Here is a 114,108-nt window from a genome sequence, read left to right on the forward strand (position 1 = left end):
TCGCGGGCGACGAGATCAGGCTCCCCGTCTCCGGTCAAATCACCTGCGGCGCTGATGGCGGTCATGACGTTCCAGCCATCTCCGACTTTGATGCGCCAGCCAAAGAGGCCGTTGCCTTGGCCGGGGTAGGTCCAGAGGGTGCCGTTGGTGTCGCGGGCGACGAGATCAGGCTCCCCGTCTCCGGTCAAATCACCTGCGGCGCTGATGGCGGTCATGACGTTCCAGCCGTCGCCGACTTTGATGCGCCAGCCGAAGAGGCCGTTGCCTTGGCCGGGGTAGGTCCAGAGGGTGCCGTTGGTGTCGCGGGCGACGAGGTCGGGCTGGCCGTCTCCCGTGAGGTCACCTGCGGCGCTGATGGCGGTCATGACGTTCCAGCCATCGCCGACTTTAATGCGCCAGCCGAAGAGGCCGTTGCCCTGGCCCGGATAGGTCCACAGGGTGCCGTTGGTGTCACGGGCGACGAGGTCGGGTTCGCCGTCCCCGGTGAGGTCTCCTGCGGCGCTGATAGCGGTCATGACGTTCCAACCATCGCCGACTTTAATGGGCCAGCCGAAGAGGCCGTTGCCCTGGCCCGGATAGGTCCACAGGCTCCCGTTGCTGTCCTGGGCCAGCAGGTCGGCCTTGCCGTCACTGGTGAAGTCCCTCGCTGCCGGTGCCGGCGCCGGAGCCGGAGCCGTGCTGGTGAAGAGCAGCCGGTTGGGGGTTCCCGCTGACACGTTGGTGACGGCGCCCTGCGTGGCGGCGGAGGTGATGTCCGCTGCCACCGCAGCAGGAGTCTGCTGCGGGTTCCGCGACAGGGCAAGCGCTGCAGCACCGGCAACGTGCGGTGACGCCATGGAGGTGCCGCTCAGGGTGGCTGCTGATGTGGTGGAGGTGTCCCAGTCGGACGTGATGCCCACCCCCGGCGCGTATAGATCAACGCAACTCCCGTAATTCGAGAACCCTGCCTGCCGGTCAGAGGAATCGCTGGCGGCGACGGTCAGGGCCTCGGGTACCCGGGCGGGAGAGGTGGTGCAGGCGTCCACCGCGGCGTTTCCGGCAGCCACCACCGCCGTGACGCCGTCATTGATGATTCCCTTGACGGCGTTATCCAGGATGGTGCTGGTGGCACCGCCGATGCTGAGGTTGGCTACTGCCGGTGCGCCGGCGGCGTGCTGGGACGCGATCCAGTCAAGCCCCGCGATGACGTCGGAGTCATACCCGGACCCGTCGCACCCGAGCACCCGCACCGGAACCACGCTGGCTGCTTTGGCCACCCCGAACGTCTTTCCGGCAATGATGCCGGCAACATGGGTGCCGTGGCCGTTGCAGTCGCTGCTGCCCTTGCCGTCGGCGATTGCCGTCCAGCCCGCCGCGACCCGGCCGCCAAAGTCCGTGTTTTCCGCCAGGACGCCGGTGTCGATGACGTAGGCACTCACGCCCCCGCCGCTGGAAGAAGGCGTGAAGGTGCCGGAGAGCGGGAGCGCGCGCTGGTCGATCCTGTCCAGGCCCCAGGGCGGGGACTGCTGGGTGTCGGAAACCGAAACCGGCGAATCCGGCTCCATCAGGGAAACCCGGGGCGAATGTGCCAGGGCAGCGGCCTGCGCTTTGGTGGCTGTGATCGCCGCACCCCGTAACGCTGCGGAGAAGGTCCTGCCCACGCCCACTCCCTGGGACCGGAGGGACTGGGCTTCCGTGGCCACGTCGGCACCCTCGGTGAAACTAACCAGGTAGCGGCCTTCATCGGCGCTCAGGGGGCCGGCTGCCTGCGCGTTACCGGCGGCTGCCTGCGCGTTACCGCTGGCTGCCTGCGAGGGCATCGGATCGGGTGCCACCGCAGGGGTGACTGCTGTGGCCGGGGACGCCGCCAGCATTACCGCGGCCGCGGCTGCCAGTACCGCGCCGGCGGAGCGCCGGAATCGCTTGGAAAATGACATGGTGGCCTCCTAGTGACCCGTGTGTCCTGCAGTGAACAAACCTCGAGCGGTTCCGCAGGCCGTTCCGGGCGCGGCAATGGAGGCAGGCGTTGCCAGCCGGCAGCGGGTACAGCGGCCGGCAGTAAGTTCGGTAGCCCCAGACAATCCCTTGTGCTCCCCAGCTTTCGGCGGAAACGGAAACCATTCCCTGGTCCACGTGGTCCGTCCCCGCCCAGGAGTCCCGGCTGAGCCCGGGGCCTGTTCTCCAGCACGGGCTTGGGCCTGGGCAGACGGACGTTGTGGCTCCGGCCATTTTACAACTCCCCGGTTCCGGAAGCCGCGGCCCCACCTGCCAACTCGCAACCTGCCAAGCCCCGCCAACGTTCCGCGCCCGGGGCCCACCAAGCACGCCACCCTGCCCGGTCGGCTCAGCCGGCGGGGCAGGAAGCCCGGAAGGCCAGGTACCGCGGATCGCCGCGGCCCACCAGCCGCCCCAGCGCCTCGACGGCCAGGAAATCGGCAGCACCCATATCCGTGGAAAGCCACCGGGCCAGCAGCGAAGCGTCCCCGCTGGAGCGCACGGCCGATCCAATCGCCATGTCCAGCTGGTCCCGCAGCAGCTGCACGGGAAGGGCACCGGACCGGCTGAGCAGGGGAGCGCGGTACGACTCCAGCGCCCCGGCAACCCTGCCCTTGCGCAGCAGCCGCAGCACGCGCGCCGCGTCGGACCGGCCGGCCAGCCCGGGAGCCAGCCGGTAGGGGGTGGACTCCACGGCCCCGCCCAGCATGGACCGCACCCGGAACATCTCGGTCCGGATGGCCTGCGGCGTTCCCGCATCACCATGCAGCTCGTACGCCAACTCCTCCGCGGACCAGCCCTGCGACCGCGAATCCAGCAGCGCCAGGATCTCCGCCCGGCGCAGCGTCAGCGGCGTGCGGGTACCGTCAGCAAACACCGCAGAGGGTTTGTCGCCGAGCAGTTCCAGCGACTCCACCCCAGCCGTCCGGGCTGCAGGAGGCCCGGGCCGCCGGGACGCACCCAACGGAGACGGGGCACCCGGGGAGGTGCCGCCGTCGGACGTTCCCAGCAACGCCTCTGCCACCCGCACGGCGCACCGCACCATCCGCAGGGTGTCCGCGCTGATGGTGTCCAGCGGGCCGGAGACATCCAGCACCCCGAGCACCCGTCCCGTGGCCGGGTCCGTAATGGGGGCTGCCGTGCAGGCCCATTCGTGGTGCGTGCGGACCAGGTGTTCGGCGGAAAACAGCTGCACGGCGCCGCCGGTGGCCAGGGCCTCGCTGATGGCATTGGTGCCGATGCCCGCCTCGGACCAGTCGGCGCCTTCGGAGAACTCCAGCGTGTCGGCACGGCGGAGGACGGCGGGGCTGCCCACCCGCCACAGGACCTCGCCGCCGGCATCGGTGAGCACCAGCAGGTGGCGGCCGGACCTGGAGTCGTCGGCAAGGAGGTCGTGGAGCGCCGGCATGACCTGCTGCAGCCGGTGTTCCCGCCGAAGCTCCAGTACCTCGGACACCTCGTGCAGGTGCCGCGGGCTGTGCTGGTCCGGGCTGATACCCAAGGCCATGGAACGGTGCCAGGAGTCAACCAGGCGGGTGGGGATCTCGGGCCGCGGGAAACCGGCAATAACCAACTCGTGTGCGCGGCGCAGCGTCCGTGCGTACCGTGCCGGGTCCGAAAACCTCAGGCCGTAGTCCACCGTTTCCTCCTCGCAGCCGGCACCGTTGCCGGATCCGTGTAACGCCGCTGTTACCCCCGCAGGGTTCCACTGGTGATGCAGCTCACGCCCGCCCCAGCATATCGGGCAGGCGGAGCCCAAGGAACAGCACAAAGGAGTGGAAATGACCCAAACACCCACGGCTGCCGCCCAGGCCTGGCTTTCCGGTCTGGACGATGCGCTGCAGCGGCGCGACGTGGACGCCGCGCTGGAACTTTTCGAGGACGGCGCCTACTGGAGGGACTTCGTGGCCTTCACCTGGAACCTCAAAACGCTCGAAGGCAAGGCGGACATCCGGCGGATGCTGGAGGCCACACTGGACCGCGTGCAGCCTGCCAACTGGGCGCTCGCCGAAGACGCCACCGGGGACACGGAGAATGTGGAAGCCTGGATCACGTTCGAAACCGGCGCCGCGCGCGGCTACGGCCACCTCCGGCTCCGCAACGGCAAATGCTGGACGCTGCTGACCACCATGCAGGAGCTGAAGGGCTTCGAGGAGAAGAAGGGTCCCCGGCGCGAGCAGGGCGTGGCGCGCGAGACAGTCCGCGGCCGCCGGTCCTGGAAGGAGCTCAAGGAGGAGCAGGAAGCCCGGCTCGGCTACGACGAGCAGCCCTACTGCGTGATCATCGGCGGCGGGCAGGGCGGGATCGGGCTGGCGGCGCGGCTGAAGCGGCTGGGCGTGCCCACCATCATCGTCGAAAAGAACCAGAACCCCGGTGACTCCTGGCGCAACCGCTACAAGTCCCTGCACCTGCACGATCCCGTCTGGTACGACCACCTTCCCTACCTGAAGTTCCCGGACGACTGGCCTGTCTTTGCCGCCAAGGACAAGATCGGCGACTGGCTGGAGCACTACACCCGCATCATGGAGCTGAACTACTGGTCCGGCACCGAGTGCGTCAAGGCAGCGTACGACGACGGCACGCAGGAATGGGAGGTCAACGTCCTTCGCAACGGCGAACCAGTGACGCTCCGGCCCAAGCAGCTCATCTTCGCCCTGGGCGTCTCCGGCTACCCGAACATCCCCAAATTCGATGGCGCCGAGAGTTTCCTGGGGGAGCAGCGGCACTCCTCGCAGCACCCGGGCGGCGGGGACTGGAAGGGAAAGAAGGCCGTGGTGATCGGTTCCAACAACTCGGCCCACGACATCTGCGCCGACCTGTGGGAACACGGTGCCGACGTCACCATGGTCCAGCGCTCCTCCACGCACATTGCCCGCAGCGAATCGCTGATGGACCTGGCCCTGGGTGACCTGTACTCGGAGCGGGCGCTCGCTGCCGGCGTGACCACGGAGAAGGCGGACCTGCTGTTCGCCTCCCTGCCTATGCGCGTCCTGCCGGACGCCCAAGTGCCGGTGTACCAGGAAATGGCATCCCGGGATGCGGACTTCTACTCCCAGCTGGAGGCCGCCGGCTTCGACCTGGACTTCGGGGTGGACGGGTCCGGCCTGTTCGTGAAATACCTCCGGCGCGGCTCCGGCTACTACATCGACGTAGGCGCCTCCCAACTGATCATCGACGGCCGGGTGAAGCTGAAGTCAGGGCAGGTTGCCAAGGTCACCGGCAACGCCGTGGTGATGGACGACGGCGCCGAACTGGAAGCGGACCTCATTGTCTATGCCACCGGCTACGGTTCCATGAACGGCTGGCTGGCGGACCTGGTCTCGCCCGAAATCGCCGACCGCGTGGGCAAATGCTGGGGATACGGCTCAGACACGCCAAAAGACCCTGGTCCGTGGGAGGGGGAGCTGCGCAATATGTGGAAGCCCACTAACGTGCCCAACCTCTGGATCCATGGTGGAAACCTGCACCAGAGCCGGCACTACTCCGCCTACCTGGCGCTGCAGCTAAAGGCCCGGATGGAAGGACTCGACACCCCCGTCTATGAACTGCAGCCCAGCCACCACACCCGCTAACCGCGTCCACAACATGGAGGAATCATGAAGGCAGCACGTTTCCACGCCCGCAAGGACATCCGGATCGAGGACATTCCGGAGCCGGAGCTGCGGGCGGGGGCCGTGAAGATCGACGTCGCGTGGTGCGGCATCTGCGGCACGGACCTGCACGAGTTCCTGGACGGGCCCATCTTCTGTCCCGCTCCGGGCCATCCGCACCCGCTCTCGCACGAGGAATCCCCGGTGACCCTGGGGCACGAATTCTCCGGGACTGTGTCCGAGGTCGGGGAAGGCGTGGAAGGGCTGGCAGTGGGTGACAACGTCGTCGTCGAACCCTATTTTGTGGACGGCGACTGCGACATGTGCCAGGCGGGCAGCTACCACCTGTGCCGGCAGATGGGCTTCATTGGGCTCTCCGGCGGCGGGGGAGGGCTGAGCGAGAAGATCGTGGTGGACCAGCGGTGGGTGCACCCCATCGGTGACATCCCGCTGGACGAGGCCGCGCTGATCGAGCCGCTGTCTGTTGCCCACCACGCGGTGGCGCGCAGCGGCGTCAAGGCAGGCGACGTTGCGCTGGTGGGCGGGTCCGGGCCCATCGGCCTGCTCACCGCGGCGGTCCTCAAGGGCATGGGCGTGACCACGATCATCAGCGAGCTCACCCAGGCCCGCAAGGAGAAGGCCACCTCCAGCGGCGTGGCGGACCACGTCCTGGACCCGAGCAAGGAGGACGTCCCGGCGCGGGTGCGCGAGCTCACCGGCGGCACCGGGGCGGACGTCGCGTTCGAATGCGCCGGTGTGAATGCCGTGCTGGACACCATGCTCGACGCCGTACGGCCCGGGGCCGTGGTGGTCAACGTGTCCATCTGGGGCGGGCCGGCCACCGTGGACATGCAGAAGATCGTGCTCAAGGAGATCGACCTGCGCGGCACCATCGCCTATGTCCGGGACCACCCGGCCGTCATCAAGATGGTGCAGGAGGGCAAGGTGGACCTCAAACCGTTCATCACCGGCCGGATCGCGCTGGAGGACCTGGTGGAGCAGGGTTTCGACACCCTCATCAACCACAAGGACACCGCGGTGAAGGTGCTGGTGCATCCGTAGCCAGGCGTGGACTTTGGTCCCTGTTCCTGCCGTAACCCTCAGGCGTAGCTTGAATGTGGGTCCCGCAACCGCGGGCCCACATTCAAGGGGGCGTCATGACCAGGCCCAGGCTTACCGCACTCAGCGTTCTCGGTCTCAGCGGCCTGATGGTGCTCACCGGCTGCTTCGGCCCGCCCAGTCCGTCTCCCACCACCAGTTCCGCGGCGCCGTCCGCAAGTGCCGGCACAAGCACCAGTCCAAGCACGACGGCGGGCGCCACCACAACGGCGACCCCAACGACGCCGGGCAGCACCTCAGCCGCGCCCACCACCCCGGCTGCCGCGCCGCCGTCGTCCGTGCCGACCAGCCCGCCGCCCACACAGGAACCTGCCCCGACCGGCCTTCCCGAGCAGGTGGCGCCGCTGACTGTCTACTACGTCGCGGTCGGCGACAACGGTGTCTCGGGGCCCATGATCGGCTGCGGCGACAGCCTGGTGGCCACCACCACTGCGCCCGTCCGGTTCACGGACCAGGTGGGCCCCAGCGTCGGGACCCTGCTGGCGAACAAGAGCCGGGATGTGGGACTGTCCGGGCTGATCAACGCCCTCTACCAGTCAAACCTGACCTACCTCGGCGGCGAGCTGAATGGCAGCACCATCAGCATCTGGCTCTCCGGGCAGTTCATGCTGGGCGGCGTGTGCGACGTCCCCCGCGCGAAGGCGCAGCTTGAATACACGGCCATGGCCGCCTCCGGCGCCACGAACGCGCAGGTGTTCGTTAACGGCCGGCCGATTGACGAGGTGCTCAGCCTCAAGTGACAGGAAGAAGCAACCAAGGAGGAAGCACCATGTTCGCGAGAATCAGTACCTACCGGACCGGACCTGAAACCCGCGCAGACAATCCCGGCGACGTGGTGGACGCGGTGCTGCAAATTCCCGGGTGCAAGGGCGTCTACTACTTGAACGGCACAGGAACCGATAAAGCACTGTCCATCACGCTGTGGGAGACGGAAGAGGCGATGGTTGCCAGCCGGCGGGACGCCACCAGGATCCGCGAGGAGAGCAGCCGGGCGGACAGGACGGAGATTGTCTCCGTGGAGGAATTCGAAGTCACCGCAAGCAGCCTTCACCAGTGAAGGCTGCACCAGGCGGCGGCCCCGGCGGGGCCGCATGACGGGCAAGGACGGGCCGGGCCACCTCCAGCACCCGCTGTTCGCCCGGGCTTTTTCCCGCGCCGTTGGCGGCATGGACCGCCGCGGGGCCACGGAGCACCGCCGGCGCATCCTTGCCGGGCTGCAGGGATCTGTGGTCGAAATCGGCGCAGGGGCGGGCTCATCATTTTCGCTGTACCCGCCCGCAGTCACCCACGTCCTGGCCCTGGAGCCGGATGACTACCTGCGGGCCGTGGCGGATAAAGCCGCAGGATCGGCAAGTGTCCCCGTGACCGTCGTGGCCGGCGCCGCTGAGCGCATCCCCGCGGAAACCGGCAGCGCCGACGCCGTGGTGGCAAGCCTGGTCCTCTGCAGCGTCGCGGACCAGGCGGCCGTGCTGGCGGAGATTCGCCGCGTCCTGCGCCCTGGCGGATCCCTGGCCTATTACGAGCACGTCCGGTCCGCGCGCCCGCTCCTGGCCAGGGCCGAAGATGTGCTGACCCCGGTCTGGGGACGCTTCATGGGCGGCTGCCACCTCAACCGGGACACGCTTGCGGCCATCACCGCAGCGGGATTCAGGGTCCAGGACAATGAACGCTTCGGTTTCGCGGTGCAGCGGCTGAACCCTCCCATGGCCCATATCCTGGGCACGGCCACCAGCCCCGGGCCGCCTGATTGAACCTGCCACGCCGTCGTACCCTTGCCTTAGGTTGAAGCCACGAAGCCCACGCGTCCGAACGGATCGGCATGACAGACGTGAACCTCCGGGAGCGCAGCTCCCTCCAGCTGGCCATCACCGACGCCGCGAGCCTGACGGCGGAGCAAACACTGGCACGCCTGGCATCCGGCACCGGCGGCCTCACCGGGGAGGATGCCGCCGCCCGCCTGCTGGAGCTGGGCCCCAACGCCGTCCGCACGCACCGGGCCAACTCCTGGGCCGTCCTCGGCCGGCAGTTCGCCAGCCCCATCCTCATCCTCCTGATCGTCACCGCCGGCCTGTCCCTGTTCCTGGGCGATGCCACCAACTCAATCGTCATCGGCGTGATCCTGCTGGCCAGCGTGGGCCTCGGTTTCGCCAACGAATACCGCGCCGAACGCGCCTCCGAGGCCCTGCACTCCCGCGTCACCCACAAGGCTGCCGTCCAGCGCGACGGAACCACCACCGAAGTGGACGTCACCGCCCTGGTGCCCGGCGACGTCGTCCATCTTTCCCTGGGTGCAATTGTCCCGGCGGATATCCGGCTCCTCACCACGAACAACCTGCTCTGCGACGAAAGCATCCTTACGGGCGAGTCCCAGGCGGCCGCCAAGGATCCTGCCCCCGTTCCCGGCGGCGCCTCCCTTGCCGACCTCGCCTCCTGCGTGTTCATGGGCACCGTGATCCAGTCCGGCGGCTGCAGCGGCGTGGTGGTGGCAACCGGCGGCCGCGCCGAGTTCGGCCGGATCGCGCTGGGCCTGGGCGAACGGCAGCCGCAGACCGAGTTCCAGCTGGGCCTCAAACGGTTCTCATTCCTGCTGCTGCAGGTGGCCGTGGTGCTCACGTCGCTGATCTTCGTCGCCAACCTGCTGCTGCAGCGGCCCCTGCTGGAATCACTGCTCTTCTCACTGGCCATCGCGGTTGGCATCACCCCGCAGCTGCTGCCCGCTGTCGTCAGCACCAGCCTGGCTACCGGCACCCGCCAGCTGGCCAAGCAGAAGGTCCTGGTCAAGCGGCTGGTGTGCATCGAGGACCTGGGCGACATGGACATCCTGGTCACGGACAAAACGGGCACCCTCACCGAGGGGAAGATCAGCTTCACCCACGCGCTCCCGGCCACGGAGGGGATGTCCGACGCCGGCCTGCTAACCTTGGGCCTGCTGGCTACCGAGGCGAACTACGCCGGCGCGAAGGTCTCCTCCGCCGGCCAGAACCCGCCGGATGCCGCGCTGTGGGAGAGCCCCGGCGCGGCGGCCTTCGACCCGGCACGGTTCGAGCGGCTGGACCTGATTGGATTCGACCACCAGCGCCGCCGGACTACCGCGCTGGTCAGTGAAGCCGGCGGTCCCGCCCTGCTGGTCACCAAGGGTGCCCCCGAAGATGTCCTGGCCCTGTGCGCGCCCATCACCCTGGCAGCGCAGGCGCTGCTGGATGAACAGTTCGACGCCGGCTCCCGGGTGGTTGCCGTCGCCACCCGCCCTGCGGCGGGGCTCAGCCGGCTGACTCGTGCCGATGAGCAGGACCTTACCCTTGCCGGCTTCCTGGTGTTCCTGGACCGGCCCAAGGCTAACGCCCGGCAGTCGCTGGACCGGCTTGAGGCGCTGGGCATCTCGGTGAAACTCGCCACCGGGGACAACGCCAAAGTGGCGGAGCGGGTGTGCGCAGACCTGGACGTGATCTCCGGCGGCACGCTGACAGGCGCCGAGGTTGAGGGAATGTCCGACGCCGACCTCGCCGCCGCGGCGCGCACGGCCACCATCTTCGCCCGCGTCTCGCCCGAACAAAAGGCCCGGATCATCACCCTCCTGCGGCAAAGCGGCGGGGCGGTGGGCTTCATGGGCGACGGTGTCAACGACGCCCTGGCACTGCACAAGGCGGACATCGGCATCTCCGTCGATACCGCAACGGACGTCGCCAAGGACGCGGCCGACGTCGTCCTCCTGGACAAAGACCTGGGCGTCCTGGCGGACGGCGTGATGGAGGGGCGGCGGATCTTCGCCAACACCATCAAGTACGTGCTGATGGGCACGTCCAGCAACTTCGGCAATATGTTCAGCGCAGCCACGGCCTCCGTGGTGCTCAGCTTCCTGCCCATGCTGCCGGGCCAGATCCTGCTGAACAACCTGCTTTATGACAGCGGCCAACTCGCCATCCCGGGCGACCGCGTGGACAAGGAACAGTTGCGGGCACCCTCCCACTGGAACATCGCCTTCATCCGCCGCTTCATGCTCCTCTTCGGGCCCATCAGCTCGCTGTTCGACTTCGCCACGTTCGCCCTGATGCTGGTCGTGTTCACGGCGGTGCCCGGCGAGTTCCGGGCCGGTTGGTTCATCGAATCCATCGCTACCCAGACGCTGATTATCTTCGCCATCCGTACCCGGCGGGTGCCGTTCCTGCGCAGCCGGCCGTCCGCGGGCCTGCTTTCCGCCTCCCTCGGAGTAGTGGCCCTGGGCGTGTTCCTGCCGCTCTCGCCCCTGGCCGGCGTGCTGGGCTTCGACCCCCTGCCGGTACCGTTCTTCCTCGCCCTGCTGGGCATGGTGGTGGTGTACCTGGTGCTGGTGGAGCTCGCCAAACAATGGTTCTTCGCCCGCGACGCCCAGCAGCTGCCCGCGCCGCCGCCGCCCGTCCGGCGCCGGCATGCCACCCACCACATTTCCCGGCGCGCGTTCCGGTTCAGCATCCCGGCCCGGGTTCCTCCGCTCAAGGTGCATGCAGCCAGGGGGCGCGCGGTAGGCTGGCGCCGGGCACGGCGGGGAAGGCCTGGCCGTAACCTTTAGGGCCCGCGGCGCCAAGGGTTGTTAGCATGGAGAAAAGAGACGCTGGGGGCTTTCAAAAATCGGATCCGGGGTGATGCAGCCCGCCGTGGATGCGTTCGATTTCGGAGCGTTTTTACATGTGGCGTGAACCAATAAGGCGGCGGACCCGGGAACTCCTGCGGGAGTTTGTAGAGCGGGCGGATGATCTTGTCCGGGCACAGGAACATGTCGAGGGGCTGCTCGGCGCAGTGGTCTCCATGACAGAAGACCTGAGCCTGGAAGCAGTACTGGACCGGCTGGTGCAGTCGGCATGCGAACTAGTGGGGGCGCGCTATGGGGCCCTGGGCGTCATCGGCGACGACCAGCAGCTCAGCCACTTCATCACCGTGGGCATCGATGAAGACGGTGCCCGGGTGATCGGCGACCTGCCCACCGGCCATGGCGTGCTTGGCGAGCTGATCCGCGAACCCAAGCCGTTGCGGCTCCATGATTTGGGCGAGCACCCCATAGCGGTTGGGTTCCCTTCCAACCACCCGCCCATGAGTACCTTCCTCGGCGTACCGGTCCGGGTTCGGAACGAAGTCTTCGGGAACCTCTACCTAACGGAAAAGATCGGCGAGCAGGATTTCACGGGCGAGGACGAAGACCTCGCTGTTGCCCTTGCGGCTGCCGCCGGTGTGGCCATCCAGAACGCTAAGTTGTTCGATGACAGCAGGCGCCGCCAGCGATGGCTGGAAGCGGGCATGGAAGTAAGTGACCGCCTGAAGGAGGAGCCACGCTCCGATACGGAGAACCTGGACATGATCGCGGAGCGCGCCCTGAACGCCTCCGTCTCCGTCCTGTCCCTGATTGCATCGGTGGGCGCGGACGGGACCATCAGGTCCCGGACATCGGTGGGTGCCCAGGCAATGCCCGGCGGCCAGGAACTTTCCGCTGCCAACGTCCTGGCTAAAGTGCTGGAAACAGGGGAGTCCAAGGTCCTGGCCGACCCCCTCCTGGTGTTCGATCCGACGTCGGCCGAGAAGCTTGGGCCGGTCCTGGTGGCCGCCCTGGGCAGCAACAGTGACGGCCACCGCGACAGCGTCCTCATCCTCGCCAGGAATGTTGGCGGAGCGCGGTATACGGAAGTGGACATTGAGCAAAGCGCCGTATTTGCGTCCCGGATAGGCCTGACGCTGGACCTGCTCAAGGCGAACCAACTGCGGGAAGAGCACGCCCTGTTCATCGACCGGGAACGGATCGCGGCGGACCTGCACGACCTGGTGATCCAGCGGCTTTTCGCCGCCGGGTTGAGCATCCAGGGCCTGCGCCGCTACACCGCGGACCCGCCTGCCCATGAGCGGCGCATTGCGGGGATCACCGCAGAGCTGGACGACTGCATCCATCAGCTTCGCGACACCATCTACTCCCTCCAGGCGCGGGCGCCTGATAAGGAACTTCTCAGCGGCCGCCTGCTGCGCGCTGTGCAGGAAGCCGCGAACGCTGCCGGTTTCCTCCCCAGGATCCAGATTTCAGGACCCGTGGACGATGTGGTGGGCGATGAAGTGGCCGAACAGCTGCTGCGGGTGCTCCACGAAGGCGTCAGCAACGCCGTGAGGCATTCCGGATCGGAGGACATCTCCATTCAGCTCGCCGCGCAGGATGGCGAGGTGGTCCTCACAGTCCGCGACACCGGGCGTGGATTCAAGGACCCTGAGCGGGTCAGCGGGTTGACAAACATGAAGAACCGGGCCGCCCACCTGGGCGGGGACTGCGTCATTGACAGCATCCCCGGCAAAGGTACCAGTGTGACGTGGAGGGCACCCGCTGGCGGCTGATGTGACGTGGAGGGCACCCGCTGGCGGCTGAGCGGCGGGCACCGGCCTGTTTCACGGCGATGGGTCAGGAATTGGGTGCATGCAACAATTCCCACGCCCGTGGGATCGGCGCGGGGATCAGGTGACCCCGACGGCGGAAACCCAGTTTATGGAGCACGGAGGACACGTTGGCGGCAACGTCGGCTTCAGGCAGCGCCATCTCCTGCCCGATTTGCGGGTTGGTCAGTCCGCGTGCCATGAGGGCGAGCACGTTCCGCTCGGTCCGTGTCATGGCCTTCAGCCAGGGGGCAGAAGCTGTTGCGTAGAGGCTCTCGGCCACCCGTTCCCTGACGGCAGGGCTCATCGGTGGAATGCCCGCCGCCGTGTTGCGGATGCAGTTGATCAGTGCGTCGTTGTCTCCGAGCCGCTTGAGCACATACCCTGAAGCGCCTGCCAGGACCGCTGCCCGTACGGCGTGCTGCTCGTCCCAGCCGGTGAGGATCAGGCAACGCACCTCAGGGGCAGTGGAACGCAGGTCACGGCACACTTCGATGCCCGTGCCGTCCGGCAGCCTGTCGTCCAGTATTACGATGTCCGGCTGCAGGATGTGGATCAGCCGGCGCGCTTCTGCAGCCGACCCGCTTTCGCCGACCACGTCGAAGCCAACGTGCTCCAGAAGGTCGCCAAGGCCCCTTCGGACCATCTCGTGGTCGTTGAGGATGAAGACCCGGATGGGCAGGGCGGGAGACCAAAAATCATCTCGAATTTCTGTAGGTGTGTTCATGAAGACGCTCTCATCGGCTCGACGCCCTCCCCGACTGCCCTTTCCCTGCAGCCGCCCCTCCGGAAGGAACCTCATTAAAACATTGGCACTTACGGCCATTCAATTCCCAGCGCGCTGCCGGCATAGGCCGGAATCTCCCGGGGGACGCTGCAGACGGCGCAGATGGTGCTGTGTTCCGGCCCCTTCACCCATTGATGGGACTCCTCCAGCCGGTATTCGTACCGGCCCCCGAGCTTCTGGAGCCGGTTCAGGGCCACACTGGCAGTTTCCCAGGAGCCCCAGCGGCCCACCACCCCGCCGCTCGCGTTGGAAATGACATTGCACCCGCCCTGACCGAGTTCGGCGCTGTGGTCCAGCCCGCCTGTCGGTTCGTTGCCGGCGTGAACTGCCTTGTACTCGTCAATGGTTGCCATGTTCCTGTCTCCCTGCCCCGGCTTAGGCAGCCTGCTGCTGCGGACGGGCGAGGAATACCTCCAGCGACTGAAGCGTCACGACTGCGTCGTGGAAGGCCGGGTTGCGGTGCGGATGCAGGCGGCGCAGCAGGCCCCCGTTGTATTGGAGACGGCGGCGTGCGGTGCTGACGGCACGGACGGTGTGGTCAAGGTCTTCCGGGCGGCGCGGCAGGGCGTTGTTCATGCACTGGATCGACGCAAGGGCGACGGCCAGGACGTTGGCGTCCAACTGCTGGCCCGCTGCCCGGTGCCGCCGCAGCTGGGAGGCTAAACCGTCCCAAATGTCCCGCGCTGCGGTCCGTGCCACTTCTGTCCGGGCCGCGTTTGCGGACAACCCCCGGTCCAGGAACTCCTTGTAAAGGGGGTCGAACCGACCCGCCAGCTCTTCTGCTTTCTCCACAGCGTCACCGGTCGGAGCTGATTCCGGGCTGAAATTGGACGGGTGGAGGAGCATCGCCCGTCGGCGCGCTGCTTCCGCCTGTGACAGGGGAGGGGGACGGAAGGTGAGGATGTCAGCGGACATGCCGGTCCTTTCATAATCCAGCCAGCGGGCATCCTGGCGGTGCCTCCGGCGGAAAGTCACTGGGGTTCAACATGGAAAGCCGCTCCAGCCTCGCAATGTGAGGACCCGGAAGTGCCTTTACAAGGATGCCCAGCGTCCCGGGCACGGCTGTAGGGCTGAAGGTCCCGTCCTCAAAGAGGGCTCCCAGCGATCACGGGTGCCGGGCGGGGGCTTTGTGCCCTGTTTCGGGTTCCGGCGCCGCCCTAGCCTGAAATAGGCAGCGCGGTGTACGGCCGCCTGCCGGATCCGGGAGGCACACGGTGAAATCGGCAAACGCAAGCATCATCGCAGGCGTGATCCTCATAACGCTGGGCGGCCTGTTGCTCCTGGACCGGCTGGGCGGAATGGACACAGCTGCGTTCGTGGCCCCGCTGATTTTCGCGGCCGTGGGGGTTTTGTTCCTGTCCCTGTTCGTCCGCCGCCGGGAGAACTGGTGGGCGGCCATCCCGGGCTCCGTGTTCCTGGGCCTCGCAGCGGTTATCACCACTACCCAGCTCACAGGGGGTGCCTGGGGTGCGGCTTTCCTGTTCCTTTTCATGGGCGCCGGGTTCGGGGCCGTGTTCGTTCGGGAACCGGGCAATTGGTGGGCCCTGATTCCGTCCGGTGTCATGTTCACGCTGGCGGTCATCGTGGCCCTCCCGCAGGAACTGCAGGGTACGCCCACTGCGGCCGTCCTCTTCCTGGGCCTGGCGGCCACCTTCGGGGTGCTGTCCCTGGTCCCGGTCCGCGCTGAAGACAAGGGCGGCCACGCGGAACGGATGAAATGGCCCCTGATCCCGGCCGGTATCCTCACGGTCATGGGACTGATCTTCGTCCTCCAGGCAACGGCGGTGCTCATCCCCATCGACTTCGCGTTCCCCGCGGTCATGATCCTGGCGGGGCTCGCCCTGGTGGTGTACGCCTACCTGGCCCACCGCGACGGACGGCAGAAGGCTCACGGCCCCGGCCCGCGGGCAGGGTGAGCTCGGCAGGGTGAGCCGGGCGGGTTCAGGGGGCAGGTTGAGGCCGCCGGCCCCGCGAAATGGCACTACCCAGCAGTCCCACACGCCGATACTGCCGTTAACTGCCAGGTCGCGGCAAGGATGGGGCGAGCAGCGTGGCCCACAGGTGCCAGAGCATCGCGGCGAGGGTCGCGAGGAATGCCGCAACCGCCAGCCACAGCTCGGCGCGGCCGATCGCTGCCACCAGGGGCAACTGGTCGGCGCGGCCAAGGTAGATCCCGGCCAAGGCGTACATGCCGAGGGGGAAGATGACGCTCCACAGTCCCGGCTCATAGGACAGCGGTACCCGGTGGACCACGTGCCGCCACCAGCCGGCGGCGAGGAGCACCGGGAAGAGCCACGAGGCGAAGGACCAGAACACCACGGACGCGCCGGCCACCAGCCCGCGCGTGGCATCCACCATGGGGGCGCCCGCCATTTCCACGATCCGGGCCCCCGCCAGGACGCTGATGGCCATGGCACCCATGGCCACGAAGTACTGCGGGCGGAGGTCCTGCGGCCGGATGGGGTAGGTCATGAGCCGCAGTGAGACGAAGATCCCCACGGCGGCGTAGAGGATGAGCCCCACCGACCAGGCGACGACGGCGACGAGCGCCAGGGCCGCGCGCCAGTCCGGTCCGGCGAGGGGCTCGATCGACGCGGCCGCAACAGCCACAGACTGGCTGGCCACGCACCAGATGAACCATGAACCGTTGGCATCCTTGACCACGGGCCGCTCTGACCGTCCCAGCACGGCCGTCCATGGCACGACGTAGCCGAGCACCACCCAGGCAAGCACCGCGACGGCAAGAAGCACCGCCGTCGTGCCGTGCCATCCCGCCATGCCAAGGCGCGTCCCCAGCACGTTTGTTCCGGCGATAAAGGTGAAGAAGCCGAAGGCGCGCCCGGGATCCATGAAGTCACCGCGCATGTCGGCGCCGAACCTGGCCAGGCGGAGCAGGCTGAGCACCAGAATCAGGATGTAGGAGAGCGCGCACACCACCAGCAGCGCCACGGACAGGGCGTGGAAGCCCTCAAGCTCGAGCCCCACGGAGATGATGCCGCTGGCCATGGTGAGCGCGAAGTAGCCGGGGGTAAGCGTCCGTATCGCCTGGCTGGCGCGGGAGCCGAAGGAGTTCCGGGCGTCAGTGGCGGTGTCCATGGCACCAAGCTTAGGACTGCGGGGGCAGCAGGAAGGACGTTGCCGGGGAGGAGGATCACCCGATACGGTTCCATCCCACCGCACTCCCTGGCATGCGTCAGCCGCGCGCCTGCAGATCGGCTTTGGTGGCCCGCTTGGGCTGCTTAGGCTCTTTAGCCGCTTTGGGCGGCAGCGAGGCGACGTACGCCAGCGCTTTCTCCGCCCACGCCCGCGCCCGGGTGTCGTCGCCGTCGCCCTCTTCATTCCACACTTCCGGCAGGCCGGTGTAGCCACCCATGGGCCTGTCTGCCGGCCCGAACGGGACGGTCCGCTCGGACGACTCCAGCAACTCCCTGTCCTCCCGGGAGAGCTTTACTCCAATGGTGGACCCGAACAATCCGGCGAACATATTGCCGTTAACGAAGGCGCCCAGGTTGCCGAACATCGGCTTGACCACAACGCCGGGATGGCTGGGGACCACGCGGCGGAACCGCTCCTTGTCTTCCTCGCTGGCCTTGGGCATCTCCATGCCTTCATCTCCCGGTGGCAGGTTTTCCGCAGGATCTGGATGCAGGATATGCCGGTTGGCTGCCGCCGTCGAGGGCTGGCCGCCACCCTGGCGCAGCGGGCAAGAATTCCGCCCCTGAACAGGTCAAACTTCCCGCGCTGGTGCTATACCTGACCATAGGCAACTACTTGTGGCTGCCGTGGGAAGGGCGGATTCCGAGGGGCCGGGGCGTCCCCGGAGGGTTGGAGGCAAGGGTGCTGATAACTGCAGCCCACGCCCGGCCCACCGTACGCGGCGCACGGTCCCGCCGCGGGCTCGCGGGTGGACTGGCGCTCGTGGCGCTCGCCGTCCTCACCGGCTGCAGTGGCGGCACCAGCCAGTCGGTGTCCACGGCAGTGAAGGACAGCTCCTCCGCCGTCGCCACCGCCCGGCTTGCCCTCCGCCAGGACATGGACGGCAAGCTGACACGGGCCGCTGCCTCCACCACGCTTGATGATGAGCTCAAGGAGGTCCAGACCAGCCGGAGCACCGTCCTGAAGCTCTCCCCGGCCACCCAGGAGGACCGCGAGACCCAGAAGCAGGCACTGGACGTGCTGGACCAGTGCGCCGCCGGGTTCGCCACGGCGCGCGCCGCGTTGGCAGCGAACGACGGCGGCACCCCCTCCCTGGAGGACGGCGACAAGGTGCTCGCCGGCGCGCAGGACGCCCTGAGGCAGCTCGAAGACAAGGTGGGTTCCCAATGAAGGCTGAGCAGTGAAGCGCCTCCTCGGCGTCGCGCTTGGCATCCTCACTGCCATCGGCGGGTTCGTTGACATCGGGGACCTGGTGACCAACGCCGTCGTCGGGTCCCGCTTTGGCCTGTCCCTGGTGTGGGTCGTGGCCGTCGGCGTCGTGGGGATCTGCCTGTTCGCCAACATGTCCGGCCGGGTGGCAGCAGTGTCCGGCCGCGCCACGTTCGAGGTCATCCGCGAACGGCTGGGGCCGCGGGTCGGGCTGGCCAACCTCTCGGCGTCGTTCCTGATCAACCTCATGACCGTGACGGCGGAGATCGGCGGCGTCGCCCTGGCCCTGCAGTTGGCCAGCAGTGTGTACTACCTGCTGTGGATTCCCGTGGCCGCAGTGGCGGTGTGGCTGGTGATCTGGCGGGTCCGGTTCTCCATCATGGAAAACGTCACCGGCCTGCTGGGGCTGACCCTGATCATCTTCGCGGTGGCACTGTTCCTGCTCAAGCCGGACTGGGGCTCCCTGGCGGGACAGGTCCTGCAGCCCGCGGTGCCGCAGCAGGAGACGGTGTGGACGTACAGCTACTACGCGATTGCCCTGTTTGGCGCGGCCATGACTCCATACGAGGTGTTCTTCTTCTCCTCCGGAGCGGTGGAGGAGGGGTGGAGCGTCAAGGACCTGGCCCAGTCGCGGATCAATGTCCTGGTCGGTTTCCCGCTGGGCGGCCTGCTGTCCGTTTCCATCGCGGCCTGCGCCACCATCGTCCTCTTGCCCGCCGGCATCTCGGTGACCTCCCTGTCCCAGGTGATACTGCCCGTCGCCGAGGGAGCCGGAAAGCTTGGCCTGGCGTTCGTCCTGGTGGGGATCGTGGCGGCAACCTTCGGTGCTGCCCTGGAAACCACCCTCTCCAGCGGGTACACGCTGGCCCAGTTTTTCGGCTGGTCCTGGGGCAAGTTCCGCCGCCCTGCGGAAGCCGCCCGCTTCCACCTGTCCATGATTGTGTGCCTGCTGGTCGGAATCGCGGTGCTGGCCACCGGCGTGGACCCCGTCCTGGTCACCGAGTACTCGGTGGTGTTCTCCGCGATCGCCCTGCCCCTGACCTACCTGCCCATCCTCATCGTGGCCAACGATCCCCAATACATGCGCGAGCACGTGAACGGGCGGGTAGTCAACGCGCTGGGCATGGTTTACCTGGTGATCATCCTCGTCGCCTCCATCGCTGCCATCCCCCTCATGATCGCCACAGGAGCAGGCTCATGACTTCACCGCACGCCCCGCTGCCTCCGGCCCCACACGTGGTGGGGCGCATCCTGGACGCCCAGCTGCACCTGCTGGACCGGCAGGTGTTGGATCACGACGGCGTCCCGGTCACCACCGTGGACGACCTCGAGGTGAGCGGGCCTGCTTTGGACGTGGAGATCGCCCCGGGGACCCCGGCGCCGGCGATTACCGCACTGCTGACGGGGTCGGTGCTGGGGACGCGCATCTTTGGCGGCAGGCCGCCGTCGTCCCGGCTGATCCGCATTCCGTGGAAGGACGTGGCGGAGGTGGGCGTGGTGGTGCGGTTGGGCGTCAGCGGGGAGCCGCTGGACGCGAGCTGGGTGGAGCGGTGGGTCCGGGACAAGATTATTGCGCGCATCCCGGGAGGCCGCCATGATCCTCGGTGACCTGCTGGGCACGCCCGTCCATGATGCCGACGGCGGCAGGCTGGGCCGCGTGGCCGACGTCCGGTTCGTGCTTGACGGCACCCCGCACCAGCTGATGGCGGAGCCGCGCCTGCTGGGGCTGGTCATCGGCCCGCACAGTACAGCCTCCTTCATGGGCTACGAACGGAACGGCCTGGCTCATCCATGGCTGGTGGCGCGGGTCCTCCGCTGGCGGCACCGCGGATCCTTCCTGGTGCTGTGGGAGGACGTCGCCGTGGTTGGTGCAAGCTCCGTCCGGCTCCGCCCGGGTTTCACCCGCTACAGCACTGCTCTGCAGGACGCCGTGAAGGGGTAGGACGGGGTTGAACAGGCACGCAATTAGGCACGCGCCAAATCTCCTGTAATGTAGATCCTGTTGTTGTGTTTATGCAGTTGGTAGTTCAGGCAGTACGCGCGGTCGAAAGTCCGTGTTCTTCTGAAGTAGCGGTTTTTGAACACCCCACGCCGGAGGGCCCGAAAGTCGGGACGTTCCCTCCACCTTCACGAAGGACAAAAATAATGGCTACTGGTACCGTCAAATGGTTTAACGCTGAAAAGGGCTTCGGCTTCATCTCCCCGGACGACTCCTCGCAGGACGTTTTCGCGCACTACTCCGCGATCAACTCCTCCGGCTTCCGCTCCCTCGAAGAGAACCAGAAGGTTTCCTTCGACACCGAGCAGGGCCCCAAGGGTCCCCAGGCCACCAACATCCAGGCTCTCTAATTTCCTAGGACCCGGGACCGTTAGGTTTCCAAGCAGGGCTTGCCGTTGATCGGCAAGCCCTGCTTTTTGTTAACCAGGTCTTTCGTGGCCTGCTTCCCAGCCCGAATATTGCCTCCTCGACAAAGTTCAGTTGAAGGAGCAATCTGTTAGAGCGTACGTACGCAGCGTGCCAACCCCACGCCCACGGCGGCGTTTGGAAAACTCCAACCAGCGCGGCACCAGTTGGGGTGGTGCATGTCCGGCACGATGCTCGGCCGGCCCGGCTGCCTGCGCTTCCCGGCATCGGCAGCCGGCACTTTCACTCCGATAATCAGCGGCCGGTTCGGCCCCATGAGCAATGACTTGAATCGGCCACCTGTACACCGGCCTGTGGCCGGTTGCCGTTCAAGGAAGCATTGCTATGAAGAGTAATCGGGGAAGCAATTCCAGATTCAAGCTACTGGCATTTATTGTTGCATTCGCTGTTTCGCTCCTGGCCTCGATGGCCGCAGCCGGTCCCGCCTCCGCCGGCCAATCGCACCACCGGACGTGGCAGGTCCAGGTGGGCTCTGAGTCCCGAGACCAGGCAATCCAGGGCATGCAGTTCCTCCCCTCCGAGATTTTCATCAACGAGCACGACACCATCACGTGGGAGGCGAACTCAGCGGAGATCCATACAGTGACGTTCCTGGCGTCGGGCCAGCCGCTGGAGGAATTCAACCCGTTCAGCGACGATGAGTTGTTGAAGCGCGGAGGGGACAGCTACGACGGGCATTCGTACTACAACTCGGGCCTCCTGGCCAACGTGGACGTGCCCGGCTTCCCGGACGCCAGGAGTTACAGCCTGGCGTTCCCGCGCGAAGGTGACTTCACCTACTACTGCCTGGTCCACGGCATGGTGATGAAGGGGACGGTGCACGTCCGCGAGCAGGGGACCGACTATCCGTACAGCCAGGCCGACTATGACAAGTCATCGCGGGCCGAGGCGCGGTCGATCCTCCGGGACGGACGCGAGCTCACCCGCGACCTTGCGGACCAGGCCACCAGGCACATGGTGATCGCAGGCGGTGACGACGGCGTGGCCATGGTCATGCGCTTCGTGCGGCCCACCGTGACCGTGCATGTTGGCGAAACCGTCGTGTTCGCCAATACCGGTATGGGAGCTCCGCATACCGTCACGTTTGGCGACGAACCGGCGAACGTTTTCGCCCCGTCCGGCACGCCGTCGAATTTCACCGGGGGCAACCTCAACTCCGGAATTATCCCTCCGCAGGGGACATTTGAAGTGACGTTTAAGGCAACCGGAACCTTCGGGTACATCTGCGCACTCCATGACTACATGGGCATGGTGGGCAAGGTGAAGGTCGTCGACTGACGAATCCAATATGCCCGGCTGGAGCCGTTCGCACCAGCCGGGCACGCCGGCGACCGCCACCTGGGGCGGACAGGCCTAGGAATCGGCAGGGTCCCCCGGCTGGCCTGGCGCGGACGACCGGCCCGGGTGGGGGTGGCCCAGCGCGGTTGAACCGGAAGCCGGAGAGAGGCCAAGCCGGCTCACCACCTCGGCGGCTTCCTCGGCGGGAGTTCGTCCAACATCCACCACGATGGTGTTCTCATCCGGTCCCGGCGGTTCCAGGGTGGCGATCTGCGAATCCAGCAGGGACGCCGGCATGTAGTGGTCCATGCGCGCTGTCAGCCGGCGCCCTATCTGTTCCTTGGAACCCGACAGATGCACGAAAACGACGTTCTTTTCGCGGAGCCGGTCCCGGTAGATCTTCTTCAACGCGGAGCAGGTGATGATGCCGGGTATGCCAGCCATCGTGTGCTCGATGATCCACGACGCAATGGTGTCCAGCCACGGCCAGCGGTCATCGTCGGTCAGGGGAATTCCGGCAGCCATTTTTGCCACGTTTTCGGCCGGATGCAGGTCATCGCCTTCCTCCAGGTCCCAGCCGAGCTGGCCTGCAAGGATGCCCGCCACGGTGGACTTGCCTGAGCCGGACACGCCCATGATGACGAGCACCGGCTGCTGGACGGAATCAGGGGTCGGTGCGGCCTCCATCAGGGGATCACCACCGAGAGGACCATGACCAGCGCGAAACCGACCACGGAGATGAGGGTCTCCATAACTGACCAGGTTTTGAATGTCTGGCCCACAGTCAGGCCGAAGAGCTCCTTGACCAGCCAGAAGCCGGCATCGTTCACGTGGGAGAGGAACAATGAACCGGCGCCCACGGCGAGTACCAGCAGGCCAGCGTGCCCGGGGGAGAGGCTGGCCGCAAGCGGCGCAACGATGCCTGCCGCCGTCACCGTTGCCACGGTGGCTGAACCGGTGGCGAGCCTGATGGCGACCGCGATGAGGAAGCCCAGGACCAGGACGGAGATGTTGGCTCCGGTGGCCCACTTGGCGACCGCATCCCCGACTCCGGCTCCGATGAGGGTCTGCTTGAAGCCGCCGCCTGCACCCACGATCAGGATCACGGCCGCGATGGGCCCAACGGAGGCGCCGATCTTGGCGCCGATTTTGGTGCCGGTGAAGCCGACGGCATAACCGAACGTCACGAGGGCCAGCAGGACGGCCAGGGTCATGGCAACCAGCGGTTCACCGATGAAGTCAAAGAAGACGCGGGCCGCGCTCGGGTTCTTGGCGTTGGGGTCGACGATGTCCACCACGGCCTTGAGGAGCATCAGCACCACAGGGAAGACGATGGTCAGCAGGGTCACGAGGAATGTCGGCTGGCGCTTGACGTCGGGGTCGGCCTGGGTGTGTTCGGTATCGATGCCGCCAGCTACCTTCGGGGCATCCACGGGAACCCAGCGCGCAGCGTAGACGGCGAACAGCGGGCCGCAGATGATGACCGTGGGAATGGCGATCAGGAGCCCGAGGGCCAGGGTGATGCCCAACGGGGCGTTCAGGCTGGAGATGGCCACGAGGGGGCCGGGGTGCGGCGGGACCAGGCCGTGCAGGACGGAGAGGCCGGCAAGGGCCGGGATGGCTACGCGCATCAGTTTCCGGCCCGACCGCTGGGCCACCAGGACGATGACGGGCAGCAGCAGCACGAGGCCGATTTCGAAGAACATCGGCAAACCGATGATGACGGCGACCAGGGCCATGGCCCAGGGGAGGACCTTCGGGGAGACTTTGCCGAGCAGGGTGTCCACGACGCGGTTGGCGCCGCCGGAGTCTGCCAACAGTTTGCCCAGCATGGCACCGAGCGCGATCAGCAGGCCAACTTCTTTCAGCGTGCCCCCCACGCCGTCTTCGAAGTTGCTGATGACCTTCCCAAGTTCTACCCCGGAGGCGAGGCCTACGAACGCGGATCCGAGGACCAGCGACAGGAACGGGTGGAGCTTGAGTTTGACGATCAGGAGAACGATCAGCGCGATGCCGATGGCGGCGACGACGACCAGTTGCGTGTCGTGTCCGTTCCACGGCTCTGCTGCGGCGGGAAGGAGAAGGGATTGCATGAGGCTTCCTCGGTTGGAGTGCAACCGCCAACGGTGCTGGTGGCGGGCTGCAATAAGTATGACGTATGACACGGCAAAAGTGAATAAGTAGGACTTTTCGTTGTCACTGAAACGGCGCGCATGCACGAGGGGCGGCCGGGAACTGCGCCCGGGCAGCCTGTCGTTTGGCCGGGAACAGGGGGCGCCACGTCCTCGTTATGCCTTTTGCGTGCTAGCGTGCGCGGAGCGACTCCGACCAAAGGACACCCCTTGACTCCTCGAACCATCGTGATCACCGGCGCCAGCGACGGCATCGGAGCGGCAGCAGCACGGACGCTGGCCAAGGCTGGGGAACAGGTGGTCGTCGTCGGCCGTTCCGCTGAGAAGACCCGCGCCCTGGCCGGGGACATCGGCGCGGACCACTACCTGGCCGACTTCGCCGACCTTTCCCAGGTCCGGGACCTCGCGGAGAAACTGAAGGCAAACTACCCGCGCATCGATGTCCTGGCCAACAACGCCGGCGGGATCATGGGCAAGCGGACGCTCACCGTTGACGGCAACGAATCAACGTTCCAGGTCAACCACCTGGCGCCGTTCCTGCTCACCACCTTGCTGCTGGACACACTGACCGCCAGCAGCGCCAAGGTGATCAACACCTCCAGCGCCGCCAACAACTTCGGAAAGCTGGACCTCTTCGACCTCAACGCCGAGTACGGGTACAGCACCAACCGCGCCTACGGCACGGGAAAACTCGCCAACATCCTGTTCACCTCCGAGCTGCACCGCCGCTTCCATGACCAGGGGATTACGACGGCGGCCTTCCACCCCGGCGTGGTCCGCACCAACTTCGCCGCGGAGTCCGGGAGTCCGTGGCGGCACGCCTACACAACCCTGCTGAACCGCTTCATGCTCAGCCCGGACCAGGGTGCCGACACCATGCTCTGGCTCATCAACGGCACCGCGGGCACGGACTGGATCTCCGGGGCCTACTACGCCAAGCGCACCCTGGCCAAGGCCAATGCCCAGGCCTACGACGCCGGGCTGGCGCGCGGGCTGTGGGAGAAGAGCGAGGAGCTGGTGGCGGAGTTCGTCTAGTCCTACCGTTCGCAGCCCACGCCGTCGTGGTCCGCGTCCAACCCGTAGATGTCGCGGCCGATGACCTGGACGGGTCCGCGGACATAGGCGGGCCCGTTGCCGCTGCCGCCGGCGCAGTCCACATCGGAAGCGATCGGGACGCAGCCTGAGTAGTTCGGGTCGCAGCCCGGATTCGTCCCCGGCACGGGCTGGGCCGCCGGTGCGGGAGGCGCGGCCTTGGCGGCTGCTTCCGCTGCTGCTTTTGCAGCGGCCGCATCCTGGGCCGCCTTCGTTTCGGCGGCTTGCCGCGCTGCAGCCTCTGCAGCCGCTTGGTCCGCGGCATCCTTGTCGGCTGCAGCCTTTTCGGCAGCAGCCTTCTCTGCCGCCGCTTTTGCCGCAGCCGCCTGCTCGGCTGCGGCCTTGTCGGCGGCCGCTTTCGCGGCGGCGGCCGCAGCCAGTTTGTCGTTGACACGCTTGGACACTGAGGCCTCAAGCCACACCAGCCTGCCTGACTCGTCCTTGGTGCACACATAGCTGCTTCCGGCAGAGACCTGCCGGGCGTCAATGGTCGTGCACGGCGTGTCCGCGATGGGCTTCGCGGTAGGAGTGGCCGTGGCGGCTTCACTGGCGGGGCCGGCAGCAACGGACAGCGAAGCCTGGGTGGAGCAGCCGGTTAGCAGGAGGACGACGGCGGCCGCGGCCCCCGCGCGCAATATCGCCTGCCGGGGGCCTGCCGCAGTGGGAATGTCTTCCCTGCGGTGTGCGCGAAGAGGCACGGGAAAGTTACGAGTGGCAGGCATGGATCCCCCAATGGCGCGTGCTGGATGCGGATGGCACGGCCAGCGTAGCTTCGTCCACAGGCCGAGAACGGATTAAGCGCCAATCTTGAGTCATTAACGGCAAAAGCGCTGCCGGCTCCTGGACGACTGCCGGTGCAAGGCAGACCGGTTGGGGCCCTGGGCTTCCTATCCGCTGTTGCGCGCCAGCGCCTCACCGATAATGCGGGCCCCTTCCGGGTAGGCGCCGGGGTTCGGTCCTGAGTAGTTGAGGCGGATGAACGCGCCGGCGGGCTCGGCCGGAAACCACTCGGTGCCGGCGGCGATGACCACCCCGGCGTCCCCGCAGTCACGCACCAGCCGTGGAAGGTCCGTGGTGTCCGGGAGGCGCACCCACAGGTTGAGCCCGCCCTTGGGCAGGCTGTCGAGGTGTGCCAGCGGGACGTGCTCGCGGATGCTGGTGGCCAGCAGGTCGCGGCGGGACTGCAGTTGCTGGCGGAGGCTGCGCAGGTGGGTCTGCCACCCGGGCTGCGTCACCACGTCCAGTGCTGCAGCCTGCAGGAGTCCGCTGACATACATCGACTCAGCGGCGCGGTGGCCCAGGATGCGTTCCCGCGCCGGTCCGCGGACAATAACGGCGGCAACGCGGATGGCCGTGGAAACGCTCTTGGTCAACGACCTGATGTAGACCACGTGCCCGGAATCATCCCGTGTGGCCAACGGGACGGGGGTCGAGGTGATGCCGAAATCGTGGGCCCAGTCGTCCTCTACCAGGAAGGCGCCGTGCCGGCGGGCAACGTCGAGGATCTCGGCGCCCCGGCCTGCCGTCCACTGCACCCCGGTGGGATTCGAATAGTTCGGCTGGACGTAGAACGCCCGGGCTCCGGTCTCGGCGAAGGCCCGGTCCACGTCGGCGGGGTCCGGGCCGTCCGGCCCCGTGGGCACAGGCACCACCCGCACCCCGGTCTGGGCGGCGGCCAGGATAGCCCCCCAGTACGACGGCGACTCCATAAGCAGCGGCTGCCCCGCGCCCACCAGGGCACGGAAGATGGAGCTGAGCCCGCTTTGGCTGCCCGGCAGGACGATCACGTCATTCGGTGTCGGCGGCGTAATTCCCGCGGGGGTCGCCGATCCCAGTTCCTGGGCGAACCATTGCTGCAGTTCGGGCATGCCGGCCGCCGGCGGCCGCGACAGGGCCGCGTCCCCGCGGGCGGCGCGGGCCAGGGCGGCACGGACCAGCCGCTCTGGCAGCAGCTCGCGGTCCGGGTAGCCGGAGTGGAACCAGATGGCGTCGCTGGGGACATTTCGCATGGTGCCCGACAACGACGGCAGCGGAGACGACGGCGACCGCAGGGCTGCCGTTTGCCAGCCATAGTCCAACGGGCGTGCGGTGCGGACGGCCCGGACAAATGTTCCGACGCCGGGCCGGCTTTCGATCAGGCCCTGCGAGGCCAGCGCCTGCAGGGCCTTCTGGACCGTCACCGGGCTCGCCGAGTACTCGGCCACCAGCGAGCGGGTCGACGGCAGTTTGGCTCCGGGCGCAGCTCCGGCGACCCAATGGCGCAATGCCGCAACGATCCGTGAACTGCTATCGTTGTTCATGAAAGAACATAGTAGCGCTACTGTCCTGAATCGCCCAGTGATACTGCCGCGAAAGGTGACTGGAATCTGGTGGGGGCTGCTCGGCGTCGCTGCCTTCTCCTTCACCGTTCCCTTCACCCGAGTGGCCGTCGCCGGGATTCCACCGCTGTTCATCGGTTCCGGCCGGGCCGTGGTGGCCGCTGTCCTTGCCGCCGCAGCGCTCGCCATCACCCGCCAGCGGCTGCCGCATCCAGGCACCTGGCTGCGCCTTTCGCTCGTGGCAGGTGGCGTCGTCGCCGGCTTTCCGCTGCTCACCTCCTACGCGCTGACCGCCGTCCCGGCAGGGCACGGCGCGGTAGTCATTGCCCTCCTGCCGGCAGCCACTGCCACGGTGGTGGTCCTGCGCACCGGCGAACGGCCCCGATTCTCTTTTTGGGTGGTGATGGTGCTTGGCTCGCTGGCAGCCGTTTGCTTCGCGTTCCTGCAGTCCGGCGGAGTGGGGCACCTGCAGTGGGCGGACCTCCTGCTGCTCGGCGCCGTGGCCTGCGCCGCCGTCGGATACGCGGAAGGCGGCATGCTGGCCCGCGAACTTGGCTCCTGGCAGACCATCGCGTGGGCGCTGGTCCTTGCCGCGCCGGCCATGCTGGTCCTGGCAGTGCTCTCCGTCCTGAACCAGCCGCCGTCGGCCACTCCCGTCCAGTGGGCTGCCTTCGGCTACCTCGCCGTGGTCAGCATGTTCCTGGGCTTCTTTGCCTGGTACCGCGGCCTGGCCCTGGGTCCCATGGCGCAGGTGAGCCAGATCCAACTGCTGCAGCCGGTGCTGAGCCTCGTCTGGGCAGCGCTTCTGCTGGGCGAAACACTCACCTGGACCACCGCCATCGGCGCCCTTGCCGTCATCCTCTTCGCCGCCGCGGCCGTCCGCGTCCGGCTCACGCCAGCCGCCTGAACCACCGAAAGGACTCCCATGTACGTTCCGGCACACTTCGCCGCCGGCCCCGAAGCCATAAAGAACCTCCTCGCTTACCCAGGCGCCGCCAACCTGGTGACCATGACCGACGGCGGCCTGCTGGCAACGCTGCTGCCCTTCGCCTTCACCCCGGACGTGGGGGAGCACGGCGCGCTGCAGGCTCACATGGCACGGAACAACCCACACTGGTCCACCCCGCCGACAGGCGAGGCCCTCGCCATCATCCAGGGCCCCGGCGACTACATTTCGCCCTCGTGGTACGCCGCCAAAGCGGATCACGGCCGCGTGGTCCCCACCTGGAACTACACCACGGCGCACGTCTACGGTGAGTTGGTCATCCATGACGACGCCGGCTGGCTGGCACGCCATGTCCGCCACCTGAGCGGCCTGCACGAGGGCGGCCGGCAGGATCCGTGGGCCGTGGACGACGCTCCGGAGCAGTTCGTTGCCGGCCAGTTGCGGGCGATTGTTGGCGTGGAGCTGGTGATCACCCGGGTCGAGGCGAAGGAAAAACTGAGCCAGAACCGGTCCGATGCCGACGCTGCAGGAGTGGCGGCCGGGCTTCGGGCGGAAGGGCGGGAAGCCGGCGCCGCCGCCGTCGAACGCGTCAGGGTGGTGTGAGTCCGGACCTCAGGCCGTCCGTTCCAGGAGCACCATCACCTCGTAGTGCGTGGTCTGCGGGAACATGTCCAGGACCCGTGCCCGCCGGGCAGTGAAGGACGGGAGGGCGGCCAGGTCGCGGGCCAGCGACTGGGCGTTGCAGCTGGAGTACACCACATGCTGGACATCGGATGACTCCAGCCAGCCGCACAGCTCCTTGCCGATGCCGCGCCGCGGTGGGTTCACGATCACCAGCTCCGGCGACTGCTCCGCCGCGAGGGCGAACGCGGTGGCGTCGCCGGCGTGGAACTCCATGCCCGCCAGGCCGGCCTCGTCACTGCTGAGCCGCGCCGAGACGATGGCCTCGCTGCTGGTCTCTATGCCGGTGACCGTGCGGGACGGGGCGGAGCTGTGCAGGGCGAAACCGCCCACGCCGCAGTACAGGTCCCACACCGAAGCCGGCGCCAGTTCGTTGACCCACTCACGCCCCTGCCGGTACAGGGCCGCGGCCATGTCGGTGTTGGTCTGGAAGAAGCTCTGCGGGCGGAGGTGCAGGTTGACGTCATTGACCCGCATCTCCAGCGTGGACTGCTCCGTCAGCAGGATTTCGCGGTCGCCTTCCAGCACTGCCTTGTGTTCCGGCAGCAGGTTGACGGACACCACTTTGACCTGCGGCAGGTCAGCCAGGAGATCCGGAAGGTGCTTCCGGATCCGGGGGACCACCTGCTCTGAGCGGAGGACCAGGCGGAGCATGATCTCGCCGTCCGGGGATTCGGTGATGATGACGTGCTTGAGTTCCCCGGTCCGATTCGGGACGTCGTAGGGCGTCAGGCGGAGGCGGCGGATGTAGGTGGCCAGCACCGGGAAGACGGCCCGCAGGCCGGGGGAGCAGACGCCACACTTGCGCAGGTCCACGCCGTGGCCGTCAGCGTCGAGGATTCCGATGGTGGGGTTCTGCGCCGTTCCGCCGATCACCATTTTGGCCTTGTTGCGGAAGCCGGACTCCTGGCTGGCCACGGGCTCCAGCCACTCCAGGTCCGTGTGTCCGGCAAGGAGGGTCTGGCAGTGCAGCTGCTTGCCGGCCAGCTGTTCGCCGTACGGCCTGCCCATCTGGGTGCAGGAGCGGCAGGTGCCGGCATCAAAGTAGGAACAGTGCATGACTGGTCAAGTTTACCCGCTCGCTTTCCCGGCCGGTTAAGGCACGACGGCGGCACCTGGGCCGCGTTCCCGCCGTCGTTCCTTCCCCAAAGCCGCAGCGTCCGGGAACACAGCTGTGTCCACAGGTGTTAAACCGTATGGAGAAACGAACGATGGACAACAGAACTTACACAGCACTCGTCGTACCGGCCGGCAATTCCGAGCCCATCCGCATCGAGCAGGTGGGCGCGGACCTGCAGGCCCTGGAAGCCTTGGTGGGCGGCCCGCTGGAGTCGGTGATCCGCGGCGACTGGCACGTTTACCTCAATGCGGAGAGTGTCACCACGCTCCTGCCGGTCAACGTCAGGGCCGGGCAGCTGATGCATGAATGCGGCCTGGACCTTGGCGGGATCCGCGGGACCGCCGTCTTCCTTGGCCGCGGCGAACACGGGGCGGAAGCGGACATCCCCGAGCACCTGGCCCGGCTTGCCGAAGAGCTGTTCGGGGCGCCGCTGGCCGCATAGGCTACTCCGCGCGCACGCCGTATGTGCTCAGTACGTTGCCCTTGCTGGTGGTCGACTGGTCCTGCAGCACAAGGCGGGTCAGCGGGTCGCCGTCCTCGAACAGCCGGCGCCCGCTGCCGGCGATCACCGGATGGGTCATCAACTGCAGCGAGTCCAGCAGCCCGGCGAACAGCAGCTGCCGCACCACGGAGATGCTTCCGCACACGGCGATTTCGCCGCCGTCGCGCTCCTTCAAGGCGGCCACGAATTCGCCGAGCGGCGCGTCTATCAGCTGCGAGTTTTCCCATTCCAGGGGTCCCGTCAGCGTGCGCGATGCGACGAACTTCTCCACGGGGTTGATGAATGCCGCGAAGTCCTGGTCCTGCGGGGCCGTAGGCCAGTAACCGGCCCACTCCTCGTAACTGACGCGGCCCAGGATGACCGTGTCCACGGCGTTGATCATCCTGGTCAGCCCCTCACCGAGTTCCTCGTCGAAGCTGTCGAACTGGAACTTGAAAGGTTCGGACACCACCCCGTCCACGGAGTGGAACAGGCCGGCAGTGACTTTGCGCATGGGAGCCTCCAAATAATGTGCGGACAGGCATTACGGTATGCGGCCGGCTCCCTTCCGGGGAAGGGTTTGGGGCCGATGGTTTCGGCCCGGTATCCGGACGGCGGCGGGCAGCTGCGTTAGCTTCATCACTCGCCGTGTCGTCTTGCGCAGTTTCGAAGGTGCCGGGGCCCATACTTGTCATTGAACGGCTTTCGCCGTCCCCCCGGCCAGGCAGGAGGAAGTGCATGGAAACCCTGAAAAAAGTCGTGAGCAACCAGTATTTTCCTGCCGGTGCCGTACTGACGGCCGTCCTGCTGTTCTGGGTCGTCGCCATGCTGGGCGGACTGTCGCTGCTCAACAACAACCAGCCGCCGCTGACCACCCTGACCTGGATGCTGTTCGTCTACGCCGCAGCTGTGCTGACCCCCCTCGCCGGGCTGCTGGCCGCCGTCGACCTGGTCCGCCGCTGGCGCCGCAACCGCGCTGCCGCCCCTGCCTCATTCACGGACGCCGGGACGGCCAACCTCGCCGCCGACACGGCCAACTCTTCCGCCGGCGCCGGGGAAGCATCCCAGCCCGCGCTGCCCGAAAACCCGCTGCCCGAAAACCCGCAGCCCGAAAACTCCCAGCCGGCGCCCGCCAAGCAGCAGCGCCGGGGCCGCCAGGAAGCAGCCTAGGCCCCAAGCCTTCCGGCTACCGTCCCTTCAACGCGTTGAGGGCCTCTTCCGCATGGTGCAACGCCTGGCCAAGCCTGTCGCCGGGCTCAGGCAGTGAAAACAGGTAGCCCTGAAGCGAGTCGCACTCCAGCGCGGTCAGGTAGTCCGCCTGTGTGGCCGTCTCGATCCCTTCCGCCGTTACTGTCAGGCCCAGGCTGTGCGCCATGTTGATCATGGAGCTCAGGATGGGGAGGCGCTCGTTGCCGGTGCGCACCATGGACACGAAGGTCTTGTCGATCTTGACCGTATCCACGGGCAGGTCCTGAAGCCGGCCCAGCGAGGAATAGCCGGTGCCAAAATCATCCAGCGCCACCCGGACACCCGCGTCCCGCAACGCGCTGAGCTGCTGGATCAGGCTGCAGTCGGCGTCAAAAAAGACGCTCTCAGTCACTTCCAGGACCAGCTGGTAGGGGGCCACCCCGCTGGCTTCCGCAAGCCCCAGGACACTTTCGGCGAAGTCCGGTTCCTGCAGCTGTACGCCGGAGACATTCACGGCCAGGGACCGCGACGGATCCTCGGTGAGCCACCGTGCCAGCTGTACCATTCCGGTCGCCATCACTTCGGCTCCGATCTCGCTGATCAGCCCGGTGCGCTCGGCTAGCGGTATAAAGATGGACGGCGGCACCCGCTCGCCGCCGCGGTTCCATCTGGCCAGCGCCTCGAGCTGGACCACCTGCCCCATGCGGTGCGAGACGATCGGCTGGAAGTCCACTGTGATTTCGGCGCGGGGGACGGCCAGCTGCAGCCCGCTCTCCATGTGCGTCCGCTGCACCAGCGCCTGCATCATGTCCGGATGGAAGTGCAGGAACCGGTTCTTGCCCGCAGCCTTGGCCGCATACATCGCAATGTCGGCATGCCGCAGCAGCTCGGACGGGCCCATGCTGTCCTGTCCCAGGGAGGCGAGCCCCAGGCTCAGGCTGGGACGCAGGACGGTGCCGCCGATGGTGACGGGTACGTGCAGGCAGCGCACGACGCACGCCGCGATCGCATCGGCGTCCGGGCAGGCGGTCAGGAGCACCACGAACTCGTCACCACCCAGCCGGGCGACGACGTCGGCCGTGGGAACGCAGCCGCGGAGCCGGCGTGCCACTTCGATCAACATATCGTCCCCCGCCTGGTGGCCGAGGATGTCGTTGACTTCCTTGAAGTCGTCCAGGTCGAGGAGCAGCACATCCACGGTCTTCAACCGCGGTTCCTGAAGCGATTCGGCCAGGGCGTCGTTGAAGACGGCCCGGTTGGCGAGTCCGGTCAGCGGGTCCTGGAAGGCCATGGCGCGCAGCTTCTCAGCCTGCACTGCAAGGTCCATCATGGCCCGGTGCGCCTGTTCCTGGGCCTTGCGCCGCGGCGTCACGTCACGGAAGCTCCACACGCGGCCCGCGACTTTCTCGTCGACCCGTTGCGGGCGGGAATACCGCTCGAAGGTGCGGCCGTCCCGGAAATCGACGACGTCGTGGCTTTCGGCGGCAGGGTCCTGCTGGAGCTCGCCCAGCCGGGCGGTGAAGGCAACGGGGTCCGCCACCTGTTCCAGGATCAGCTTCATCACCGGTTCCTGGCTGTCGGCGTCCATGAACTCCGGGGGGATACCCCACATGGAGAGGAACTGTTCGTTGAAGCCGGCCACGCTGCCGTCATTGCCGATAACCAGGATGCCGTCTGCCGTTGATTCAAGAGTTGCCGTCAGCAGCGACATGGTCTCGCGAAGGTTTGCGTCGGCCGTCTTGCGGTGGGCGGTCCCGCGGGCGGAGAGCAGCACCCGTGCGCCTACCGGACCCCCATTTCCGGGGCCGGGTTGGTGATCGCCGGCCGGGTCCTCCCGGGGGAGGAGCGCCGCTGCCAGTTCGATGGGAAACTCGGTGCCGTCGCCGCGCAGGGCCATGATCTCCCGGGGCGGTGGATGCTCTTCCGCCTGGGTGAGGAGCCGGTGCAGCAGGTGGGCCACGTCGTCGCGGAAGCCCTCGCCGATCAGCAGCCGGTGATCCAGGCCCGTGAAGGCGTCCTGCGGAAGCGCGAACAGGCGTGCCGCTGCCGCATTTCCCGCCAACACGGTGCCGTCCGCAGCCAGCGCCAAAAGTGCGTCCGGGCTTGCGTCCATGAAGACGCCAAAAATTTGTAATGCCACATTGTTGTCACGGCCGATAAAACCGGTCATCACACCACCCCTTCGCAATCATAAAGGCCGCGGAGGGAAATTGGGTGGGGTGCAGGTATCTTCGCCTGGATCCACACAGACCCGGCGCCGGACGTAAAAAGCGCCGTCCTCCTTTTGGAGTCCGGCGCTCTTACTAATGGCGATATGAAACGGCTACACCCGGCGGCCACTGCGGTTGGTGACGGCGCCGTAGATCAGCAGCACGATGATGGCTCCGAGGATGGCCAGCAGCCAGGTCCTGAGGTCGAAGAACTCTGCCAGTCCGCCGCCGAAGATCAGTGATCCGATCCAGCCGCCCAGGATGGCCCCAACAACGCCGAGGACCATGGTGACCACCCAGCCTCCGCCTTGGCGGCCCGGCAGGATGGCCTTTGCAATGGCTCCAGCAATCAGGCCCAAAATGAGAAATCCGATAATGCCCATGTTGCCACTCCTTGTCAGTAAGTTGTGCCGGGTCCCCATTTCCGGTTCCATCATTCAATCAGCAGGCTTACTACTGTGCAAGGCCTTCATTATCACAGGATGACTGTCAGTTTTGCCGGAATGCGGCGGAATTCTCTCCGACGGAAAAGTGGACGCCGATAGGATTAGGTGTCCCAGCATTTGACGAAGGAGCTCCGGCATGTCCAGCCAGACCCAGCGGCCGCGGGCCATATTCCTCGACATCGACGGCACCTACGCTGACCACGGGCTTGCACCGCAGGCGCACGTCGACGCCGTCCGGACCGCCCGGAAGCTCGGCCACCTCGTGTTCGTCTGTACGGGGCGGCCCCTGTCCATGGTCCCCGCGCACATCCTGGCGGCGGGATTCGACGGCACCATTACAGGCGCCGGCGCCAGGGTGGAGGTAGGCGGTGACGTCCTCAGGGACGCGCGCTTCGAGCCGGAGCTGGCGGCAAGCATCGTCGAAACGCTGGACGCCCACGGCGCCTCCTACATCCTGGAAGCGCCCGAGGCCCTGTATGGCCGCACGGGCGTCGACCTGCGGCTGCGGGAGGTCCTGGGCCCCATCTTTGCCGGCCGCCCCCAGCACGACGGCGTACTCAGCACCGACGTGGATCCGCTGGAGGACATCCTGGGACCCATGCAGTACAGCGACGATCTCCGCGCAACGTCCTACGCCAAGATCTCCTGTTTCGATTCGCCCGTGCCGCTGACCCGCCTGATGGAGACCTTCGGTCCCGGGGTGGGGCTGATCCCCAGTTCCCTGTCGGCCCTGGGTGATCGTGCGGGGGAGATCTATATGGCGGGCACCCACAAAGCCGTGGGGATCCAGGTGGTGGAGGCCCGGCTCGGCCTGGACCGGGCAGACATCGTGGCCATCGGTGACAGTGCCAACGACATCGAGATGCTTGAGTACGCCGGCGTGGGCATTGCCGTGGAGGGGGGCCATCCCGCCGTTCTTGCCGTGGCGGACAGGACCACTGCCGCGCCGGCCGGCGACGGCGTGGCGCTGGCCTTCGCGGAGCTGGGGCTCCTGGGGTAGTCTTCAGCTCGCCCGGGCTGCGGCCGTCAAAACGCCGGGCGAAGTTCCCAGGCCGCGCACCACCCAGCCCTGTTCCCGCCAGGCCCCTGCGTCCAGCGCATTGCGCCCGTCCAGGACCACCCGCCGTCGTACCTGCTGCCCGGCGGCGGCAGGACACAGCTGCCGGTACTCGTCCCATTCGGTGAGGAGCAGCACCAGTTCAGCGTCCCGGAGCGCCTTCTCCGTGGATGCCTCGAAGCGGAGCCCTGGGTAGCGGCGCCATGCAAGGTTCACGGCTTTGGGGTCCGTGACGGTGACATGGGCTCCGGCGGCGGCCAGCCGGTCCGCAACATCCAGGGCCGGAGAGTCGCGGATATCGTCGGTGTCCGGTTTGAAGGAGGCCCCGAGCACGGTAATGGACCGCCCGGCGAGCGTGCCACCGCACAGCTCCGCCGCGAGGCCCACGGTGCGCTCCCGCTGGCCCACGTTCACCGCATCGACCACGCGCATCCAGTCCTCCACCGCGGGCACCGCCAGGGTGGCGGCCTGGGTGCGGAAGCTGCGGATGTCCTTGGGCAGGCAGCCGCCGCCGAAACCAAGCCCCGCGTGCAGGTAGCGGCTGCCGATCCTCGGGTCCAGCCCCATCGCCTCGCTGAGCTCGGTGACGTCGGCGCCCGAGGCCTCGCACAGTTCAGCGACTGCATTGATGAAGCTGACCTTGGTGGCCAGGTATGCGTTCGCGGCGGACTTGATGAGTTCTGCGGTGGCGAAGTTGCAGACCAGGCGGGGAGTGCCTGCGGCCAGCAGCGGTTCGTAAACAGCGTCCAGGGCTGCGGTCACGTCCAGGGGCGCCCCGGTGGCGGGGTGGAAGGCGGCGGTCCGGCCGCCCTCCACGCCGTAGACCAGCCGGTCCGGCACCAGCGAGTCCTTGACGGCGGTGCCCTGCCGCAGGAACTCGGGGTTCCAGCCGAGCAGCACGTCCGGCCGTGCGGCCAGTACGCCGCGAAGCATCTCCACGGTGCCAACAGGCACCGTGGATTTACCGACGACGACGGCCCCCTCGGCCAGGTGCGGCAACAAGGCAGCCGCGGCGGAGACCAGGAAGGTGAGGTCGGCGGCGTCGGACGTCTTGTCCTGGGGCGTCCCTACGCACAGGAAGTGCACCTGCGCGCTCCCGGCCTCGGCGGGATCCGTGGAAAAGCGGAGCCGTCCGGTGGTGCGGCCGTCCTCGAGGAGTTCATTGAGGCCAGGTTCGTGGAACGGTGCGGCTCCCTGTGCCAGCTGGGCCACCTTGGTGGGGTCGACATCGATGCCCACCACGGTGTGGCCCATGGAGGCCAAGGTCGCCGCGTGGACAGCGCCCAGGTAGCCGCAGCCGATCACGGACATTTTCACGATGATGCTCCTGCCGTGGAGGCCTTCCATGGGGGTACCGGCGCCGCCGCTATGACGTCCGTGTAGTGCTGCACCAGTTCGGTGCAGAGCGCGGGCCAGGTTCTGTCCTGGACCGAGGAGTGTGCTGCGGATGCGAATGCCCGGCGTTTGGCGTCGTCGCCCATCAGGTCCTGCACCCGGGCCCGCATGGCGGACAAATCGCCCGGTTCGTAAAGCCACCCCGTGCGCGAGTTCTCCACCAGGTCCAATGGCCCACCCCGGCCCGTGGCCACCACCGGAACACCCGATGCCATCGCCTCCTGGATGGTCTGGCAGAAGGTTTCGAACTCGCCGGGATGGACGAACAGGTCGAACGATGCCACCGCCCGCGCCAGGTCGTCACCGCCCAGGAAGCCGGTGAACGCCGCCCGGGGGAGTGCCGCCTCAAGGACTGCCCGCTGGGGTCCGTCGCCCACCACCACCAGCTTGGTGTTGGGAATGCCGGTGAGGGCGGCAAGGTCTTCCACCTGCTTTTCGACGGCCAGCCTCCCCACGTAGCCAATGATCCGTTCACCGGCCGGGGCAATCGAAGCCCGCCACCCGTCGTCGCGCTTTTCCGGCGAAAACCGCGCAGTGTCCACGCCGCGGCGCCACATCCGCACCCGCGGAATGCCCCGGCCGCGCAACTGGTTCAGCGCGAACGTGGAGGGCACCAATGTACGTGAGGCGAGCAAGTGGATGTTCTCCACCCTGTTCCAGGCCCAGTTCTCCAGGAAGGGAACGCCGTACCGGGCGGCGTAGCTGGGAACCTCGGTCTGGTAAATGGCCACGGTGGGGATACCCAGCTGGTGTGCCGCCTGGGCGGCACGCCAGCCCAGGACGAACGGCGAGGCCAGATGCACCACGTCGGGCGCGTACTCGGCAAGGATTCGCTTGACCCGGTACGCACCTCCCAATGCCAGCCGTACGTTCGGATAACCGGCCAGCGGGACCGCGGGAAGCCGGTGGACCTGCGCCCCCTTGACCTGGCCCGGCACGGACCCCTCGTGGGCTGACGCGGCGATGACCAGGACGTCGTCGCCCCTTTCCTCGAGGTGGTCCAGGACCCTCAGGATGGAGTGGGTGACGCCGTTCATCAGCGGCAAAAAAGATTCGGCAACGATTGCGATCCTCACCCCTCCACCGTGCGTGCCTTCCCTGAAATGGCGGGGGCGGAGGCGTTACCCGGAAGAGAAGGCCTGGTGAACAACTGCCCCGATTTCCCAAATAAAGTACTAAGTAGGCTTTGCATTTGATGCTAAGCATGCTTACGGTAGTGGGGCAGTCAGCGCAGAGCCTCAAGCAGTCGGGGCGGAAGCCGGATGACGGGAGCAAGCCCCGGTCCGGGACATCCATTGCTGGCAGACCCAGTGCAACGACCATCCAAGGAGACGTCATGCTCAACAGGGAAAACCTTGAAAACCTGCTCACCAAGGGCGGCAACGTCGTCGGTTCCGACGGCTCGAAAATTGGTTCGATCGGTCAGCTGTACGCAGACGATGACACAGGCGAGCCCACTTGGGTCACCGTGAAGACGGGCCTGTTCGGTACCTCCGAGTCCTTCATTCCAGTCGAAGGTGCGCACAACCAGGGCGAAGACCTGGTGGTTCCTTTCAGCAAGGAGCACGTCAAGGACGCTCCGCGCGTGGATGCCGACGGCCACCTCACTCCCGAGGAAGAAGACCGGCTGTACACGTACTACGACCGCGGTGCCCGTACCTACACGGAGGCCCGCTCCGGCGCCGCCGGGGACGTGGACCTTCAGGGTGACGCCGACCTGAACGCCGGCACCCCCACGGCAGGGCTCGGTGCAGGCCGCGACACCTATGACCGCGACGAAACCACGCGCGGAACCGTAGGCCACGACACCTCGGGCCCCACCACGGACGACGCCATGACGCGGTCCGAGGAACAGCTGCACGTTGGCAAGGAGCGCGAGGCCACCGGGCGCGCCCGGCTGCGCAAGTACGTCACCACCGAGAACGTCACCAAGACCATCCCGGTGGAGCGTGAAGAAGTCCGGATCGAGCGTGAGCCCATCACGGACGCCAACCGCGGCGCCGCCCTCGACGGACCGGCCATCAGCGAAGAAGAGCACGAGGTGGTCCTGCATGAGGAGCGCCCGGTAGTGGAGAAGGAAGCCGTCCCCGTCGAGCGGGTCCGGTTGGACAAGGACGTTGTCCGCGACGATGTCACGGTCAATGAGGAAGTCCGTAAGGAAAACATCGAAACAGACGGCAACACCCGTCGCTGATGCGGATGGGGGCTTGGCCCCCGTCCATCGGCCGGCTGATTGGAGCAGCCGCCCTGACACGGTGAACGGCGCCGGGAACCCTGCTTGCAGGCTCCCGGCGCCGCACTGTTTAAAACGCTGGTGCAGCCGCGCTGTGAGCGGTGACTGCACCAGCCAGTAGGACGAATATCTTCAGAACTTACGGTTCATCTCTCATTCGCGGCTCCTGTTTTCCCGGTTGACGGTATCCGGGTGGATGGCTGGCTCTGTTCACGTCCGGCAGCCAGCAAAAATCGCAGTGTGCCCTCGGCGGGGCGGCGGGTGTTGGTTTCTACCAATTTTACGGCGGGGCCGGGCAAAAAGCGCCGGCTGCCGGGGCATTCGATTGTTGATTGAGGCTGCACGGGAGCCTGTCGTGCGCGGGCGCGGCGCACCCGGCGTGACACCATGGAACACGATGAAACTGCGCGCTGATCAGACCGGAGACCGTGGCCTTCCCATGCCGTTATGGCTGCAGGGTGCCCTTGAAGCGGCGCAGGCGGCCGTCATTTCGGCGCTGGTGGTCGTGGCCCCCATCGTCGCAGTCTGGGCCACTGCGGGTTTCCAGAACGGGCAGTTCGAGGTCCTGGCGCGCCTGGCGGGACAGTCCTGGCTCCTGGTCCACGGGGTGCCGCTGGAACTTGCCGGCACAGGACCCGGGACTGCCACCCACGGCGGGTCCGGCATCCTGAGCCTGATTCCCCTGGGCCTGACCCTGATTCCCTTCCTCCTGGCCTGGCGCGCCGGCCGCCGGCTGGCCCGTGCTTCCTACACTGACCAGCTGTGGCAGGCGTTGCTGGGCTCGTGGGCAGTATATGCAGCGTTTGGCGCGGCCACCGGGTTCGTCTGCCGCAGCACCGACGTTGGCATCAACCTTTGGTACGCCATGTTGGTTCCGCTGGTCCCGTTCGGGCTCGGAATGGTGATTGGCGCGCGAAGGGAAGCGGGGTCCTGGAGCCGGCTCATCGGCGTCGACGCGGTGGACTGGATCTCGCGCACCAGCCAGCATTCCCGCTGGGCCGGATCGTACTTCGCATCCGCGGCGAAGGCAGGGTTCGTCGCAGTGCTGTCAGCCCTCACCCTGGCCGCGGTGCTGCTGGCAGTTGACCTGTTCATCCACTGGAACCTGGTGGTGTCCGTGTATGAAGCGCTCGACGCCGGCCCGGTGGGAGGTGCCGCCCTCACCATCGCGCAGCTGGGCTTCCTGCCCAACCTTGTGGTGTTCGCGCTTGCGTGGACGTCCGGCGCCGGCTTTGCCATGGGGGCAGGGTCCCAGGCCGGGGCGTTGGGGACCGCCGTCGGGCCGCTTCCGTCCATCCCGGTCCTGGCCGCCATCCCGTCGGGGTCCCTGGATTACGCCTTCGTTGCACTGATCGTCCCGGTGCTGGCAGGCGTCATGGCGGGATGGTGGTTCCTCAGGGAGGGTGAAAACCACTTCGACGAATGGCTTGCCATCAAGGTCCACGCCCGGTGGTTCACCGCCACCGTCTCCACGCTGATGCTCGGGGTGCTCGTGGGCGTGGCGGCCGGCCTGCTGACGGTCTGCCTTGCCTGGATCGCCAGGGGGTCAGCCGGCCTCGGCCGCTTGACCGCCATCGGACCCGACCCGCTGTGGACGGGAGTGTGGGTTGCTGCCGAGGTGGGCGTCGGCGTCGTTATCGGTTACGCCGCCGGCCCGTGGCTGGAACGCGAGAAAACCGGGGCAGCCGACCACGATGCGGAACTGGTCCACTAGGCCTGAACCGCGGCTAGCGGACCTTGGTGGGCAGGACGTCCTGGAACTGTGCCATGCACGCATGGGTTGCCCGGTCCGTCAGCGCCCGGCCCAGGCACGCCTGGTACTCACGCACCTGGTCAAACAGGACCATGGTGGTGACAATCAGCAGCACCATGACCGCTGCAACCACCAACCCCGAAATGGTGCCTAGGAGAACCAGCTTGGATTCCTTGAGCCGGATTGCCCGGACCAGCAGGACGATCCCCAGGACCAGGCTCGCTGCGGTAAGCATGGTTGTCAGCCACAGGTAGCCGACGTCCAGTTGGTATACGAAGAACGCCCCGAGGACCGAGACCACGAACATCCGGAACAGGGTGTGGGTCTTGGCGAGGGAGGCTTTCGCCGCCTCGCTGAGCGGGGCTCTGGCCTGCTGCTGCCCGCTCCGGCCCGGTTCGCTGTTCATGTTTTCCAGCGTACGCGAGCCTGCACCTAAGCTGGACCAATGCGTATCGTCGTCCTCGTTTCCGGAACCGGGTCCAATCTCCAGGCCGTCATTGACGCCGTCAAGGCGGGGGAGCTCGACGTGGACATCGCAGCGGTGGGCGCAGACCGTGAAGGAACCTACGGCGTCGAACGCTCTGCTGCCGCCGGCATCCCCACCTTCGTGGTGGACTTCAAGGCCTACCCGGACCGCGCCGACTGGAACGCCGCGCTGACCAAAGCCGTGGCCGCCTATGCCCCGGACGTGGTGGTGTCCTCCGGGTTCATGCGGATTGTCAGCCCGGACTTCATCGACGCGTTCAACGGCAGGTACCTCAACACGCACCCCGCCCTGCTCCCGGCATTCCCCGGCGCCCACGGCGTGCGCGATGCCATGGCGTACGGCGTGAAGGTCACCGGCTGCACCGTGCACTGGGCCGACGCCGGCGTGGACACCGGCCCCATCATCGCCCAGGAGGCCGTGGCCATCGAGGACTCCGACACCGAGGAAACCCTGCACGAACGCATCAAGGTGGTGGAGCGGCGGCTCCTCGTCTCCACCCTGGCGGCCCTCGCCGCAGACCCTTCCTTCCCACCCAACTAGCTCGCACTTGTTGTCGTTCTCAGCCCTCAAAACGACAACAACTGCGAGTCACTTGGTCCCCGGCGCTGCCAGCTGTGGATAACCGCGGCCCGCCACAGAAAGGTTTGCGATCATGGTCGCGTGAAGACCCCTCGCCCGCTTCCCGCCACGATCGCGGAGCTGCCATTTACGTTTCAGGAAGCGGTCGACGCCGGCGTAACCCTTCGGCGCCTTCGTCACGCAGCGCTGGACGCACCCAGCCGAGGCATCAGGGTCCCGTATTGCGGCATCTCTGTCGGTCCAGCCGGCACACACCGGATTCAAGCTCTGAGGCCGTTTACGACGATTACGGCGTTCTCAGCTGCTTCTCACGCCACAGCTTTCAACTTCTGGAATTTCCCGGGTTTTCTGCCCGGCCAAACGGACCCGCGCATCCACATTTCCCGTCCGGACTCCATGGCCATTCCCCGACGCAAGGGTGTGGTGGGCCATGTGGGACAGTTCTTCGACGACGAGATCGTGTCTGTGGAGGGGGTGCTGGTAACAAGCAGGCCGCGGACCTGGCTGGACAATGCCCGCAAGATGAGCGTCGACGAGTTGACAGTCGTTGCTGATCACCTCGTGCGCGTGCCGAGGGCTGTTTTTGAAACGCGAGCAGAGCCGCATTGCACAATGGAGGAGCTGGCTGGGATGCTGGCCCGGCACAAAGGTACGCCCGGCATCAGGAAAGCGCGCCTGGCACTGGAGCAGGCTCGGGTGGGCGCGGACTCTGCGCCTGAGACACGCTTGAGACTGGCGCTGGAATTCGCCGGGCTTCCAGAACCGCAACTGAACGCGCGCACTGAGCTGAGCGGCGGCGTCGTACGGCAGCCTGACTTGGGCTACCCCCAGCAGCGCGTTGCCGTGGAGTACGACGGCGAAGTGCATTCTTCCCCTGAACAGGTCGTCCGTGACATCGCCCGCGAGGAGGACTTTCTTCGGGCGGACTGGCTTCTGGTCAGGATCTCCAAGCGGCATATGGAAGATGCCGCCAAGGCCGCCGTCTCGAAAGTGCGCCGCGCGCTTCTCAGCAGAGGCTGGTCATCCGACTAACGGCATCGGGCGGAACATACGGCGCGTGTGCTGCCGACACGCGCGAGTCAGACGTCTGGAGCAGGTAACGAACTGGCTCGCACTTGTTGTCGTTTTGGGGGTCCTAAACGACAACAAGTGCGAGCCAGTTGGGGAGGCGGCGGCTACTGCAGGCGGGCCTGCCGTGTTTCGGGGGAGAAGAACGCCATCCACAGCACGGAGGCCAGCACCAGGGCGCCGGCCAGGGCAAAGGACGTGGCCAGCCCGAGTTCGGGCCAGAAGTAGTTGGCGAAGATCAGCGGCCCAAAACCCGCACCGAGCCGGGAAAATGTGGACGCCCAGCCGAATCCGGTGCCGCGCAGTTCGGTGGGGTAGAGCTCGGAGACGTAGGCGTAGAGCACCGGGATGGCCACCTGCACCACGAACCCGAACACCAGCAGCCAGAAGACCGCGGCCGTGGGGATGTCCACCACGAACGCCACGATCACCAGGGTCAGCGCCGAGAGCGGACCGGTGATGGCAAGGATCCATTTCCGCCCCACCCGCTCCACCAGGAGCGCCGCCACCACGACGCCAAGAAATCCGACGGCGGCCATGGACGACGTGGTGACGAACGCCTTGTATTCGGCGAACCCGGCGCCGATAAGGATCCTCGGCATCCACGTCAATGACAGGTAATACACCAGCAGGATGCTGAAGAACAGGGACCAGGCGGCAGTGGTGATCTTCCAGTTGAACTGCCACACGGACCTCAGCTGGGTCCAGGCGCTGCCGGCGGAGAGCCGCGGCACGTCCTTGGCATCGGGAAGGCTGTAGACGCGGGGTTCTGCTCCGGTGGCCACCACCAGCCCGTCAATGATTTTCGCCGCTTCCTCCCGCCGGCCTTTCCGGATGAGGAAGAGCGGGGACTCGGGAACGCTGCGCCGGATCCAGAACACCAGGAGGGCGGGCAGCACCATCACCAGCATCGTCAGGCGCCAGTCGCCGTAGAGGGCCACCAGTCCGGCCGAGACGAACCCGGCCAGGGCCGCACCGACCGGCCACCAGCCGTCCATGGCAGTCAGCACCTTGCCGCGCTGCTTCCGCGGAGTGAACTCACCCACCAGGGCGTAATCCACGGGGATGCAGCCGCCCAGGCCAAACCCGGCCATGAAGCGGAAAACGCAGAACCAGACGAAATCAGGGGCGAAGGCGCCCAGGACGGTGAACACGGAGAACAGCAGCAGGGTGGCGGTGAAGGCCTTCTTGCGCCCCACGGTGTCTGCGATGGTTCCCCAGACGAAAGCGCCCAGGGCCATACCGATCAGGTTCGCGGTTCCCACCCAGGCCGCCTCCCCGGCGGAGAGCGACCAGTGCTTGGACAGCAACGGAATCAGGATGCCGTTGAGGGTCACATCCCAGGCATCGAACATGAAGCCGAGGCCCCCGATCAGGAAGATCCTGCCCTGGACTTTCCATCGCCAGGGCAGTTCCTGGACCACCTGTTCGCCGCTGGGCACAGTGGTGTAAGTGTTCATCGCCGCCTCCTGTTGAAAACTCTAGCCCGCGCCCACGGCGTTCACACTCCGGTGGCCGCACAGGCCAACCGTGCCCTTCGCGATAAACTGGCCCTATCCCCACCAACCGCGGCCCTGTTCCGCGAGATAAGACGGAGACATTTGTGAGCTTCACGCAGCATGAGCGCGTATCCATTGACCGTGTACCCATCCGCCGGGCCCTGATCTCGGTTTACGACAAAACCGGTCTGGAGGAGCTCGCCACGGGCCTGCACGCAGCGGGCGTGAAGCTGGTCTCCACCGGCTCCACGGCCAAGAAGATCGCCGCCGCGGGCATCCCCGTCCAGGAGGTTGAGGAAGTCACCGGTTCCCCCGAGATGCTGGACGGCCGCGTCAAGACGCTGCACCCGCGCGTCCACGGCGGCATCCTGGCCGACCGACGGGTCCCGGCCCACATGGAAACCCTCGCCAGCATGGACATCGAGGCCTTCGACCTGGTGGTGGTGAACCTCTACCCGTTCGTGGAGACTGTCAAGTCCGGTGCCGCGCAGGACGACGTCGTGGAACAGATCGACATCGGAGGCCCCGCCATGGTGCGGTCGGCCGCCAAGAACCACGCCGCCGTCGCCATTGTGGTTGATCCCTCCTTCTACGGCCAGGTGGTGGAGGCTGCCGCTGCCGGTGGCTTCGACCTGAAGACCCGCCGCCGCCTCGCCGCCAAGGCATTCGCCCACACCGCCGCCTACGACAACGCGGTGGCCACCTGGACTGCCAGCCAGTTCCTGGACGAGGACGGCGACGGCGTCATTGACTGGCCCGCCTACGCCGGCCTGTCCCTGGAACGTTCGGAGGTCCTGCGGTACGGCGAGAATCCGCACCAGCAGGCTGCCCTGTACGTGGACAAGGCTGCACCGATGGGCATTGCCCAGGCCGACCAGCTGCACGGCAAGGCCATGAGCTACAACAACTTCGTTGATGCCGACGCCGCCCTGCGCGCCGCGTACGACTTCGCTGAACCCGCCGTCGCCATCATCAAGCACGCCAACCCATGCGGTGTGGCTGTCGGTTCCGCCGGCGCCGCCGACCCCATCGCCGACGCCCACGCCAAGGCCCACGCCTGCGACCCCGTCTCCGCGTTCGGCGGTGTTATCGCCGCAAACCGCACCGTCACCGCGGGCATGGCCAACACCGTCAAGGACATCTTCACCGAGGTGGTCATCGCCCCCGGCTTCGAGCCCGAGGCCGTGGAGATCCTCTCCAAGAAGAAGAACATCCGCCTGCTCGCCCTGCCTGAAGGCTACGGCCGGTACCCCACGGAGTTCCGCCAGGTCTCCGGCGGCATGCTGGTCCAGGTCACCGACAAGGTGGACGCTGACGGCGACAACCCCGCCAACTGGACCCTCGCTGCCGGTGAAGCCGCAGATGAAAAGACCCTTGCGGACCTCGCGTTCGCCTGGACTGCCTGCCGCGCCGCAAAGTCCAACGCCATCCTCCTCGCCGAGAACGGCGCAGCAGTGGGCATCGGCATGGGCCAGGTCAACCGCCTGGACTCCTGCCGCCTGGCGGTGGAGCGGGCCAATACCCTGGGCGTCACCGTGGAGTCCGACATCGAAGGTGCCGGCGGTGCCTCCAACGCGGACGCGAGCGGCGCACCCCAGCGTGCCCGCGGTGCCGTGGCTGCCTCCGACGCGTTCTTCCCGTTCGCCGACGGACTGCAGATCCTGATCGACGCCGGTGTCCGCGCCGTAGTGCAGCCCGGCGGTTCGGTCCGGGATGAGGAAGTAATTGCCGCAGCCAACGCCGCCGGCATCACGATGTACGTCACCGGAGCCCGCCACTTCTTCCACTAATCCCCACCCTTCATCGATTGCTCCGTAACTGTCGTTTTCCCGCGTGGTAACGACAGTTGGGCCCACGCCGGCAGGGTTCCCTGGCCGAGCTTGTGAGGCTAGGGCGCCGGTGGGGAGCAGTGGATGGTTGTTAAACGACGACGGCGCCCGTCCCCTGAAAAGGGGACGGGCGCCGTCGTCGTTGTCTTGGCTTAGTCCTGCTCACCCGTGGGATGGTCAGGCTCCGGAAGCCGAATCTCCCGGGGCTTCGCCTCCGCCATCCGCTCCTTGGTCCAGTACTCGAGGACTTCCTGGCGCGACTGGGTCAGGTCGACGTGGCTGACGGGATCCTCGTCGGGATCAGGTGATTTAGGACTTTGCCGCACGCTTGAAGGTGTCCTGGATGACGCGGCCCCAGTACGGGCCGTACATGACGGAAGAGCCGTTGTAGCCGTAGCTGTTGATGGAGTTCTGCAGGCCGTCAGAGCCGATGCCGATGAACCACGGGCCGCCCGAGGAACCACCCGTCATGTCGCAGGGAATGCCCTGGGTGCCGAACTGGGGGTTGTTCGGATCGTCCGAGGCGGTGCCGGTGCAGCTCTTGAGGGTCTCGCCGTTGAAGGGCGCCGCGGCGGGGTAGCCGTAGGACGTGTAGGTCAGGCCCCGTGCCTGGTTGAAGGCAGTGCCCGAACCGCCGACCACATCGGTGAGCCGGTCACCGTTGCTGTCCGGGTCCATGACGGCGAAGCCCGTGTCATAGGTCATGTCGCCGTTGGAGACCCACTGGGTGGGGGCATACAGGGCGTTGGCGGTCCACTTGCCGTAGGGCGCCGCACCGTTGTCGTAGGCGGGGACGAAGATGAAGTTTGTGGCGTAGGCGCCCGGGCCTTCGTTCACGCAGTGACCGGCCGTAGCCACGGTGCTGCCGTTGGTCGATGCGACGGCGTTGCCTGAGCACACATAGTTGGCCCCGGCCAGGGTAAAGAAGACCTTGCCGATGTGCGACACGGGATTCTCGCTCTGGGCCATGGTGGGCTTACCCTTGGTTCCTTTGGTGGAGGAAGGCTTTCCCTTCTCAACGAGGGCGGCGCTGGAGCGGTTGCCGCGTCCCAGGGCCTTGCCGGCCAGGGTGTCACCGGGAACGGCGGTCTGCATCCGTTCCGGAGTCCAGTAATCTGCTGCACCACCGGCATTGAGCGTGACGCCTGCGACTGACGGGTTGGCATCCCCATCCGACGGCGCCGGCGCGGCTGCGGCCCCGCCCGCCGAGGTAAGTGCCAGCACGGCGGCCGCCGAGAAAGTCAGGAGGCCGGAAGCCAGAGACCTGGTGCGTGTCATTGTTGTCCTGTCTGAACGGGGTTGGACCCTGGATCGGGAGTGACTTAGCGAATTTATCGCCACCGGACCAGTTTGTACACAGTAGTGAGATATCAAATACCGGCTTAGGGCCCTTTCCCTGTTCGCACCTGCCCGGCAATCTACGACGGCGGCCCCGGCACCCGGGTACGTCCCGCCGTCGGCCGTTCTCTATCGCTGTAATCCTGCTCACGGCCAGGGTAACGCTGGGACTCCGGTACGGTTCAAAGCGGTGTCCTCGGGTAAGTTGTACATGGTGAAATAGACCGAATTTTTCACAATCAAGCCGACCCACAGGGAGACGCCCGCGCATGTCCACGATTATCTACACCCACACCGACGAAGCGCCGATGCTGGCTACCTATTCGTTCCTGCCCATCATCGAGGCTTTCGCTTCGACTGCAGGTGTGGAGGTGGAGACCCGCGACATTTCGCTCGCAGGCCGCATCATTGCTGTGTTCGGTGACTACCTCACCCCGGAGCAGCAGATCGGTGACGCCCTTGCTGAACTCGGTGAGCTGGCGAAGGCGCCGGAAGCCAACATCATCAAGCTGCCCAACATCAGCGCCTCCATCCCGCAGCTGAAGGCGGCCATCGCCGAGCTCCAGGGCCAGGGCTACGCGCTGCCGGACTACCCGGACAACCCGTCCTCCGACGAGGAAACCGCCGTCCGCTCGCGCTACGACAAGATCAAGGGCTCCGCCGTGAACCCGGTCCTGCGCGAAGGCAACTCGGACCGCCGCGCGCCCCTGTCGGTCAAGAACTACGCACGCCAGAACCCGCACTCCATGGGTGCCTGGACCGCTGACTCCAAGACCAACGTGGCCACCATGGGCCAGGACGACTTCTGCTCCAACGAGAAGTCCGTGGTCATCGAGTCCGAGGGCACCATTTCCATCCAGCTGGTCCGCGGGGACGGCTCGGTCAAGGTCCTGAAGAAGGCCTTCCCGGTCCTGGCCGGCGAAGTCATCGACGGCACCGTGATGCGCGCCGCCGCCCTGGATGAGTTCCTCAAGGCCCAGGTGGCCCGCGCCAAGGAAGAGGGCGTGCTGTTCTCCGCGCACCTGAAGGCCACCATGATGAAGGTCTCCGACCCCATCATCTTCGGCCACGTGGTCAAGGCCTATTTCTCCGAACTGTTCGAGACCTACGGCAAGCAGCTCTCCGCCGCCGGCATCAGCCCCAACAACGGCCTTGCCGCCATCCTCAGCAGCCTCGAGGACCTGCCCGCGGATGTCCGCGAAGGCGTCCAGAACCTGATCAAGAAGGGCCTGGAAGACGGCCCGGCTCTGGCAATGGTGGACTCGGACAAGGGCATCACCACCCTGAACGTCCCCAGCGACGTCATCGTGGACGCCTCCATGCCCGCCATGATCCGCAGCTCCGGCCACATGTGGGGCCCGGACGGCAAGGAAGCGGACACCCTGGCCGTCCTGCCGGACAGCTCCTACGCCGGCATCTACCAGGTGGTCATCGATGACTGCCGCGCCAACGGCGCCTACGATCCCACCACCATGGGCACCGTGCCGAACGTCGGCCTCATGGCCCAGGCAGCCGAGGAGTACGGCAGCCACGACAAGACGTTCGAAATCCAGGAAGCCGGCAAGGTGCAGATCGTGGACGGCTCCGGCAACGTCCTGATCGAGCACGAGGTTTCCGAGGGCGACATCTGGCGCGCCTGCCAGACCAAGGACGCCCCCATCCGCGACTGGGTCAAGCTGGCCGTCACCCGCGCCCGCGCCTCCCAGACCCCTGCCGTGTTCTGGCTGGACGAGGAGCGCGCCCACGACGCCAACCTCATTGCCAAGGTCAACGAGTACCTGAAGGACCACGACACCGAGGGCCTGGACATCCAGATCATGGCGCCGGTCAAGGCCACCGCCTTCACCCTGGAACGCATCCGCAAGGGCCAGGACACCATCTCCGTCACGGGCAACGTGCTCCGCGACTACCTGACGGACCTGTTCCCCATCCTGGAACTGGGCACCAGCGCCAAGATGCTCTCGGTTGTCCCGCTGATGAACGGCGGCGGACTCTTCGAGACCGGTGCCGGCGGATCGGCCCCCAAGCACGTCCAGCAGCTGCTCAAGGAAAACCACCTCCGCTGGGACAGCCTGGGTGAGTTCCTGGCACTGGCCGTGAGCTTCGAGCATCTGGCCACCACCACAGGCAACGCCCGTGCGCAGGTCCTGGCCGACACCCTGGACCGCGCCACCGGCACGTTCCTGCTGGAGAACAAGTCTCCGAGCCGCCGCGCCGGCGAGCTGGACAACCGGGGCAGCCACTACTACCTGGCCCGCTACTGGGCTGAGGAACTGGCCAAGCAGACGGACGACGCCGACCTGGCCGCCGCCTTCAGTTCAGTCGCCAACGAGCTTTCCTCCAAGGAGGAAACGATCGTGGGCGAGTTGGCCGAGGTCCAGGGCTCGCCCGTGGACATCGGAGGCTACTACCGCCCGGACGACGCCAAGGCTTCGTCTGTGATGCGTCCTTCCGCCACCCTGAACAAGGTCATCGCCAGCCTGGGCTAGCGACGGGCTGCTGCGGCAGCTGTTGTTGAAAGAAGCGGGGTTCCGGATAATCATCCGGAACCCCGCTTCTTTCCGTTAAACCCATGTCTGGCAGCGGATCCAGCCCCGACGTGGATTCAGTTCTTGCCTTTGCCCTTGTCGCCGTTGTTCTTGCTGGCGTTGCCGCTGTTACTTGACGTGTTGCCTTGGTCCGCCGGCGGGGCCGGAGCGGGTGCCGGCTGCGACCCGGGCGCTTCGGAAGCGGGGGAGGGAGCTGGCGTTCCCTGGCCGGCGGCATTGGCTGCGTCTTCGGCGGCCTTCGCGGCGGCCGCCTTCTTCACAGCGACAGCATCGTCGAGGTCTGCCCGGACAGCGGTGGCCACGGTGGTGATGCTGCGGCGCCGTTCCTCGGAAACCTGGCCCTTTGCCTGAGCCGCCGCGAGATCCGCCTCAAGACCGGCCAGTGCTTGCAGCGCGGATTCGGGATCGTCCTGCGAGGACGCCTGCGTTACTTCAAGCACCCGCGCCTGGAGTTGCGTGGCTGCTTCACGCTGCAGCCCGTTCCCGGGGGCCGCGCACGCGCTGAGGAAGCTTGCCGCGATGAGCGCCGCCGAGCACGCCAGCAATAGCCGGTTTGGGGAGGCCTGCAGCAGGGTCACGGTGCCACGCTCTTTTGAAGTTCCTGCAGGTGGTCGCCCAGGACGCCGGTCACCGTGGGGTAAGGTACGACGTCGGCGGGCCGGGCGGAGATGCTCATCAGTACCGCAGCGGCGGCTGCGGCAACCACCAGGACGCCGAGCAGCACGGCCAGCCAAATCCGCTGTTTCCGTGAGAGGCGGGGCTTCCCATGGGCCTTGGCAGGGGAGGGGCCGGCTGCCGTCCCGTCCTCAGCTTCCAGATGGGCTGACGCAGGATCCTCAGCCCCTGTGGCTTCCGCGGCCGCCCGCACTTCATCAACCGACTCTTCCGCGGTGATGGTGGGAGGGTGGAAGGGCATGGCGGGCAGTACCCGCGTGGTTTCCGGTGCCAGTTCTCCGGGTGTCGAGGCAGGGGAGACCAGTGCCTGGCGCAGCGCTGCCTCGATGTCCGCCGCAGCCGGCCGCTCCAATGGCTCGATGGCGGTCATGGAGCGGATGAGGTCCGCCCATTCGGAGGGAACGTCGTCGGGGATCTCCGGCGCACGGTGGAGCCGGGCAACAGCAGACTCCACCGCGCTGCCGGGGTACTCCACGGTGCCCTTGATGCATTCCAGGAGCACCAGTCCGAAGGAATAGATGTCGGTGGCCGAGGAGAGGGGCTTGCCCAGTGCCTGCTCCGGGCTGAGGTAGGCGGCGGTACCCACCATGGTGCCCGTGGCAGTGAGCCGCGTGGAATCCACGATCCTGGCGATGCCGAAGTCCGTGAGCTTGGGCCGCAGCGGCTCGCCCGGCCGGATCTGGACCAGGAGGATATTGCCCGGTTTGATGTCGCGGTGGATGATGCCAAGGCCGTGCACGTAGGCCAGGGCGTCGGCGATGCCGGCGCCAATGACTGAGAGCTCTTCCAGCGGAACCGTGCTGTGGCGGATGCGGCCGCGCAGGTCCTGGCCCTCCACCAGTTCCATGGTCAGGAACGGCCTGGGCTCATCCGGGATGCGGTCATCGATGCCCGCGTCGAAGAGGGTCACCAGGCCGGGGTGGTTGAGTGTTGCCAGGAGCTGGATCTCGGCTTCCTGCCGCTTGAGCTCATCCGCGTCAGGGGCCTGCGGGGCGAAGAGCTTCAACGCCACATCGCGGCCCAGGTTTTCGTCCCGCGCACAGTACACCGACGACATTCCGCCACGGCCTACGACGTCACCCAAACGATAGCGACCGCCGACAACTTCATTCTTGATGGAGCTAGGCGATTCCGCCACCATGACCGTTCCTCCCGGTGCGCTGCGGCACTGTCGTACCTCAAATTATACGGGCGGCAGGGCGGAACCGGCGATTGACCTAGGCTTTCCCGTTCCGGCACGCCGACGGCCCGGCGGCGACCGTGGACCACGTTCGCCGCCGGACCATTGGCTACAAGGACATGTGTGCTGATGACATGTTTTGTACTGTTGATGCGTTTCGGGGCTGTTGTCCTCCTTCCCTCAGCCCGCCGCGTGCTGCCGCTTCAGGCGCACATTTGCGGGCGTTTACCTTTTGACCTGAAAGCCGCTACGACACCTTGCGCTTGCGGAGCACCAGGAGCCCGGCAGCCAGGAGCAGCAGGGCCAGGGGAACCAGCGACCCGTCCCAGCCGGTGGTGGCCAGGCCGGTGTGGGCAGCGCCAGTGTTGGTGGCAAGAACAGAGCTACCGCTGGCGGCGGTACCCCGGGGCATCGTCACAGTGGCGATGGCTCCGCTCACTGCGGTGGAGCCGGCCGGTGCCGCCGAGACCCCGCCGGCGCCCGAATCACCGGTCCCGTTCAAACCGGTGGAATCGCCACCCGTGGTGCCGTTGCCGGCGCCGTTGTCGGCAGGGTTGTCCGAACCTGGCGTGCTGGTTCCGGGATCCGTGGTTCCGGGATCAAGGGTGCCGGTGTCGCCGGTGGTGCCGTCACCCGGGTTCGTGGTTCCCGGATCGGAGGTACCCGGCGTGCCCGTGGTGTTGTCACCGCTGAGGCCAATCCCGAGGTCGATGCCAAGATCGACAACAGCATCCAGCCCGCCACTGACCGCAGTCCCGGTGCCTGCATCAGCACCAAGGTCTACGGCCGCGTCGATGGCACCTGCCGTGTCGCCGTTAGTGATGCCGCCGACGGTGACGTCGAGGGCCGCATCCACCGTGCTGCCGACGCCGTTGGCGTCACCATTGCTGTCACCATTGGTGATGCCGCCAAGTCCCAGGTCTGCGGCTGCATCCACCACGAGTTCTCCCGTGGTTCCGGTTCCGCTGGTCGCGGGGTCGGTGATCCCGCCGAGGCCGAGGTTGATGTCTGCTGCGGCTGCCAGGTTGGTGGTTGCGGGGTCCGTGGCTGTCACGGTGCCGAGGCCGAGATCCACGGCGGCGTCGACGGCTACGTTCGCCGTAGTGCCGTCCGTGGTCCCGGTTCCGCTGGTCGCGGGGTCGGTGATCCCGCCGAGGCCGAGGCTGACGTCTGCTGCGGCCGCCAGGGCGGCGGTGGCAGGGTCCGCCGTCGCGACGGTGCCGAGCCCGAGGTCCACGGCGGCGTCGACGGCTACGTTAGCCGTGGTGCCGTCCGTGGTCCCGGTTCCGCTGGTTGCGGGGTCGGTGATGCCGCCGACGCCGAGGTTGACGTCGGCTGCGGCCGCCAGGTTAGTGGTTGCGGGGTCCGCGGCTGTCACGGTGCCGAGCCCAAGGTCGGCGTTGGCGTCGACGGCTACATTCGCCGTGGTCCCTGTCCCGGCGGTTGCCGGATCCGTGGTGGCTACAGTACCGAGTCCGAGGTTGACGTCCACTGCGGCGGCGACACTAGTTGATCCGGCCGGCGTTGGGTCACCCAGCAGGCCCAACGACGTCGAGTCAGCGGGTGCCGCCGCCGAGATGAGGGCGGAGGCGGAAAGGTCCGTCCCGCTGGTGGTATCCGCCGCGTTGGCGGCGGCGCAGCCGAAGGCCAAGAGGCCGCCGGCAAAGAGGGTGCTCAGCAGCCCCCTGCGAAGGGTGCAGTTCATGGTGTTTACTCCTGAAAATAGTTGAGGTTGTTCGGGCGCTGGACAGCTGCCCGTGGAGCCGCGTGCTGCCCGGGAGAGGGCAGGGGGCCTCAACTAGTCAGGAGAAGAGCCGGGGTCGAATGACACCGGCGAAGGGACGTGCGCGGGTGACAGGTCGGCGCGAACAGCGCCGGTCCCATCAAAGTCAAAGTAGAACGGGTTGAGCCACGCGGCGGCACCGGGAGTGCCACCGGATGATCCGCCGCTGCCCGTGCCGGACGCCGGGGCTGCGGGAGCCTGCGCAGGAGGGGGCGCGATGTCAACGGTCAGCGGCTGCTCCGTGACGGAGCCGGCTGTCCCGGATACCCCAGGCTGCGGGGCGGCCGTGTTGGCCAGGCCGCCAAGGCCGATGACTTCAACGCCCGCGCTGCCGTGGGCCGTTGCTGCGGTGGACAACGCCTCAACAGCCTGGCCGGATTCCGGGGTCGTTTGCCTGGCATCCGGTGACTCTTCCGCCGAAGATGCCTGATCCTGGGCGGGAGCAGGAATCGCCACGGCCGGAGGATCCGTTTGTACGGCTTCCAAGGGCGGGACGGGCAACGGGGCAGTGCCGGTCAGAAGATCAGCAACTGGCTGGAGCGCGGGTTCCAGGACGGGCACGGCCGCGGCTGCAGGGGCTACAACTTCCTGCGCCACCCCGGCCGTGACCTTGTCGGCGAGGTCAACAAGGGGAGCGGAGACAGCGGAAGCAGTTCCGGCCGGAACCACATGGTCCACCACGGGAACGGCGGCAATGAGGTTGTCCGCGACGCCGGAAACCGGCGCTGCGGCAGGCTGCAGCAGCCCCGGGGATCCAGTGGACCCGGCATGAACCAATGAAACCGGTGAAGCCGCAAGATCCTGGGTCAGTGAAGACACCGGGCTGGTGGCCCCACCGAGCAGGGAAGAGGAATCCGGGGTGGCGTCGGCAGTGGCAGGCGTTGACGAAAGAGCCAGCCACGTGACGGCAGCCGCGCCAGCCAGGAGCACAGGGCGCAGGGCATGCCATGGCGAACTCATACGAGCCATGCGTACCACCCCCCAGTGACTGGCGCAATCGATGTTGCCTAAATGCTAAGACTGCTTACTGCCTGAAGTCCAGCGTTCGCTAAAAGGTATTTACAAACCGTGGTAGCGGGCGCTGAAACCGTCAACGACAGAAGCCGGAAGTCACCTTGCTTGACGTTGGGGCGAAAGCTGAACCCCCGCCGTCGTGCGTTTGCCTTTGCTGATCCTGTTAGTGGCTGTCGTTGGGGTAGGTCACGCCGAGCTGAGCGCGCACGCCATCGAAGAGGCGCATGGTGTTCAGGCTGTCCTCAAGCGGCATGACCGGGCTTTCGGTCAACCCCTGCTGGACGCACCGCATCACCTCGCGCAGTTCGTAGGCGTAACCCTTTCCCACGACGTCGAACGTTTCCGTCCGGCGGTCTTCCCACCCCTTGGCGATCACGAGTTCGAGGGGGTTGTTGATCGAACCCACGCTTTGGAGGAAGCCCAGGCTTCCGGCCACCGTGGCAGTGCGGGGTCCGTGGGCCAGGAGGGAGGAGGTGAGCTGGACCTGGGCGGCGTGGCCGTAGCCGAGGCTCAGGGCGTTCTGCGCATCGACGCCGTCGTCGTTGACGAAGCCCGTGGCGCTGACGGTGTTTGGGAAGCCAAGCGTGCCGAGCGCCCACAGGAGCGGGTAGACGGACAGATCCAGCAGTGCGCCTCCGCCGTCTTTGCGGGCCCACAGCCTGGCGGTGGGGGAGTACGGTGCCGGGAAGCCCAGGTCCGCGGTAACCCAGTGGATATCGCCCAGCTCGCCGGACGCCGCAATCTCGAAAGCGCGCTGCATCGAGGGCAGGAACCGGCTCCAGACCGCCTCCATCAGGAAGAGCTTCCGGCTGCGCGCCACCTCGATCAGCTCCGCCGCTTCCCGGGCGTTGATGGTGAAAGCCTTCTCGCACAGCACGTGCTTGCCAGCGTTGAGCGCGGCGAGAACCATCTCGTGGTGCTGCGCGTGGGGGGTGGCGACATAGACGACGTCCACCGCGTCATCGGCGAGCAGGCGCTGGTAGCCGGGCACGCCGCCGTCGTCCCCGTAGGCCTTCGCGAAGTCGTACGCCACGGCAAACGCGTCCGCAGTGTCCTGCGCCCTGGAACTAACCGCGTACAGCTCGGCATCTTCAAGCAGTGCGAGGTCCTGCGAGACGGCGCGGGCGATGCTGCCTGTTGCGATGATTCCCCAGCGCAGGGGAGCCCCGGTGGCGGACCGGGGATCCTGGTTTTGCTGGCTGGAAAGCCACGGCTTTGCGATCGGAGCAGTCATAGCTGCAATCCTGTCACAGGGCCGCAGCACGCCACCGGAATTCCCGCGCCCTGGTTGGGGGTTTGGAGCGGAAAGGGGCCGACGGCGGGAGGATGCGTTGGGCGCTTCCCCCGCCGACGGCCCCGCCGCGTCAGGTTCCTCCGGGTCAGGGCGTGGCGGCGACGGCGCTCCGTCCCCGGACCGGCTCTTCCGTCAGCTTGCCCTGCTGCAGGCGGAACCGGCGGTCGGTCTTGTTCGCCAGCACCCTGTCGTGGGTGACCACCAGGATGGTGGTGTTATGGTCGCGGCTCAGCGAGCTGAGGAGCTCGATGATGTGGTCGCCGGTCTGCTCATCCAGGTTGCCTGTGGGTTCGTCGGCCAGGATGAGCTTCGGCTCGTTGGCCAGGGCACGGGCGATGGCCACGCGCTGCTGCTCGCCGCCGGAGAGCCTGTTGATCCGCCGGTCGTGCTTGGACGGATCAAGCTGGACCTGCTCCAGCAATTCCTTGGCGCGCTGCAGCCGGGCGGCCTTGCGAACCCCGGCGAACTCCATGGGCAGCATGACGTTGTCCACGGCGGACAGGTTGGGGATCAGGTTGAACTGCTGGAACACGAAGCCGATGTCCCGGCGCCGGTATTCGGTCAGCTTGCTGTCCGGCAGGCCTGCCAGGCTGACGCCGTCCACCACGACGTCCCCGCTGGTGGGCTTGTCCAGCGCGCCCAGCAGGGACAGCAGGGTGCTCTTGCCGCTGCCGCTCTTGCCCACGATTGAGGCCAGCGTGCCCTGCTCCAGGACAAAGCTGACATCGTTGACCGGCTTGATGGTGCGGTCACCGGAATTGAATGTGCGGACCAGGTTCTTGACTTCAATCATGGCTATTCTCCTCGCAGGACTTCGATGGGACGGATGCGCGCGGTGAGCAGCGCGGGGACCAGGGCGCCGACAATGGCGACGCCGAACACGGCGGCGATGCCACCGGCAATCACGCCCGGCGATGCGCTCGCGGTCACGGAGTTCAGCAGCTGCGAGGCGCCGCCCAAGGGGCCGCCCTGGCCGCCCGGGAAGCCGCCTGCCCCGCCCGGGCCGCGGCCCGTGGTGGCAGTGGTTGTGCTGGTGTTGCTGCTGATCAGGGCGGACGCGATGCCGCCGCTGGCGAAGGATGCGATGGCCGCCCCCACTGCGCTGCCCAGGGCTGCCAGGACCAGGGCTTCGAGGACGAACTGCAGGCCGATGGTCCGGTTAGGGGCGCCGATGGCCTTGAGGACACCGATTTCGCGGCGGCGCTCCCGGACCAGCATGACCATGATGAGCAGGATGATCAGGCCGGCGGTCCCGAGCGCGGCGATGAAGGCGATGAAGGAGATGTTCTTGACGCTGCCCAGGGAGCTGACCGCGGTCTGCAGGTTCTGCCCCTGGGTGACGTCGGCCTTGTCAGTGCCCAGGGCAGCCTGCAGGGCCGTCTTGGCGGTGGCCACGTTGTCCATGGAGTTGACCGTGACGATCATGCTGGACAGCTCACCCGGTGTCCCGGCGAGCGTCTGGGCGGTGGGGAGCGTGACGTAGACGGCGTTGTTCCCGAACGCAGTGCCGGCGTCGAACAAACCGGTCACCGTGTAGGTCTGGTCGTTGATGGTAAAGGTGGATCCGACGGTGAGGCTGTTCTTCTCCGCCAGCGTGGTGCCCAGCAGTGCACCGGTGGATGCTGCCGAGTAGTCACCCAGGCCGGCGCCCTGCGTGATGTTCAGGGCCTTGCCCGTGGTGTCCACCTCAGCACCGATACCGGTGGCGGTGACCGGCAGGGACCGCACCGGCTGCTGGGTGGTTCCGGTGTTGCCCGTCGTTCCGTTGGCCTGCTGGTTGCGGTTGCCCAGGGTGCCGGCATCCACGGCCGCGGTCAGGCTCGTGTTCAGGGTTGCAGCCGCTTGGCCGCCGGGTCCGCCCGGTGCGGCCTGTCCGCCCTGGCCCGTTTGACCAGCTGCCGTTTGGGCTGCGGCAGCAGCCGCGTTCCGCAGCCGCAGTGATGAGGTCCCGACGACGGCGCTGACGTTGGGCACGCCGGCGGCGGTGGCTGCCTGGTCGGCTGTGAGCGGTTCACCGCCGCCTTCGAAGCCTTGCCCGCCGGCGGGGTTGACGGTCAGGACGGTGCCGACGGAGGCGTTCAGCTCCTGGACTTTCGCTCCGACTGCCTGGTTGGCCACCAGCATGGCCAGTGCCAGGCCGATGGCGACGGCCAGCACCGCAACAACAGCTGCGGTGCGGACCTTGTTTCTGAAGGCATTGCCTACGCTTCGGGCAAGGACGCTCACGTTACTCCTACGAACTCAGGTGCCGGCGCTGAGGGCCGGCTTCGCATCCACCCTCGCCGGGGATCCTGTGCAGGAATCCGGCCAGGCCTGTGTTTGTGCTGTGAAGGGTGTTGCTGCTGGGCAGGACGCGGGAAAGCCCGGTCCAAATGAATGGACCGGGCTTTCTGGCCGCCGGTTTTACCCGGCGGGGAGTGAAGGGTGTTACTTGGTGATCGGGCCGAGTACCGGATCGTCGGCGTATGCCGTCTTGACGTTGGCGGCGGTCACGATGACCGGCTCCAGCAGGTAGGCGGGAACCACCTTGTTGCCATTGTTGTAGGACTTGTCGTCGTTGACCTCAGGCTTCTTGCCGGCCTGCAGGTCCTTGACCATGGTGATGGCGTGCTCTACGAGCTTGCGGGTGTCCTTGTTGATCGTGGAGTACTGCTCGCCGGCCATGATCGACTTGACCGACTCAACCTCGGAGTCCTGGCCGGTGACAACCGGGATGGGCTTTCCGGCAGCCTTGACGGAGGTCAGGACCGCGCGGGCCAGGGTGTCGTTGGGGGAGAGGACGCCGTCCAGGTTGGCGCTGGTGTAGCTGCCGCTAAGCAGGGTATCCATGCGGCGCTGGGCGTTCTCAGCCTTCCAGCCCTGGGTTACAGCCTGTTCGAAGGTGTTCTGCCCGGAGACAACCTTCAGGGTTCCGTCGTCGATCTTGGGCTTCAGGACGCTCATAGCGCCGTCGAAGAAGACCTTGGCGTTGGCATCGTCGGGGGAACCGGCGAACAGTTCGATGTTGTAGGGGCCGGCGGGCTTCTTGGCCTTGAGACCGTCCAGCAGGGCCTGGCCCTGGAGGACGCCGACCTTGAAGTTGTCGTAGGCCACGTAGTAGTCCACGTTGTCGGTGTTCAGCAGGAGGCGGTCATACGCGATGACCGTGGCCCCGGCGTCCTTGGCCTGCTTGAGCTGGGTACCCAGCTGGGAGCCGTCGATGGCACCCACGATGATGACCTTGGCACCCTTGGTGACCATGGCGCTGATCTGGTTCTGCTGCTCGGAGACGCCGCCGTTGGCGAACTGGACGTCAGCCTTGAACCCGGCGCCGTTGAGGCCGTCGTTGAACAGCTTCTCGGCGAGGACCCAGTTTTCACTGGTCTTCTGGGGAAGCGCGACGCCGATGGAGGAGTTCTGCTCGAATCCTGCGGCGCCGCTGCTGGAACCGCCGGACGGTTCCGAGCGGCCGCAGCCCGTCAGCGCCAGTGCTGCGATGGCAGCAACCGCTGCGGCCTTCCCTGATTTACCAAACATTCGCATTGTTGGTTCTCTTTCTTTGTGTGATGGAACGGTATTCAGGCTGCAAACTTCAGGCTTCCCTGGCGATCGCTTCCTTGGTGGAGGTGGTTTCGTCGGGCTGGATGGGGCTGCTGGGTCCGCCGGATGGACGGTTCATGTTCCGGGTCAGCATGCCGATAATGGAGCGTTTGCCCTGGGACTTGTTGTAGACGTCGAAGGCGACGGCGATCAGGAGCACCAGGCCCTTGATGATCTGGGTGAGGTCGGCGCCCACGCCCAGGAGCTGCAGGCCGTTGTTGAGCACTGCCATGACCAGGCCACCGATGATGGAGCCGACCACCGTGCCCACACCGCCGGTCACTGCCGCGCCGCCGATGAAGACTGCGGCGATGGCATCCAGTTCCCAGCCGACACCATCGAACGGACCTGATGCTGTGGACCGGCCGACGAAGATCATGCCTGCCAGGCCGGCCAGGATGGACATATTCATCATCACCAGGAAGTTGACCTTCTTGGACTGGACACCGGACAGCTCGGCTGCATGGCGGTTGCCACCCACTGCGTAGACGTGGCGGCCCAGGATGGTGCGGGAGGAGATGAAGCCATAGATCAGCACCAGGATGGCCAGGATCAGGCCGGGAATGGGGAACGAGGTGCCGGGGCGGCCGGTGGCGAAGAGGTACGTGGCGTAGAGGATCGCGGCGCAGATGAGGACCAGCTTCAGGACCGTGACCCACATTTCGGGAACTTCGGCACCCAGCGCCTTGGCGCGGGCCCGGGAGCGCAGTTCGCCCACGACGACGAAGACGGCTACGGCGATGCCCATGAGGAGCGTGAGGTTGTTATAGCCGGTGTCCGGTCCCACCTCGGGCAGGTAGCCGGAGCCCAGGTACTGGAAGTCGCTGGGCACGGGGATGGTGTTGGACTTGCCCACGAACTGGTTGAAGCCGCGGAAGAGGAGCATGCCGGCCAGGGTCACGATGAAGGCGGGGATGCCCACGTAGGCGGTCCACCAGCCTTGCCAGGCGCCGATGGCGGCCCCGAGGACCAGGCCCAGCAGCACGCCGGCATACCACGGCAGGTGCCAGTCGCGGATGGCCAGGGCGACCGTGACGCCGACGAAGGCGGCGACGGAACCGACGGAGAGGTCGATGTGGCCGGCAATGATGACCAGCACCATGCCGATGGCCAGGATCAGGATGTAGGAGTTGCCGTTGAAGAGGTTGATGACGTTGCCGGGGGTCAGCGTCCGGCCTTCGGTGGCGAACTGGAAGAAAATGATCAGGGCCACGAGGGCGAAGATCATGCCGAATTGGCGGGTGTTGCCGCCAAACAGCTTTTTGAGGGCGTTCATGGTGTCAGTCCTTGTGTCCGGAAGGTTCTGGATGGGCCAGAGGGTCAGGCGGCTTTTCGGGTGGCGGAGGTCATCAGCTTCATCAGGCTTTCCTGGCTGGCCTCGTCTTTGTTCAGGACACCGGTGATGGCGCCTTCGAAGATGGTGTAGATGCGGTCCGACAGGCCCAGGAGCTCGGGCAGTTCGGAGGAGATGACGATGACTCCCTTGCCCTGGTTGGCCAGCTGCTGGATGATCCCGTAGATCTCGTACTTGGCTCCAACATCGATGCCGCGGGTGGGTTCATCCAGGATCAGCAGGTCCGGGTCGGTGAACATCCACTTGGCCAGGACCACCTTCTGCTGGTTGCCGCCGGACAGCTTGGCCACGCCTTCCTCCACGGAGGGCGTCTTGGTGCGAAGCGACTTGCGGTACTGCTCGGCCACGGTGAACTCCTGGTTGGCATCGACCACATAGTTGTGGCTGACTTTCCTCAGGTTCGCGGCCACGGTGGTGGTCTTGATGTCATCGAGGAGGTTCAGGCCCAGGGTCTTGCGGTCCTCCGTGACGTATCCGAGCCCGGCGTCGATGGCCTGGCGGACGTTCTTGAGGACTACTTCCTTGCCGTCCTTGTAGATGTGGCCGTCAATGAAACGGCCGTAGGAGCGGCCGAAGACGGAGCGGGCCAGTTCGGTGCGGCCGGCGCCCATGAGGCCGGCGAACCCTACGATTTCGCCGCGGCGGACGTAGAAGCTGGAGTTCTTGCAGATCAGCCGGTCCTGGACGTTGGGGTGGCCCACGGTCCAGTTCTTGACCTCGAAGAACACCTCACCGATCGTGGGGGTGTGGTCCGGGAACCGGGACTCGAGGGTGCGGCCCACCATGCCCTTGATGATCCGGTCCTCATCCACGCCGTCCTTCTTGACGTCCAGCGTCTCGATGGACTTGCCGTCGCGGATGATGGTGATGGAATCGGCGATCTGCTCAATCTCGTTGAGCTTGTGGGAAATGATGATCGACGTGATGCCCTTGGCCTTCAGGCCCAGCATCAGGTCCAGCAGGTGCTGTGAATCCGATTCGTTCAGGGCCGCCGTCGGCTCGTCCAGGATGAGGATCTTCACGGACTTGTTCAGGGCCTTGGCGATTTCCACCAGCTGCTGCTTGCCGACGCCGATTTCCTTGATGGGGGTGTCGGGATCGTCCCGCAGGCCAACCCTGGCCAGAAGGTCCAGGGACCGCAGCCGGGCCTCGCCCCAGTCGATGATGCCCCGCTTGGTGGGCTCGTTGCCCAGGAAGATGTTCTCCATGATGGACAGTTCGGGGATCAGCGCCAGTTCCTGGTGGATGATCACGATGCCGGCGTGCTCGCTGGCCCTGATGTCCCGGAACTGCTGCACCTGCCCCTGGTAGACGATGTCGCCGTCGTAGCTGCCGTACGGGTACACGCCGGACAGGACCTTCATGAGGGTGGATTTGCCGGCGCCGTTTTCGCCGCAGATGGCGTGGATTTCGCCTGCTTTTACCCGGAGGTTCACGTTCGACAAGGCTTTAACGCCGGGGAATTCCTTGGTGATGGTCCGCATCTCGAGGATGATCGGATCCGCTTGCGTGGTCTGGGACGTCATGAGCCCTAACCCTCCAATGCAATGACTTCTTTGTCCGGCCGGCAAAGCGCAGGGCCGTCTGAACCAAAAGTAAACTGGATCACAGCTGTTGTCGTCAAGTCTTTAACGCAATTGCCGGATAACGAAATGGTCTACGACTTGCGGATTCCGGCGTGTTGGAACACCAGGGCGGCGGCTCCCAGCGCCTCCGCGCGGTCGCCCAGCGAGGACATGGTCAAGGTGGTGGTCTCTCCGATCACCGGGACTGCATGGCGGATCAGGCCGCGCCTGATGGGGTCCAGCAGGATGTCCCCGAGGCCCGCCAAGGGCCCTCCCACGACGATGACTTCCGGGTTGATCAGGTTGGCCACATTGCCCAGTGCGCGGCCCACGGCCAGTCCGGCATCGTCCACGACGCGCAGGGTGGCGGAGTCCCGGTTCAGGGCCTTGCGGACAATGTCCGCCGGGGTCATGGGAGGGTCTTCGCCGCGGCTGAGGAGCTCGATCATGGTGGTCGTCGAGGCGATGGTTTCCAGGCAGCCGCGGTTGCCGCAGCGGCACACCAGGCCCTGCTCATGGATGGTGGCGTGCCCTATTTCTCCTGTGATCCCCACGTTGCCGTAGTAGGGGGCACCGTTGAGGATCAGGCCGGCGCCGATGCCCGATCCGATTTTCATGAACATCAGGTTGCTGACCCCGGAGTGCTGCCCCCAGGTCACCTCGGACCAGGCGCCGAGGTTGGCATCGTTATCAACAAACACGGGGATTCTCAAGGTTTCCTCAAGGTGCTGGAGGATGTTGATGCCCACCCATTCGGGAAGGATGGCGCCCTGGGCCACCGTCCCTGTCCGGCGGTCAATAGGCCCGGGAATGCCGACGCCGGCACCCACTACAGAGGCGCGATCCACGCCGCTTTCCCGCAACAGTTTCTCCAATAGGGCCACAGCGGCCTGGATGCCGTCGTCCGCCTGGTGGCCCAGGGGGAGCATCACCGATTCTTCGGCGATGACGTGGTAGCTGAGCGAGGCCAGCACCACCCGCAGGTGCCGCCGGCCGAAGTCGATTCCGACGGCCACGGCGCCGTTGCTGTTCAACCGCACGTTCAGTGCCCGCCGACCGGAACTGGTAATGGGTTCGGTGGACGCCAGGCCCGAATCGAGCATGATCCTGACGATGTTGGAGACGGTGGCGGTGGACAGCCCCGTCTGCCGCGCCAGCTCCGCCTGGGTGGACGGGCCGCCCATCAGGGTCTCGATAATCCGCTGCTGGTTCAGCTGCCGCAGGGCGGACTGCGATCCGGGATTTTTAGCTTTGCTCCTCGTTGAGCGCGTGGTTGCGGACATGCTAAGAAGATTGCCCTATCGCCGCTCTTGTAGTCAAGAAGTTAACGCATGGCCCCGCACTGGTACATCTCAGTGCGGCAACCTTAGGCCAGCCGGAGTCCCGTGCATTCCATCCCGGACTGCCGGCGGGCGGGTCCAAAAGACCCGCCGGATCCCGAAGGTGGCTGGCTAAGCTGGTAGGCGGAAACAGTCCGGCCTGCGCATGCCCCATGAGCCGGCATGAAGAAGGTGGTAATGATGCTGCTGTCCGTCTTGCAGGCCAATGCCGTGGTCCTGGACATTGAGGCCAATCTCCGGACCGTGGACCATGCCGCCCAACGGTCTGCGCAGGCCGGCGCGGACCTGCTGCTCACGCCGGAACTGTTTCCGGTGGGCTACGCGCCGCTGCGGCTGCGCAGCGAACTGGATCCGGAGGCACTTCCGGCCATTCGTACACGCCTGGCTGATATCGCGCGCCGGAACAGGATCGCGCTCGTCTACAGCCTGCCCGCCCCGGTGCGCGCGGAACCGGCGCCGGCCAATGAACCCCGCTGGCACATCTCGGCCACCCTGGTGGATGCCCAGGGCAGGGAAATCCTGGACTACGCCAAGGTGCACCTTTTTGGCGGCGAGGAACGCAAGGCATTTGCCGCAGCCGCGGAACCTCCCGCCGTCGTGGATTTCCAGGGCATCCGCACCTCCCTGCTGGTCTGCTACGACATCGAGTTTCCCGAAGCTGCGCGGGCGGCCGCGGCCCGGGGCGCCGAACTGCTCCTGGTGCCCACCGCGCTGTCCGCCGGCTTCGAGGCAGTACCGCAGGTGCTGATCCGGGCCCGTGCACTGGAGAGCCAGCTCAACGTCGCCTACGCCAACCACTGCGGAAACGAGGACGCCTACACGTTTGGCGGCGGCAGCGTGGTGGCGGGACCCGACGGCGTGCTCCTCGCCGAGGCCGGGGACGGCCCGGCGCTGCTCTTTGCCGAGGTGGGCACGGCGGCTGTCAACGCAGCACGGGATGAGGTGCCCTACCTGCGGGAACGCCGGCCCGGGCTGTACCGGGAGTGGGAGGCAAGACTGCCACAGGAACCAGGCCGGCCCGGAGACGCTCCGGCATAGCAACTGCCGTCAGTCCCTGCCCGCCACGTCGCCTGCATACTGCAGTGCAATCCACAGCTCTGCCCGCACCTGTGCCAGGTTCAGGTCCATCTGCAGCAGTTCGCCGATGACTCCGATCTGCCGCCGCACGCTGTTCCGGTGCAGCCCCAGCAGTTTGGCGGAGGCATCCCAGCTGCCGTTCGCGCCCAGCCAGCCGTGGAGGACTGCCAGCAGCGGCCGGTGCCGGTCCGGTTCCAGCGCCAGGATCGGCGCCAGGAGGCGTTCGGCCAGCAGGGTCCCGGCCTCGCGGCCCAGCAGTCCCGTGACCGACCAGGACACCTCGCCAGCCCGAATGCTCCGTCCGTCTCTCTGGACCTGGCTGCGCAGGGAGCTGGTGCGCTGGTAGGCGGCAGGCAGGCCGGTAAGCTCGGTCGGTTCGCCGATCACCAGGCGCCATCCGAGCTTCTCCACGTCGACGAGCAGGGCATCGTCCACCCTGAGCCGGGTCACGGCGGCGAACCCGTAGTCAGTGATCTCCACCAGTTTGGTGTCGAGCATCCGGCGCCACTGCAGCAGTTCCCGGACCGGGCCGTCACCGGCCGGCCAATGCGGCGCCTCCACATTGATGCCCTGCACTACCCGCATGGGCGCGGACCGGGTGGAGGAGAGGCTTTGCGCCAGCAGGTCCTTGAGCCCGTTCAGCTGTTTGGCGCCGCCCGTGGCCAAGGTTTCGGGGTGCAGGAGGACGGCAGTGGCCAGCTGGCTCGGGGCCAGCGACCCGCTGGTGCGCTGCCGCACCAGCAGCTCGAGCAGCCCGACGGCGGTCTGCACCACGTTGTTCTGAGCGGGAGTCAGCGGAACGTCGGAACCGAGCACCAAGGCGCCGAGGTTGGCGTCCTTGGTGCTGCGCAGCGGATGGCCCACCACCAGCGCCGAGCCCGGCTGGTCAAAGCCGTCCATCTCCACCCGCGGGCCCCGGCCGGACAGCAGCCGTTCCAGCATAGGCCCCAGCAGGGAAAGGTCGACGGCGGTGCTGCCGCCGGCACTGGTGCCTCGGGCCCGGACCCGGCCGTCCGCCCCCACCATCACCGCCCAGACCGGCACGCGCTGGACCAGCGCGGCCAGGAGCTCATGCTCCGGCTTGGGGGAGAGGACAGCACGCATTAGTTGCCGGTTGGTCTCTGCCAACTGCCGGAAAACCCTGGCATTGTCACTCTCCAGCAGCTGTGAGAACTGGAGGCCTATCGCCGCGAACGGAAGGGACTCCGGTACTTCGAACAGGGTAAGGTTGTGCCGCCTGCACGCGTCGAGCACCGCATCCGGGACGGCATCGAAGTAGGGCCTGATCCCGAACCCGAGGGCCGCCACCTTGGCCTCCACGAGCCGCTGGACATACGCATCCACCCTGGCCTTTGCGCCTCCGTCGCCAAGGAAGGGCAGCCCGGCGGTGAGCAGGAACTCACCCTCCGGGAGATAGGGCGTAGGGTCCTCCAGTTCACTGGGTTCAACCCACCGCAGGAGGTGGCCGCCGCTGCCGCCATCGTGGAGCGTTTTCAGCAGTGGCGGCAGCTGGTCAAGGAACTGCTGGAGCGTGACGAAGCTCAGCCGTCCGCCCGCTTCGGGCTCAGCAGCCACGGTCCGGTACAACAGCCCGCGTGGTTCTCCGGGGCACCCCGCGGCGGCCACGGCCCTGTGCAATAAGTCTCATGGTGGACCACTATAAGTCATTTTGCACCTCCTTGAGAGTTGGCTCACATGGAAACCTTGGGGAGGGGAAATCGAAAACTACTCTGAAGGGACGTCAACGGTGACTGTGCCTGTAACGACCGAAAAACCCATTGCATCCAGCGGCGAAAGGCCCGGCCTCAAGGCGCAGCTGCTGCGCCGCAAACCGATCGGCCAGCTGGTGGGTGAAGCCGCGGGCAGCGAGGGCAGCCACGGGCTGGTCCGCAGCTTCGGCGTCCTCCACCTGACCATGATCAGCGTGGGAGCCACCCTGGGGACGGGAATCCTGGTGATCCTCGGCGAATCGGTTCCGCTGGCCGGGCCCGCCATCTGGATCTCGTTCGTCATCGCCGGCCTGGCCGCGCTGCTCTCGGCCGTGTCGTACGCCGAGATGGCGGGCCTGGTCCCGGTGGCGGGCTCGAGCTATTCCTACTCCTACGCCACCCTGGGTGAGGGCATGGCGTGGATTTGTGGTTGGTGCCTTGTCCTCGAATACGCGGTGTCCGTGGCCGCCGTGGCGGTGGGTGCCGGCCAGTACGTCAACGAAACGTTGGCTGCGTTCGGGCAGGTACTGCCCGGGGCGGTGGCACAGCCTCCCGGTGACGGGGGACTGATGAACCTTCCGGCAATGGCCATCGTGGCGCTGGCCATGATCCTGCTGGTCCGCGGTGCCCGGGAGAGCGCCCGGATCAACACGGCCATCGTCATCCTCAAGGTGGGCATCCTGCTGTTCTTCTGCGCCGTAGCCTTTACTGCCTTCAACGCAGGGAACTTCCAACCGCTCCTGCCCATGGGCGCGGCCGGGGTCTCCGCCGCAGCCTCCAGGGTGTTCTTCTCCTACATCGGGTTTGATGCCGCCTCCACTGCCGGGGAGGAGGCCAGGAACCCCAAGCGCGACCTTCCCCGCGCCATCCTGCTGTCCATGGTGATCGTCACCGGCATCTACGTCCTCGTAGCCGTGGCTGCCATCGGCGCCCGCCCCTGGGGCTGGTTCGACGGCACAGAGGCCGCCCTGGTCCAGATCCTGGAGGAAACTACCCACCAGCCATGGATCGCCCTGGTCTTCTCCGTCGGTGCTGTCCTTGCCATCGCCAGTATCGTGCTCACCGTCCTGTACGGCCAGACCCGGATCCTGCTGTCGATGTCCCGTGACGGACTGGTACCCAAAGTCTTCGGCCGCATCTCACCCCGCACCGGCACCCCGGCCGCCGGAACCCTCGTTGTGGGTACCGCCGTCGCCCTCACCGCAGGGCTGGTCCCGCTGGGCGCCCTGGCAGATGCCACCAGCATCGGAACCCTGTTTGCCTTCGCGCTGGTCAACGTGGCCGTCATCTACCTCCGCCGCAACCGCCCTGACCTGAAGCGGAGCTTCAAGGTGCCGCTGTACCCCATCACCCCCGTGCTGGGCACGCTCATGTGCGCCTACCTGATGGCAAACCTTGGCGCCGATACCTGGGTTGTCTTCGGCGCCTGGATGCTCGTGGGCGTCGCCATCTACTTCGGCTATGGACGCCGGAACTCCAAGGTGGCGGCTCTCAGCGAGCTCGATTACCGTGAACTGACCGCCAAGGCCCCGAGCCAGGAACCTGTGAAAGCAGAACAACCATGACCATCGCCACCGAACTGCCTGCCTTCAACCCCTCCAGCACCTCCACGCCGCCGGCGGACGCGGCCGGGCAGGGCGCCGGTGGGCAGGCGGCGCCCGTCACCATGCTGAACCCAGACTTTCCGTTCAGTTACGACCACTACCTGGCCCACCCGGACGGACTGGGTTCCGTCCCGCCGGAGCTCTACGGCACGGAGGTCGCGGTCATCGGCGCCGGGCTTTCCGGGCTGGTGACAGCCTATGAACTGATGAAGCTCGGCCTGCGGCCCGTGGTTTATGAGGCGGACCAAATCGGCGGCAGGCTCCGCACAGCCGCCTTCCCCGCCGCGCCCGGAGTGGTGGCGGACCTGGGCGGGATGCGGTTCCCGGTCTCGGGCAAGGCCTTTTACCACTACGTGGACCTTCTGGGCCTGGAAACCCAGGACTTCCCCAACCCCCTCGCCGAGGCCACCTCCAGCACCGTGATCGAACTGGCAGGCAAGAAGCATTACGCGGAGAAGCCAAGCGACCTTCCGCCGTTCTTCCGCGAGGTGGCCGACGCCTGGAAAGCAGCGGTCAACGACGGCGCCGCGTTCGGCGGGATGCAGGACGCGATCCGTGCCCGGGACACCGCCAGGATCAAGGAACTCTGGAACGAACTGCTCCCGCTCATGGACGAACAGACCTTCTACGGGTTTATCGCCGCCAGCGAGTCCTTTAAGAAGGCAGGGTTCGCCCACCGGGAAGCGTTTGGCCAGGTAGGCTTCGGCACCGGTGGCTGGGACACCGACTTCCCCAACTCCATCCTGGAAATCCTGCGCGTGGTCTACACCGATGCTGACGACCAGCACCGGCTGATCCGTGGGGGAGCGCAGCGGCTGCCCGAGGCACTCTGGCAGCACGCGCCGTCGGGCCTGGTGCATTGGCCCGCCGGCACCTCCCTGGCATCGCTGCACTCCGGCTCACCCCGCGGGGCCGTGGGAAAGATCAGCCGGGACCCCGACGGCAACCTGCGGATCCGTGAACGCTGGGGCCGCGAGGCCAGCTACCCGGCCGTGGTGACCACCTGCCAGTCGTGGCTGCTGTCCACGCGGATCCACACGGAGGAGGCGCTGTTCCCGGCCGGGCTGTGGACCGCGATGGAACGCTCGCACTACATGCAGTCCTCCAAGACCTTCGTCATGGTGGACCGGCCGTTCTGGAAGGACATCGACCCCGCAACGGGCCATGAGACCCTGTCCATGACGCTGACGGACCGCCTGAACCGGGCCACGTACCTGCTGGACAACGGTCCGGACCAGCCCGCCGTCATCCTGCTCTCCTACACCTGGAATGACGACGCCCTGAAGTGGCTGGCCCTGGACGCCGACGAGCGGGTGGAGCTGATGCTGCACTCGCTGGAGCAGATCTACCCCACCGTTGACATCGCCGGCCACATCGTGGGCCAGCCCATCACCGTGTCCTGGGAAGCTGATCCCAACTTCATGGGCGCGTTCAAAGCCAACCTCCCCGGGCACTACCGCTACCAGCAGCGTCTCTTCACCCACTTCAAGCAGGACGCCCTGCCGGAATACCAGCGCGGTATTTTCCTTGCCGGCGATGACGTCTCCTTTACCGCGGGCTGGGCCGAAGGTGCCGTGACCACAGGCCTGAATGCGGTGTGGGGCGTGGTGAAGCACCTGGGCGGGTCCTCGGCGCCGGGCAATCCCGGTCCCGGCGACCTGCTGGACGAATACGGTCCTATTTCATTGGACTAAGCGTGGAGCTCGCGGTGTTTCGCCGCGAGCTCCACGTAGCGCGTCGCATTGGCGCGGACGCCGTCGAACTCTTCGTCGGTGAGTTCACGGCGCACCTTGGCGGGCACGCCCGCCACCAGCGAGCGGGGCGGGACCACCGTTCCTTCCAGCACCACGGCGCCGGCGGCCACCAGGGAGCCGGCGCCGATCACGGCACCGTTGAGGACGGTGGCGCCCATGCCGATCAGGCAGTCGTCCTCCACGGTGCAGCCGTGCACGACGGCGGCGTGCCCCACACTGACGCGTTCGCCAACCGTGCAGGGGAAGCCGGGGTCGGCGTGCAGCACCACATTGTCCTGCAGGTTGCTTCCGGCGCCCACGGTGATGGCCGCGGTGTCGGCGCGGACGGAGACGCCGTAGAAGGCGCTGGCGTCCGGGCCCAGGGTGGCGTTGCCGATGATCGAGGCCGACGGGGCCACGAAAGCTGATTCATGGACAGCCGGGGAGTTGCCGGCGAAAGGGTAGAGAGGAGCCATGGCTTCACCCTAAGCCACCCCTCCACCCAACTGGCCAGCAGTAGTTGTCGTTTTGAGGCCTCAAAACGACAACTGGTGCCAGTCAGTTGGGGGAGGCAACTCGACGGCTAGTTGAAGACCACCGTCCGGTTGCCGTCCAGCAGCACCCGGTGCTCGGCATGCCACTGCACGGCCTGGACCAGCGTGCGGCCCTCCACGTCGCGGCCCATCTGCACGAACTGCTCGGCAGTGCGGGCATGGTCCACCCGGATGACTTCCTGCTCGATGATGGGCCCCTCGTCCAGGGCGGCGGTGACGTAGTGTGCCGTGGCCCCGATCAGCTTCACCCCGCGGGCGTGCGCCTGGTGGTAGGGCCTGGCACCCTTGAAGGACGGCAGGAACGAGTGGTGGATGTTGATGGCCTTGCCGGTGAGATCGGTGCAGAGTTCATCGGACAGGATCTGCATATAGCGGGCCAGGACGGTGAGCTGGATGTCGTGCTCGGCGATGAGGGCGCGGAGCTTGTCCTCCGCCTGGACCTTGGTGTCCCTGGTCACGGGAATGTAGTGGAACGGGATGCCGTAGAACTCTGCCAGCCCGGCCAGGTCCTGGTGGTTGGACACGATAGCCGGAATTTCGATGGGAAGGGTGCCGGAGCGCTGCTGGAAGAGCAGGTCGTTGAGGCAGTGCGCCGACGTGCTGCACATCACCAGGGTGCGCACCTTGTCGCCAACGGTATCCAGGCTCCACTGCATCGAGAAGGCCTCCGCCACGGGCTCCAGCGCGGCGCGCAGCTCGGATTTGGGGGCTGCCGTGGTCACCTCCACCCGCATGAAGAAGTTGCCGGTTGAAGGGCTTCCGTACTGCTGCGAATCCGTAATGTTGCAGCCTGCCACCAGCAGCGCTCCGGCCACGGCGTGGACAATGCCGGGGCGGTCCGGGCAGGACAGGGTTACGACGTACGCTTGGTTCAGCAGCTGTTCATTCACGCGTAATAGCCTACCCGCGCTGCAGGCGCCGGTTTTGGTAGGCTGGAACGGTCGCAACTGGCGTTGGGTGGCTAACCACCAGGGAGCGGCAATCACGAAGACCACGGATCGTACGCCTGGGCCGAGGGTCATGTTTTGCCGGAATTTGGAGTTGCCCCTGCGTCAGCACAGCAGCGCCATGCCGCGCTTTCACGCCCTGTCATCAACAGGGTGCGGATGTACGCCAGCCGGTAGCCTGACCTAAGCAGTGCCCGTATCCCTAGCCAGGAGTTCCTCGTGACTACTACAGCCACCTCAACTACAGCCGTCAGCAACCAGCCGCTGGCTGAGCTTGACCCCGAAATCGCCGCAGTCCTTGAGCAGGAGCTGGGCCGCCAGCGCGGCACCCTGGAAATGATTGCTTCCGAGAACTTCGCGCCCCGCGCCGTGATGGAAGCCCAGGGCTCCGTCCTCACCAACAAGTACGCCGAGGGCTACCCGGGCCGCCGCTACTACGGCGGCTGCGAATACGTCGACGTCGCAGAACAGCTGGCCATCGACCGGGTCAAGTCCCTGTTCGGCGCCGAGTTCGCCAACGTCCAGCCGCACTCCGGCGCACAGGCCAACGCTGCCGCGCTCTCCGCCATGATCACTCCCGGCGACAAGATCCTGGGCCTGTCCCTGGCCCACGGCGGGCACCTGACCCACGGGATGAAGCTGAACTTCTCCGGCAAGCTGTACAACGTGGCTGCCTACCAGGTGGAGGAAGACAACTTCCGCATCGACATGGACAAGCTCCGTGAGCAGGCCATCGCCGAGAAGCCCCAGGTCATCATCGCCGGCTGGTCCGCCTACCCGCGCCACCTGGACTTCGCCGCCTTCCGCTCCATCGCCGATGAAGTGGGCGCGCTGCTCTGGACCGACATGGCACACTTCGCCGGCCTGGTGGCAGCCGGGCTGCACCCCAGCCCCGTGCCGCACTCCGACGTCGTCACCTCCACCGTGCACAAGACCCTTGCCGGTCCCCGCTCAGGCGTGATCCTTGCCAAGGAACAGTGGGCCAAGAAGCTGAACTCCAGCGTCTTCCCCGGCCAGCAGGGCGGGCCGCTGATGCACGTCATCGCAGCCAAGGCCGTTGCCTTCAAGATCGCAGGCACGCAGGAATTCAAGGAGCGCCAGGAGCGCGTCCTGGAAGGCGCCCGGATCATCGCCGACCGCCTGAACCAGGCGGACGTCGCCGAGGCCGGCGTCTCCGTCCTCACCGGCGGCACCGATGTGCACCTGGTGCTGGTTGACCTGCGCAACTCGCAGCTGGACGGCCAGCAGGCCGAGGACCTCCTGCACTCCGTGGGCATCACCGTCAACCGCAACGCCGTGCCGTTCGACCCCCGTCCCCCGATGGTCACCTCCGGCCTGCGCATCGGCACCCCGGCCCTGGCCACCCGCGGCTTCGGTGCTGCCGAGTTCACCGAGGTGGCCGAGATCATCGCCACCGCACTCAAGGCAGGCAGCAGCGCCGACGTCGAGGCGCTCCAGGCCCGCGTGGACAAGCTGGCGGCCGACTTCCCGCTCTACCCGCAGCACGAGCAGTGGTAACCCATGACTGAAACCACAACCGCACAGATCCTTGACGGCAAGGCCACCGCCGCTGCCATCAAGGCCGAGCTGACCGAACGCGTGGCCGCACTCAAGGCCAAGGGCGTCACTCCCGGCATCGCCACTGTGCTGGTGGGCGCTGACCCTGCCTCGCAGCTGTACGTCTCCATGAAGCACAAGCAGTCCGTGCAGATCGGGATGAACTCCATCCAGCGCGAGCTGCCGGCCGACGCCACCCAGGAACAAGTGGAGGCCCTCATTGACGAACTCAATGCGGACCCCGCCTGCCACGGCTACATTGTGCAGCTGCCGCTGCCCAAGCACCTGGACACGGACGCCATCCTTGAGCGGATCGACCCCGCCAAGGACGCCGACGGGCTGCACCCCACCAACCTTGGCCGGCTGGTGCTGAACGTCAACAACAAGATCACCACGCCGCTGCCGTGCACCCCGCGGGGCGTCATCGAGCTGCTGGAGCGCAACGGCTACAGCCTGGCCGGCAAGCACGTCGTGGTGGTGGGCCGGGGCGTCACCATCGGCCGGTCGATCGGCCTGCTGCTGACCCGGCGGGACGTCAACGCCACCGTGACCCTGACCCACACCGGCACCACGAACCTCCCGGAGCTGCTCAAGCAGGCGGACGTCATCGTGGGTGCGGCGGGCGTGAAGCACATCGTCAAGGCCGCGGACGTGAAGCCGGGCGCTGCACTGCTTGACGTCGGCGTGACCCGCGAAACCGATCCGGGGACCGGAAAGAGCCGCGTCTACGGGGACATCGATCCCGCCGCCGCCGAGGTGGCCGGCTGGATCTCGCCCAACCCGGGCGGCGTAGGCCCCATGACCGTGGCGCTGCTGATGACCAACGTGGTGGAGGCCGCGGAACGCGCGGCAGGCATCCAGCAGTAGTTCGCACACAACCAGTACGACGGCGGCACGGCACCTTTTGGACGGAAGGTTCCGCGCCGCCGTCGGCCGTTTAACGACGGAACTGCAAGTGCCCTTCCACATGTGCGCCGCCTCCACTAGTCTGCACAGGTGCACAACCACGCCCTGACGCCCTCCGGCACCCTGACCGGGGGCCCGCCGCACGGCACCGTCATCTCCGCCGAAAACCTCACCAAGACCTATGGCGACGTGGCCGCCGTGGACAGCATCTCGTTCACCGTGCCTGCAGGGGAGTCTTTCGGCCTCCTGGGGCCCAACGGCGCGGGCAAATCCACCACCATGAAGATGATCGGCGGCGTCACCCGGCGCACGTCCGGCCGGTTGAGCATCATGGGCCTGGACCCGGACACCCACGGGCCGGAAGTGCGCGCGCACCTGGGCGTGGTGCCGCAGCAGGACAACCTCGACGAGGAACTGCGCGTCCGGGACAACCTCCTGGTCTACGGCCGCTACTTCGGCCTCCCCATGAGCTACCTCAGGCCCAAGGCTGACGAACTGCTGGAGTTTGCCCAGCTGACGGACAAAGCCAAGTCCAAGGTGGACGCGCTCTCCGGGGGCATGAAGCGCCGGCTCACCATCGCCCGTTCCCTGATCAACGAGCCGCGCATCCTGCTCCTGGACGAGCCCACCACGGGACTGGACCCGCAGGCCCGGCATATCCTCTGGGACCGGCTGTTCCGGCTCAAGGAACAAGGCGTCACGCTGATCCTCACCACGCACTACATGGACGAGGCCGAGCAGCTCTGCGACCGGCTCATCGTAGTGGACAAGGGACGGATCATGGCTGAGGGCTCGCCCGCGCAGCTGATCCGCGGGCATTCCACGCGTGAGGTGGTGGAGCTGCGGTTCGGTTCGGAGCGGAACGCCACCATCGGTTCCCAGCTGGAAGGCATCGGCGAACGCCTCGAGGTGCTGCCGGACCGGGTGCTGGTGTACGCGCACGACGGCGAGTCAGCCCTTGAGCAGGTATCGGCCCGCGGCCTGAGGCCGCTGACATCGCTGGTGCGCAGGTCCTCGCTGGAGGACGTGTTCCTCCGGCTCACCGGGCGGAGCCTCGTTGACTGAACCGTTGACTGAACCACCGGCGGGGGCAGGGCCGTCCGGCATGCACGCACATGCACCGGAGGTTTCGGCGGCCAGGGCGCGGCGCTGGGGCGCTTTCTACTACGCGGAGCAGGTGCTTCGCGTGATGAAGGGCTACTCCTGGTCCATCCTGATGTACAGCGTGGGGCAGCCGGTGGCGTACCTGTTCGCCATGGGCGTGGGCCTGGCCACCCTGGTGGACAGCGGCAACGCAGCGTTCGGCGGTGTTTCCTACCTGGCCTTCATCGCCCCGGCGCTGCTGGTGTCCGCCGCCGTGATGACGGCCGCCAACGAATTCACGTTCCCCGTCATGGACGGCTTCAAGTGGCGCAGGATCTACTATGGCCCGCACGCCTCGCCGCTGGCACCGCAGCAGATCGCTGCCGGACAGATCATGGCGGTGACGCTGCGCCTGCTGTTGCAGTCGGCCATCTACTTCGGCGCCGTGGCCTTGTTTGGCGCCTCGCCATCGGGCTGGGGCTGGGCGGGCATCCTGGTGGCCACGCTGACGGGGCTGGCCTTTGGGCTGCCCCTGATGGCATACTCCGCCTCCATCACCGAGGACAAGGGCCAGTTCGCGCTGGTGATGCGGTTCATCGTGATGCCGCTGTTCCTGTTCTCCGGGACGTTCTTTCCGCTGGAAAACCTTCCCGTGGCCGTCCGCTGGGTGGGCTGGATCTCGCCCATTTGGCACGGCACCGAGCTGGGCAGGGTGCTCAGCTTTGGATACCGGGAGCCCCTGCTCCTCACGGTTCTCCACGCCGCCGTCCTGTCAGGACTGGCGGTCCTGGGCTGGATCCTGACCCGGCGGCGCTTCGTCCTGAGGATGGGCCGATGAGCGCCCCCGCGCAGGCCCGCGGCCGGTCGTTCGGGCCCCTCTATTCGCGCAATGCCAGGGCGGTGATTTCCCGGGGCCTGATGGCCACCCGCAGCACCAACTGGCTGGTGATGGTGTCCGGGTTCTTCGAGCCCGTCCTGTTCCTCATCTCCATGGGCGTGGGCCTGGGGGCGATCGTGGGCGACGTCCAGGGACCCGACGGAACCCATATCAGCTACGCGGCCTACATCGCCCCCGCCCTGCTGGCCGTCTCGGCCATGAACGGTGCCGTGTACGACTCCACCTGGAACGTCTTCTTCAAGATGAACTTCGCCAAGCTCTACCAGGGCATGCTCTACACCTCACTGGGACCGCTGGATGTTGCGTTGGGCGAGATCGTCCTGGCCCTGCTGCGGGGCATGCTCTACGCCACCGGCTTTACCGCTGTGATGGGCGTGATGGGGTTGATCACCACGCCCTGGGCGTTGCTGATGGTCCCGGCATCGGTGCTGATCGCGTTCGGATTCGCGAGCCTGGGCATGGGCATCACCAGCTTCCTGAAGACGTTCCAGCAGATGGACTGGATCAACTTCATCCTGCTGCCCATGTTTCTTTTCAGCGCAACGTTCTACCCCCTGAGCGTGTACCCCCAGACCATCCAATGGTTCATCCAGGCCATGCCGTTGTGGCACGGTGTGGAACTGCTGCGGCAGATCAGCGTAGGCAGCTTCACGGCCGCCACACTCCTGCACGTCGGCTACTACGTGGTGATGACCGCCGTCGGCATGCTGCTGACCACCCTGCGGCTGCGGAGCCTGTTCCTGAAATAGCCTGCCTCCGGTCTGCGCGGCGCCGTGTTCGCCGGGGGTGGAAGGCGGCGGGAGCACAGTCCGCCGTTTGAGACAATAGCTGCATGCGAACTTTGGGCAGCTCCTCGTCATCCTCCAAACCCGCCAGGGCCGGTTTTTCGATGTTCCGGATCAGCGGGCCGGGCCTGATGGTCCTGGTGACAGCCTTCATCGTGGCGGTCATCTTCGCCGCCAACCAGAACGACGTCGTGGGCTGGGTTGTCGCCGTCATCGCCGCCTTCTGGCTCGCGCTGGCCGCGTTCGTAGTCTTCAGCATCCAGCGGGCCGCCAAGAAGGCGGGGGCCAAGCTGTCCGAGGCGCAGAGCGCCTTCAACACCGCAACCGGCCGTGCCCCCGCGCCCGCGTCCGTGGACCACGGCGGGACGCGGGTGGTGTACGAACGCACCAAGGCCGACGAGGTACGCGACCTGAAGCTGGACCACTCCTTCAAAATCGTCCAGGTCCAGGTGCGGGTGGTGGAGGAGGAATGGGCCAAGGGCGCCGCCGCCAACCAGGACACCATTAACCGCGCCCTCGAGACCATCGAGATCACAGCCACCAACGCCCGGGACATGATCAAGTCCTCCGGCGGCAGTGGTGAGCCGGTGACCGGAACCATCATCGACTAGAGTGGAGCGGGTGAGCTCGGCATTGAACAAGGACCACCTTCGCATCGCATCCGTCAACGTCAACGGCCTCCGCGCTGCCTTCAAAAACGGCATGTCGGCCTGGCTGGAGCCGCGCGAAGTGGACATCCTCTGCCTGCAGGAAGTGCGCGCCCCTGACGCCGTGGTCCGCGAGCTGCTGGGGGACGGCTGGCATATCCTGCACGCCGAGGCTGAAGCGAAAGGCCGTGCCGGCGTCGCCATCGCCTCCCGCCAGGAACCGCTGGAAACCAGGAACGGCATCGGGGACGACTACTTCGCCACGGCCGGGCGCTGGGTGGAAGCGGATTTCCGTTTCCCCGACGCCGCAGGCAACCCAGTCCAGCTCACCGTTGCCAGCGCCTACGTGCATTCCGGCGAAGTCGGGACCCCCAAGCAGGACGACAAGTACCGCTTCCTTGACGTCATGAGCACCCGGCTTCCGGAGCTCACCAAGCACAGCGACCACGCGCTGGTGGTAGGGGACCTGAACGTCGCCCACACGCCCCGGGACATCAGGAACTCCAAGGGCAACCTGAAGAAGGCAGGCCACCTGCCGGAGGAACGCGCCTACTTCGACCGCTTCTTCGGCGAGGAGATTGGCTGGCACGACGTCCACCGGAATTTCGCAGGCGACGTCGACGGGCCGTACACCTGGTGGTCCTGGCGCGGCAAGGCGTTCGACAACGACACCGGCTGGCGCATCGACTACCACATGGCCACCCCCGAACTGGCAGCGTCCGCCATTTCGGCTGTTGTGGACCGTGCAGCCTCCTGGGACACCCGCTTCTCCGACCACGCACCGCTGGTAGTGGACTACCAGCTCTAAGCCCGAAAGTTTCTTCCATGACCACCCAGACTTCCCCCACTGCCAAGAAGCGCATCCTTTCCGGCGCCAAGCCCACCGCAGATTCCCTGCACCTGGGCAACTACATCGGCGCCGTGCGCAACTGGGTGGACATGCAGGCGGAATACGACGCCGTCTTCTTCATCCCGGACCTGCATGCCATCACGGTGGACTTCGACCCCGCTGAACTGGCCAAGCGCACCCGCATCGTGGCAGCCCAGTACATCGCCGCGGGCATCGACCCGGACAAGAGCATCTTCTTTGTCCAGTCCCACGTTCCGGAGCATGCGCAGCTTGCCTGGGCGCTGAACTGCATCACCGGCTTCGGCGAGGCCTCCCGGATGACGCAGTTCAAGGACAAAACCCAGAAGTCCGGCGCCGACGCCGCCACGCTGGGCCTTTTCGCCTATCCCACCCTGATGGCTGCGGACATCCTGCTCTACCAAAGCGACCTGGTGCCCGTCGGCGAGGACCAGCGGCAGCACCTGGAACTGACCCGGAACCTCGCGCAGAGGTTCAACACCCGGTTTGGCCACACGTTCACGGTTCCCGAGGCAACGATCGTCAAGGAAAGCGCCAAGATCTACGACCTGCAGAACCCCAGCGCCAAGATGTCCAAGACGGGGGAGTCCCCCAACGGCGCCATCCAGCTGCTGGAGGACCCGAAGATCGCCGCCAAGCGCATCAAGTCGGCAGTGACCGACGCCGGCACGGACATCCGCTTCGACGCCGAGGAGAAGCCCGGGGTCTCCAACCTGCTGACCATCTACTCCTCCCTCACCGGCAAGTCCGTTGCCGAGCTCGAAGCCGAGTACCAGGGGAAGATGTACGGCCATCTCAAGGTGGATCTCGCCGAGGTGGTGGTGGACTTCATCACCCCGCTCCGCAACCGGACCAACGAGCTGATGGCCGATCCCGCCGAGCTTGACCGGCTGCTGGCCCTGGGTGCGGAACGGGCCCGGGAGATCGCCTCGGTCACGCTTGGCCAGGTGTACCAGCGCATGGGCTTCCTGCCGTCCCTCAGCCTCGCAGGAGTCCGCTAGCGCCATGTCTTCGAGAAACGTCACCGCCAGGGGAGGCGCCTGCTCTGCCGGCCAGGTGGAGCGGACCTTGGCTGACCGCTTCGAAGACCAGTCCGGCAGCAATGCGGCGGCAGATCGTGACGCGGCGCCGAGCGAAGAAATCAGCGTGGGCGTCATTCTTGGCTTTCCGGCCGAGATAGCCGATGAACTGCAGCGCTGGCGGGCGTCCTTTGGCGATCCCCTGGCCGGCGTTGTGCCCGCCCACATCACGCTGGTCACCACCACACCTACCCAGGATTGGGAGGCCACCCGCCGGCATGTCCGCGAGGTGGCCCGCTGCCAGAGCCCCTTCATGGTCACCATTGCCGGCACCGGAACCTTCCGGCCCGTATCACCGGTGGTTTTCATCAACGTGGCGGACGGCTTCGACGAGTGCATTGACCTGCACCGCAAGCTTCAGCAGGGTCCGCTCCACCGCGAACTTCCCTTTGCCTATCATCCCCATGTCACCATTGCCCATGATGTCGCCCCGGAAAGCCTGGATGAAGCCGAAACGGTGCTGAAGGACTACAGGGCCACCTTCCCCGTGGTTAGCATGGGACTCTATGAGCATGATGCCGACGGCATCTGGCAGCTACGGGAAGAGCTGGACTTTGGGACCGAAACTGACAACCACGCCGGCACCAGCTTCACGGACGCTGCCGCGGACGCCCCAACCGACGCAGGGTGACCGGCAGCAGCCGCTGCCAACCGAGCACGCCCGGCTGAAGCTGGAGGTCATCCAGAAACGGATGGAGTGGAACCGGGCGCGCAGGTCCGGCGGGAAGTTCGGGGCCCTGATGGCCCTGGTGCAGTGGCTCACCGCCCGGTTGAACGTCCTGCGCCCCATGCGCGCGTTCCGGCACTACACCCTCCACTATGGGCCCTTGATGAGCGCCGGCATCGGCTTCAACATGTTCTTTTCCATTACCGGCCTCCTGGCTACCGGATTCTCCATTGCCGGCCTGGTGCTGCGCGGCCAGCCGGCGCTGCTGGACACCATCATCAGCAGTGTGGCCACAAGCGCCCCGGGGCTGTTGAAGATCAACGGCGGCGAGGGGCTGGTGGACCCCAAAGACCTGCTCGATCCGAACGGGCTGGGCTGGACCGCACTGATCAGTGCCGTCGTCACCGTTGTCACGTCCCTCGGCTGGATCAACGGCCTCCGGGACGGCCTCCGCGGCGTCCTGCAGCTGCCGCCGCTCATGGTCAACCCCATCCTGATGAAGCTGCGGGACGCGGGAACCCTCCTGCTGCTGGGAACCGCCCTGGTCATCAGCGCGGGCGCCTCGCTGGTTTTCGGCACGGCGGCCGGGTGGGTCTCCGATTTCCTGCACCTCAGCGATGCACTGGCCGGGCCCCTCACCACGTCCGTCAAGATCGTGGTGCCGCTGGTCCTGAACTGGGTCACGGCGCTGATCATGTACCGCCTGGCCGCCGGACTGAAGCTGTCCCGCCAGGCGCTGCTCGAAGGCACCATCCTGGCCGCCGTGGGTACCACCGTCCTGCAGATCTTCAGCACTGAGCTGCTGGGCGGTGCCAGCCGCAATCCCATCCTGGCGCCGTTTGCCATCATTATCGGCCTGCTCATCTGGTTCAACCTGGTCAGCCAGGTCTACCTTGTCTCGGCCGGGTGGGCCGCCGTCCGCGAGGCCGACCTGGAGTCCAGCGGAGCTCCGCGGAAGACGATCCTCGGCGCGCGGCGGGCGACGCCCCAGACCTGGACTTGCAGGAACTGCCCGGCGGCCGTCTAGGAGCCGTTCCCGGCGTCCAGGTACTGGTCAGCCCAGGCAGCGATAATCCGTGCGGCGCGGGCGGCCTGGCCCTTGCCTGTCAGGAGGTGGTCGCTGCCCTCCAGGGATACGAAGTTCCTGGGGTGCCGCGCGGTCTGGAAAATGGTGCTCGCGTTCTCGATACCCACAGTGTTGTCGGTAGGGGAGTGCAGCACCATCAGCGGCTTGTGCAGCTGCCTGATGCAGTCCGTGAGGTCTGCGTTCTCAAGGTCCTCCACGAAGTGCCGCCGGATTTCCACCCGCTTGCCGCCCAGGTCCACCTCGGCGCTGCCCTCACTCAGGATTCGGTCCAGGGCGGCATCAAACACGTGGGCGACGTGCTTGGGGGAGAAGGGAGCTCCCACGGTGGCGACGGCGTCCAGCTCCGGTATCTCCCGCGCAGCCGCAAGGACCGCCGCGCCCCCGAACGAATGTCCCACCAGCAGCGAAATTGCCTTGCCTTCGCTGCGCATGAACTCTGCGGCTTTAACCGTGTCCGCCACCTTGTGGCTGAATGACCCGGCAGACCATTCACCGGCGGAGCCACCCAGGCCCACGTTGTCGAAACGCAGCATGCCGATGCCGCTGTCCGCCAGCGCCTTGCACATCCGTGCCGCCGAGGGGCTGTCCTTGCCCAGGGTGAAGCCGTGCGAGAAGACACCCCAGCCTTTGACGGGGCCTTCAGGAACATCGATGATGCCGGAGAGCATTTCGCCGGTGGAACCGGCGAAGGACACCTTCTCGGAGCGGGACATGCTGTCCCCTTTCTGTACGTGGATTCTGTGCGGAAACGAACGACGGCGCCCTCCACCACGTGTGGTGGGTGACGCCGTCGGCCGTTATGTCTGTTGTTGAACGTACTTAGATCCTGCGGGCCAGGATGGCCTGCTTGACCTCCGCGATGGCCTGGGTGACCTGGATGCCGCGCGGGCACGCCTCGGTGCAGTTGAAGGTGGTGCGGCAGCGCCACACGCCTTCCTTGTCGTTGAGGATCTCCAGGCGCATGTCGCCGGCATCGTCGCGGGAGTCGAAGATGAAGCGGTGTGCGTTCACGATCGCGGCGGGGCCGAAGTACTGCCCGTCCGTCCAGAACACGGGGCAGGACGACGTGCAGGCGGCACACAGGATGCACTTGGTGGTGTCGTCAAAGCGCTCACGGTCCTCAGCGGACTGCAGGCGCTCCCGGGTGGGCTCGTGGCCCTTGTTGATCAGGAAGGGCATGACTTCGCGGTACGATTGGAAGAAGGGCTCCATGTCCACGATCAGGTCCTTTTCCACCGGCAGGCCCTTGATGGGTTCCACCGTGATGGGCTTGGACGTGTCCAGGTCCTTCAGCAGGGTCTTGCAGGCAAGGCGGTTGCGTCCGTTGATGCGCATGGCATCCGAGCCGCAGACACCGTGGGCGCAGGAGCGGCGGAACGACAGGGTGCCGTCCATCTCCCACTTCACCTTGTGCAGGGCGTCCAGGACACGGTCCGTGCCGTACATGGTCAGGTGGAAATCGTCCCAGGTTGCTTCCCCGGAAACCTCCGGGTTGTACCGGCGGACCCGCAGGTGGACGTCGAACGTGGGGATTTCCCCGCCCCCGCCAACGCCGGCAGGAAGTTCAACCTTTGAGGCTGGCTCAGCGATTTCAGCGGTCATCTTAGTACTTCCTCACCATCGGCTCGTAGCGGGTAAAGACAACCGGCTTGGTGGCCAGGCGGATGCCGGCGATTGATTCCGCCGATCCGTCAGCCGGCGCATGGTCATCCTTGTACGCCATGGAGTGCTTCATGAATTTCTCGTCGTCACGCTCGGGGAAGTCCTCGCGGAAGTGTCCGCCGCGGGATTCCTCGCGGTGCAGGGCGGCCACGGTCATGACCTTGGCCAGTTCCAGCAGGAAGCCGAGTTCAACGGCCTCGAGCAGGTCCAGGTTGAAGCGCTTGCCCTTGTCCTGGACGTTGATGCGCTTGTACCGCTCCTCGAAGGACGCGATGTCGCGCAGGACCTGGTTCAGGGTGTCCGCCGTACGGAACACCTGCATGTTGGCGTCCATCGTGTCCTGCAGTTCCTTGCGGATCTGCGCCACCTTCTCGTCGCCGGTGCCATTGCGGGCGATGTCCAGCAGTTCGGTGGTGTAAGCCAGCGGGCTCTCCGGCAGTTCCACATACTGGGCGGTCTTTGCGTACTCCGCGGCGGCAATGCCGGCGCGCTTGCCAAAGACGTTGATGTCCAGCAGCGAGTTGGTGCCCAGGCGGTTGGAGCCGTGGACGGACACGCAGGCCACTTCCCCCGCGGCGTACAGGCCGGGGATCACGGTGTCGTTGTCCTGCAGCACCTCGGTCTGGATGTTCGTGGGAATGCCGCCCATGGCGTAGTGCGCGGTGGGGAACACCGGCACCGGCTCGGTGTACGGTTCCACACCGAGGTAGGTGCGGGCGAACTCGGTGATGTCCGGAAGCTTTGCGTCGATGTGCGCCGGCTCCAGGTGGGTCAGGTCCAGGAGGACGTAATCCTTGTTCGGGCCGCAGCCGCGGCCTTCGCGCACCTCGTTGGCCATGGAGCGGGCCACGATGTCACGCGGCGCCAGGTCCTTGATGGTGGGGGCGTAGCGCTCCATGAAGCGCTCACCTTCGGAGTTGCGGAGGATTGCACCTTCACCGCGGGCGGCCTCGGACAGCAGGATGCCCAGGCCGGCAAGGCCGGTGGGGTGGAACTGGAAGAACTCCATGTCTTCCAGGGGGATGCCGCGGCGGAAGGCGATGCCCATGCCGTCACCGGTCAGGGTGTGGGCGTTGGACGTGGTCTTGAAGACCTTGCCTGCGCCGCCGGAGGCGAACACCACGGACTTGGCCTGGAAGACGTGCAGTTCACCGGAGGCGAGGTCGTAGGAGACGACGCCGGCCACGCGCTTCTGCTTGTAGGCAGTGCCGTCTTCGCGGACAGCGTCCTCTTCAACGGTCAGCAGGTCCAGGACGTAGTACTCGTTGTAGAACTCAACGTTGTGCTTGACGCAGTTTTGGTACAGGGTCTGCAGGATCATGTGGCCGGTGCGGTCCGCTGCGTAGCATGCACGGCGGACGGGAGCCTTGCCGTGGTCGCGGGTGTGGCCGCCGAAGCGGCGCTGGTCGATGCGGCCCTCGGGGGTGCGGTTGAAGGGCAGGCCCATCTTTTCCAGGTCCAGCACGGCGTCGATGGCTTCCTTGGCCATGACTTCGGCGGCGTCCTGGTCAACCAGGTAGTCGCCGCCCTTGACGGTGTCGAACGTGTGCCATTCCCAGTTGTCTTCCTCGACATTGGCAAGGGCTGCACACATGCCACCCTGCGCCGCACCGGTGTGCGAGCGGGTGGGGTAGAGCTTGGTCAGTACTGCTGTGCGCGCGCGCTGACCGGACTCGATCGCGGCGCGCATGCCAGCGCCACCGGCACCGACGATGACGACGTCGTACTTATGGACCTGCATACCAGACGCTCTTTCTCTCAAAATTCGCTATAAAACAACGGGGCGGCTTTGCCTGCTCCGCAAAACAGGGCCCGCGGAAAAGCCCGCGGGCCCAGGGTTGTGCCAGTGCTAGGCAGGGCAGAAACCGCCCGGCAGGGCGACGCCGTTCACTACGGGGCACGGGTTGAAGGTGAAGATGACCAGGGTGCCCAGGAGGATGATGACCACAGCGGCAGCGTAGAGAACAGTCTTCAGCCAGCGGCGGGTGGACGTCTTCTCGGCGTAGTCGTTGATGATGGTCCGCACGCCGTTGGTGCCGTGCAGCATTGCCAGCCAGAGCATGGCCAGGTCCCAGAACTGCCAGAACGGATCTGCCCACTTGCCGGCCACGAAGCCGAAGTCGATGGCGTGGATGCCTTCGCCGACCATGAGGTTCACGAACAGGTGGCCGAAGATGAGGACCACCAGCACCACGCCGGAAAGGCGCATGAACAGCCAGGCGATCATCTCGAAGTTGCCCTTGGAACCGCCGCTGCGGCGGTACTGGGGAGCGATCCGCCCGCTGCGGGGGCTCTCGATGGTTGCAGTCATGGCTTAGTGACCTCCGAGGGCGAGGGACAGGTGGCGGATGGAGAAGGCAACCATGGTCACGACCCAGAGGGCCAGGACTGCCCACAGCATCTGCCGCTGGTACTTGGCGCCCTTCTTCCAGAAATCGACCGCAATGATCCGCAGGCCGTTGAAGGCGTGGAAGACGATGGCGGCGACAAGGCCGGTCTCACCCAGCGCCATCAGCGGATTCTTGTAGGCGCCGATCACAGCGGTGTAGGCCTCCGGTGACACACGCACCAAGGAGGTGTCCAGGACGTGGACCAACAAGAAGAAAAAGATCACTACACCGGTAATACGGTGTCCTACCCAGGACCACATGCCTTCACGGCCGCGGTACAAGGTGCCAGCTGGTTTTGTCGGCACTGATAAACCTCCCTGCAACACAGCGGCGCTGGCATGAGATCCATGCGGGGGGAACGCCTGCTGCGAGAGCACTCGTAGCTCAGGCCTAAATCTAGGCTTCGCTAACAGCTTATTCAATTTAGGCGTTTGGTGGTGCCCAGTGCTGGAGCGGATTTTCCGGGGAAATGAGACAAACGCCACATCGTTGCGGACTCCCGGGCCCGTGCGCAGCCCAAAAGGCATGCCTGCGCACCAACTAAAGGAGCCGCCTGCGGCCCTTCGGCTAAAGTAGCCGTGATGAGTACAGACAAAGTGACAAGCCCGGCTTCACCCATTGACCGCTTCATCGCGGTGATTCCGGCAGGCGGAGTGGGGACCCGCCTCTGGCCACTGTCACGAGCAGCAGCTCCCAAGTTCCTTCACGATCTCACGGGATCAGGCAGCACCTTGCTGCGCGCCACCTACGACAGGCTGCACCCCCTCGCGGGCAACCGGATGCTGGTGGTGACCGGCCAGGCGCACCGTGAAGCCGTATGCCGGCAACTTCCAGAGGTGCGCGACTCCGACCTGGTCCTTGAATCGGAACCCAAGGACTCCGGCGCGGCCATCGGCCTCGCCGCGGCAATCCTGCACGAACGCGATCCCGATACCATCATGGGTTCCTTCGCTGCCGACCAGGTGATCAGCCCGGACGACCTCTTCCAGCAGGCGGTCCGGGAAGCCATCCACACGGCTGCCACCGGCAAGATCGTGACCATCGGCATCAAACCCACCCACCCGTCCACCGGTTTCGGGTACATCCGCTCGGGCAAGGCGCTGCACATCGAAGGGGCCCCCAGCGCCCACGACGTCGTGGAGTTCGTCGAAAAGCCGGACGAGACGGTGGCCCAGCAGTACGTGGACAGCGGCGACTACGTGTGGAACGCCGGCATGTTCGTGGCGCCCGTGTCGCTGATGCTCAAGCACCTCGAGGCCAACCAGCCCGAACTGTTCCAGGGCCTGCAGGAAATCGCCCGTGCGTGGGACACCCCCCAACGGGACGAGGTTACGGCCCGCATCTGGCCAACCCTCCCGAAGATCGCCATCGACTATGCAGTGGCCGAGCCCGCAGCCGAAGCCGGGGACGTCGCCGTCGTGCCCGGAACCTTCCGCTGGGACGATGTTGGTGACTTTGCCTCGGTGGGCCGCCTTAACAGTGCGAAGGAAGTGGACGATGTCACCGTCCTCGGCGAAGGCGCCCGCGTCTTCACCGAGAACTCAAGCGGCGTCGTGGTCACCGACACCAAGCGTGTCATCGCCCTGATCGGCATCCAGGACGTCGTCATCGTGGATACGCCGGACGCCCTCCTGGTGACCACCATGGCCAATTCCCAGCGCGTCAAGGCCGCCGTCGATGCCCTCAAGGCGAGCGGGGACACGGACGTCCTCTGACCGGGAGCCTGCCGGCACCTCGCGTGCCGGCAGGGCCGGGATGTAATGCTGCGTCAGTGAATGGGCGCTAAAGCCGCCACCCTCGCTAGAGTGAAGCAGTGCGCAATTACACTACTGAAGCCGAGCCCACCGCCCTGGTGGCTCCCTGGCTCGAACCGCTCCTGCCGGAACTGATCGAATTCCGCCGGGACCTGCATGCGCACCCGGAACTGTCCTTCAAGGAGTTCCGCACCACCGACAAGCTTGCCGAGCGGCTCGAAGCCGAAGGGCTGAGCCCCCGCCGCCTTGAAGGTACCGGGCTGACCGTTGATGTGGGCGAAGGCCCCATCGCCACGGCCCTGCGCGGTGACATAGATGCCTTGCCCATCATCGAGGAGACGGGCCTGCCGTTCGCTTCGAAGAACCACGGCGTCACCCACGCCTGCGGCCATGATGTGCACACCACCACCATGCTGGGCATTGCCCTGGTCCTGCACCGGATGCACCAGGAAGCCCCCCTCGGCGCCACCGTCCGGATCATCTTCCAGCCTGCCGAGGAGACCATGCCCGGCGGCGCGCATGCCTGCATCGAACAGGGTGTCCTGGACGGCGTCCCCCGGATCCTGGCGCTGCACTGCGACCCGCGGATCGAAGTGGGCAAGGTGGGCACCCGGATCGGCGCCATCACGTCGGCCTCGGACACCATCCGGATCGAACTGTCCGGGCGTGGCGGCCACACGTCCCGGCCGCACCTCACCGAAGACCTCGTGTTCGCGCTGGCGCAGATCGCCGTCAACGTGCCGGCGGTGCTGTCCCGCCGGGTGGACGTCCGCAGTGGCGTCTCCGTGGTGTGGGGCCAGATCACCGCAGGCTCGGCACCCAACGCCATCCCCGGCACGGGCTACATGGCAGGCACCATGCGCTGCCTGGACCGGGACGCGTGGCATGCCGCCGGTGAACTGCTGGACGAGGTGGTGCACCAGGTGGCCGCGCCCTACGGCGTGGACGTCCACCTTGAGCACACCAGGGGAGTGCCGCCGGTGGTGAACTCCGAACACGAGACAGCCATCATCGAGGCTGCCGCGCGCGCCGAAATCGGCGAGAACGCCGTGGTGCTGACCCCGCAGTCCATGGGCGGGGAGGATTTCGCCTGGTTCCTTGCCGAGCTTCCCGGCGCGATGATGCGCCTGGGCACCAAAACGCCTGGCGGGGAGGACTACGACCTCCACCGCGGCGACTACATCCTGGATGAGCACTCCCTGGGCATGGGCATCAGAGTTCTCACGGCAGCAGCGCTGCGCACTGTCCGGGACCTGGAGCAGGCCCCCCTTTCCTAGCCTCCTGCGTGCCCGGCGTCGCCGGGCGGGAGGTGCGGGTCCGGCGCGGGAAAGCACGACGGCGGTCTAAGCGTAGGCGCCCCGCGCATAGATAAGTTGTGCACAACTAAGTTGTGGACTATGGTAGTTCCATGACCGAAGCACCCCGCCTGGACCGGCAAGTATGTTTCGCCCTCTATTCCGCGTCCAGGGCTGCCACTGCCGTTTACCGGCCCGTCCTGGACGAACTGGGCCTGACCTACCCGCAGTACCTGGTCATGCTGGTGCTGTGGGAAAGCGAGCCCCGGGGCGTCAAGGAGCTCGGCGGGGAACTCGGCCTTGACTCAGGCACCCTGTCGCCCCTCCTCAAGCGACTGGAAGCACTCGGGCTCGTGGAACGCCGGCGGTCCGGCGAGGATGAGCGCCGCGTCGCCATCCACCTGACGCCTGCCGGGCGGAGCCTCAGCGGTCCGGCCAGCGCCATCCCGCAGCGGCTGGCAGACGCCGCAGGGCTTTCCCTGGACGAGCTTGAACAGCTCCGGACCACCTTGGGCAAGCTCACGGCCGCGCTGCATGAATCACTCTGAACTTTGAATCCGGCACCCTCCCAACTACAGGACGGACACTTTTCGTGAAAACTCTCTACACCGCCGAGGTGCTGGCCTCGGGCGAAGGGCGCGACGGCGCTGCACGCAGCAATGACGGCAGGCTGGCCGTGGACCTCGCCAGTCCCGTGGAACTTGGCGGCAGTGGCCAGGGCACCAACCCCGAACAGCTCTTCGCCGCCGGCTATGCCGCCTGCTTCCACTCCGCGCTGCGCCTGGTAGGCCGCAAGGCTGGCGCCGACCTGACGGACTCGGCAGTCGCGGCGAAAATCCACCTGGGGCAGCTGGACGGCGGTGCCGGCTTCGGCCTGGCCGCCGAATTGGAAATCGCGCTCCCCGCCCTGGACCTCGCCACCGCGGAAGACCTCGTGGCCAAGGCGCACCAGGTCTGCCCCTATTCAAACGCCACCCGCGGCAACATCAACGTCGACATCAAGATTCTGGAGTACGCAGCATGAGCACAGCACTTGCAACCACCACCCGTGAAATCCGGCTGGCATCACGTCCTGTAGGGCGCCCTTCCAGCGACAACTTCGAATTGGCCGAGTCGCCGCTGCCCCCGCTCGAAGACGGCCAGATCCTGGTCAAGAACCTCTTCATGTCGGTTGACCCCTACATGCGGGGCAGGATGAACGACGTCAAGTCCTACTCCGCCCCCTTCGCCGTGGGTAAGGCGCTCGACGGCGGCGCGGTGGGTGAGGTCGTCGCGTCCCGTTCGTCGGCACACCAGGAGGGCGACGTCGTCGTGCATTCCCTGGGCTGGCGGGAGTACGCCGTGGTTGACGGCGCTGCCACCACCCCGGCGCGCACGGACCTTGCGCCGGCGTCCGCTTTCCTTGGCGCCCTGGGCATGACAGGGCTAACGGCGTACGCCGGCCTGCTGAAGGTTGCTGAGTTCAAGCCCGGGGACGCCGTATTCGTTTCCGGCGCCGCCGGTGCGGTGGGCTCCTTGGTGGGACAGATCGCCAAGGCCATGGGCGCCTCCCGCGTCATTGGCTCAGCCGGCTCGCCCGCCAAGGTGGCCCGGCTGCTGGAGCTCGGCTTCGATGCCGCCTTCGACTACCACGACGGTCCCGTTGTGGAGCAGTTGGCAAAAGCCGCTGGCCCCGCCGGCATCGACGTCTACTTCGACAACGTGGGCGGCGAGCACCTGGAGGCCGCCCTGGCGGTCCTCAACGTGGGCGGACGGGTGGCGATGTGCGGCGCGATCGCACAATACAACTCCACCGAGCCCACACCTGCACCCCACAACCTGATGCAGGCGATCGGCAAGCAGTTGACACTCCGCGGCTTCCTGGTGGGCGGCCAGCGGCAGCACGCGGCGGAGTTCGCAGAAAAGATGGCGGCCTGGCTGGCGGACGGGACCGTGCGCTACGACGAGACGATCGTGGACGGTCTGGAGAACGCCCCGCAGGCCTTCATGGACCTCCTGGACGGGGCCAACACCGGCAAGATGCTGGTCCGGCTGTAGCCGCAGCAAGCACGCACAAGCAGTAGGGGCACCGCAATCCGCGGTGCCCCTACTGCTTGGTAACAACTTGTAAACAATCTCCCGGATGGGCTCCTGACGTGCTAGGGGGACGTGGCGCAAGCCACTAAAGTGAGTGCCATCAGTGCGCTCCGGCGCAGTGCTGCGTGCCTTCAGTGAAAACAGAATTTCAGCGCCGAAACGGACACTCATTGAATTCCAGCCCGTAGCGCCACTCGCATCATCCCCTGGAGGAAAATTGAAGAAATCACTGCGTGCCAGCTTCAAGCGCGGTTCAATGGCCGGTGTGGCCACCCTCGGTGCGTCCGCGCTTGTGCTCACCGGATGCGGTGCAGCCCCCGAAGCCGGAAGCACCGCATCCGCCGGTGCCAGCGACTACACGGGCTGCATCGTTTCGGACTCCGGTGGATTCGATGACCAGTCCTTCAACCAGTCCTCCTACGAGGGCCTGAAGAAGACCGAGAAGGACCTTGGCATCAAGGTCAACCAGGTCGAATCCAAGACCAACAACGACTTCGAACCCAACCTTCGCGCAATGGTCACCGCCGGCTGCAACCTCACCATCACCGTGGGCTTCCTGCTCAAAGACGCCACGAAGGCGCAGGCTACCGCCAACCCGGACAAGCACTTCGCCATCATCGACGCCGGCTACGACCAGCCCATCAGCAACGTCAAGCCCATCATCTACGACACCGCGCAGGCGGCATTCCTTGCCGGCTACCTCGCCGCGGGAACCACCAAGACCGGAACCGTTGCCACGTTCGGCGGCATCAAGATCCCCACCGTGACCATCTTCATGGACGGCTACGCCGACGGCGTGAAGTACTACAACCAGCAGAAGGGCAAGAACGTCAAGCTGCTCGGCTGGAACAAGGACGCCCAGGACGGCAGCTTCACCGGCGACTTCGAGAAGCAGGACGTTGGAAAGCAGCTGACCAAGAACTTCCTGGACCAGGGCGCGGACATCGTTATGCCCGTGGCCGGCCCGGTGGGCAAGGGTGCGGGTGCCGCGCTCAACGAAGCGAAGGACGCCGGCAAGGACGTCAAGCTCATTTGGGTTGACTCCGACGGCTACCTCACCGCCCCGGACTACAAGGGCATCATGCTCTCGTCCGTCATGAAACAGATGGGCGAGGCCGTGGAGACCGTGGTCTCCGAGGACAAGGACGGCAAGTTCAACAGCACCCCGTACGTGGGCACCCTTGCCAACGACGGCGTGCAGCTTGCACCCTTCCACGACCTCGATTCCCAGGTCCCCGCGGAACTGAAGTCCGACCTCGAAAAGATCAAGAAGGACATCGTCGACGGCAAGCTGAAGGTCGAGTCCGCAGCAAGCCCCAAGGCCTGATCCACCACAGGAAGCGCCACCGCCGGTCCGTCACCCACTGGCCCGGCCGGTGGCGCTTTTTGCTGGCCGGACGTTTACCGCGCGCGGCCGGCTCCTCCCGGTACTGCAGCCACTAGGCTGGTGCTGCAGCCATATATCCCGTCCGGTCTGATCACCGGACGCTTCGAGATTGGTCAGAGTTTTGAAACTTGAGCTTCGAGGGATCACTAAACGCTTTGGCACGCTGGTGGCCAACGACCACATCGACGTGGTGGTTGAGCCGGGCCAGATCCACTGCCTCCTTGGAGAAAACGGGGCGGGCAAATCCACCCTGATGAACGTGCTCTACGGGCTGTATGAGCCCACCGAAGGCGACATCCTCATCGACGGCAAGCCCGTCACCTTCCGGGGGCCGGGCGACGCCATGGCTGCGGGAATCGGCATGGTGCACCAGCACTTCATGCTGGTGCCCGTCTTCACGGTGGCAGAGAACGTCGCGTTGGGTGCCGAGCCCACCAAGGCTGCGGGTTTCCTGAACCTGGACCAGACCCGCCGGCGCATCAAGGAGATTTCGGACCAGTACGGTTTCGACGTGGACCCGGACGCCTTGGTGGAGGACCTGCCGGTAGGTGTGCAGCAGCGGGTGGAGATCATCAAGGCGCTGGTCCGTAACGCGAAAGTCCTGATCCTGGACGAACCCACGGCCGTCCTCACGCCGCAGGAAACCGATGAACTCCTGGACATCATGCGCGAGCTCAAGTCGCGCGGCACTTCGATCGTCTTCATCTCGCACAAGCTGCGGGAGGTCAAGGAAGTCTCGGACACCATCACCGTGATCCGGCGGGGCAAGGTAGTGGGCACCGCCGATCCGGCCGCGTCCAGCACCGAGCTTGCCTCAATGATGGTTGGCCGGGCCGTCAGCCTGAACCTGGACAAAGCCCCGGCCCAGCCCAAGGAAACCACCTTCGAAGTCCACGACCTCACCGTCATTGCCCCCAACGGCCAGCACGTGGTGGACCACCTCAGCTTCCAGATCAGGCGCGGAGAGATCCTGGCCATCGCCGGCGTCCAGGGCAACGGGCAGACCGAACTCACCGAAGCCATCCTGGGCCTGCAGGAGCGGGTCACCGGTTCCATCGTCCTGGACGGCAAGGAACTGCTGGGCCGGTCCGTCAAGCAAGTGCTGGAGGCCGGCGTCGGGTTCGTGCCCGAAGACCGCAAGGTGGACGGGCTGGTGGGCACCTTCTCCGTGGCCGAAAACCTGGTCCTCGACCTGTACGACAAGCCGCCCTTCGCCAAGGGGATCAGCATGAGCCCGGCGAAGGTCATGGAGAACGCGAAGGCCCGCATCGGAGAATTCGATGTCCGCACCCCTTCCGCTGCAGCAGCCGCCGGAACCCTGTCCGGCGGCAACCAGCAAAAACTGGTCATGGCCCGCGAACTTTCCCGGCCGCTGCGCCTCTTCATCGCATCCCAGCCCACGCGCGGCGTGGACGTCGGTTCCATCGAGTTCCTGCACCGGCGGATCGTCGCCGAGCGTGACCAGGGCACTCCGGTGATGATCATTTCCACCGAGCTCGACGAAGTCATGGAACTGGCCGACCGCATCGCCGTGCTCTATAAGGGCAAACTGGTGGGCACGGTTCCCGCCGGAACCAGCAGGGACGTCCTGGGCCTCATGATGGCAGGCATCCCGCCGGAGGAACACGCACCGGCAGAACACGCACACACCCCGCAGGCCGGCGCTCCGGCCCCTGTCTCCAACGCCGAGGGAGCCGAGCATGCCTGAACAACATTCCCCTGAACACGCCCCCGACGAACAACCCGCGACTTCGCCGCGCGCCCAGGGCGGGCAGAACGGCGCGGACGCCGCAGCCGGGGAGCAAACCGCGGCCGTGGCCGTTGACACCGCCGGCGGCGCCATGCAGCCCTCGGCGGTCCCAGCCACGGCACAGAGTGGACAGTTGCCCGGCGGCTCCGAGACTGTACTGCGCCGGATCTTCACCGGGAGCGGCATGGTGTCAGTGCTGGCGGTGCTGCTGGCGCTGATTCTCGGCGGACTGCTCATCGCGAGCACGGACAAGCAGGTGGCCACCACCGTCGGCTATTTCTTCGCCCGTCCCACTGACATGCTGACGGCGGTATGGAATGCCGCCACCCGCTCCTACATCGCGCTGTTCCAGGGCTCGGTGTTCAACCCCCGCGGCAACGGGACCGCGGCACAGTTTGCCCCCTTCATGGAAACCCTCACCGTCGCCACCCCGCTCATCACGGCAGGCCTGGGCGTGGCGCTGGCATTCCGGGCCGGGCTCTTCAACATCGGCGCGCAGGGGCAGATCATCGTGGCAGGCATCCTGGCCGCGTGGGTGGGCTTCGCGCTGCACCTGCCGGTTGGACTGCACCTGCTGCTGGTGCTTGCAGCCGGCATCATCGGCGGCGCCCTCTGGGGTGGCCTCGCCGGCCTGCTCAAAGCCCGCACCGGAGCCCACGAGGTCATCCTGACCATCATGTTCAACTACATCGCGCTGTACTTCCTGCGTTACCTGCTTAACACGCCGGCATTCCAGCGGCCGGGGGAGTCGAATCCCATCTCGCCCATCCTGGATCCCAGCGCCGTCTATCCGCAGATCCTGGGCAGCCAGTACCGGCTGCACCTCGGGTTCATCCTCGCCATCGGCGCCACGGTCCTGGTGTGGTGGCTGCTCAACCGGTCCACAGTGGGCTTCGAGTTCCGGGCTGTGGGCGCCAACCCCCAGGCAGCGCAGACCGCCGGCATCAATGTCTCCCGTTCCACCATCCTGGTCATGGCCATCGCCGGCGGTCTTGCCGGCATGTCCGGCGTAGCGCAGGTTGCCGGTACCGAGAAGGTGCTCACCGACGGCGTCGCCGCCACGTACGGCTTTGATGCCATCACGGTGGCGCTGCTGGGACGTTCGACGCCGTGGGGCACCTTCGCTGCCGGCCTGCTGTTCGGCGCCTTCCGCGCCGGGGCGGTCCAGATGCAGATCCAGACCGGCACCCCCATCGACATCGTCCTGGTGGTGCAGTCCCTCATTGTCCTTTTCATCGCCGCACCCCCGCTGGTCCGCGCAATCTTTGGCCTGAACCCGCGGCGCAGGAAGCCCGCGCGTACAGCAAAGTCCGGGCAGGCAGCCACTACCGGAGGTGCCGCATGAGCACAACAGTTTCATCGTCCAGGCCCGGCAGCCCGCAGCCCGGGGGCTCCAAGGCGGCCGCCCCCGCCGCGGCGCTTTCGGCCAAACCGGTCAGCTGGAAGACCCCCATCCTGCTGACCGTCTTCGCCCTGGTCTCGCTGGTGTTCTTCGGCTTCCTGGCACCCAGCCAGACAGCCAGTTTCGGGATCTCCACCGGGGGCGACTTCTTTCAGCTCCCGGCAGTGGAAATCAATGCCTTTGCGGGCGGCATCGTGCTGTCGGTGCTGCTCGTTGCGCTCGCCGCCTACGCCGTCTTCCTCAGGACAAAGAGCCAGCCCGCGCCCGGCTGGCTGCCGGTCACCTTCATCGTGATCTTCGTGGCGGCCTTCCTCATTTGGGTGGTGGGAGGGGCCCGCACGCCCGCCATTTCGCTGGCCGGCCTCATCGCCGGATCGGTGACCCTCGCCGTTCCGCTCGTGTTCGGTTCGCTGTCCGGGGTCCTGTGCGAGCGGGTGGGCGTGGTCAACATCGCAATCGAGGGGCAGCTCCTGGGCGGGGCGTTCACCGCAGCCATCGTTGCCAGCATGACCAGGAACGCCTTCATCGGACTGCTGGCGGCAGCCATCGCCGGCGCTGTGGTGTCCATGGTCCTGGCCTTGTTCAGCATCAAGTACCTGGTCAACCAAATCATCGTCGGCGTCGTCCTGAACGTGCTGGTCTCCGGCGTGACGGGCTTCCTGTTCAGTACCGTCATGCAGGCCAACAAAGCGCAGTTCAACTCGCCGCCGGGCCTGGACGTCATTGACATCCCCGTCCTTTCCGCCATCCCGATCATCGGGCCCATCCTGTTCCGGCAGTCCCTGGTGGGCTACCTCATGTACGTGGCCGTTGCGGTGGTCTGGGTCGGCCTGTTCAAGACCCGTTGGGGCCTGCGCGTCCGCGCGGTGGGGGAGCACCCGCAGGCGGCGGACACGCTGGGCATCAGCGTCAACGCCACCCGTTTCTGGAACGTCACCCTTGGCGGTGCCGTTGCCGGCATTGGCGGCTCCTTCTTCACCCTGGTGGCCATCGACAGCTTCACCAAGGAAATCTCCGGCGGGCGTGGCTTCATCGCCCTGGCGGCGCTCATCTTTGGCCGCTGGAAACCGGTGGGGGCCTTCTTCGCGGCCCTCCTGTTCGGGTTCGCGGACAACCTGCAGAGCATCGTGACCATCATCGGCACGCCTGTTCCCAGCCAGTTCATGGCCATGCTGCCCTATCTGGTGACCGTCCTCGCCGTCGCAGGCCTGGTGGGCAAGTCCCGGGGGCCTGCCGCCAGCGGCATCCCCTACGTCAAGGGATGACGGCCATGGACAAGGTAGAGGCGGGCAAAGCCCAGGGAGTGGACTGGGCAGCCCTGGAGGCCGCTGCTGCCGCCGCCATGAAGAATGCCTACGCCCCGTACTCCAGGTTCCCGGTGGGCGCCGCGGCCCTTACGGAGGATGGCCGGATCGTCAGCGGCTGCAACGTGGAGAACGCCAGTTACGGGTTGACCCTCTGCGCGGAGTGCGTCCTGGTGGGGGAACTGCAGATGACCGGCGGCGGCCTGCTCCGGGCCTTCTACTGCGTGGATGGGGAGGGCACCGTGCTCATGCCCTGCGGCCGGTGCCGGCAGTTGCTGTACGAATTCAGGGCCCCCGGCATGCAGCTCATGACCAGCCAGGGCATCAAAACCATGGACCAGGTGCTGCCTGACGCCTTTGGTCCCGAACACTTGGAGGAGAACCGGTGACAGAGACCCACGCCGTGGACAGCAAAGCCGAAGCGTTCGACGCCGTTGACATCATCCGCACCAAGAGAGACAAGGGGACGCTAAGCCCCGAACAGATCGACTGGACCATCGACGCGTACACGCGGGGGGCCATCGCGGACGAACAAATGGCAGCCCTGAACATGGCCATCCTGCTCAACGGCATGGACCGCGCAGAAATAGCCCGCTGGACGGCCGCCATGATCGCCTCCGGCGAGCGGATGGATTTCTCCAGCCTGCGGCGCCCTGACGGCGGCCTGAAGTACACCACCGACAAGCACTCCACCGGCGGGGTGGGGGACAAGATCACCCTGCCGCTGGCCCCGCTGGTGGCGGTGTTCGGCGTCGCCGTCCCGCAGCTGTCCGGCCGCGGACTGGGGCACACCGGCGGCACGCTGGACAAGCTGGAGTCCATTCCGGGATGGCGCGCCAACCTGGCCAACGACGAGATCCTGGCCCAGCTCCAGGACGTGGGCGCGGTGATCTGCGCCGCCGGCGCCGGCCTGGCGCCGGCGGACAAGAAGCTCTATGCGCTGCGCGACGTCACTGGAACGGTTGAGGCCATACCGCTGATTGCATCCTCCATCATGAGCAAGAAGATCGCCGAGGGCACCGGATCGCTGGTCCTGGACGTCAAGGTGGGCAGCGGTGCCTTCATGAAGGATGAAGCCAAAGCACGCGAGCTGGCCGAGACCATGGTGGCGCTCGGCAAGGACGCCGGGGTCAACACCGTTGCACTGCTGACCAACATGAACACCCCGCTGGGCCTCACGGCCGGCAACGCGATCGAAGTCGAGGAATCGGTGGAGGTGCTGGCAGGCGGCGGACCGGACGACGTGGTGGAACTGACCGTCCGGCTCGCCGAAGAGTTGCTCGCCTGTGCAGGGGTGCGCGACGCCAACCCCGCCGCCGCCCTCAAGGACGGCCGGGCCATGGACGTCTGGAACCGGATGATCACCGCCCAGGGCGGCGACCCCGGCGCCGCCCTGCCGGTCGCCAGGGAATCCGACGTCGTCTATGCCCCTGCCGACGGGGTGCTGGTGGAACTGGATGCGCTCGCCGTCGGAGTGGCTGCCTGGCGGCTGGGTGCCGGCCGCGCCCGCAAGGAGGACACGGTCCAGGCGGGTGCGGGAGTGCGCATGCACGCCAAGCCCGGGGCCACCGTGCGCGCCGGGGAGCCCCTGATGACACTGCTCACCGACACCCCGGAGCGGTTCGCCCGCGCCCGCGAAGCCCTGGAACACGCCGTCCTCATCGCACCGGAAGGGTCGCGGCCCGCCCAGCAGCTCATCATCGACCGCATAGCATAGGGACCCATGCAGGCCATCAACGACTTCATCCTCGCAGCAGCCGGCCAGCCGTGGGTGCTGGTCCTGGTGCTGGCCTGTTGTGTCATCGACGGCTTCTTTCCGCCAGTCCCCAGCGAATCCGTGGTGGTGGGCCTCGCCGCCGTGGCCGCCACCGCGGATGTTCCCAACCCGACGCTCCTGGTGCTCGTGGCTGCAGCGGGTGCCTTCCTCGGGGACAACATCGCCTACCTGCTGGGCCGCCGGGTGGGCACCAGGCGCTGGGCCTGGATGCGCGGCCCGCGGATGCAAAGCGCGTTCCGCTGGGCGGGCCGGGAACTGCACAAGCGGCCGGCGTCCCTGATCCTGGTGGCCCGCTTCGTCCCGATCGGCCGCGTGGCGGTCAACCTGACCGCCGGGGTCACGCACTACCCGCACCTGCGGTTCGTGGGCCTGACCGTCCTTTCGGCAAGCCTGTGGGCCGGATACTCAGTGGCGATCGGGCTGTTCTTCGGCCAGTGGTTTGAGGACAACCACCTTCTGGGCGCGGCGATTGCCATTGTGTGCGCCGTTGCGCTGGGCATCCTGGTGGACCTGGTGATCAATAAATTCCGGGGCAAACCCAACGTGGTGGAACGTATCCGGGAACCAGGAGCCTGACCAGCGCGTTTAAGGGGTAATTCCGGGCATTGGGGCGTAGCGGACAGGGCCCGGAGCGTGGGACACTTAGGAACGATTTCCGCTTTGGCTGCGGCACTTTGGCTGTGTCATTTTTCTACAGGAGCAACACCGCGTGGAGTTTATTAATGAGGCCGTGCTCCATGCAGCGGGCCAGTGGTGGATTTACCCGGTGCTGCTGGTGTTCTTCTTCGTGGACGGCTTCGCCATGGTGGTCCCCAGCGAGACCCTCATCGTGGCGCTCGCAGCCTTCTCGAGGCACAGCGGCGAACCCAATCTCTGGATCCTCGGTGTCACGGCGCTGGTCGGCGCCATTGCCGGTGACAACATGGCCTACATGCTGGGCCGCAAGATCGGCCTGGAACGCTGGGGATGGATGCGGCGCCCCAAGGTCCGGAAAGTCTTCGCCTGGGCCCGCTACGAGCTGGAAAAACGCGGCGCGGTACTGATCTTCACCGCCCGCTACATCCCCTGGGGTCGCGTGGCCGTCAATTACGTGGCCGGCAGTACGGGCTTCTCGCACCGCAGGTTCTTCGTCTTCGACTCGTTTGCCTGTGTCACCTGGGTGGGATACTCGCTTGGCATCGGCGTGCTGGCCAGTTCGTTCCCGTGGATGCACCACAACCCGCTGCTGAGCGCGGGCATCGCCGTCGTCTTCGCCATCGTCCTGGGCGTGGTCATCGACCACCTGCTCCGCTGGTGGCACAAACGGCTGGGCCGGCACGACGCACCGGAAACGGATGACTGGAGCGAAGAGTCCTCCGGCTCGGGGCAGGACGGCAGGCCCGGCACGCAGGCCCTCGTCGTGCCCTCGGCAGAGGCAGGTCCCGCGGCCAAGTAGCTGCCGGCTTTGAACGGCTGGCATTGAACTGCGGCCCACCCTAAGGTGGGAACGTGACTGAGCCCATTGTTGACGCTGCCCCTGCCATCGATTTTGACCTGAAGAGCCTGCCCAAGGTTTCCCTTCACGACCACCTGGACGGAGGACTCCGTCCAGCCACCATCATCGAGCTGGCGCAGGCCGTTGGCCACACGCTCCCCTCAACGGACCCTGTGGCCCTGGGGCAGTGGTTCCGCGAATCAGCCGACTCCGGATCCCTGGTCCGATACCTGGAGACCTTTGACCACACCGTGGCGGTCATGCAGACCTACGAGGGCCTGTTCCGCGTGGCCAAGGAATTCGTTGAGGACCTCGCTGACGACGGCGTGGTGTACGGCGAAGTGCGGTGGGCGCCCGAGCAGCACCTCCAGAAGGGGCTGAGCCTTGACGAGGCCGTGGAGGCGGTCCAGGAAGGCCTGGAGGCCGGCGTCGAGGCCGTCTCCGAAAGCGGGCACGAGATCCAGGTGGGCCAGCTGATCACGGCCATGCGCCATGCCGACCGGGGCCAGGAGATCGCCGAACTGGCGGTGCGCCACCGCAACAAGGGTGCCGTGGGCTTTGACATCGCCGGCGCGGAAGACGGTTTCCTGCCCAGCCGCTTCAAGGACGCCTTCACCTACCTCGCCCAGCACAATTTCCCCGCCACCGTGCATGCCGGTGAAGCAGCCGGGCTGGAGAGCATCCAGTCCGCCCTGGTGGACGGCCGCGCCCTCCGCCTGGGACACGGCGTACGCATCGCCGAGGACATCATGGTGGAATTCGACGACGACGAGGAAGCCGGAGACACCGTCGGCCTGGTCACCCTGGGCGACCTCTCCAGCTGGGTCCGCGACCGCGGCATCGCCCTGGAAATCTGCCCTTCCTCCAACCTGCAGACGGGCGCGATCGCGGAATTCGGTGACGGCATTGAAAGCCACCCCCTGGACATGCTCTACCAGCTGGGCTTCAACGTCACCATCAACACGGACAACCGCCTCATGAGCGGTGTCACCCTGACCGACGAGTTCAACCTGCTGGTGGAAACCTTCGACTACGACCTCGACGACCTGCTGGAACTGACCCTCAACGCCGCCGAGGCATCCTTCCTGCCCCTGGAGGAAAAGGAAGCGCTGGTGGAGTACATCAACGACGCCTACGCCAACCTTGGCTGACCAGCGTCCCGTCTCCGGCAGCCTCGCCACGGCGGATCTGCTGGACCAGATCGCCCAGCTGCGCATGCATTGCCCCTGGATGGGCGCGCTGACCCACGAGTCGCTGGTGGAATACCTCCTGGAGGAGGCCTACGAAGTGGCCGAGACCATCGAGGAGGGTCACTCCGATGCCGAACTGCAGGGCGAACTGGGTGACGTGCTGCTCCAGGTGGTCCTGCACGCCCGGCTGGCAGAGGAGCGCGGTGCGTTCACGTTCGACGACGTGGCGCGCGGCCTGGGTGCCAAAATGGTGCGCCGGAACCCGCACGTCTTCAAGCCAGACGGCTCCCTGCAGGACAGCTTCCCCGCCACCGTGGACGAGATCGAACAGAAGTGGGATGCCGTCAAGCGGGCCGAAAAGCCGGAACGGCAGGACCCCTTCGAAGGTATCCCGCAGGCACTCCCGGCGCTGGCCCGGGCGCAGAAGTCGCTGGACCGTGCGGCACGGGCGGCCCTCGGGCTCCCCGCGGGAACTTCCGTGCCTGAAAGCGAGGAGGAGCTCGGAGACCTGCTGCTCGCCGTCGTGCGGTCCGCCCGGGACAGCGGCATGGACGCCGAGCGCGCGCTGCGGGCCGCTGTCCGCCGGTACCACGGCAACGACAGCGACCCAGCGCCATCATGACGGCCGGACCTTGGCCGGTTTGAGTAACCCGGAGCACTCTCGACTACGCTGGTCCGTGACGAGTACGTCGAGTTTTTTGCCTGATTCCCCCCGTTAATCGCCCATAAGGAGCAAATTCATGGCGCTTATCGATGCCATCCACGCCCGCGAGATCCTCGATTCCCGCGGCAACCCCACTGTTGAAGTTGAAGTCCTGCTGTCGGACGGCCAGATCGGCCGCGCGGCGGTTCCCTCCGGTGCCTCCACCGGTGAGCACGAGGCCGTCGAACTGCGTGACGGCGACAAGGGCCGCTACCTGGGCAAGGGCGTGCAGAAGGCCGTCGACGCCGTGATCGACCAGATCGCCCCCGCCCTGACCGGCTTCGACGCGACCGACCAGCGCAGTATCGACCAGGCCATGCTGGACCTGGACGGCACGCCCAACAAGGGCAAGCTGGGCGCCAACGCCATCCTGGGCGTTTCCCTGGCCGTGGCCAACGCAGCCGCAGCCTCCGCTGACCTGCCGCTCTACAAGTACCTGGGCGGCCCCAACGCCCACGTCCTGCCCGTGCCGCTGATGAACATCCTCAACGGTGGCTCCCACGCCGACTCCGACGTCGACATCCAGGAATTCATGATCGCCCCCATCGGCGCCGAGACCTTCTCCGAGGGCCTGCGCTGGGGCGTTGAGGTCTACCACAACCTCAAGTCCGTCCTACAGCAGAAGGGCCTGTCCACCGGCCTCGGCGACGAAGGCGGCTTCGCGCCGAACCTGCCGTCCAACCGCGCAGCCCTGGACCTCATCACCGAGGCCATCAAGAACGCCGGCTACACCCCGGGCAAGGACATCGCCCTCGCCCTGGACGTTGCCTCCTCCGAGTTCTACAAGGACGGCGCCTACCAGTTCGAAGGCAAGTCCCTGTCCGCCAGCGACATGAGCGCCTACTACGGCGAACTCGTTGCCGACTACCCGCTGGTTTCCATCGAAGACCCGCTGGACGAGAACGACTGGGACGGCTGGAAGACCCTCACCGACGCCATCGGCGACAAGGTCCAGCTGGTTGGTGACGACCTCTTCGTCACCAACCCGTCCATCCTGCAGCGCGGCATCGACACCCGGACCGCCAACTCCCTGCTGGTCAAGGTCAACCAGATCGGTTCGCTGACCGAGACCCTGGACGCCGTCAGCCTGGCCCAGCGTGCCGGCTACACCACCATCACCTCGCACCGCTCCGGCGAAACCGAGGACACCACCATCGCCGACATCGCTGTGGCCACCAACGCCGGCCAGATCAAGACCGGTGCCCCGGCCCGCTCCGAGCGCGTAGCCAAGTACAACCAGCTGCTGCGCATCGAAGAGGAACTGGACGACGCCGCACGCTACGCCGGACGCAGCGCGTTCCCGCGTTTCAAGGGCTAGTAACCGCCTAAACCCATCCGCGGTGGCTATGGTTGAAAGACCATAGCCACCGCTGTTGTTTCCAGCAGTGTCTGTCCAGCAGTGTCTGTCCAGCAGTGAACGTCCAGCACAGATAGTGGCGGCCCCGGCAGGCTGCGTTTCAGGAGTGTCATGGCTACCCGCCGCCCCAAAGTTCCCAAGGTCGCCCCCGCCCGTCCAGCCAAGGCAACGGACGACGACGGATCCTCCAGCGGTGCCGAGGTGATCCGTGCGGATTTCCGGCCGGCAAGGGGCACGGCTCCGGCAGCGCCGGCAGCTTCAAAGGACAACCACGGGCGCGGAACTCCGGCCCGGCGCGGCGGAAAAGCGGGGGAGGCCAACGCGCCCAAGCCGTCCGCCGGGCGCAAAGGCAGCAGCCCGGTTGACGGCACGGATGCCCGCAGCCCTGAAGAGGAGCAGCATCCTGTCCCCGCCAAGGCGTTCTCCGGCCGCATGCTCGCACTGGCCGTGGTAATGGTCGCCATCACCATCATGCTGGCGCCCACGGTGAAGATCTTTTTCGACAAGAAGGCCGAAATCGACGCCCTGAACGCTGATATCGCCGCACGCCAGGCCGAAGGTGACGCCCTCCGCCAGCAGGTTTCGCGCTGGCAGGATCCCAACTACGTCAAGCAGCAGGCCCGCGACCGCATTAACATGGTTATGCCGGGCGAAACCGGCTACTGGGTTTTTGGCAGCGATGAGCCGGCCGGAGAAAGCAGTAGCCCCGCCGGCGCAGTAGCACAAGACCCCGCCGATCTGCCGTGGGTGGATTCCCTGTGGGAGTCCATCAGGCGCGCGGCCACAGACTGAACCGCACAGGAAGGACGGCCCGCGACAGTGGAACACAACACGGCAGCCGCCCGGGACGAATCCCGCCAACCAACAGCACACGACCTTGAAGTACTGAGCCGGCAGCTGGGCCGTCCCGTCCGCGACGTCGTGGAGATTCCGGCCCGCTGCATCTGCGGCAACCCGCTGGTAGCCGCCACCGCGCCCCGGCTCAGCAACGGCACCCCGTTCCCCACCACCTTCTACCTGACGCACCCGGTGATCACGTCCGCGGTTTCCAGGCTTGAAGCGGCAGGGGTCATGAACAGCATGAACGAACAGCTGGCCGGAGACGCCGGGCTTGCCGCTGCCTACCGGGCGGCCCACGAGGAGTACCTGGCCGCCCGCGACGCCATTGGCCAGCGCTCCGGAATCGGCCCGGTGCCTGAAATCGATGGTGTCTCGGCCGGGGGGATGCCCACGCGCGTCAAATGCCTGCACGTCCTGGTGGGCCACTCCCTGGCTGCGGGCAGCGGCATCAACCCCTTGGGGGACCAGGCGCTGGATATGATCAGCGAATGGTGGACCGCCGATACATGCCACTGCGACGGCGCCTGGGACACCACCGGCGAGGCACCCTCCCGGGACCTGAGCCGCCACGGGCCCCAAGGGCTGCCGGATATCGTGGGCCGCCCCGCCCCGGTCCGGAAATCCGCAGGAACCACAGGAGCGGCGGAATGACCCGCGTCGCCGCCATCGACTGCGGCACCAACTCCATCCGGCTCCTCATCGCTGACATTGACCGCAGCAACGGCAGCACAAAGCTCACCGACGTCCACCGCGAAATGCGGGTGGTCCGGCTGGGCCAGGGCGTGGACGCCACCGGCGAACTTGCCCCCGAAGCGCTGGAGCGCACGCTTGGCGCAACAGCCGACTATGCCCGCCTGATCAAGGTGCACGGTGCTGGGCGGATCCGGTTTGTGGCCACCTCCGCAAGCCGCGACGCGCGCAACCGCAACGTCTTCGTGGACGGCGTCAGGGAGCTGCTGGGAGTGGAACCGGAGGTCATCTCCGGGGACGAGGAGGCGGCCTTGTCCTTTGCCGGGGCCAGCAGCGTCCTGCCTGTCCTCGACGGCCAGCAGGTGCTCGTGGTGGACCTCGGCGGGGGAAGCACGGAGTTCGTCCTGGGCACCGCGGCCGGCGTCATTGCCGCCAAGTCCGTGGACATCGGCTGCGTCCGGCTGACGGAACGCCACCTGCGCAACGATCCACCCACCGCGGAACAGATTGCCGCCGCGGAAGCCGACGTGGACGCAGCCATGGCCCGCGCCGGGCGCGACGTGCCCCTGGAACGCGCCACCGCCGTCGTCGGTGTTGCCGGGTCCGTCACCACCATCACCGCGCACGCGCTCCGCCTGCCGGAATATTCCCCCACCGCAATCCATGGGGCCGCGCTTCCCATCGCGGACATCCGCGGCGCCGCCACCGACCTCCTGGGCATGACCCGCGCCCGCCGCGCGGCGCTGCCGTACATGCACCCCGGCCGCGTGGACGTCATCGGCGCCGGGGGACTGGTGTGGCGGCGCATCCTGGAACGGATGGGGGAGTTGACCGGCGGGAGGATCACCGCGGCCACCGCAAGCGAGCACGACATCCTTGACGGCATCGCGCTGAGTATCGGGTAGGCCCCATGCACACCACATCAGCTCCAACCCGGTTGGTATCACGTGCTGCGGCCGCCGCCGTCGCCGTCCTGCTGGCCGCGTGCTGCCTCTGCGCCGGCCTGTTCTCGGCCCCCGCCGCACGCGCCGACGAGTGGCGCGACAAGGAATACTGGCTGGCAGACTCCGGCATTACCAAGGCGTGGGAGGTGTCAAAGGGCGCCGGCGTGAAGGTGGCCATCATCGACAGCGGCATCGATGCCCAGCACCCGGACCTCAAAGGCGCAGTCGTCGGCGGTTACGACGCCTCCGGCTCGGGCCAGCCGGACGGCCAGAAAAGCGTGGGCTCCAAGCCTGAACACGGCACCCTGGTAGCCACCATGCTGGCCGGCCGCGGTCACCAGCCCGCCAGCGCGAGTCCCAGCCCCAGCCCCGGGCCGGTTGTTCCGCCTGACGGCATCATGGGCGTGGCGCCCGAAGCGCAGCTCCTCTCTGTCTCGACATGGCTGGGTTCCGCCAACCCTTCGGGCAAGAGCGACCAGGACCAGATTCCCGAAGCGGTCCGCTGGGCGGTGGACAACGGCGCCAAGGTCATCAACATCTCGCTCGGCAGCACCACGCCGCAGTGGCCGCAAAGCTGGGACGCCGCCTTCCTCTACGCCGAGCAGAAGGACGTGGTCATCGTCGCCGCCGCCGGAAACCGGGTGGGGGGCAATACCCAGGTAGGCGCCCCCGCCACCATCCCCGGCGTACTCACCGTTGCCGGGCTGGACCGCAAGAATGACGCCAGCGTGGACGCTTCCTCCCAGGGCATCAGCATCGGAGTGGCTGCCCCCGCCGAGAACCTCCTGGGCGGCCTCCCTGGCGGTAGCTACGCCGAATGGGCCGGAACATCCGGGTCCACCCCCATCGTCTCCGGCGTTGCCGCGCTGATCCGGTCCAAGTGGCCGGACATGAGCGCCGAGCAGGTGATCAACCGGATTGTCTCTACGGCAAAGGACGCCGGAACCCCGGGCAAGGATCCGCTGTACGGCTACGGCATCCTCAATGCCGAGGCGGCGCTCAAGGCAGACGTCCCGGAGGTCTCGGTCAACCCGCTGGGCACCATCGCCGAGTGGATCCGCGTGCACAGGCGTGGCAACGCCGCGCCGGCCACCCCGGTGCCCACCGCAACGCACGCGCCCAGTGCGGCACCCACGCTGCCCGAAGCCACCGTTCCCGCGGCCAAGGCGCCGTCCCAGCGCGACAGTGCCATCGGCGCCGCCGTCGTGATCGGTTTTGCCGCCCTGTTCGTGGCAATCATTGCCGCGGCTGCCGTCCAGCTCCGAAGGGCTGCGCGCAACCCTTCCCCCGCTTTGGAAGAACCTGATACGGGAGTCATGGAAAGCCTCAAAACACGCCCGGATTCCCAGGTTACGAAGGGGTCCGGGGGCTAGTGAAGATTTTCACAAACTCCTGTATCCTTGAGGAATGGCAACCACCCCACAGCTCCAGGACCGTCCCAGGGTACTCGTCGTCGGCGGCGGGTACGTCGGCCTGTACGTAGCACTGAAACTGCAGAAGAAGATCGCGAACGCCGGTGGCATTGTTACCGTCGTTGATCCCCTGCCCTACATGACTTACCAGCCCTTCCTTCCCGAGGTGGCCGGCGGCAACATCGAAGCCCGCCACGCCGTGGTCTCGCACCGGCAGCACCTCAAGCAGACGGAACTCATCCAGGGCCGCGTCACGTCGATCGACCACGTCAACCGGACGGCCGTGGTGGCTCCGGCCGACGGCGGCGGGAACTTCGAGGTTCCTTACTTCGACGTCGTGCTCGCAGCCGGCGCCATCACCCGCACCTTCCCCATCAAGGGCCTTGCGGACAAGGGCATCGGCCTGAAGACCATCGAGGAAGCCGTTGCGCTGCGCAACAAGCTGCTGGAGCGCATCGAGGTTGCCTCCACCATGACCGACCCCGCCGCCCGCGCCCGGGCCCTCACCTTCGTGGTGGTCGGCGGCGGCTTCGCCGGCATCGAATGCATTACCGAGATGGAAGACCTCGCCCGCGCAGCCGTGCGCAACAACCCGCGCATCAAGCAGGAGGAAGTCCGCTTCGTCCTGGTCGAAGCCATGGGCCGCATCATGCCCGAGGTCACCGCCAAGCAGGCTGACTGGGTAGTCGAGCACCTGCGCAGCCGCGGCATCGAAGTCCTCCTGAACACCTCGCTGGACAGCGCAGAAGGCACCCTGAAGCTGATCAACCTGCCGGACAAGACCCCCGCCCAGGAATTCGAAGCAGACACCCTCGTGTGGACGGCCGGTGTGCAGGCGAACCCGATGGTCCGCTCCACCGACTTCCCGCTCGAGCCCCGCGGCCGCGTCCGCGTCCTGCCGGACCTGCGGATCGCCGGCGACGAAGGCATCGTCGAGAACGCCTGGGCTGCCGGCGACATCGCCGCTGTTCCGGACCTCACCGGCAAGGGCCTCCCGGACGGCACCTGCGTGCCCAACGCCCAGCACGCCCTGCGCCAGGCCAAGCGCCTTGCGAAGAACCTGTGGGCTTCCCGCTGGGACAAGCCGCTGGCTGACTACAAGCACAAGAACCTTGGTGCCGTGGCCGGCTTCGGCGAATGGAAGGGCGTTGCCAACATCAACCTCCTGGGCCGCATCGGCCTCAAGGGCGGACTCGCCTGGTTGGCCCACCGCGGCTACCACGGCATGGCCATGCCCACTTTTGAGCGCAAGTTCCGCGTCATCCTGAACTGGATCATCGGCTTCTTCGCCGGACGCGACACCACGCAGCTGACGGACCTGGACAACCCCCGCGGTGCCTTTGTTTCGGCAGCCACCCCGGCGCCGAAGCCTGCCGCTGCACCCGCAGCGGTGCCTGCCGCCGGCTCCAGCGTTGCCGGCGCCGCCGCTCCCAAGGAAACGGTAGCGGCCAACGCCAAGTAGCGCGTCTGTTCCACCTCGCTTCACAGCGTCCGACGGCGGCTGTCCCCTTTGCGGGGCGGCCGCCGTCGGCGTTTCCAGCCAATGCGTCCTGGGCAGGTACCATTGACCCGGCGCCCCAGTAGCCCAATTGGCAGAGGCAGCGGACTTAAAATCCGCGTGTTGTGGGTTCGAGTCCCACCTGGGGTACAACTGTCCCCTCCGGCGCCCGCCAACGCGCGGCCACCAGGAAGCCGCCTGCGATGCAGGCGGCTTCCTGCGTTTAATTCCGCATAGGCAACGACTGTTATAAGGCTGTGACCTCAGTCACTTAGTTTCGCTGCTGTCTATGCACTAGCTTGAAGCTAAATCAGGAATACCTGGTCCCATTCCGGGCGCCGAAGCGCCCATTGATCCGCACGCGCATCGCATGGCCCTGTTTCGGAAGGCAGACAAATGTACCGAAAGAAAGTCCTCACCTCGTTGGCAGCGGCAGCTACCTTCAGCATGCTGCTGTCGGCCTGTGCCAACCAGGCGGGCCCCGGCACCACGGAAAGCTCGGGTTCGTCCAACAAGGTGAACATTCCCGCCATTTCGAAAGTGGACGTCCCCTCAGGAGCCGTAAAGCCCGCCGGTGACGGCAAGGCGACCTGCCCTTCGACCACCACGCTGGCCTACGCAGGCGCACAGACTGGCCCCAACGCCCAGCTCGGCGTCAACATCTTCAACGGCATCCAGCTCGCCATCGACCAGCACAACAAGGCCAATCCCGGCTGCCAGGTCCAGTTCAAGAAGTTCGATACCGAAGGCGATCCCAATAAGGCCACCGGCCCCGTCACCCAGCTGGTGAGCGAGCCGGACATTCTGGGTGTCGTCGGGCTCCCGTTCTCCGGCGAATCCAAGGCGACGGGCAACATCTTCGAGCAGAAGGGCCTGGTCCACATCACCCCGTCGGCCACCAACCCCACCCTGACAGAGAACGGCTGGACCACCTTCTTCCGGGGCCTCGGCAATGACGCCGTCCAGGGTCCGGCAGCCGCCAAGTTCCTCACGGGCAAGCTCGGCGCCAAGAAGGTCTACCTGGTCCAGGACGACTCCGACTACGGCATTGGCCTGGGCACCTCCACCTCCGCAGGACTGGGCAGTGCACTGGCCGGGACGGAAAAGGTAACCACGGGCCAGAAGGACTTCTCGGCAGTCATTTCCAAGATCATGAACGCCAAGGCTGACGCTGTGTTCTACGCAGGCTATTACGCCGAGGGCGCCCCCTTTGACCAGCAGCTGGTTGGCAAGGGCTTCACCGGAACGTTCGTGGCCCCGGATGGCGTCAAGGACGACCAGTTCATCAAGCAGGCAGGCGATGCCTCGAACAACGCCTACTTCACCTGCCCCTGCATCCCTGGTGAACTGATCTCGGACTTCGCGTCGGCGTACAAGGACATCGCCAAGGGTGCAGAACCCGGAACGTACTCGATCGAAGGTTACGACGCCGCCACCGTCCTCCTCTCCGGCATCGACGCAGGCAAGCAAAGCCGTGCGGACCTGCTGGCCTGGGTCAAGGCCTACGACAAGGACGGCCTGAGCAAGCACTACAAGTGGGACGCCAAGGGCGAGCTCCAGGCCCCGACCGTTTACGGCTACAAGGTGGAAAACGGGAAGATTGTCCCCGTCGGCCCCATCGGGGAGTAGCAGCCCGCGCGAAATCGGCTGTGGGGGCCAGCAGTTGCGGCCCCCACAGCCTTTTCTTCGTTCGGCAGCAGCCCATGACCACTTCAGGTCAATAGACACAAGTCCCACGGCCGGGCCCACAAGGCCGCGTGCAACTGGATCAGGATGTTCCCATGCTTCCCTCTCTTGTCCCACTACTCCCGATGGAAAACGACTGGATCACCTTCGACATACCGTCCCTGGCCCAGAACTTCTGGAGTGCCACCTTTGACGGCCTCACATTCGGGGCCATCTATGCACTCGTAGCGCTGGGGTACACCCTGGTCTACGGCGTGCTGAACCTGATCAACTTCGCCCACTCGGAAGTGTTCATCGTTGGCTGCTATGCAGTCTTCTTTACCCTCAGCAGCCTCGGATTTGGTCCTTCCGTTCCCCGGCTGGACATCTGGGCCATCATCCTCAACCTGCTGCTGGCGCTGGTCCTGGCCATGGTTGCCTCCGCGGTGACAGCCTTCCTGCTGGAACGCATCGCCTATAAGCCGCTCCGCCAGCGGAACGCCCCGCGCCTGGTCTTCCTGATCACCGCCATCGGTGCTTCCTTCACCATCCAGTACCTGATCTACCTCTGGCGCGGTCCCAGTCCCGAACTGGCCCTGACCATGTTCCGGCCCACGCCCATCTTCGATGTCTTCGGCACCATCGTCGACTCCCAGCAGCTGGTGATCATCATCGCCGCGGTGATCATGATGGTGGGCATCGACAGGTTCATCAGCAAATCGCGGACCGGCCGCGGCATCCGTGCGGTTGCCCAGGACCCCGATACCGCCACGTTGATGGGCGTCAACAAAGAGCGCATCATTATTACCACCTTCATCATCGGAGGCCTGCTCGCAGGAGCCGCCGCCTTGTTCTACGTCATGAAAATCCCGTCCGGTGTCCAGTACAGCGGTGGTTTCGTCCTGGGCATCAAGGCGTTCGCTGCCGCGGTGCTCGGCGGCATCGGCAACGTCCGTGGAGCACTGCTGGGCGGACTGCTCCTTGGCCTGATCGGCAACTACGGCCAGATCCTGCTGGGCAACTCGCAGTGGACCGACGTCGTGGCGTTCGTGGTGCTGGTGCTCGTGCTGCTGCTGCGGCCCGAAGGCATCCTGGGCACCTCCCTTGGAAGGAGCAAAGCATGAGTATGACGGACGGCCCCACGCCGCTGCCGACAGCCGCGGCCGAGCAGGCGGCAGAGGACCGCGAAGCATCATCGAAGGCAGCGGGCAAGAGCGACCTCCGCCAACGCGGGAAGCGCAAGTCCGGGTACTTCTCCGACCGCTGGCATGCCTTGTCCCGCCAACAGCAGTGGGCATTCCTGGTGGTCGTCGTGGTACTTGCCTACCTGCTTCCGCTGCTCAACCCGCCCATCATCACCACTGAGCCCGGCAACAACTTCGCACTGGCCTGCTTCGACATGGCCCGGTTCGCGCTGATCGCCGTCGGCCTCAACGTTGTGGTGGGGTATGCCGGCCTGCTGGACCTGGGATATGTCGCCTTCTTCGCAGTCGGTTCCTACTGCGCGGCCATGCTGACCAGTCCCGACTCGCCCTTCCTGCACATCCCGTACCTGTGGACCATTCCGGTGGCCATGGCAGTCACCATGTTCTTCGGCGTGGTGCTGGGTGTGCCCACACTGCGCCTGAGGGGCGACTATCTTGCCATCGTGACGCTCGGGTTCGGCGAAATCGTCCGCATCCTGGCGACCATCATTCCGGCCATGAAGGGCCAGGTGGGCTTCCAGAACGTCGGCCACCCGCCAGGTACCGAGGCGGACGGAACACCTATCTTCTCCAACTCGAACGGCGTGCCCTGGTACTGGCTGACGCTGACCATCATCATCATCGTCACCCTCCTGGTGGGCAACCTGGAACGCAGCCGGGTTGGCCGCGCCTGGATCGCCATCCGCGAGGACGAGGACGCCGCCGAAATCATGGGCGTTCCCACCTTCAAATACAAGGTGTGGGCATTCGCCATCGGCGCTGCGATCGGTGGCCTGTCCGGCGCCCTGTTCGCCGGGCAGGTGGGGTTCGTCAACAACCAGAAGTTCGACGTCACCACGTCCATCCTGTTCCTCGCCGCAGTTGTGCTGGGCGGGGCCGGTAACAAAGTGGGCGCAATCCTGGGTGGAGCCCTGGTCAGCTACATCCCGCTCAGGTTCACGGCCATCGCCGAATACAAATACCTGATCTTCGGGATCGCGCTGGTGCTGATCATGATCTTCCGTTCCCAGGGACTGCTGCCCGCGCGGCAGCGGCTGCTGGCCTACGGCAGGACGGCACTGAACAAGGTCACCAGCCGCGATGGCACGGAGCCGAAAGACACGGACAATCCAGCGGCGGGTCCTGACTCCCGCGTTCCCGGACAGAGAGGAGCGGAGGCATGAGCTCCGAGGAAAGGCACACGGGCTCCAGCAGTGTGGAGGAGCAGGCGGCCCAGGACAACACGGTCCAGGACGGCTCGGCGGCCCCCATCGCACCTGAGCTGGATATGGATGCCCTCGCCGAGGCCGGGGTGGACCAGGAACTGGCCGAGAAGGTTGCACCGGACCGCGATATCGCGGTCAAGGTTGGGGACAACATTGTCGAAGTGCAGAACCTGACCATCAAGTTCGGTGGCCTCGTGGCACTGGACAACATCAGCTTCAACATCAAGCGTGGCGAAATCCTGGGGCTCATCGGACCCAACGGCGCAGGCAAGACCACCTGCTTCAACGCGATGACCGGCGTCTACAAGCCCACCAGCGGGAAAGTCGTGCTGGAGGGCCAAGTCCTGAACGGCATCAAGCAGCACAAAATCACCCGGCTGGGACTGTCCCGCACGTTCCAGAACATCCGGTTGTTCGGCGAGATGACCGCCCTTGAAAACGTGGTGGTCGGTTTGGACGCCCGGCACCGCACCAGCGTAGGCGGAGCGCTGCTTCGCCTGCCCACCCACATCAGGGAGGAAAAATCCGCCATCGAGCGTGGCATGGCCCTGCTGGACTTCGTGGGCATCGGCAGCCATGCACATGTCCTGTCCCGGCAACTGCCTTACGGCTACCAGCGCCGGCTTGAGATTGCCCGGGCCCTGGCCACTGATCCAAAGGTGCTCTGCCTGGACGAGCCCGCGGCCGGGTTCAATCCCGCCGAAAAAGAGGAACTGATGGCCCTCATCCGCACCATCAGGGACGAGGGCTACACCGTCCTGCTCATCGAGCACGACATGAAACTCGTCATGGGCGTGACAGACCGGATCGTCGTGCTGGAATTCGGGAAAAAGATCGCGGACGGACTGCCGCGTGAGATCCGCGAAGACCCGCGTGTTATTGCTGCTTACCTAGGGGAGCCTGAAGATGACGTTGCTTGAACTTAAGGGAGTGTCCGTCCACTACGGCCGAATCCAGGCCCTGCGGGACATCTCCTTTACCGTCAACGAAGGCGAAGTGGTGGCGCTGATCGGTGCCAACGGCGCCGGCAAGACCACCACCATGCGGACCATCTCCGGCCTGCTGAACTGCACCGAAGGCAGGATCACCTTCGCGGGCCAGGACATCACCAAGATGAAGGCCCACATCCGGGTGGTCCACGGAATCTCCCAGGCCCCGGAAGGGCGCGGCATCTTTCCGGGCATGACCGTCATGGAAAACCTCGACATGGGAACGTTCGGGCGCAAGGACAGAAGCAGCGTACCCAAGGACCTGGACCGCGTGTTTGACTTGTTTCCGCGGTTGAAGGAGCGGGAAAAGCAGTACGGCGGGACCATGTCGGGCGGCGAGCAGCAGATGCTGGCCATCGGCCGGGCCCTGATGTCAAACCCGAAACTCCTGCTGCTCGATGAGCCGTCCATGGGACTCGCACCGCAGTTCATCCGCCAGATCTTCAAGATCATCAAGGAAATCAACAACCAGGGCACCACGGTCCTGGTCGTGGAGCAGAACGCCAACCAGGCCCTGGCCGGAGCGCACCGCGCCTTCGTGCTGGAGACGGGGGAGATCACCCACAGCGGCACCGGCAAACAGTTGCTGGAGGATCCCTCCATCAAGGAGGCGTACCTGGGCGTGGGGTAGTCCGCCTCATGGGGCCCGATGCCGAACCGGCGGTAACGGTCACGGTTCGGTTGCAACCGGGCCCCATGGGAACTTTCGCGGCCGCCCCCACGTGGGAATTGGTAGCGTAACCAAAAGCTCATCACCCACACCCCACATGGAGGAATCCCGCAATGGCACTTGGCGGCAACCCGATCTTCAACGGAAAGAGTTTCCGTGGAGCCACC

At 66.3% G+C, this 114,108-nt stretch carries 106 protein-coding genes, 1 tRNA gene and 1 riboswitch (1 of these 108 only partly in view); of the genes, 67 read left to right on the top strand and 40 right to left on the bottom strand.

The features are described 5' to 3' along the window. Window positions 1-1,916 (bottom strand): S8 family serine peptidase (locus tag ACR65J_RS00680; RefSeq protein WP_440165170.1); only part of this gene is annotated, 1,916 nt, incomplete at its 3' end. 407 nt (window positions 1,917-2,323) lie between these two features. Next, a complete protein-coding gene (locus ACR65J_RS00685; RefSeq protein WP_440165172.1) occupies window positions 2,324-3,613 on the bottom strand; it encodes a GAF domain-containing protein in 1,290 nt (429 codons plus the stop codon). A 142-nt stretch (window positions 3,614-3,755) separates the two neighbouring features. On the opposite strand from ACR65J_RS00685, the gene ACR65J_RS00690 reads away from it, so the two are divergent. From ACR65J_RS00690 to ACR65J_RS00720, 7 genes are all read left to right on the top strand, one after another. After that, window positions 3,756-5,546, top strand: a complete 1,791-nt coding sequence (locus ACR65J_RS00690; RefSeq protein ID WP_440165174.1) for an NAD(P)/FAD-dependent oxidoreductase — start codon at window positions 3,756-3,758, stop codon at window positions 5,544-5,546. 24 nt (window positions 5,547-5,570) lie between these two features. Beyond that, window positions 5,571-6,626 carry a 2,3-butanediol dehydrogenase gene (locus ACR65J_RS00695; RefSeq protein WP_440165176.1) on the top strand — a complete coding sequence of 352 codons (1,056 nt, stop codon included), beginning with the start codon at window positions 5,571-5,573 and terminating at the stop codon, window positions 6,624-6,626. A gap of 95 nt (window positions 6,627-6,721) precedes the next feature. Then, window positions 6,722-7,423 carry a hypothetical protein gene (locus tag ACR65J_RS00700; RefSeq protein ID WP_440165178.1) on the top strand — a complete coding sequence of 234 codons (702 nt, stop codon included), beginning with the start codon at window positions 6,722-6,724 and terminating at the stop codon, window positions 7,421-7,423. 29 nt (window positions 7,424-7,452) lie between these two features. Beyond that, on the top strand, window positions 7,453-7,740 hold the full coding sequence (locus tag ACR65J_RS00705; protein ID WP_440165180.1) for a hypothetical protein: 288 nt from the start codon (window positions 7,453-7,455) through the stop codon (window positions 7,738-7,740). Window positions 7,741-7,774: 34 nt separating this feature from the next. Continuing rightward, a complete protein-coding gene (locus tag ACR65J_RS00710; RefSeq protein ID WP_440165182.1) occupies window positions 7,775-8,434 on the top strand; it encodes a class I SAM-dependent methyltransferase in 660 nt (219 codons plus the stop codon). Between the two features lie 68 nt (window positions 8,435-8,502). Continuing rightward, window positions 8,503-11,229, top strand: coding sequence for a magnesium-translocating P-type ATPase (mgtA, locus tag ACR65J_RS00715; protein ID WP_440165184.1), 2,727 nt, complete (start codon window positions 8,503-8,505; stop codon window positions 11,227-11,229). Between the two features lie 116 nt (window positions 11,230-11,345). After that, on the top strand, window positions 11,346-13,025 hold the full coding sequence (locus ACR65J_RS00720) for a GAF domain-containing sensor histidine kinase (RefSeq protein ID WP_440165186.1): 1,680 nt from the start codon (window positions 11,346-11,348) through the stop codon (window positions 13,023-13,025). A 64-nt stretch (window positions 13,026-13,089) separates the two neighbouring features. On the opposite strand, the gene ACR65J_RS00725 is transcribed toward ACR65J_RS00720, so the two are convergent. The 3 genes from ACR65J_RS00725 to ACR65J_RS00735 all read right to left on the bottom strand — a co-directional run bounded on the left by ACR65J_RS00725 (window position 13,090) and on the right by ACR65J_RS00735 (window position 14,763). Then, complete coding sequence (locus tag ACR65J_RS00725) at window positions 13,090-13,788, bottom strand: response regulator (protein WP_440165188.1); 699 nt, start codon at window positions 13,786-13,788, stop codon at window positions 13,090-13,092. Between the two features lie 89 nt (window positions 13,789-13,877). Continuing rightward, window positions 13,878-14,201, bottom strand: a complete 324-nt coding sequence (locus tag ACR65J_RS00730) for a hypothetical protein (RefSeq protein WP_440165189.1) — start codon at window positions 14,199-14,201, stop codon at window positions 13,878-13,880. Between the two features lie 22 nt (window positions 14,202-14,223). Beyond that, the gene (locus ACR65J_RS00735; protein WP_440165191.1) at window positions 14,224-14,763 is read right to left on the bottom strand and encodes a hypothetical protein; all 540 of its coding nucleotides are present in this window, start codon (window positions 14,761-14,763) and stop codon (window positions 14,224-14,226) included. A 299-nt stretch (window positions 14,764-15,062) separates the two neighbouring features. On the opposite strand from ACR65J_RS00735, the gene ACR65J_RS00740 reads away from it, so the two are divergent. Next, window positions 15,063-15,764: a hypothetical protein gene (locus tag ACR65J_RS00740; RefSeq protein WP_440165193.1), complete on the top strand. Its 702-nt coding sequence runs from the start codon at window positions 15,063-15,065 to the stop codon at window positions 15,762-15,764. A 97-nt stretch (window positions 15,765-15,861) separates the two neighbouring features. Here the strand turns inward: ACR65J_RS00740 and ACR65J_RS00745 are convergent, their stop codons facing one another. Then, window positions 15,862-16,944 carry a tellurite resistance/C4-dicarboxylate transporter family protein gene (locus tag ACR65J_RS00745; protein ID WP_440165195.1) on the bottom strand — a complete coding sequence of 361 codons (1,083 nt, stop codon included), beginning with the start codon at window positions 16,942-16,944 and terminating at the stop codon, window positions 15,862-15,864. Between the two features lie 97 nt (window positions 16,945-17,041). Next, complete coding sequence (locus ACR65J_RS00750; protein WP_440165197.1) at window positions 17,042-17,452, bottom strand: TfoX/Sxy family protein; 411 nt, start codon at window positions 17,450-17,452, stop codon at window positions 17,042-17,044. 233 nt (window positions 17,453-17,685) lie between these two features. Here ACR65J_RS00750 and ACR65J_RS00755 point away from each other — a divergent pair, with 233 nt between their 5' ends. From ACR65J_RS00755 to ACR65J_RS00780, 6 genes are all read left to right on the top strand, one after another. After that, window positions 17,686-18,174 (top strand): hypothetical protein, encoded by a 489-nt coding sequence (locus tag ACR65J_RS00755; RefSeq protein ID WP_440165199.1) that lies wholly within the window; start codon window positions 17,686-17,688, stop codon window positions 18,172-18,174. 10 nt (window positions 18,175-18,184) lie between these two features. Next, on the top strand, window positions 18,185-19,414 hold the full coding sequence (locus tag ACR65J_RS00760) for an Nramp family divalent metal transporter (protein WP_440165200.1): 1,230 nt from the start codon (window positions 18,185-18,187) through the stop codon (window positions 19,412-19,414). After that, window positions 19,411-19,821: a hypothetical protein gene (locus ACR65J_RS00765; protein WP_440165202.1), complete on the top strand. Its 411-nt coding sequence runs from the start codon at window positions 19,411-19,413 to the stop codon at window positions 19,819-19,821. Before ACR65J_RS00760 ends, ACR65J_RS00765 begins: the two co-directional genes overlap by 4 nt. Further along, the gene (locus tag ACR65J_RS00770) at window positions 19,808-20,155 is read left to right on the top strand and encodes a PRC-barrel domain-containing protein (RefSeq protein WP_440165203.1); all 348 of its coding nucleotides are present in this window, start codon (window positions 19,808-19,810) and stop codon (window positions 20,153-20,155) included. The genes ACR65J_RS00765 and ACR65J_RS00770 overlap by 14 nt, the downstream gene beginning before the upstream one ends. Window positions 20,156-20,358: 203 nt before the next feature. Further along, complete coding sequence (locus ACR65J_RS00775; protein WP_015936345.1) at window positions 20,359-20,562, top strand: cold-shock protein; 204 nt, start codon at window positions 20,359-20,361, stop codon at window positions 20,560-20,562. 400 nt (window positions 20,563-20,962) lie between these two features. After that, window positions 20,963-21,916, top strand: a complete 954-nt coding sequence (locus ACR65J_RS00780; RefSeq protein WP_440165205.1) for a plastocyanin/azurin family copper-binding protein — start codon at window positions 20,963-20,965, stop codon at window positions 21,914-21,916. Window positions 21,917-21,991: 75 nt separating this feature from the next. Here the strand turns inward: ACR65J_RS00780 and ACR65J_RS00785 are convergent, their stop codons facing one another. Next, complete coding sequence (locus ACR65J_RS00785) at window positions 21,992-22,603, bottom strand: gluconokinase (protein WP_440165207.1); 612 nt, start codon at window positions 22,601-22,603, stop codon at window positions 21,992-21,994. Then, window positions 22,603-24,009: a GntT/GntP/DsdX family permease gene (locus ACR65J_RS00790; protein ID WP_440165208.1), complete on the bottom strand. Its 1,407-nt coding sequence runs from the start codon at window positions 24,007-24,009 to the stop codon at window positions 22,603-22,605. Before ACR65J_RS00790 ends, ACR65J_RS00785 begins: the two co-directional genes overlap by 1 nt. A 249-nt stretch (window positions 24,010-24,258) precedes the next feature. Here ACR65J_RS00790 and ACR65J_RS00795 point away from each other — a divergent pair, with 249 nt between their 5' ends. Then, window positions 24,259-25,083, top strand: coding sequence for an SDR family NAD(P)-dependent oxidoreductase (locus tag ACR65J_RS00795; protein ID WP_440165210.1), 825 nt, complete (start codon window positions 24,259-24,261; stop codon window positions 25,081-25,083). Between the two features lie 2 nt (window positions 25,084-25,085). Here ACR65J_RS00795 and ACR65J_RS00800 read toward each other — a convergent pair whose 3' ends face one another. Then, window positions 25,086-25,862 (bottom strand): hypothetical protein, encoded by a 777-nt coding sequence (locus ACR65J_RS00800; RefSeq protein ID WP_440165212.1) that lies wholly within the window; start codon window positions 25,860-25,862, stop codon window positions 25,086-25,088. A gap of 165 nt (window positions 25,863-26,027) precedes the next feature. After that, window positions 26,028-27,440 carry an aminotransferase-like domain-containing protein gene (locus tag ACR65J_RS00805; protein ID WP_440165214.1) on the bottom strand — a complete coding sequence of 471 codons (1,413 nt, stop codon included), beginning with the start codon at window positions 27,438-27,440 and terminating at the stop codon, window positions 26,028-26,030. Here ACR65J_RS00805 and ACR65J_RS00810 point away from each other — a divergent pair. Both ACR65J_RS00810 and ACR65J_RS00815 read left to right on the top strand, forming a co-directional pair. Further along, complete coding sequence (locus ACR65J_RS00810; RefSeq protein ID WP_440165215.1) at window positions 27,439-28,365, top strand: DMT family transporter; 927 nt, start codon at window positions 27,439-27,441, stop codon at window positions 28,363-28,365. The genes ACR65J_RS00805 and ACR65J_RS00810 overlap by 2 nt on opposite strands. 18 nt (window positions 28,366-28,383) lie before the next feature. After that, window positions 28,384-29,007: an FMN-binding negative transcriptional regulator gene (locus tag ACR65J_RS00815; RefSeq protein ID WP_440165217.1), complete on the top strand. Its 624-nt coding sequence runs from the start codon at window positions 28,384-28,386 to the stop codon at window positions 29,005-29,007. Between the two features lie 9 nt (window positions 29,008-29,016). On the opposite strand, the gene rlmC is transcribed toward ACR65J_RS00815, so the two are convergent. Next, a complete protein-coding gene (gene rlmC / locus ACR65J_RS00820; RefSeq protein ID WP_440165219.1) occupies window positions 29,017-30,144 on the bottom strand; it encodes a 23S rRNA (uracil(747)-C(5))-methyltransferase RlmC in 1,128 nt (375 codons plus the stop codon). A 152-nt stretch (window positions 30,145-30,296) separates the two neighbouring features. On the opposite strand from rlmC, the gene ACR65J_RS00825 reads away from it, so the two are divergent. After that, window positions 30,297-30,647, top strand: coding sequence for a DUF3846 domain-containing protein (locus ACR65J_RS00825; protein WP_440165221.1), 351 nt, complete (start codon window positions 30,297-30,299; stop codon window positions 30,645-30,647). A 1-nt stretch (window position 30,648) separates the two neighbouring features. On the opposite strand, the gene ACR65J_RS00830 is transcribed toward ACR65J_RS00825, so the two are convergent. Next, the gene (locus ACR65J_RS00830; protein ID WP_440165223.1) at window positions 30,649-31,200 is read right to left on the bottom strand and encodes a dihydrofolate reductase family protein; all 552 of its coding nucleotides are present in this window, start codon (window positions 31,198-31,200) and stop codon (window positions 30,649-30,651) included. Between the two features lie 224 nt (window positions 31,201-31,424). On the opposite strand from ACR65J_RS00830, the gene ACR65J_RS00835 reads away from it, so the two are divergent. After that, the gene (locus tag ACR65J_RS00835; protein ID WP_440165225.1) at window positions 31,425-31,856 is read left to right on the top strand and encodes a hypothetical protein; all 432 of its coding nucleotides are present in this window, start codon (window positions 31,425-31,427) and stop codon (window positions 31,854-31,856) included. A 16-nt stretch (window positions 31,857-31,872) separates the two neighbouring features. On the opposite strand, the gene ACR65J_RS00840 is transcribed toward ACR65J_RS00835, so the two are convergent. Continuing rightward, window positions 31,873-34,044 carry a putative bifunctional diguanylate cyclase/phosphodiesterase gene (locus ACR65J_RS00840; RefSeq protein ID WP_440165227.1) on the bottom strand — a complete coding sequence of 724 codons (2,172 nt, stop codon included), beginning with the start codon at window positions 34,042-34,044 and terminating at the stop codon, window positions 31,873-31,875. A 153-nt stretch (window positions 34,045-34,197) separates the two neighbouring features. Beyond that, entirely contained in the window at window positions 34,198-34,467 is a 270-nt protein-coding gene (locus ACR65J_RS00845) for a GlsB/YeaQ/YmgE family stress response membrane protein (RefSeq protein ID WP_440165229.1), read from the bottom strand. 199 nt (window positions 34,468-34,666) lie between these two features. Here ACR65J_RS00845 and ACR65J_RS00850 point away from each other — a divergent pair, with 199 nt between their 5' ends. Beyond that, window positions 34,667-35,530, top strand: a complete 864-nt coding sequence (locus tag ACR65J_RS00850) for an HAD hydrolase family protein (protein ID WP_440165231.1) — start codon at window positions 34,667-34,669, stop codon at window positions 35,528-35,530. Window positions 35,531-35,533: 3 nt separating this feature from the next. On the opposite strand, the gene ACR65J_RS00855 is transcribed toward ACR65J_RS00850, so the two are convergent. Together ACR65J_RS00855 and ACR65J_RS00860 are read right to left on the bottom strand one after the other, a co-directional pair. After that, a complete protein-coding gene (locus ACR65J_RS00855; RefSeq protein ID WP_440165233.1) occupies window positions 35,534-36,904 on the bottom strand; it encodes a UDP-glucose dehydrogenase family protein in 1,371 nt (456 codons plus the stop codon). Beyond that, window positions 36,901-38,058: a glycosyltransferase family 4 protein gene (locus ACR65J_RS00860; RefSeq protein WP_440165235.1), complete on the bottom strand. Its 1,158-nt coding sequence runs from the start codon at window positions 38,056-38,058 to the stop codon at window positions 36,901-36,903. The genes ACR65J_RS00855 and ACR65J_RS00860 overlap by 4 nt, the downstream gene beginning before the upstream one ends. Window positions 38,059-38,318: 260 nt before the next feature. On the opposite strand from ACR65J_RS00860, the gene ACR65J_RS00865 reads away from it, so the two are divergent. Then, window positions 38,319-39,176 (top strand): DUF2382 domain-containing protein, encoded by an 858-nt coding sequence (locus tag ACR65J_RS00865; protein ID WP_440165237.1) that lies wholly within the window; start codon window positions 38,319-38,321, stop codon window positions 39,174-39,176. 436 nt (window positions 39,177-39,612) lie between these two features. Beyond that, the gene (locus tag ACR65J_RS00870; RefSeq protein ID WP_440165239.1) at window positions 39,613-40,929 is read left to right on the top strand and encodes a cell division protein PerM; all 1,317 of its coding nucleotides are present in this window, start codon (window positions 39,613-39,615) and stop codon (window positions 40,927-40,929) included. A 13-nt stretch (window positions 40,930-40,942) separates the two neighbouring features. On the opposite strand, the gene ACR65J_RS00875 is transcribed toward ACR65J_RS00870, so the two are convergent. Beyond that, window positions 40,943-41,374 (bottom strand): hypothetical protein, encoded by a 432-nt coding sequence (locus ACR65J_RS00875; protein WP_440165241.1) that lies wholly within the window; start codon window positions 41,372-41,374, stop codon window positions 40,943-40,945. A 39-nt stretch (window positions 41,375-41,413) separates the two neighbouring features. Between ACR65J_RS00875 and purN the strand changes: the two genes are divergently transcribed. Beyond that, the gene (gene purN, locus ACR65J_RS00880; RefSeq protein ID WP_440165243.1) at window positions 41,414-41,995 is read left to right on the top strand and encodes a phosphoribosylglycinamide formyltransferase; all 582 of its coding nucleotides are present in this window, start codon (window positions 41,414-41,416) and stop codon (window positions 41,993-41,995) included. 120 nt (window positions 41,996-42,115) lie between these two features. After that, window positions 42,116-43,066: an endonuclease domain-containing protein gene (locus ACR65J_RS00885; RefSeq protein ID WP_440165245.1), complete on the top strand. Its 951-nt coding sequence runs from the start codon at window positions 42,116-42,118 to the stop codon at window positions 43,064-43,066. Between the two features lie 143 nt (window positions 43,067-43,209). On the opposite strand, the gene ACR65J_RS00890 is transcribed toward ACR65J_RS00885, so the two are convergent. Further along, window positions 43,210-44,562 carry an MFS transporter gene (locus ACR65J_RS00890; protein ID WP_440165247.1) on the bottom strand — a complete coding sequence of 451 codons (1,353 nt, stop codon included), beginning with the start codon at window positions 44,560-44,562 and terminating at the stop codon, window positions 43,210-43,212. A 143-nt stretch (window positions 44,563-44,705) separates the two neighbouring features. On the opposite strand from ACR65J_RS00890, the gene purH reads away from it, so the two are divergent. Beyond that, complete coding sequence (purH, locus tag ACR65J_RS00895) at window positions 44,706-46,391, top strand: bifunctional phosphoribosylaminoimidazolecarboxamide formyltransferase/IMP cyclohydrolase (protein ID WP_440165248.1); 1,686 nt, start codon at window positions 44,706-44,708, stop codon at window positions 46,389-46,391. 191 nt (window positions 46,392-46,582) lie between these two features. Here the strand turns inward: purH and ACR65J_RS00900 are convergent, their stop codons facing one another. Together ACR65J_RS00900 and ACR65J_RS00905 are read right to left on the bottom strand one after the other, a co-directional pair. Beyond that, window positions 46,583-46,756, bottom strand: a complete 174-nt coding sequence (locus ACR65J_RS00900; protein ID WP_440165249.1) for a hypothetical protein — start codon at window positions 46,754-46,756, stop codon at window positions 46,583-46,585. Beyond that, entirely contained in the window at window positions 46,740-47,708 is a 969-nt protein-coding gene (locus ACR65J_RS00905) for a trypsin-like serine peptidase (RefSeq protein WP_440165250.1), read from the bottom strand. Before ACR65J_RS00905 ends, ACR65J_RS00900 begins: the two co-directional genes overlap by 17 nt. 329 nt (window positions 47,709-48,037) lie before the next feature. On the opposite strand from ACR65J_RS00905, the gene ACR65J_RS00910 reads away from it, so the two are divergent. Continuing rightward, window positions 48,038-50,257 (top strand): NADP-dependent isocitrate dehydrogenase, encoded by a 2,220-nt coding sequence (locus tag ACR65J_RS00910; RefSeq protein ID WP_440165252.1) that lies wholly within the window; start codon window positions 48,038-48,040, stop codon window positions 50,255-50,257. A gap of 116 nt (window positions 50,258-50,373) precedes the next feature. On the opposite strand, the gene ACR65J_RS00915 is transcribed toward ACR65J_RS00910, so the two are convergent. From ACR65J_RS00915 to ACR65J_RS00965, 11 genes are all read right to left on the bottom strand, one after another. Beyond that, window positions 50,374-50,895: a hypothetical protein gene (locus ACR65J_RS00915; RefSeq protein WP_440165254.1), complete on the bottom strand. Its 522-nt coding sequence runs from the start codon at window positions 50,893-50,895 to the stop codon at window positions 50,374-50,376. Then, window positions 50,892-52,133 carry a serine/threonine-protein kinase gene (locus ACR65J_RS00920; protein ID WP_440165256.1) on the bottom strand — a complete coding sequence of 414 codons (1,242 nt, stop codon included), beginning with the start codon at window positions 52,131-52,133 and terminating at the stop codon, window positions 50,892-50,894. Before ACR65J_RS00920 ends, ACR65J_RS00915 begins: the two co-directional genes overlap by 4 nt. A gap of 286 nt (window positions 52,134-52,419) precedes the next feature. Next, window positions 52,420-53,877 (bottom strand): beta strand repeat-containing protein, encoded by a 1,458-nt coding sequence (locus ACR65J_RS00925; protein ID WP_440165257.1) that lies wholly within the window; start codon window positions 53,875-53,877, stop codon window positions 52,420-52,422. Window positions 53,878-53,970: 93 nt separating this feature from the next. Further along, complete coding sequence (locus ACR65J_RS00930) at window positions 53,971-54,915, bottom strand: hypothetical protein (RefSeq protein ID WP_440165258.1); 945 nt, start codon at window positions 54,913-54,915, stop codon at window positions 53,971-53,973. 217 nt (window positions 54,916-55,132) lie between these two features. Further along, window positions 55,133-56,203, bottom strand: a complete 1,071-nt coding sequence (locus tag ACR65J_RS00935) for a Gfo/Idh/MocA family protein (RefSeq protein WP_440165260.1) — start codon at window positions 56,201-56,203, stop codon at window positions 55,133-55,135. Window positions 56,204-56,348: 145 nt separating this feature from the next. After that, window positions 56,349-57,056 (bottom strand): ABC transporter ATP-binding protein, encoded by a 708-nt coding sequence (locus ACR65J_RS00940; protein ID WP_440165262.1) that lies wholly within the window; start codon window positions 57,054-57,056, stop codon window positions 56,349-56,351. 2 nt (window positions 57,057-57,058) lie between these two features. Then, the gene (locus ACR65J_RS00945; protein WP_440165264.1) at window positions 57,059-58,489 is read right to left on the bottom strand and encodes an ABC transporter permease; all 1,431 of its coding nucleotides are present in this window, start codon (window positions 58,487-58,489) and stop codon (window positions 57,059-57,061) included. A 201-nt stretch (window positions 58,490-58,690) separates the two neighbouring features. Continuing rightward, a complete protein-coding gene (locus ACR65J_RS00950; protein ID WP_440165266.1) occupies window positions 58,691-59,785 on the bottom strand; it encodes a substrate-binding domain-containing protein in 1,095 nt (364 codons plus the stop codon). A 49-nt stretch (window positions 59,786-59,834) separates the two neighbouring features. After that, window positions 59,835-61,118, bottom strand: a complete 1,284-nt coding sequence (gene mmsB, locus ACR65J_RS00955; protein WP_440165269.1) for a multiple monosaccharide ABC transporter permease — start codon at window positions 61,116-61,118, stop codon at window positions 59,835-59,837. A 44-nt stretch (window positions 61,119-61,162) separates the two neighbouring features. Then, on the bottom strand, window positions 61,163-62,722 hold the full coding sequence (gene mmsA / locus ACR65J_RS00960) for a multiple monosaccharide ABC transporter ATP-binding protein (RefSeq protein WP_440165270.1): 1,560 nt from the start codon (window positions 62,720-62,722) through the stop codon (window positions 61,163-61,165). A gap of 131 nt (window positions 62,723-62,853) precedes the next feature. After that, window positions 62,854-64,044, bottom strand: coding sequence for an ROK family transcriptional regulator (locus ACR65J_RS00965; protein WP_440165272.1), 1,191 nt, complete (start codon window positions 64,042-64,044; stop codon window positions 62,854-62,856). A gap of 234 nt (window positions 64,045-64,278) precedes the next feature. Here ACR65J_RS00965 and ACR65J_RS00970 point away from each other — a divergent pair, with 234 nt between their 5' ends. Next, a complete protein-coding gene (locus ACR65J_RS00970; RefSeq protein ID WP_440165831.1) occupies window positions 64,279-65,139 on the top strand; it encodes a nitrilase-related carbon-nitrogen hydrolase in 861 nt (286 codons plus the stop codon). A 9-nt stretch (window positions 65,140-65,148) separates the two neighbouring features. On the opposite strand, the gene ACR65J_RS00975 is transcribed toward ACR65J_RS00970, so the two are convergent. Then, the gene (locus tag ACR65J_RS00975) at window positions 65,149-66,753 is read right to left on the bottom strand and encodes a PucR family transcriptional regulator (RefSeq protein ID WP_440165274.1); all 1,605 of its coding nucleotides are present in this window, start codon (window positions 66,751-66,753) and stop codon (window positions 65,149-65,151) included. A gap of 172 nt (window positions 66,754-66,925) precedes the next feature. Between ACR65J_RS00975 and ACR65J_RS00980 the strand changes: the two genes are divergently transcribed. Next, complete coding sequence (locus ACR65J_RS00980) at window positions 66,926-68,452, top strand: amino acid permease (RefSeq protein ID WP_440165276.1); 1,527 nt, start codon at window positions 66,926-66,928, stop codon at window positions 68,450-68,452. Then, a complete protein-coding gene (locus ACR65J_RS00985; RefSeq protein ID WP_440165277.1) occupies window positions 68,449-70,185 on the top strand; it encodes a flavin monoamine oxidase family protein in 1,737 nt (578 codons plus the stop codon). The genes ACR65J_RS00980 and ACR65J_RS00985 overlap by 4 nt, the downstream gene beginning before the upstream one ends. Here ACR65J_RS00985 and ACR65J_RS00990 read toward each other — a convergent pair. Both ACR65J_RS00990 and purU read right to left on the bottom strand, forming a co-directional pair. Beyond that, window positions 70,182-70,700 carry a gamma carbonic anhydrase family protein gene (locus ACR65J_RS00990; RefSeq protein WP_440165278.1) on the bottom strand — a complete coding sequence of 173 codons (519 nt, stop codon included), beginning with the start codon at window positions 70,698-70,700 and terminating at the stop codon, window positions 70,182-70,184. The genes ACR65J_RS00985 and ACR65J_RS00990 overlap by 4 nt on opposite strands. Window positions 70,701-70,807: 107 nt before the next feature. Then, window positions 70,808-71,668, bottom strand: coding sequence for a formyltetrahydrofolate deformylase (purU, locus tag ACR65J_RS00995; RefSeq protein ID WP_440165280.1), 861 nt, complete (start codon window positions 71,666-71,668; stop codon window positions 70,808-70,810). Between the two features lie 43 nt (window positions 71,669-71,711). Then, window positions 71,712-71,797: riboswitch (ZMP/ZTP riboswitch) on the top strand. 147 nt (window positions 71,798-71,944) lie between these two features. On the opposite strand from purU, the gene glyA reads away from it, so the two are divergent. The 10 genes from glyA to ACR65J_RS01045 all read left to right on the top strand — a co-directional run bounded on the left by glyA (window position 71,945) and on the right by ACR65J_RS01045 (window position 81,242). Then, on the top strand, window positions 71,945-73,243 hold the full coding sequence (gene glyA / locus ACR65J_RS01000; RefSeq protein WP_440165281.1) for a serine hydroxymethyltransferase: 1,299 nt from the start codon (window positions 71,945-71,947) through the stop codon (window positions 73,241-73,243). Window positions 73,244-73,246: 3 nt separating this feature from the next. Beyond that, window positions 73,247-74,149, top strand: coding sequence for a bifunctional methylenetetrahydrofolate dehydrogenase/methenyltetrahydrofolate cyclohydrolase (locus ACR65J_RS01005; RefSeq protein ID WP_440165283.1), 903 nt, complete (start codon window positions 73,247-73,249; stop codon window positions 74,147-74,149). Between the two features lie 129 nt (window positions 74,150-74,278). Beyond that, complete coding sequence (locus ACR65J_RS01010; protein WP_440165285.1) at window positions 74,279-75,253, top strand: ABC transporter ATP-binding protein; 975 nt, start codon at window positions 74,279-74,281, stop codon at window positions 75,251-75,253. Between the two features lie 40 nt (window positions 75,254-75,293). After that, window positions 75,294-76,109: an ABC transporter permease gene (locus ACR65J_RS01015; protein WP_440165287.1), complete on the top strand. Its 816-nt coding sequence runs from the start codon at window positions 75,294-75,296 to the stop codon at window positions 76,107-76,109. After that, complete coding sequence (locus tag ACR65J_RS01020) at window positions 76,106-76,918, top strand: ABC transporter permease (protein ID WP_440165289.1); 813 nt, start codon at window positions 76,106-76,108, stop codon at window positions 76,916-76,918. Before ACR65J_RS01015 ends, ACR65J_RS01020 begins: the two co-directional genes overlap by 4 nt. Before the next feature lie 83 nt (window positions 76,919-77,001). After that, window positions 77,002-77,565, top strand: a complete 564-nt coding sequence (locus ACR65J_RS01025; RefSeq protein ID WP_440165291.1) for a hypothetical protein — start codon at window positions 77,002-77,004, stop codon at window positions 77,563-77,565. A gap of 10 nt (window positions 77,566-77,575) precedes the next feature. Further along, window positions 77,576-78,409 carry an exodeoxyribonuclease III gene (locus tag ACR65J_RS01030; RefSeq protein WP_440165293.1) on the top strand — a complete coding sequence of 278 codons (834 nt, stop codon included), beginning with the start codon at window positions 77,576-77,578 and terminating at the stop codon, window positions 78,407-78,409. Between the two features lie 17 nt (window positions 78,410-78,426). Then, complete coding sequence (gene trpS / locus ACR65J_RS01035; RefSeq protein WP_440165295.1) at window positions 78,427-79,470, top strand: tryptophan--tRNA ligase; 1,044 nt, start codon at window positions 78,427-78,429, stop codon at window positions 79,468-79,470. A gap of 4 nt (window positions 79,471-79,474) precedes the next feature. Then, window positions 79,475-80,179, top strand: a complete 705-nt coding sequence (locus tag ACR65J_RS01040; protein WP_440165297.1) for a 2'-5' RNA ligase family protein — start codon at window positions 79,475-79,477, stop codon at window positions 80,177-80,179. A gap of 61 nt (window positions 80,180-80,240) precedes the next feature. Further along, window positions 80,241-81,242, top strand: a complete 1,002-nt coding sequence (locus ACR65J_RS01045) for a YihY/virulence factor BrkB family protein (protein ID WP_440165298.1) — start codon at window positions 80,241-80,243, stop codon at window positions 81,240-81,242. Here ACR65J_RS01045 and ACR65J_RS01050 read toward each other — a convergent pair. The 5 genes from ACR65J_RS01050 to sdhC all read right to left on the bottom strand — a co-directional run bounded on the left by ACR65J_RS01050 (window position 81,239) and on the right by sdhC (window position 85,659). Further along, window positions 81,239-82,015, bottom strand: coding sequence for an alpha/beta hydrolase family protein (locus ACR65J_RS01050; RefSeq protein ID WP_440165300.1), 777 nt, complete (start codon window positions 82,013-82,015; stop codon window positions 81,239-81,241). The genes ACR65J_RS01045 and ACR65J_RS01050 overlap by 4 nt on opposite strands. 106 nt (window positions 82,016-82,121) lie before the next feature. Beyond that, window positions 82,122-82,904 carry a succinate dehydrogenase iron-sulfur subunit gene (locus tag ACR65J_RS01055; protein WP_440165302.1) on the bottom strand — a complete coding sequence of 261 codons (783 nt, stop codon included), beginning with the start codon at window positions 82,902-82,904 and terminating at the stop codon, window positions 82,122-82,124. 1 nt (window position 82,905) lies between these two features. Continuing rightward, window positions 82,906-84,705, bottom strand: coding sequence for a succinate dehydrogenase flavoprotein subunit (gene sdhA / locus ACR65J_RS01060; RefSeq protein WP_440165303.1), 1,800 nt, complete (start codon window positions 84,703-84,705; stop codon window positions 82,906-82,908). A gap of 108 nt (window positions 84,706-84,813) precedes the next feature. After that, a complete protein-coding gene (locus ACR65J_RS01065; RefSeq protein WP_142130710.1) occupies window positions 84,814-85,275 on the bottom strand; it encodes a succinate dehydrogenase hydrophobic membrane anchor subunit in 462 nt (153 codons plus the stop codon). A gap of 3 nt (window positions 85,276-85,278) precedes the next feature. Further along, window positions 85,279-85,659: a succinate dehydrogenase, cytochrome b556 subunit gene (gene sdhC / locus ACR65J_RS01070; protein WP_081620212.1), complete on the bottom strand. Its 381-nt coding sequence runs from the start codon at window positions 85,657-85,659 to the stop codon at window positions 85,279-85,281. A gap of 276 nt (window positions 85,660-85,935) precedes the next feature. On the opposite strand from sdhC, the gene ACR65J_RS01075 reads away from it, so the two are divergent. The 28 genes from ACR65J_RS01075 to ACR65J_RS01210 form a co-directional block, all read left to right on the top strand. Then, window positions 85,936-87,069, top strand: coding sequence for a mannose-1-phosphate guanylyltransferase (locus ACR65J_RS01075; RefSeq protein ID WP_440165305.1), 1,134 nt, complete (start codon window positions 85,936-85,938; stop codon window positions 87,067-87,069). 98 nt (window positions 87,070-87,167) lie between these two features. After that, complete coding sequence (locus ACR65J_RS01080) at window positions 87,168-88,385, top strand: amidohydrolase (RefSeq protein ID WP_440165307.1); 1,218 nt, start codon at window positions 87,168-87,170, stop codon at window positions 88,383-88,385. Window positions 88,386-88,516: 131 nt separating this feature from the next. Continuing rightward, entirely contained in the window at window positions 88,517-88,951 is a 435-nt protein-coding gene (locus tag ACR65J_RS01085) for a MarR family winged helix-turn-helix transcriptional regulator (protein WP_440165309.1), read from the top strand. Window positions 88,952-88,995: 44 nt separating this feature from the next. Continuing rightward, window positions 88,996-89,427 carry an organic hydroperoxide resistance protein gene (locus ACR65J_RS01090; RefSeq protein ID WP_440165310.1) on the top strand — a complete coding sequence of 144 codons (432 nt, stop codon included), beginning with the start codon at window positions 88,996-88,998 and terminating at the stop codon, window positions 89,425-89,427. Then, window positions 89,424-90,440, top strand: coding sequence for an NADP-dependent oxidoreductase (locus ACR65J_RS01095; protein WP_440165312.1), 1,017 nt, complete (start codon window positions 89,424-89,426; stop codon window positions 90,438-90,440). The genes ACR65J_RS01090 and ACR65J_RS01095 overlap by 4 nt, the downstream gene beginning before the upstream one ends. 256 nt (window positions 90,441-90,696) lie before the next feature. Continuing rightward, window positions 90,697-91,806, top strand: coding sequence for a BMP family lipoprotein (locus tag ACR65J_RS01100; RefSeq protein ID WP_440165314.1), 1,110 nt, complete (start codon window positions 90,697-90,699; stop codon window positions 91,804-91,806). Window positions 91,807-91,987: 181 nt separating this feature from the next. Then, a complete protein-coding gene (locus ACR65J_RS01105) occupies window positions 91,988-93,574 on the top strand; it encodes an ABC transporter ATP-binding protein (RefSeq protein WP_440165316.1) in 1,587 nt (528 codons plus the stop codon). Then, window positions 93,567-94,961 (top strand): ABC transporter permease, encoded by a 1,395-nt coding sequence (locus tag ACR65J_RS01110; protein WP_440165318.1) that lies wholly within the window; start codon window positions 93,567-93,569, stop codon window positions 94,959-94,961. Before ACR65J_RS01105 ends, ACR65J_RS01110 begins: the two co-directional genes overlap by 8 nt. Beyond that, window positions 94,958-96,283, top strand: a complete 1,326-nt coding sequence (locus ACR65J_RS01115; RefSeq protein ID WP_440165320.1) for an ABC transporter permease — start codon at window positions 94,958-94,960, stop codon at window positions 96,281-96,283. The genes ACR65J_RS01110 and ACR65J_RS01115 overlap by 4 nt, the downstream gene beginning before the upstream one ends. 5 nt (window positions 96,284-96,288) lie before the next feature. Beyond that, complete coding sequence (locus tag ACR65J_RS01120) at window positions 96,289-96,711, top strand: cytidine deaminase (RefSeq protein ID WP_440165322.1); 423 nt, start codon at window positions 96,289-96,291, stop codon at window positions 96,709-96,711. Further along, window positions 96,708-98,039, top strand: a complete 1,332-nt coding sequence (locus ACR65J_RS01125) for a thymidine phosphorylase (RefSeq protein ID WP_440165324.1) — start codon at window positions 96,708-96,710, stop codon at window positions 98,037-98,039. Before ACR65J_RS01120 ends, ACR65J_RS01125 begins: the two co-directional genes overlap by 4 nt. A 6-nt stretch (window positions 98,040-98,045) precedes the next feature. Then, on the top strand, window positions 98,046-98,675 hold the full coding sequence (locus ACR65J_RS01130) for a DedA family protein (protein WP_440165326.1): 630 nt from the start codon (window positions 98,046-98,048) through the stop codon (window positions 98,673-98,675). Between the two features lie 133 nt (window positions 98,676-98,808). Beyond that, window positions 98,809-99,534, top strand: a complete 726-nt coding sequence (locus ACR65J_RS01135; RefSeq protein WP_440165328.1) for a DedA family protein — start codon at window positions 98,809-98,811, stop codon at window positions 99,532-99,534. Between the two features lie 53 nt (window positions 99,535-99,587). Next, on the top strand, window positions 99,588-100,724 hold the full coding sequence (locus tag ACR65J_RS01140) for an adenosine deaminase (protein WP_440165330.1): 1,137 nt from the start codon (window positions 99,588-99,590) through the stop codon (window positions 100,722-100,724). Window positions 100,725-100,803: 79 nt separating this feature from the next. After that, window positions 100,804-101,385 (top strand): MazG nucleotide pyrophosphohydrolase domain-containing protein, encoded by a 582-nt coding sequence (locus ACR65J_RS01145; RefSeq protein WP_440165833.1) that lies wholly within the window; start codon window positions 100,804-100,806, stop codon window positions 101,383-101,385. 118 nt (window positions 101,386-101,503) lie between these two features. Next, a complete protein-coding gene (eno, locus tag ACR65J_RS01150; RefSeq protein WP_110542781.1) occupies window positions 101,504-102,784 on the top strand; it encodes a phosphopyruvate hydratase in 1,281 nt (426 codons plus the stop codon). A gap of 150 nt (window positions 102,785-102,934) precedes the next feature. Beyond that, on the top strand, window positions 102,935-103,615 hold the full coding sequence (locus ACR65J_RS01155; RefSeq protein ID WP_440165332.1) for an FtsB family cell division protein: 681 nt from the start codon (window positions 102,935-102,937) through the stop codon (window positions 103,613-103,615). A 27-nt stretch (window positions 103,616-103,642) separates the two neighbouring features. Then, window positions 103,643-104,314, top strand: a complete 672-nt coding sequence (locus ACR65J_RS01160; protein ID WP_440165334.1) for a DUF501 domain-containing protein — start codon at window positions 103,643-103,645, stop codon at window positions 104,312-104,314. After that, on the top strand, window positions 104,311-105,258 hold the full coding sequence (locus ACR65J_RS01165; protein ID WP_440165336.1) for a Ppx/GppA phosphatase family protein: 948 nt from the start codon (window positions 104,311-104,313) through the stop codon (window positions 105,256-105,258). Before ACR65J_RS01160 ends, ACR65J_RS01165 begins: the two co-directional genes overlap by 4 nt. A 5-nt stretch (window positions 105,259-105,263) precedes the next feature. Next, window positions 105,264-106,670, top strand: coding sequence for a S8 family serine peptidase (locus ACR65J_RS01170; RefSeq protein WP_440165338.1), 1,407 nt, complete (start codon window positions 105,264-105,266; stop codon window positions 106,668-106,670). A gap of 34 nt (window positions 106,671-106,704) precedes the next feature. Continuing rightward, window positions 106,705-108,171 carry an NAD(P)/FAD-dependent oxidoreductase gene (locus tag ACR65J_RS01175; protein ID WP_440165339.1) on the top strand — a complete coding sequence of 489 codons (1,467 nt, stop codon included), beginning with the start codon at window positions 106,705-106,707 and terminating at the stop codon, window positions 108,169-108,171. A gap of 112 nt (window positions 108,172-108,283) precedes the next feature. Next, window positions 108,284-108,357 (top strand) — tRNA-Leu (locus ACR65J_RS01180). A gap of 246 nt (window positions 108,358-108,603) precedes the next feature. After that, entirely contained in the window at window positions 108,604-109,836 is a 1,233-nt protein-coding gene (locus tag ACR65J_RS01185) for a branched-chain amino acid ABC transporter substrate-binding protein (protein ID WP_440165341.1), read from the top strand. Window positions 109,837-109,988: 152 nt separating this feature from the next. After that, window positions 109,989-110,996 carry a branched-chain amino acid ABC transporter permease gene (locus ACR65J_RS01190; protein WP_440165342.1) on the top strand — a complete coding sequence of 336 codons (1,008 nt, stop codon included), beginning with the start codon at window positions 109,989-109,991 and terminating at the stop codon, window positions 110,994-110,996. Beyond that, window positions 110,993-112,240, top strand: coding sequence for a branched-chain amino acid ABC transporter permease (locus ACR65J_RS01195; RefSeq protein WP_440165344.1), 1,248 nt, complete (start codon window positions 110,993-110,995; stop codon window positions 112,238-112,240). The genes ACR65J_RS01190 and ACR65J_RS01195 overlap by 4 nt, the downstream gene beginning before the upstream one ends. Further along, entirely contained in the window at window positions 112,237-113,202 is a 966-nt protein-coding gene (locus ACR65J_RS01200) for an ABC transporter ATP-binding protein (RefSeq protein ID WP_440165346.1), read from the top strand. The genes ACR65J_RS01195 and ACR65J_RS01200 overlap by 4 nt, the downstream gene beginning before the upstream one ends. Further along, entirely contained in the window at window positions 113,189-113,902 is a 714-nt protein-coding gene (locus ACR65J_RS01205; protein ID WP_440165347.1) for an ABC transporter ATP-binding protein, read from the top strand. The genes ACR65J_RS01200 and ACR65J_RS01205 overlap by 14 nt, the downstream gene beginning before the upstream one ends. 152 nt (window positions 113,903-114,054) lie before the next feature. Next, a protein-coding gene (locus ACR65J_RS01210) for a Bax inhibitor-1/YccA family protein (RefSeq protein ID WP_440165349.1) crosses the window boundary here: on the top strand, window positions 114,055-114,108 show its beginning. It continues 879 nt past the right edge of the window; the window shows 54 of its 933 coding nt (coding positions 1-54); the start codon lies at window positions 114,055-114,057; its stop codon lies beyond the right edge, outside the window.

Source organism: Arthrobacter sp. SAFR-044 (assembly GCF_059414985.1).

Excerpts from the sequence above, each read along its gene's own strand:
- ACR65J_RS00835 (WP_440165225.1), top strand. The coding sequence starts at position 31,425 with ATGGAAACCCTGAAAAAAGTCGTGAGCAACCAGTATTTTCCTGCCGGT.
- ACR65J_RS00845 (WP_440165229.1), bottom strand. The coding sequence starts at position 34,467 with ATGGGCATTATCGGATTTCTCATTTTGGGCCTGATTGCTGGAGCCATT.
- ACR65J_RS00830 (WP_440165223.1), bottom strand. The coding sequence starts at position 31,200 with ATGCGCAAAGTCACTGCCGGCCTGTTCCACTCCGTGGACGGGGTGGTG.
- ACR65J_RS01155 (WP_440165332.1), top strand. The coding sequence starts at position 102,935 with ATGGCTACCCGCCGCCCCAAAGTTCCCAAGGTCGCCCCCGCCCGTCCA.
- ACR65J_RS00890 (WP_440165247.1), bottom strand. The coding sequence starts at position 44,562 with ATGAACACTTACACCACTGTGCCCAGCGGCGAACAGGTGGTCCAGGAA.
- ACR65J_RS00985 (WP_440165277.1), top strand. The coding sequence starts at position 68,449 with ATGACCATCGCCACCGAACTGCCTGCCTTCAACCCCTCCAGCACCTCC.
- ACR65J_RS01170 (WP_440165338.1), top strand. The coding sequence starts at position 105,264 with ATGCACACCACATCAGCTCCAACCCGGTTGGTATCACGTGCTGCGGCC.
- ACR65J_RS00750 (WP_440165197.1), bottom strand. The coding sequence starts at position 17,452 with ATGGAGATGCCCAAGGCCAGCGAGGAAGACAAGGAGCGGTTCCGCCGC.
- ACR65J_RS01095 (WP_440165312.1), top strand. The coding sequence starts at position 89,424 with ATGAGCACAGCACTTGCAACCACCACCCGTGAAATCCGGCTGGCATCA.
- ACR65J_RS00810 (WP_440165215.1), top strand. The coding sequence starts at position 27,439 with ATGAAAGAACATAGTAGCGCTACTGTCCTGAATCGCCCAGTGATACTG.
- ACR65J_RS01075 (WP_440165305.1), top strand. The coding sequence starts at position 85,936 with ATGAGTACAGACAAAGTGACAAGCCCGGCTTCACCCATTGACCGCTTC.
- ACR65J_RS00870 (WP_440165239.1), top strand. The coding sequence starts at position 39,613 with ATGAAACTGCGCGCTGATCAGACCGGAGACCGTGGCCTTCCCATGCCG.
- ACR65J_RS00775 (WP_015936345.1), top strand. The coding sequence starts at position 20,359 with ATGGCTACTGGTACCGTCAAATGGTTTAACGCTGAAAAGGGCTTCGGC.
- ACR65J_RS00725 (WP_440165188.1), bottom strand. The coding sequence starts at position 13,788 with ATGAACACACCTACAGAAATTCGAGATGATTTTTGGTCTCCCGCCCTG.
- ACR65J_RS01145 (WP_440165833.1), top strand. The coding sequence starts at position 100,804 with ATGGGCGCGCTGACCCACGAGTCGCTGGTGGAATACCTCCTGGAGGAG.
- ACR65J_RS01165 (WP_440165336.1), top strand. The coding sequence starts at position 104,311 with ATGACCCGCGTCGCCGCCATCGACTGCGGCACCAACTCCATCCGGCTC.
- ACR65J_RS01065 (WP_142130710.1), bottom strand. The coding sequence starts at position 85,275 with ATGACTGCAACCATCGAGAGCCCCCGCAGCGGGCGGATCGCTCCCCAG.
- ACR65J_RS00825 (WP_440165221.1), top strand. The coding sequence starts at position 30,297 with ATGGACAACAGAACTTACACAGCACTCGTCGTACCGGCCGGCAATTCC.
- ACR65J_RS00785 (WP_440165207.1), bottom strand. The coding sequence starts at position 22,603 with ATGGAGGCCGCACCGACCCCTGATTCCGTCCAGCAGCCGGTGCTCGTC.
- ACR65J_RS01005 (WP_440165283.1), top strand. The coding sequence starts at position 73,247 with ATGACTGAAACCACAACCGCACAGATCCTTGACGGCAAGGCCACCGCC.
- ACR65J_RS00800 (WP_440165212.1), bottom strand. The coding sequence starts at position 25,862 with ATGCCTGCCACTCGTAACTTTCCCGTGCCTCTTCGCGCACACCGCAGG.
- ACR65J_RS00790 (WP_440165208.1), bottom strand. The coding sequence starts at position 24,009 with ATGCAATCCCTTCTCCTTCCCGCCGCAGCAGAGCCGTGGAACGGACAC.
- ACR65J_RS00695 (WP_440165176.1), top strand. The coding sequence starts at position 5,571 with ATGAAGGCAGCACGTTTCCACGCCCGCAAGGACATCCGGATCGAGGAC.
- ACR65J_RS01025 (WP_440165291.1), top strand. The coding sequence starts at position 77,002 with ATGCGAACTTTGGGCAGCTCCTCGTCATCCTCCAAACCCGCCAGGGCC.
- ACR65J_RS00700 (WP_440165178.1), top strand. The coding sequence starts at position 6,722 with ATGACCAGGCCCAGGCTTACCGCACTCAGCGTTCTCGGTCTCAGCGGC.
- ACR65J_RS00765 (WP_440165202.1), top strand. The coding sequence starts at position 19,411 with ATGACTTCACCGCACGCCCCGCTGCCTCCGGCCCCACACGTGGTGGGG.
- eno (WP_110542781.1), top strand. The coding sequence starts at position 101,504 with ATGGCGCTTATCGATGCCATCCACGCCCGCGAGATCCTCGATTCCCGC.
- ACR65J_RS01190 (WP_440165342.1), top strand. The coding sequence starts at position 109,989 with ATGCTTCCCTCTCTTGTCCCACTACTCCCGATGGAAAACGACTGGATC.
- ACR65J_RS00990 (WP_440165278.1), bottom strand. The coding sequence starts at position 70,700 with ATGGCTCCTCTCTACCCTTTCGCCGGCAACTCCCCGGCTGTCCATGAA.
- rlmC (WP_440165219.1), bottom strand. The coding sequence starts at position 30,144 with ATGCACTGTTCCTACTTTGATGCCGGCACCTGCCGCTCCTGCACCCAG.
- ACR65J_RS01040 (WP_440165297.1), top strand. The coding sequence starts at position 79,475 with ATGTCTTCGAGAAACGTCACCGCCAGGGGAGGCGCCTGCTCTGCCGGC.
- ACR65J_RS00875 (WP_440165241.1), bottom strand. The coding sequence starts at position 41,374 with ATGAACAGCGAACCGGGCCGGAGCGGGCAGCAGCAGGCCAGAGCCCCG.
- ACR65J_RS00920 (WP_440165256.1), bottom strand. The coding sequence starts at position 52,133 with ATGGTGGCGGAATCGCCTAGCTCCATCAAGAATGAAGTTGTCGGCGGT.
- ACR65J_RS00930 (WP_440165258.1), bottom strand. The coding sequence starts at position 54,915 with ATGAGTTCGCCATGGCATGCCCTGCGCCCTGTGCTCCTGGCTGGCGCG.
- ACR65J_RS01130 (WP_440165326.1), top strand. The coding sequence starts at position 98,046 with ATGCAGGCCATCAACGACTTCATCCTCGCAGCAGCCGGCCAGCCGTGG.
- ACR65J_RS00735 (WP_440165191.1), bottom strand. The coding sequence starts at position 14,763 with ATGTCCGCTGACATCCTCACCTTCCGTCCCCCTCCCCTGTCACAGGCG.
- ACR65J_RS00950 (WP_440165266.1), bottom strand. The coding sequence starts at position 59,785 with ATGCGAATGTTTGGTAAATCAGGGAAGGCCGCAGCGGTTGCTGCCATC.
- purN (WP_440165243.1), top strand. The coding sequence starts at position 41,414 with ATGCGTATCGTCGTCCTCGTTTCCGGAACCGGGTCCAATCTCCAGGCC.
- ACR65J_RS00935 (WP_440165260.1), bottom strand. The coding sequence starts at position 56,203 with ATGACTGCTCCGATCGCAAAGCCGTGGCTTTCCAGCCAGCAAAACCAG.
- ACR65J_RS01205 (WP_440165347.1), top strand. The coding sequence starts at position 113,189 with ATGACGTTGCTTGAACTTAAGGGAGTGTCCGTCCACTACGGCCGAATC.
- ACR65J_RS01050 (WP_440165300.1), bottom strand. The coding sequence starts at position 82,015 with ATGTCCCGCTCCGAGAAGGTGTCCTTCGCCGGTTCCACCGGCGAAATG.
- ACR65J_RS00865 (WP_440165237.1), top strand. The coding sequence starts at position 38,319 with ATGCTCAACAGGGAAAACCTTGAAAACCTGCTCACCAAGGGCGGCAAC.
- ACR65J_RS00745 (WP_440165195.1), bottom strand. The coding sequence starts at position 16,944 with ATGGACACCGCCACTGACGCCCGGAACTCCTTCGGCTCCCGCGCCAGC.
- ACR65J_RS00905 (WP_440165250.1), bottom strand. The coding sequence starts at position 47,708 with ATGACACGCACCAGGTCTCTGGCTTCCGGCCTCCTGACTTTCTCGGCG.
- ACR65J_RS01015 (WP_440165287.1), top strand. The coding sequence starts at position 75,294 with ATGCACGCACATGCACCGGAGGTTTCGGCGGCCAGGGCGCGGCGCTGG.
- ACR65J_RS00730 (WP_440165189.1), bottom strand. The coding sequence starts at position 14,201 with ATGGCAACCATTGACGAGTACAAGGCAGTTCACGCCGGCAACGAACCG.
- ACR65J_RS01115 (WP_440165320.1), top strand. The coding sequence starts at position 94,958 with ATGAGCACAACAGTTTCATCGTCCAGGCCCGGCAGCCCGCAGCCCGGG.
- ACR65J_RS01185 (WP_440165341.1), top strand. The coding sequence starts at position 108,604 with ATGTACCGAAAGAAAGTCCTCACCTCGTTGGCAGCGGCAGCTACCTTC.
- ACR65J_RS00780 (WP_440165205.1), top strand. The coding sequence starts at position 20,963 with ATGAAGAGTAATCGGGGAAGCAATTCCAGATTCAAGCTACTGGCATTT.
- ACR65J_RS00910 (WP_440165252.1), top strand. The coding sequence starts at position 48,038 with ATGTCCACGATTATCTACACCCACACCGACGAAGCGCCGATGCTGGCT.
- ACR65J_RS00925 (WP_440165257.1), bottom strand. The coding sequence starts at position 53,877 with ATGAACTGCACCCTTCGCAGGGGGCTGCTGAGCACCCTCTTTGCCGGC.
- ACR65J_RS00850 (WP_440165231.1), top strand. The coding sequence starts at position 34,667 with ATGTCCAGCCAGACCCAGCGGCCGCGGGCCATATTCCTCGACATCGAC.
- trpS (WP_440165295.1), top strand. The coding sequence starts at position 78,427 with ATGACCACCCAGACTTCCCCCACTGCCAAGAAGCGCATCCTTTCCGGC.
- ACR65J_RS01085 (WP_440165309.1), top strand. The coding sequence starts at position 88,517 with ATGACCGAAGCACCCCGCCTGGACCGGCAAGTATGTTTCGCCCTCTAT.
- ACR65J_RS01195 (WP_440165344.1), top strand. The coding sequence starts at position 110,993 with ATGAGTATGACGGACGGCCCCACGCCGCTGCCGACAGCCGCGGCCGAG.
- ACR65J_RS00770 (WP_440165203.1), top strand. The coding sequence starts at position 19,808 with ATGATCCTCGGTGACCTGCTGGGCACGCCCGTCCATGATGCCGACGGC.
- ACR65J_RS00720 (WP_440165186.1), top strand. The coding sequence starts at position 11,346 with ATGTGGCGTGAACCAATAAGGCGGCGGACCCGGGAACTCCTGCGGGAG.
- ACR65J_RS00840 (WP_440165227.1), bottom strand. The coding sequence starts at position 34,044 with ATGACCGGTTTTATCGGCCGTGACAACAATGTGGCATTACAAATTTTT.
- sdhA (WP_440165303.1), bottom strand. The coding sequence starts at position 84,705 with ATGCAGGTCCATAAGTACGACGTCGTCATCGTCGGTGCCGGTGGCGCT.
- ACR65J_RS01020 (WP_440165289.1), top strand. The coding sequence starts at position 76,106 with ATGAGCGCCCCCGCGCAGGCCCGCGGCCGGTCGTTCGGGCCCCTCTAT.
- ACR65J_RS01045 (WP_440165298.1), top strand. The coding sequence starts at position 80,241 with ATGGAGTGGAACCGGGCGCGCAGGTCCGGCGGGAAGTTCGGGGCCCTG.
- ACR65J_RS00940 (WP_440165262.1), bottom strand. The coding sequence starts at position 57,056 with ATGATTGAAGTCAAGAACCTGGTCCGCACATTCAATTCCGGTGACCGC.
- mmsA (WP_440165270.1), bottom strand. The coding sequence starts at position 62,722 with ATGACGTCCCAGACCACGCAAGCGGATCCGATCATCCTCGAGATGCGG.
- ACR65J_RS00690 (WP_440165174.1), top strand. The coding sequence starts at position 3,756 with ATGACCCAAACACCCACGGCTGCCGCCCAGGCCTGGCTTTCCGGTCTG.
- ACR65J_RS00710 (WP_440165182.1), top strand. The coding sequence starts at position 7,775 with ATGACGGGCAAGGACGGGCCGGGCCACCTCCAGCACCCGCTGTTCGCC.
- mmsB (WP_440165269.1), bottom strand. The coding sequence starts at position 61,118 with ATGAACGCCCTCAAAAAGCTGTTTGGCGGCAACACCCGCCAATTCGGC.
- ACR65J_RS01110 (WP_440165318.1), top strand. The coding sequence starts at position 93,567 with ATGCCTGAACAACATTCCCCTGAACACGCCCCCGACGAACAACCCGCG.
- ACR65J_RS01120 (WP_440165322.1), top strand. The coding sequence starts at position 96,289 with ATGGACAAGGTAGAGGCGGGCAAAGCCCAGGGAGTGGACTGGGCAGCC.
- ACR65J_RS01175 (WP_440165339.1), top strand. The coding sequence starts at position 106,705 with ATGGCAACCACCCCACAGCTCCAGGACCGTCCCAGGGTACTCGTCGTC.
- ACR65J_RS00815 (WP_440165217.1), top strand. The coding sequence starts at position 28,384 with ATGTACGTTCCGGCACACTTCGCCGCCGGCCCCGAAGCCATAAAGAAC.
- mgtA (WP_440165184.1), top strand. The coding sequence starts at position 8,503 with ATGACAGACGTGAACCTCCGGGAGCGCAGCTCCCTCCAGCTGGCCATC.
- ACR65J_RS00965 (WP_440165272.1), bottom strand. The coding sequence starts at position 64,044 with ATGTCCGCAACCACGCGCTCAACGAGGAGCAAAGCTAAAAATCCCGGA.
- ACR65J_RS00805 (WP_440165214.1), bottom strand. The coding sequence starts at position 27,440 with ATGAACAACGATAGCAGTTCACGGATCGTTGCGGCATTGCGCCATTGG.
- ACR65J_RS00970 (WP_440165831.1), top strand. The coding sequence starts at position 64,279 with ATGATGCTGCTGTCCGTCTTGCAGGCCAATGCCGTGGTCCTGGACATT.
- ACR65J_RS01055 (WP_440165302.1), bottom strand. The coding sequence starts at position 82,904 with ATGACCGCTGAAATCGCTGAGCCAGCCTCAAAGGTTGAACTTCCTGCC.
- ACR65J_RS00705 (WP_440165180.1), top strand. The coding sequence starts at position 7,453 with ATGTTCGCGAGAATCAGTACCTACCGGACCGGACCTGAAACCCGCGCA.
- ACR65J_RS01200 (WP_440165346.1), top strand. The coding sequence starts at position 112,237 with ATGAGCTCCGAGGAAAGGCACACGGGCTCCAGCAGTGTGGAGGAGCAG.